The organism is Kitasatospora sp. NPDC058184, from assembly GCF_042883725.1.
Lineage (GTDB): Bacteria > Actinomycetota > Actinomycetes > Streptomycetales > Streptomycetaceae > Kitasatospora.
Genome location: NZ_JBHVVE010000001.1, coordinates 171,023 through 282,301 on the forward strand (window position 1 = coordinate 171,023; position 111,279 = coordinate 282,301).

At 73.6% G+C, this 111,279-nt stretch carries 108 protein-coding genes and 6 pseudogenes (1 of these 114 running past the window's edge); 66 read left to right on the forward strand and 48 right to left on the reverse strand.

The genetic code is table 11. The annotated features are described in order from the left end of the window. Positions 1-418 precede the first annotated feature (418 nt). Positions 419-1,192: an NDP-sugar synthase gene (locus ACFVXH_RS00710; protein ID WP_387819367.1), complete on the forward strand. Its 774-nt coding sequence runs from the start codon at positions 419-421 to the stop codon at positions 1,190-1,192. Positions 1,193-1,270: 78 nt separating this feature from the next. Here the strand turns inward: ACFVXH_RS00710 and ACFVXH_RS00715 are convergent, their stop codons facing one another. From ACFVXH_RS00715 to ACFVXH_RS00735, 5 genes are all read right to left on the reverse strand, one after another. Further along, a complete protein-coding gene (locus tag ACFVXH_RS00715) occupies positions 1,271-1,585 on the reverse strand; it encodes a hypothetical protein (RefSeq protein WP_147409070.1) in 315 nt (104 codons plus the stop codon). A gap of 43 nt (positions 1,586-1,628) precedes the next feature. Then, on the reverse strand, positions 1,629-2,294 hold the full coding sequence (locus ACFVXH_RS00720) for an SMI1/KNR4 family protein (RefSeq protein ID WP_387819369.1): 666 nt from the start codon (positions 2,292-2,294) through the stop codon (positions 1,629-1,631). 42 nt (positions 2,295-2,336) lie between these two features. Continuing rightward, on the reverse strand, positions 2,337-3,110 hold the full coding sequence (locus ACFVXH_RS00725; RefSeq protein WP_049651393.1) for a maleylpyruvate isomerase family mycothiol-dependent enzyme: 774 nt from the start codon (positions 3,108-3,110) through the stop codon (positions 2,337-2,339). A gap of 161 nt (positions 3,111-3,271) precedes the next feature. After that, positions 3,272-3,475, reverse strand: a complete 204-nt coding sequence (locus ACFVXH_RS00730) for a hypothetical protein (RefSeq protein WP_049651392.1) — start codon at positions 3,473-3,475, stop codon at positions 3,272-3,274. Positions 3,476-3,706: 231 nt separating this feature from the next. Beyond that, entirely contained in the window at positions 3,707-4,183 is a 477-nt protein-coding gene (locus ACFVXH_RS00735) for an ATP-binding protein (RefSeq protein ID WP_387819372.1), read from the reverse strand. A gap of 122 nt (positions 4,184-4,305) precedes the next feature. On the opposite strand from ACFVXH_RS00735, the gene ACFVXH_RS00740 reads away from it, so the two are divergent. Together ACFVXH_RS00740 and ACFVXH_RS00745 are read left to right on the forward strand one after the other, a co-directional pair. After that, positions 4,306-5,175 carry a Scr1 family TA system antitoxin-like transcriptional regulator gene (locus ACFVXH_RS00740; protein ID WP_380779043.1) on the forward strand — a complete coding sequence of 290 codons (870 nt, stop codon included), beginning with the start codon at positions 4,306-4,308 and terminating at the stop codon, positions 5,173-5,175. Beyond that, complete coding sequence (locus tag ACFVXH_RS00745; RefSeq protein ID WP_380779041.1) at positions 5,172-5,363, forward strand: DUF397 domain-containing protein; 192 nt, start codon at positions 5,172-5,174, stop codon at positions 5,361-5,363. Before ACFVXH_RS00740 ends, ACFVXH_RS00745 begins: the two co-directional genes overlap by 4 nt. Before the next feature lie 168 nt (positions 5,364-5,531). Here ACFVXH_RS00745 and ACFVXH_RS00750 read toward each other — a convergent pair whose 3' ends face one another. Both ACFVXH_RS00750 and def read right to left on the reverse strand, forming a co-directional pair. Further along, positions 5,532-6,188: a class I SAM-dependent methyltransferase gene (locus ACFVXH_RS00750; protein WP_387819375.1), complete on the reverse strand. Its 657-nt coding sequence runs from the start codon at positions 6,186-6,188 to the stop codon at positions 5,532-5,534. Continuing rightward, positions 6,185-6,769, reverse strand: a complete 585-nt coding sequence (def, locus tag ACFVXH_RS00755) for a peptide deformylase (RefSeq protein ID WP_074002221.1) — start codon at positions 6,767-6,769, stop codon at positions 6,185-6,187. The genes ACFVXH_RS00750 and def overlap by 4 nt, the downstream gene beginning before the upstream one ends. 65 nt (positions 6,770-6,834) lie before the next feature. Here def and ACFVXH_RS00760 point away from each other — a divergent pair, with 65 nt between their 5' ends. Continuing rightward, positions 6,835-7,359: a helix-turn-helix domain-containing protein gene (locus ACFVXH_RS00760; protein WP_387819377.1), complete on the forward strand. Its 525-nt coding sequence runs from the start codon at positions 6,835-6,837 to the stop codon at positions 7,357-7,359. Between the two features lie 20 nt (positions 7,360-7,379). Here the strand turns inward: ACFVXH_RS00760 and ACFVXH_RS00765 are convergent, their stop codons facing one another. Beyond that, a complete protein-coding gene (locus tag ACFVXH_RS00765) occupies positions 7,380-7,910 on the reverse strand; it encodes a hypothetical protein (RefSeq protein ID WP_387819379.1) in 531 nt (176 codons plus the stop codon). A 219-nt stretch (positions 7,911-8,129) separates the two neighbouring features. Here ACFVXH_RS00765 and ACFVXH_RS00770 point away from each other — a divergent pair, with 219 nt between their 5' ends. Then, positions 8,130-8,732 carry a GrpB family protein gene (locus ACFVXH_RS00770; RefSeq protein WP_380743817.1) on the forward strand — a complete coding sequence of 201 codons (603 nt, stop codon included), beginning with the start codon at positions 8,130-8,132 and terminating at the stop codon, positions 8,730-8,732. Between the two features lie 4 nt (positions 8,733-8,736). Here ACFVXH_RS00770 and hemC (ACFVXH_RS00775) read toward each other — a convergent pair whose 3' ends face one another. The 3 genes from hemC (ACFVXH_RS00775) to ACFVXH_RS00785 form a co-directional block, all read right to left on the reverse strand. Further along, positions 8,737-9,672, reverse strand: a complete 936-nt coding sequence (gene hemC, locus ACFVXH_RS00775) for a hydroxymethylbilane synthase (protein ID WP_049651384.1) — start codon at positions 9,670-9,672, stop codon at positions 8,737-8,739. 128 nt (positions 9,673-9,800) lie between these two features. Beyond that, positions 9,801-12,110 (reverse strand): FtsX-like permease family protein, encoded by a 2,310-nt coding sequence (locus ACFVXH_RS00780; RefSeq protein ID WP_387819382.1) that lies wholly within the window; start codon positions 12,108-12,110, stop codon positions 9,801-9,803. Continuing rightward, positions 12,107-12,832: an ABC transporter ATP-binding protein gene (locus ACFVXH_RS00785; RefSeq protein ID WP_049651382.1), complete on the reverse strand. Its 726-nt coding sequence runs from the start codon at positions 12,830-12,832 to the stop codon at positions 12,107-12,109. Before ACFVXH_RS00785 ends, ACFVXH_RS00780 begins: the two co-directional genes overlap by 4 nt. A gap of 117 nt (positions 12,833-12,949) precedes the next feature. On the opposite strand from ACFVXH_RS00785, the gene ACFVXH_RS00790 reads away from it, so the two are divergent. The 6 genes from ACFVXH_RS00790 to ACFVXH_RS00815 all read left to right on the forward strand — a co-directional run bounded on the left by ACFVXH_RS00790 (position 12,950) and on the right by ACFVXH_RS00815 (position 18,335). After that, a complete protein-coding gene (locus ACFVXH_RS00790) occupies positions 12,950-13,822 on the forward strand; it encodes a sensor histidine kinase (RefSeq protein ID WP_387819384.1) in 873 nt (290 codons plus the stop codon). 11 nt (positions 13,823-13,833) lie between these two features. After that, positions 13,834-14,532, forward strand: a complete 699-nt coding sequence (locus ACFVXH_RS00795; protein ID WP_255357472.1) for a response regulator transcription factor — start codon at positions 13,834-13,836, stop codon at positions 14,530-14,532. A gap of 189 nt (positions 14,533-14,721) precedes the next feature. Then, a complete protein-coding gene (locus ACFVXH_RS00800; RefSeq protein WP_387819387.1) occupies positions 14,722-15,930 on the forward strand; it encodes a cytochrome P450 in 1,209 nt (402 codons plus the stop codon). Between the two features lie 133 nt (positions 15,931-16,063). Beyond that, positions 16,064-17,221, forward strand: a complete 1,158-nt coding sequence (locus tag ACFVXH_RS00805) for a type III polyketide synthase (protein ID WP_375875269.1) — start codon at positions 16,064-16,066, stop codon at positions 17,219-17,221. Then, the gene (locus ACFVXH_RS00810) at positions 17,221-17,805 is read left to right on the forward strand and encodes an NUDIX hydrolase (protein ID WP_380743826.1); all 585 of its coding nucleotides are present in this window, start codon (positions 17,221-17,223) and stop codon (positions 17,803-17,805) included. Before ACFVXH_RS00805 ends, ACFVXH_RS00810 begins: the two co-directional genes overlap by 1 nt. 98 nt (positions 17,806-17,903) lie before the next feature. After that, positions 17,904-18,335 (forward strand): SHOCT domain-containing protein, encoded by a 432-nt coding sequence (locus tag ACFVXH_RS00815; RefSeq protein ID WP_387819389.1) that lies wholly within the window; start codon positions 17,904-17,906, stop codon positions 18,333-18,335. A 104-nt stretch (positions 18,336-18,439) separates the two neighbouring features. Here the strand turns inward: ACFVXH_RS00815 and ACFVXH_RS00820 are convergent, their stop codons facing one another. Continuing rightward, complete coding sequence (locus ACFVXH_RS00820; RefSeq protein ID WP_387819391.1) at positions 18,440-20,929, reverse strand: Tex family protein; 2,490 nt, start codon at positions 20,927-20,929, stop codon at positions 18,440-18,442. Positions 20,930-21,108: 179 nt separating this feature from the next. Here ACFVXH_RS00820 and ACFVXH_RS00825 point away from each other — a divergent pair, with 179 nt between their 5' ends. Together ACFVXH_RS00825 and ACFVXH_RS00830 are read left to right on the forward strand one after the other, a co-directional pair. Continuing rightward, the gene (locus tag ACFVXH_RS00825; protein ID WP_074002216.1) at positions 21,109-21,501 is read left to right on the forward strand and encodes a PPOX class F420-dependent oxidoreductase; all 393 of its coding nucleotides are present in this window, start codon (positions 21,109-21,111) and stop codon (positions 21,499-21,501) included. Positions 21,502-21,637: 136 nt separating this feature from the next. After that, complete coding sequence (locus ACFVXH_RS00830; protein ID WP_380744929.1) at positions 21,638-22,537, forward strand: aminoglycoside phosphotransferase family protein; 900 nt, start codon at positions 21,638-21,640, stop codon at positions 22,535-22,537. Between the two features lie 16 nt (positions 22,538-22,553). On the opposite strand, the gene ACFVXH_RS00835 is transcribed toward ACFVXH_RS00830, so the two are convergent. After that, entirely contained in the window at positions 22,554-22,895 is a 342-nt protein-coding gene (locus ACFVXH_RS00835) for a DUF5713 family protein (protein ID WP_375873875.1), read from the reverse strand. Between the two features lie 134 nt (positions 22,896-23,029). On the opposite strand from ACFVXH_RS00835, the gene ACFVXH_RS00840 reads away from it, so the two are divergent. The 3 genes from ACFVXH_RS00840 (at position 23,030) to ACFVXH_RS00850 (ending at position 24,922) form a co-directional block, all read left to right on the forward strand. Further along, entirely contained in the window at positions 23,030-23,764 is a 735-nt protein-coding gene (locus ACFVXH_RS00840) for a tyrosine-protein phosphatase (RefSeq protein ID WP_380781733.1), read from the forward strand. 102 nt (positions 23,765-23,866) lie between these two features. Continuing rightward, positions 23,867-24,319 carry a hypothetical protein gene (locus tag ACFVXH_RS00845; protein ID WP_387819395.1) on the forward strand — a complete coding sequence of 151 codons (453 nt, stop codon included), beginning with the start codon at positions 23,867-23,869 and terminating at the stop codon, positions 24,317-24,319. A gap of 42 nt (positions 24,320-24,361) precedes the next feature. Next, on the forward strand, positions 24,362-24,922 hold the full coding sequence (locus tag ACFVXH_RS00850) for a DinB family protein (RefSeq protein ID WP_079272064.1): 561 nt from the start codon (positions 24,362-24,364) through the stop codon (positions 24,920-24,922). 4 nt (positions 24,923-24,926) lie between these two features. Here ACFVXH_RS00850 and ACFVXH_RS00855 read toward each other — a convergent pair whose 3' ends face one another. Continuing rightward, positions 24,927-25,877, reverse strand: coding sequence for a pentapeptide repeat-containing protein (locus ACFVXH_RS00855; RefSeq protein ID WP_387819397.1), 951 nt, complete (start codon positions 25,875-25,877; stop codon positions 24,927-24,929). 208 nt (positions 25,878-26,085) lie between these two features. Here ACFVXH_RS00855 and ACFVXH_RS00860 point away from each other — a divergent pair, with 208 nt between their 5' ends. After that, positions 26,086-26,670, forward strand: coding sequence for a GNAT family N-acetyltransferase (locus ACFVXH_RS00860; protein ID WP_387819399.1), 585 nt, complete (start codon positions 26,086-26,088; stop codon positions 26,668-26,670). A gap of 31 nt (positions 26,671-26,701) precedes the next feature. Here the strand turns inward: ACFVXH_RS00860 and ACFVXH_RS00865 are convergent, their stop codons facing one another. Together ACFVXH_RS00865 and ACFVXH_RS00870 are read right to left on the reverse strand one after the other, a co-directional pair. After that, positions 26,702-27,556: an SGNH/GDSL hydrolase family protein gene (locus ACFVXH_RS00865; RefSeq protein WP_387819401.1), complete on the reverse strand. Its 855-nt coding sequence runs from the start codon at positions 27,554-27,556 to the stop codon at positions 26,702-26,704. A gap of 348 nt (positions 27,557-27,904) precedes the next feature. Next, positions 27,905-28,258, reverse strand: a pseudogene (locus ACFVXH_RS00870) (winged helix-turn-helix transcriptional regulator); the annotation flags it as partial. A gap of 97 nt (positions 28,259-28,355) precedes the next feature. On the opposite strand from ACFVXH_RS00870, the gene ACFVXH_RS00875 reads away from it, so the two are divergent. After that, the gene (locus tag ACFVXH_RS00875; protein ID WP_049652769.1) at positions 28,356-29,570 is read left to right on the forward strand and encodes a pyridoxal phosphate-dependent aminotransferase; all 1,215 of its coding nucleotides are present in this window, start codon (positions 28,356-28,358) and stop codon (positions 29,568-29,570) included. A gap of 18 nt (positions 29,571-29,588) precedes the next feature. Beyond that, on the forward strand, positions 29,589-29,921 hold the full coding sequence (locus ACFVXH_RS00880; protein ID WP_380663970.1) for a YnfA family protein: 333 nt from the start codon (positions 29,589-29,591) through the stop codon (positions 29,919-29,921). Positions 29,922-30,024: 103 nt separating this feature from the next. On the opposite strand, the gene ACFVXH_RS00885 is transcribed toward ACFVXH_RS00880, so the two are convergent. The 3 genes from ACFVXH_RS00885 to ACFVXH_RS00895 form a co-directional block, all read right to left on the reverse strand. After that, positions 30,025-31,692 carry a metallophosphoesterase family protein gene (locus tag ACFVXH_RS00885; RefSeq protein WP_079272061.1) on the reverse strand — a complete coding sequence of 556 codons (1,668 nt, stop codon included), beginning with the start codon at positions 31,690-31,692 and terminating at the stop codon, positions 30,025-30,027. A 202-nt stretch (positions 31,693-31,894) separates the two neighbouring features. After that, complete coding sequence (locus ACFVXH_RS00890) at positions 31,895-32,149, reverse strand: hypothetical protein (RefSeq protein ID WP_049652766.1); 255 nt, start codon at positions 32,147-32,149, stop codon at positions 31,895-31,897. Positions 32,150-32,336: 187 nt separating this feature from the next. Continuing rightward, positions 32,337-32,753 carry a hypothetical protein gene (locus ACFVXH_RS00895; protein ID WP_049652764.1) on the reverse strand — a complete coding sequence of 139 codons (417 nt, stop codon included), beginning with the start codon at positions 32,751-32,753 and terminating at the stop codon, positions 32,337-32,339. Between the two features lie 186 nt (positions 32,754-32,939). On the opposite strand from ACFVXH_RS00895, the gene lepB reads away from it, so the two are divergent. Further along, positions 32,940-33,572, forward strand: a complete 633-nt coding sequence (gene lepB / locus ACFVXH_RS00900; protein WP_387819405.1) for a signal peptidase I — start codon at positions 32,940-32,942, stop codon at positions 33,570-33,572. A gap of 104 nt (positions 33,573-33,676) precedes the next feature. Here lepB and ACFVXH_RS00905 read toward each other — a convergent pair whose 3' ends face one another. From ACFVXH_RS00905 to ACFVXH_RS00915, 3 genes are all read right to left on the reverse strand, one after another. After that, positions 33,677-33,967, reverse strand: coding sequence for a hypothetical protein (locus ACFVXH_RS00905; protein WP_387819407.1), 291 nt, complete (start codon positions 33,965-33,967; stop codon positions 33,677-33,679). Next, positions 33,964-34,245, reverse strand: a complete 282-nt coding sequence (locus ACFVXH_RS00910) for a hypothetical protein (RefSeq protein WP_375873880.1) — start codon at positions 34,243-34,245, stop codon at positions 33,964-33,966. Before ACFVXH_RS00910 ends, ACFVXH_RS00905 begins: the two co-directional genes overlap by 4 nt. A gap of 148 nt (positions 34,246-34,393) precedes the next feature. Continuing rightward, positions 34,394-36,049 (reverse strand): FAD-binding dehydrogenase, encoded by a 1,656-nt coding sequence (locus ACFVXH_RS00915; RefSeq protein ID WP_387819409.1) that lies wholly within the window; start codon positions 36,047-36,049, stop codon positions 34,394-34,396. Positions 36,050-36,417: 368 nt separating this feature from the next. Between ACFVXH_RS00915 and ACFVXH_RS00920 the strand changes: the two genes are divergently transcribed. After that, positions 36,418-37,356, forward strand: coding sequence for an SGNH/GDSL hydrolase family protein (locus ACFVXH_RS00920; protein ID WP_380743580.1), 939 nt, complete (start codon positions 36,418-36,420; stop codon positions 37,354-37,356). 126 nt (positions 37,357-37,482) lie between these two features. Here the strand turns inward: ACFVXH_RS00920 and ACFVXH_RS00925 are convergent, their stop codons facing one another. Beyond that, positions 37,483-38,619, reverse strand: coding sequence for a HoxN/HupN/NixA family nickel/cobalt transporter (locus tag ACFVXH_RS00925; protein ID WP_117487312.1), 1,137 nt, complete (start codon positions 38,617-38,619; stop codon positions 37,483-37,485). 302 nt (positions 38,620-38,921) lie between these two features. On the opposite strand from ACFVXH_RS00925, the pseudogene ACFVXH_RS00930 reads away from it, so the two are divergent. The 4 genes and pseudogenes from ACFVXH_RS00930 to ACFVXH_RS00945 form a co-directional block, all read left to right on the forward strand. Next, a pseudogene (locus ACFVXH_RS00930) lies at positions 38,922-39,878 on the forward strand (hydrolase); the annotation flags it as partial. Between the two features lie 204 nt (positions 39,879-40,082). Beyond that, positions 40,083-41,933 carry a CocE/NonD family hydrolase gene (locus ACFVXH_RS00935; protein ID WP_387819412.1) on the forward strand — a complete coding sequence of 617 codons (1,851 nt, stop codon included), beginning with the start codon at positions 40,083-40,085 and terminating at the stop codon, positions 41,931-41,933. A 57-nt stretch (positions 41,934-41,990) separates the two neighbouring features. Beyond that, positions 41,991-42,686 (forward strand): aspartate/glutamate racemase family protein, encoded by a 696-nt coding sequence (locus tag ACFVXH_RS00940; protein ID WP_387819414.1) that lies wholly within the window; start codon positions 41,991-41,993, stop codon positions 42,684-42,686. 135 nt (positions 42,687-42,821) lie between these two features. Then, on the forward strand, positions 42,822-43,313 hold the full coding sequence (locus ACFVXH_RS00945) for a VOC family protein (protein ID WP_049660208.1): 492 nt from the start codon (positions 42,822-42,824) through the stop codon (positions 43,311-43,313). Here ACFVXH_RS00945 and ACFVXH_RS00950 read toward each other — a convergent pair. From ACFVXH_RS00950 to ACFVXH_RS00965, 4 genes and pseudogenes are all read right to left on the reverse strand, one after another. Further along, a complete protein-coding gene (locus ACFVXH_RS00950; RefSeq protein WP_387819416.1) occupies positions 43,310-43,729 on the reverse strand; it encodes a hypothetical protein in 420 nt (139 codons plus the stop codon). The two genes, ACFVXH_RS00945 and ACFVXH_RS00950, sit on opposite strands and share 4 nt — an antisense overlap. Positions 43,730-44,347: 618 nt before the next feature. Beyond that, positions 44,348-44,707 carry a hypothetical protein gene (locus ACFVXH_RS00955; protein WP_387819418.1) on the reverse strand — a complete coding sequence of 120 codons (360 nt, stop codon included), beginning with the start codon at positions 44,705-44,707 and terminating at the stop codon, positions 44,348-44,350. A 67-nt stretch (positions 44,708-44,774) separates the two neighbouring features. Continuing rightward, positions 44,775-45,350 carry an HD family hydrolase gene (locus ACFVXH_RS00960; RefSeq protein ID WP_387819420.1) on the reverse strand — a complete coding sequence of 192 codons (576 nt, stop codon included), beginning with the start codon at positions 45,348-45,350 and terminating at the stop codon, positions 44,775-44,777. 148 nt (positions 45,351-45,498) lie between these two features. After that, positions 45,499-45,996, reverse strand: a pseudogene (locus tag ACFVXH_RS00965) (XRE family transcriptional regulator); the annotation flags it as partial. Positions 45,997-46,243: 247 nt separating this feature from the next. Between ACFVXH_RS00965 and ACFVXH_RS00970 the strand changes: the two are divergent. The 9 genes and pseudogenes from ACFVXH_RS00970 to ACFVXH_RS01010 form a co-directional block, all read left to right on the forward strand. Further along, a pseudogene (locus ACFVXH_RS00970) lies at positions 46,244-46,468 on the forward strand (helix-turn-helix domain-containing protein); the annotation flags it as partial. Between the two features lie 162 nt (positions 46,469-46,630). Continuing rightward, positions 46,631-47,479, forward strand: coding sequence for a transcriptional regulator (locus ACFVXH_RS00975; RefSeq protein WP_387819900.1), 849 nt, complete (start codon positions 46,631-46,633; stop codon positions 47,477-47,479). A 438-nt stretch (positions 47,480-47,917) separates the two neighbouring features. Further along, positions 47,918-48,334 (forward strand): ATP-binding protein, encoded by a 417-nt coding sequence (locus ACFVXH_RS00980; RefSeq protein WP_387819422.1) that lies wholly within the window; start codon positions 47,918-47,920, stop codon positions 48,332-48,334. A 14-nt stretch (positions 48,335-48,348) separates the two neighbouring features. Continuing rightward, positions 48,349-48,543, forward strand: coding sequence for a hypothetical protein (locus tag ACFVXH_RS00985; protein ID WP_387819424.1), 195 nt, complete (start codon positions 48,349-48,351; stop codon positions 48,541-48,543). Positions 48,544-48,680: 137 nt separating this feature from the next. Further along, the gene (locus ACFVXH_RS00990) at positions 48,681-49,031 is read left to right on the forward strand and encodes a hypothetical protein (protein ID WP_387819426.1); all 351 of its coding nucleotides are present in this window, start codon (positions 48,681-48,683) and stop codon (positions 49,029-49,031) included. Further along, on the forward strand, positions 48,995-49,837 hold the full coding sequence (locus ACFVXH_RS00995; protein WP_387819428.1) for a hypothetical protein: 843 nt from the start codon (positions 48,995-48,997) through the stop codon (positions 49,835-49,837). Before ACFVXH_RS00990 ends, ACFVXH_RS00995 begins: the two co-directional genes overlap by 37 nt. A 323-nt stretch (positions 49,838-50,160) precedes the next feature. Continuing rightward, positions 50,161-50,577, forward strand: a complete 417-nt coding sequence (locus tag ACFVXH_RS01000; protein WP_387819430.1) for an ATP-binding protein — start codon at positions 50,161-50,163, stop codon at positions 50,575-50,577. 14 nt (positions 50,578-50,591) lie between these two features. Then, positions 50,592-51,143 carry a hypothetical protein gene (locus ACFVXH_RS01005; protein ID WP_387819432.1) on the forward strand — a complete coding sequence of 184 codons (552 nt, stop codon included), beginning with the start codon at positions 50,592-50,594 and terminating at the stop codon, positions 51,141-51,143. Between the two features lie 351 nt (positions 51,144-51,494). Beyond that, positions 51,495-52,298, forward strand: coding sequence for a hypothetical protein (locus ACFVXH_RS01010; protein ID WP_387819867.1), 804 nt, complete (start codon positions 51,495-51,497; stop codon positions 52,296-52,298). Here the strand turns inward: ACFVXH_RS01010 and hemC (ACFVXH_RS01015) are convergent. Beyond that, positions 52,295-53,224 (reverse strand): hydroxymethylbilane synthase, encoded by a 930-nt coding sequence (gene hemC / locus ACFVXH_RS01015; protein WP_387819434.1) that lies wholly within the window; start codon positions 53,222-53,224, stop codon positions 52,295-52,297. The two genes, ACFVXH_RS01010 and hemC (ACFVXH_RS01015), sit on opposite strands and share 4 nt — an antisense overlap. Before the next feature lie 370 nt (positions 53,225-53,594). Here hemC (ACFVXH_RS01015) and ACFVXH_RS01020 point away from each other — a divergent pair, with 370 nt between their 5' ends. Then, positions 53,595-54,023 (forward strand): GNAT family N-acetyltransferase, encoded by a 429-nt coding sequence (locus ACFVXH_RS01020; RefSeq protein WP_387819436.1) that lies wholly within the window; start codon positions 53,595-53,597, stop codon positions 54,021-54,023. 494 nt (positions 54,024-54,517) lie between these two features. Here the strand turns inward: ACFVXH_RS01020 and ACFVXH_RS01025 are convergent, their stop codons facing one another. The 6 genes and pseudogenes from ACFVXH_RS01025 to ACFVXH_RS01050 all read right to left on the reverse strand — a co-directional run bounded on the left by ACFVXH_RS01025 (position 54,518) and on the right by ACFVXH_RS01050 (position 59,292). Beyond that, complete coding sequence (locus tag ACFVXH_RS01025) at positions 54,518-55,414, reverse strand: aminoglycoside phosphotransferase family protein (protein WP_387819438.1); 897 nt, start codon at positions 55,412-55,414, stop codon at positions 54,518-54,520. A gap of 77 nt (positions 55,415-55,491) precedes the next feature. Continuing rightward, positions 55,492-55,695: a hypothetical protein gene (locus ACFVXH_RS01030; RefSeq protein WP_387819440.1), complete on the reverse strand. Its 204-nt coding sequence runs from the start codon at positions 55,693-55,695 to the stop codon at positions 55,492-55,494. Between the two features lie 102 nt (positions 55,696-55,797). Next, on the reverse strand, positions 55,798-56,463 hold the full coding sequence (locus ACFVXH_RS01035) for an HAD family hydrolase (RefSeq protein ID WP_387819441.1): 666 nt from the start codon (positions 56,461-56,463) through the stop codon (positions 55,798-55,800). 76 nt (positions 56,464-56,539) lie between these two features. Next, positions 56,540-57,265: pseudogene (locus ACFVXH_RS01040) on the reverse strand (putative Ig domain-containing protein); the annotation flags it as partial. A 204-nt stretch (positions 57,266-57,469) separates the two neighbouring features. Continuing rightward, positions 57,470-58,156 (reverse strand): annotated as a pseudogene (locus tag ACFVXH_RS01045) (serine protease); the annotation flags it as partial. Between the two features lie 167 nt (positions 58,157-58,323). Continuing rightward, positions 58,324-59,292, reverse strand: a complete 969-nt coding sequence (locus ACFVXH_RS01050) for a hypothetical protein (RefSeq protein WP_387819442.1) — start codon at positions 59,290-59,292, stop codon at positions 58,324-58,326. Between the two features lie 154 nt (positions 59,293-59,446). On the opposite strand from ACFVXH_RS01050, the gene ACFVXH_RS01055 reads away from it, so the two are divergent. Continuing rightward, positions 59,447-60,568 carry an esterase family protein gene (locus tag ACFVXH_RS01055; protein ID WP_074001025.1) on the forward strand — a complete coding sequence of 374 codons (1,122 nt, stop codon included), beginning with the start codon at positions 59,447-59,449 and terminating at the stop codon, positions 60,566-60,568. Between the two features lie 71 nt (positions 60,569-60,639). Then, entirely contained in the window at positions 60,640-63,060 is a 2,421-nt protein-coding gene (locus ACFVXH_RS01060; RefSeq protein ID WP_387819444.1) for a glycosyltransferase family 39 protein, read from the forward strand. 104 nt (positions 63,061-63,164) lie between these two features. Here the strand turns inward: ACFVXH_RS01060 and ACFVXH_RS01065 are convergent, their stop codons facing one another. From ACFVXH_RS01065 to moaA, 3 genes are all read right to left on the reverse strand, one after another. Further along, on the reverse strand, positions 63,165-64,730 hold the full coding sequence (locus ACFVXH_RS01065; RefSeq protein ID WP_387819446.1) for an alpha/beta fold hydrolase: 1,566 nt from the start codon (positions 64,728-64,730) through the stop codon (positions 63,165-63,167). Positions 64,731-64,824: 94 nt separating this feature from the next. Then, on the reverse strand, positions 64,825-65,598 hold the full coding sequence (locus ACFVXH_RS01070) for an HNH endonuclease family protein (RefSeq protein WP_117487336.1): 774 nt from the start codon (positions 65,596-65,598) through the stop codon (positions 64,825-64,827). A 151-nt stretch (positions 65,599-65,749) separates the two neighbouring features. Next, positions 65,750-66,835, reverse strand: a complete 1,086-nt coding sequence (gene moaA / locus ACFVXH_RS01075; protein WP_387819448.1) for a GTP 3',8-cyclase MoaA — start codon at positions 66,833-66,835, stop codon at positions 65,750-65,752. A 130-nt stretch (positions 66,836-66,965) separates the two neighbouring features. Here moaA and ACFVXH_RS01080 point away from each other — a divergent pair, with 130 nt between their 5' ends. The 5 genes from ACFVXH_RS01080 to ACFVXH_RS01100 all read left to right on the forward strand — a co-directional run bounded on the left by ACFVXH_RS01080 (position 66,966) and on the right by ACFVXH_RS01100 (position 72,155). Then, positions 66,966-67,583, forward strand: a complete 618-nt coding sequence (locus ACFVXH_RS01080) for an NTP transferase domain-containing protein (RefSeq protein ID WP_387819450.1) — start codon at positions 66,966-66,968, stop codon at positions 67,581-67,583. 174 nt (positions 67,584-67,757) lie between these two features. Further along, entirely contained in the window at positions 67,758-68,606 is an 849-nt protein-coding gene (locus ACFVXH_RS01085) for a hypothetical protein (RefSeq protein WP_241852729.1), read from the forward strand. A 211-nt stretch (positions 68,607-68,817) separates the two neighbouring features. Next, positions 68,818-69,690, forward strand: a complete 873-nt coding sequence (locus tag ACFVXH_RS01090; protein ID WP_049660965.1) for a hypothetical protein — start codon at positions 68,818-68,820, stop codon at positions 69,688-69,690. Positions 69,691-69,853: 163 nt separating this feature from the next. Next, positions 69,854-70,801, forward strand: a complete 948-nt coding sequence (locus tag ACFVXH_RS01095; RefSeq protein ID WP_387819453.1) for a (2Fe-2S)-binding protein — start codon at positions 69,854-69,856, stop codon at positions 70,799-70,801. A 214-nt stretch (positions 70,802-71,015) separates the two neighbouring features. Further along, on the forward strand, positions 71,016-72,155 hold the full coding sequence (locus ACFVXH_RS01100) for a DUF2637 domain-containing protein (RefSeq protein ID WP_387819455.1): 1,140 nt from the start codon (positions 71,016-71,018) through the stop codon (positions 72,153-72,155). Positions 72,156-72,211: 56 nt separating this feature from the next. On the opposite strand, the gene ACFVXH_RS01105 is transcribed toward ACFVXH_RS01100, so the two are convergent. Continuing rightward, positions 72,212-74,620 carry a SpoIIE family protein phosphatase gene (locus tag ACFVXH_RS01105; protein WP_079271782.1) on the reverse strand — a complete coding sequence of 803 codons (2,409 nt, stop codon included), beginning with the start codon at positions 74,618-74,620 and terminating at the stop codon, positions 72,212-72,214. A gap of 338 nt (positions 74,621-74,958) precedes the next feature. Then, a complete protein-coding gene (locus ACFVXH_RS01110) occupies positions 74,959-75,345 on the reverse strand; it encodes an ATP-binding protein (protein ID WP_049658213.1) in 387 nt (128 codons plus the stop codon). A gap of 664 nt (positions 75,346-76,009) precedes the next feature. Between ACFVXH_RS01110 and ACFVXH_RS01115 the strand changes: the two genes are divergently transcribed. From ACFVXH_RS01115 to ACFVXH_RS01135, 5 genes are all read left to right on the forward strand, one after another. Beyond that, positions 76,010-76,720, forward strand: a complete 711-nt coding sequence (locus ACFVXH_RS01115; protein WP_049658208.1) for an urease subunit gamma — start codon at positions 76,010-76,012, stop codon at positions 76,718-76,720. Then, positions 76,717-78,438 (forward strand): urease subunit alpha, encoded by a 1,722-nt coding sequence (locus tag ACFVXH_RS01120; RefSeq protein ID WP_380718008.1) that lies wholly within the window; start codon positions 76,717-76,719, stop codon positions 78,436-78,438. The genes ACFVXH_RS01115 and ACFVXH_RS01120 overlap by 4 nt, the downstream gene beginning before the upstream one ends. A 17-nt stretch (positions 78,439-78,455) precedes the next feature. Next, a complete protein-coding gene (locus ACFVXH_RS01125; protein ID WP_117487341.1) occupies positions 78,456-79,502 on the forward strand; it encodes an agmatine/peptidylarginine deiminase in 1,047 nt (348 codons plus the stop codon). Between the two features lie 116 nt (positions 79,503-79,618). Continuing rightward, positions 79,619-80,218: a TetR/AcrR family transcriptional regulator gene (locus ACFVXH_RS01130; RefSeq protein WP_387819459.1), complete on the forward strand. Its 600-nt coding sequence runs from the start codon at positions 79,619-79,621 to the stop codon at positions 80,216-80,218. A 184-nt stretch (positions 80,219-80,402) separates the two neighbouring features. Further along, a complete protein-coding gene (locus ACFVXH_RS01135; protein ID WP_380743121.1) occupies positions 80,403-81,893 on the forward strand; it encodes an alpha/beta hydrolase in 1,491 nt (496 codons plus the stop codon). 52 nt (positions 81,894-81,945) lie between these two features. Here the strand turns inward: ACFVXH_RS01135 and ACFVXH_RS01140 are convergent, their stop codons facing one another. Further along, positions 81,946-83,580, reverse strand: coding sequence for a hypothetical protein (locus ACFVXH_RS01140; protein WP_387819461.1), 1,635 nt, complete (start codon positions 83,578-83,580; stop codon positions 81,946-81,948). A gap of 389 nt (positions 83,581-83,969) precedes the next feature. Here ACFVXH_RS01140 and ACFVXH_RS01145 point away from each other — a divergent pair, with 389 nt between their 5' ends. The 4 genes from ACFVXH_RS01145 (at position 83,970) to pth (ending at position 86,674) form a co-directional block, all read left to right on the forward strand. Beyond that, positions 83,970-84,437: a hypothetical protein gene (locus tag ACFVXH_RS01145; RefSeq protein WP_074001015.1), complete on the forward strand. Its 468-nt coding sequence runs from the start codon at positions 83,970-83,972 to the stop codon at positions 84,435-84,437. 101 nt (positions 84,438-84,538) lie between these two features. Beyond that, positions 84,539-85,204 carry a DUF3105 domain-containing protein gene (locus tag ACFVXH_RS01150; RefSeq protein ID WP_387819464.1) on the forward strand — a complete coding sequence of 222 codons (666 nt, stop codon included), beginning with the start codon at positions 84,539-84,541 and terminating at the stop codon, positions 85,202-85,204. Positions 85,205-85,230: 26 nt separating this feature from the next. Continuing rightward, complete coding sequence (locus ACFVXH_RS01155; RefSeq protein WP_049656114.1) at positions 85,231-85,905, forward strand: DUF305 domain-containing protein; 675 nt, start codon at positions 85,231-85,233, stop codon at positions 85,903-85,905. Between the two features lie 178 nt (positions 85,906-86,083). Further along, complete coding sequence (gene pth, locus ACFVXH_RS01160) at positions 86,084-86,674, forward strand: aminoacyl-tRNA hydrolase (protein WP_375873911.1); 591 nt, start codon at positions 86,084-86,086, stop codon at positions 86,672-86,674. On the opposite strand, the gene ACFVXH_RS01165 is transcribed toward pth, so the two are convergent. After that, on the reverse strand, positions 86,671-88,185 hold the full coding sequence (locus ACFVXH_RS01165) for an MFS transporter (RefSeq protein WP_387819466.1): 1,515 nt from the start codon (positions 88,183-88,185) through the stop codon (positions 86,671-86,673). The two genes, pth and ACFVXH_RS01165, sit on opposite strands and share 4 nt — an antisense overlap. Positions 88,186-88,376: 191 nt before the next feature. On the opposite strand from ACFVXH_RS01165, the gene ACFVXH_RS01170 reads away from it, so the two are divergent. Together ACFVXH_RS01170 and ACFVXH_RS01175 are read left to right on the forward strand one after the other, a co-directional pair. Further along, positions 88,377-88,895, forward strand: coding sequence for a MarR family winged helix-turn-helix transcriptional regulator (locus tag ACFVXH_RS01170; protein ID WP_049656105.1), 519 nt, complete (start codon positions 88,377-88,379; stop codon positions 88,893-88,895). Positions 88,896-88,999: 104 nt separating this feature from the next. Continuing rightward, positions 89,000-89,509, forward strand: coding sequence for a GNAT family N-acetyltransferase (locus ACFVXH_RS01175; RefSeq protein ID WP_117487347.1), 510 nt, complete (start codon positions 89,000-89,002; stop codon positions 89,507-89,509). Positions 89,510-89,551: 42 nt separating this feature from the next. Here ACFVXH_RS01175 and ACFVXH_RS01180 read toward each other — a convergent pair whose 3' ends face one another. Together ACFVXH_RS01180 and ACFVXH_RS01185 are read right to left on the reverse strand one after the other, a co-directional pair. Then, positions 89,552-90,061, reverse strand: a complete 510-nt coding sequence (locus ACFVXH_RS01180; protein ID WP_049656108.1) for a methylated-DNA--[protein]-cysteine S-methyltransferase — start codon at positions 90,059-90,061, stop codon at positions 89,552-89,554. Continuing rightward, positions 90,058-91,710, reverse strand: a complete 1,653-nt coding sequence (locus ACFVXH_RS01185; protein ID WP_387819469.1) for a DNA-3-methyladenine glycosylase 2 family protein — start codon at positions 91,708-91,710, stop codon at positions 90,058-90,060. Before ACFVXH_RS01185 ends, ACFVXH_RS01180 begins: the two co-directional genes overlap by 4 nt. 404 nt (positions 91,711-92,114) lie before the next feature. On the opposite strand from ACFVXH_RS01185, the gene ACFVXH_RS01190 reads away from it, so the two are divergent. Beyond that, positions 92,115-92,573, forward strand: a complete 459-nt coding sequence (locus tag ACFVXH_RS01190) for an ASCH domain-containing protein (RefSeq protein WP_117487350.1) — start codon at positions 92,115-92,117, stop codon at positions 92,571-92,573. A 59-nt stretch (positions 92,574-92,632) separates the two neighbouring features. Here the strand turns inward: ACFVXH_RS01190 and rsgA are convergent, their stop codons facing one another. Together rsgA and ACFVXH_RS01200 are read right to left on the reverse strand one after the other, a co-directional pair. Beyond that, complete coding sequence (rsgA, locus tag ACFVXH_RS01195; protein ID WP_387819471.1) at positions 92,633-93,766, reverse strand: ribosome small subunit-dependent GTPase A; 1,134 nt, start codon at positions 93,764-93,766, stop codon at positions 92,633-92,635. A 395-nt stretch (positions 93,767-94,161) separates the two neighbouring features. Continuing rightward, a complete protein-coding gene (locus ACFVXH_RS01200) occupies positions 94,162-95,292 on the reverse strand; it encodes a cytochrome c oxidase assembly protein (protein WP_387819473.1) in 1,131 nt (376 codons plus the stop codon). Positions 95,293-95,605: 313 nt separating this feature from the next. Between ACFVXH_RS01200 and ACFVXH_RS01205 the strand changes: the two genes are divergently transcribed. Further along, positions 95,606-97,234 carry an FtsW/RodA/SpoVE family cell cycle protein gene (locus ACFVXH_RS01205; protein WP_387819475.1) on the forward strand — a complete coding sequence of 543 codons (1,629 nt, stop codon included), beginning with the start codon at positions 95,606-95,608 and terminating at the stop codon, positions 97,232-97,234. Positions 97,235-97,343: 109 nt separating this feature from the next. On the opposite strand, the gene ACFVXH_RS01210 is transcribed toward ACFVXH_RS01205, so the two are convergent. After that, a complete protein-coding gene (locus ACFVXH_RS01210) occupies positions 97,344-98,753 on the reverse strand; it encodes a YihY/virulence factor BrkB family protein (protein ID WP_387819477.1) in 1,410 nt (469 codons plus the stop codon). A 213-nt stretch (positions 98,754-98,966) separates the two neighbouring features. Here ACFVXH_RS01210 and ACFVXH_RS01215 point away from each other — a divergent pair, with 213 nt between their 5' ends. The 11 genes from ACFVXH_RS01215 (at position 98,967) to ACFVXH_RS01265 (ending at position 108,865) form a co-directional block, all read left to right on the forward strand. After that, positions 98,967-99,050, forward strand: a complete 84-nt coding sequence (locus tag ACFVXH_RS01215; protein WP_310593185.1) for a putative leader peptide — start codon at positions 98,967-98,969, stop codon at positions 99,048-99,050. Between the two features lie 198 nt (positions 99,051-99,248). Next, positions 99,249-100,973: a nitrite/sulfite reductase gene (locus ACFVXH_RS01220; RefSeq protein WP_049655045.1), complete on the forward strand. Its 1,725-nt coding sequence runs from the start codon at positions 99,249-99,251 to the stop codon at positions 100,971-100,973. Between the two features lie 100 nt (positions 100,974-101,073). After that, entirely contained in the window at positions 101,074-101,256 is a 183-nt protein-coding gene (locus tag ACFVXH_RS01225) for a hypothetical protein (RefSeq protein ID WP_030060859.1), read from the forward strand. Then, positions 101,237-101,938, forward strand: a complete 702-nt coding sequence (locus ACFVXH_RS01230) for a phosphoadenylyl-sulfate reductase (protein ID WP_117487354.1) — start codon at positions 101,237-101,239, stop codon at positions 101,936-101,938. The genes ACFVXH_RS01225 and ACFVXH_RS01230 overlap by 20 nt, the downstream gene beginning before the upstream one ends. Before the next feature lie 62 nt (positions 101,939-102,000). After that, positions 102,001-102,582: an adenylyl-sulfate kinase gene (gene cysC / locus ACFVXH_RS01235; protein WP_074001209.1), complete on the forward strand. Its 582-nt coding sequence runs from the start codon at positions 102,001-102,003 to the stop codon at positions 102,580-102,582. Next, positions 102,579-103,538, forward strand: a complete 960-nt coding sequence (gene cysD / locus ACFVXH_RS01240) for a sulfate adenylyltransferase subunit CysD (RefSeq protein WP_259316546.1) — start codon at positions 102,579-102,581, stop codon at positions 103,536-103,538. The genes cysC and cysD overlap by 4 nt, the downstream gene beginning before the upstream one ends. Next, a complete protein-coding gene (locus ACFVXH_RS01245; RefSeq protein WP_074001004.1) occupies positions 103,538-104,851 on the forward strand; it encodes a sulfate adenylyltransferase subunit 1 in 1,314 nt (437 codons plus the stop codon). Before cysD ends, ACFVXH_RS01245 begins: the two co-directional genes overlap by 1 nt. A 246-nt stretch (positions 104,852-105,097) precedes the next feature. Continuing rightward, positions 105,098-106,261: an aliphatic sulfonate ABC transporter substrate-binding protein gene (locus ACFVXH_RS01250; protein WP_049655034.1), complete on the forward strand. Its 1,164-nt coding sequence runs from the start codon at positions 105,098-105,100 to the stop codon at positions 106,259-106,261. A gap of 142 nt (positions 106,262-106,403) precedes the next feature. Further along, the gene (locus ACFVXH_RS01255) at positions 106,404-107,207 is read left to right on the forward strand and encodes an ABC transporter ATP-binding protein (protein WP_049655033.1); all 804 of its coding nucleotides are present in this window, start codon (positions 106,404-106,406) and stop codon (positions 107,205-107,207) included. Then, entirely contained in the window at positions 107,194-108,126 is a 933-nt protein-coding gene (locus tag ACFVXH_RS01260; RefSeq protein ID WP_387819481.1) for an ABC transporter permease, read from the forward strand. Before ACFVXH_RS01255 ends, ACFVXH_RS01260 begins: the two co-directional genes overlap by 14 nt. Before the next feature lie 10 nt (positions 108,127-108,136). After that, positions 108,137-108,865, forward strand: coding sequence for a sirohydrochlorin chelatase (locus ACFVXH_RS01265; RefSeq protein WP_074001001.1), 729 nt, complete (start codon positions 108,137-108,139; stop codon positions 108,863-108,865). Between the two features lie 135 nt (positions 108,866-109,000). Here the strand turns inward: ACFVXH_RS01265 and ACFVXH_RS01270 are convergent, their stop codons facing one another. Together ACFVXH_RS01270 and ACFVXH_RS01275 are read right to left on the reverse strand one after the other, a co-directional pair. Further along, positions 109,001-109,714: a ricin-type beta-trefoil lectin domain protein gene (locus tag ACFVXH_RS01270; protein ID WP_053112563.1), complete on the reverse strand. Its 714-nt coding sequence runs from the start codon at positions 109,712-109,714 to the stop codon at positions 109,001-109,003. 291 nt (positions 109,715-110,005) lie between these two features. After that, positions 110,006-111,279, reverse strand: the 3' portion of a protein-coding gene (locus ACFVXH_RS01275) for a DEAD/DEAH box helicase (RefSeq protein WP_387819484.1). The gene runs 394 nt beyond the window's last position; only the last 1,274 of its 1,668 coding nucleotides appear in the window; its start codon lies beyond the right edge, outside the window; its stop codon occupies positions 110,006-110,008.

Here is a 111,279-nt window from a genome sequence, read left to right on the forward strand (position 1 = left end):
CCCGCCCGCCCACTGGGTGGGGTTGGGGGGGCGGTTACCGGGGGGGCCCGCCTCCCTATTGTCCGCGCCGGGGCCGGGGGGCCCCGGCCCGGCACGACGAGTCTTCCGATCCCGCTCGCCCGGGGCATCAGGGGCGGGGAGCCGCCGTCCCCTGATCTTCCGTCAGGGTTCACCCGGAGGCGCGACACAGGAGGCTGTGGGCGGAGCCCGACTCGGACATCTGCGGACCCGACTGATCACTCCGCAGGACGGGAGCACCGATCACACCGATCACCCGCTCATCGGCGTGACTTCACGGCGATCGGATCGGTTGCCTCTCCAGCGGCGCGTCGGGGCCACCCTCGTCGCATTCGTACGCTCCGTCCGCACCGCGCGGCCGGGGCTCCGAAGCCGTGCCGTCGCTCCCGGGAGGTCGGGAATGCCATCGCCGGACACGTGCTTCCCGATCCGCCAGGCCGTGATCCTGGCGGGCGGACGCGGCCGACGGCTCGCCCCGCACACGGACCTGCGCCCCAAGGCGATGGTCGAGGTCGACGGCACACCGCTGCTGCGCCACCAGCTCGACCGGTTCGCCGACGCGGGCGTGGAGACGGTGGTCGTCTCGGCGGGCTACCGCTCCCAGGCGATCACCGACTACGTCCGCACGGCGCCCCTGCCCGTCCGCACCACCGTGGTCGTGGAGTCCACCCCGCTGGGCCGGGGCGGCGGGCTGAAACTCGCCGCCAGCGCGCTACCGGCGCCGTGGGAACCGTGGTTCGCCGTCTACGGCGACATCTGGGCCGACTTCCCGCTCACCCCGCTGGCCGCCCACCACCTGCGCTGCGGGGCGCTGGCCACGGTCGCCCTGGTCCCGCCCCGGCTGCCACGGGGCACGGTCCGCTGCGACGCCCTGGGCCGGGTCGCCGAGCTCGCCGCACCGCCCCCGCCCGCCTGCACGGTCAACGGCGGCGTGTACGCCTTCGCGCCCGGGGTCGTCCCCCTGCTGCCGGACCAGGGGGACCACGCGACCACGACCCTGCCGCACCTGGTGCGGCTGCGGCAGCTGGCGGGGTACCGCGCCGAGGGCTACTGGTGCGCGGTCAACACCCCGGCGGACCTGCGAGAGCTACGGGAGCGCGTGGCACCGACCGCGCCACCCGGGAACGGACCCGGCCTCAGCGGTGCGACCGGGGACCGACACCCGCCGGCCTGAGACCTCCCCGGTCCACGATCGTCCTCAGCACGAGCGACGCAGCGCTCCACGGCCGGGGAGCGGTGCCGGGGTGGTGGCTCAGGAGAGCCGTCTCCCGGGGTACGGAGGCAGGGCGGGGCCCGGCAGCCGGACCTGGCGCGAGTACACCGGCGGGGTGCCCTCCGTGGGGGCGGGCTCCGTGAAGCACTCCAGGAGCAGGTCACCGCGCAGGTCGTCGAGCTCGTCGGGCGCCTCCTCCAGCAGGGCGTCCGCCCATACCTCCAGGGGCACGTTCCTCAGCGCGTCGTTCGGAACCCGGTTGACCGGCTCGGGCCCCAGCACCGCGAACTCCGGCTCGCCGTCCGCACGGAACCGCAGCCGCCACCAGTACGGCTGCCAGTAAGGGCGCTTCACCGGGAACCGCCTCCCGTCCGCGGTGCGCGTGCGTGCGGCGCCCTCACGTCCTGACCCAGGGCATCTCCGTCGACCCGGGCGCCGTGAGGAATCCGTCGATCCCCCACTCGGCGCCCCAGTTCCTGCCCGCCCAGTCCCCCTTCGGCGACCAGAGGGGCCGGGCCGGCTGCGGCCCCCACACGGCAGGGTCCGCGCGCACCAGCAACTCGTCCTCCGCCGCGTAGCCGCCGGTCAGCACGGTGACCAGGAACTCCGCGAAACCACCGTCGAAGTGGTCGAGCCGGTCCTCGTAGAACACCGCCACCGGCCACTGCTCGGGGTCCGGACCGGTGGTCAGCCAGCAGCACTGGTTGTGGTTGCTGTTCCAGCCCCAGGGCAGCAGGCCGCCCGGGTCCGGGAACACCGGGGTGGAGCCCGGCAGCTCCCACCACACCTCTTCGCCTTCGAGCTGATCGCGGAGATCGGTGTCGGTCCTGAAGCGCCATCCCGCCAGACCGGTCGGCTCGCCGGCGTGGACCGGCGTCTCCGTCGGCGTGTACACACCCCACTCGCCGTTCAGGTTCACCCCGCCGTACAGGTCGATGAACGCCCGGTAGTCCGAGGGTAGTTGGACCCCCAGCTCGGCAGGCGCCGACTCCCACGGAACCCGCGCCGGGGCGTACACCGGTTCCCCCATGATCGCCCGCAGTCGGTCCCACGCCTCGGTCATCGCCCGCCCTCTCGCCGATTGCCGGCCCACCGGATGCCGCCTCTACGCGGTCGGGTCCCACTCCGCGAGCTGCTCCATCGGCTCGGTGGTGCCGGAGTTGTCCAGGCTGTCGAGCGGGATGCGGTCGTAGAAGTAGAGGACCAGGTCGCTCGCCGCCCCGCGCATCACCATGTCGCCCGGCTCCGCGTCGGCGGCGAGGCCGTCGCAGCGGACGCCGTCGGCGTCGAGGGTCAGGCGCCAGGAGCGGCCCTCGGCCGCGTGCAGGTCGATGGTCGCCGGCTTGAACGGCCAGGGGACGGTCGTCGCCGAGACGGTCGTCAGGAACTCGTCGACGCCCTCGACCGCGACGTCCGCCGGCAGCGGCTGTGCGGCGCCCAGGATGAGCTGGACGTCGTAGGTGTGGACGGCGATCTCCTGGATCTGGTGCCGGGCCAGGGCTCCGCTGGTCTCCGGGGCCTGCGAGCGGCCCCACCAGGTCCAGCAGCCACGGTCCGGGCCGGCCTCGCGCAGAGCGTCGAGCATGAGCCCGGTCGACTCGGCGAGCCAGGCGTCCAGGGCTTCGCGGTCACGGGGCGCGGTCGGGGCGCCCTTCGGGGACGTCTTCGCCGGGGGCTCGGCGCCCGGGCCAGCCGCGACGATGGCGGCCTGGCGGCGGCGGCCGTCGCCGAGGTGCTGCGCCAGTTCACGCAGCGTCCAGTCCGGGCAGGTCGGGACCTGGACGTCGAGGTCGGGGGCGGCCGCGATCGCGGCGCGGAAAGCGGCCGACCGGTCCTCGATCAGCCTCAGGACCTCGGGAAACTCCACTATGTTCTGCACGCCGGATTGTGTATCACGGCGCTCCGGCCACCGGACAGCGAATTTGTCGGCACGGTCCCCGCGGTGGACCGGAGCACGGGGGCGCCGGCGTCACCGATACACCGGACGACAGCGGCCGGTGGGTCGCGGCCCCCGGCCGCGCCGGGGGCCGCGGGAGGCGGTCAGCCCGCCATACAGGCGGCCCACTGGCCGCGAGCGAAGGACGCGCCGCCGGACCAGTAGTTGACGTTCCACGCCGCGGTGCACTGCTCCCTCTTCGACAGCTGCCGCGGGTAGGCGTTCGCCTGGGTCCCGGTGGCCAGGACGAGCACCGGGGCCAGCACGGCGGCAACGGCCGAGGCGGCGACAAGTCGGCGGATCTTCATGGGTGTGGATCCCTCTTTCGAGACGGCCGGACGCTCCGACGGAGCCCGGCCGGAGTGGTCGGCTCCGTGCGCCACATCCTGGCAATGCCCCTCGACCTGGGGGTATCCCACAAACCTGGGATGTCCCCGGACCGGCGGTGGGCGTCGGCGAGGAAGCGAGAGGAGTGGGAAGTCGGAGGGGTCGACTTCCCACTCCTGTTGGTTCAGTGGGGTGTTGGGCTATCGCGGGGTTCAGGGGGCATCGGGGACATCGGGCGCGGCGGGCGCCACGAGGTCGAGTTCGGCCCAGACGGTCTTGGAGTTGGGGTGGCGGGGGATGGTGCCCCAGCGGTGGCTGAGGGCGTCGATGAGGGTGAGGCCGCGTCCGGTCTGGGCACTGGGGGTGTGGACGGTGGGGAGGACGGGGAGCCTGTCACCCCGGGGGTCGCTGATCTCGATGCGAAGGGTGGTGCCCCGGCGCACGGAGGTGGTGAGGGAGAGGTGAAGCTCGAACCCGCGCCCCGGAACGCGTCCGTGCGTGATCGCGTTGGCGGCCAGCTCCGTGACGATCAGCAGCGCGCAGTGGAACGGCTCGGTGTGCGTGGAGTCCAGCCCCCAGTGGGTGAGTTGACGCCTCGCCAGGCGCCGGCAGATGGCGGCGCCCTTGGGGGTGGCGGCGAAGAGGGCGGTACGGGACCGGGGGTTTTCGAGGGGGGTTTCGGTCGTCATGGGAGTTAAGCGTGGTCGGGCGGACGTACGCTGGCCAGCAGCCCGGCGGACACAGAGAGTATCTGTACGGGTGCACATAGTTGGCCTGCCGGTCGACCCAAGATCGAAAGAGATGGACTGCGATGAGCCTTGAGGGAACCGTCTTCGAGGACGGCGAGACGGCGGAGGGCTTCGACGGCGTCGCGGAGTTCTACAGCGCGGTCGGGAAGATGATCAAACTCCTCCGCGAGCGGGCGGGAATCACGCAGAAGCAGCTGGCCAAGACCACCGGCTACAGCGAAGACCACGTCGGGGCCGTGGAGCGGGGCGTGCGGACCCCGAGGATCGAGTACCTGACGGTGGTGGACGACGCCCTTGACGCAGGCGGGCTGCTCAAGGTCGTCGCGGACGACGTGATGAAGGCGAAGGTGCGCGTGTCCGAGAGGCACCCCGCCTACAACAAGGCCTTCACCCAGGAGGAAGGCAGGGCCCTGGAGATCCACAGTTACAGCACCCTGCTCATTCCTGGACTGCTTCAGACCGAAGCTCACATGCGGGCGCTCTACGAGATGCGCAGGCCGTGGCTCTCGGTGGGGCAGATCGACACGTGGGTTGCGGCACGGCTCGCTCGCCAGGAAATCCTCACCCGGTGGCCCTTGCCAACCATGAGCTGGGTAATCGACGAAAGCGTCCTCCGGCGCCCGATCGGAGGTTGGGATGTGCATCGAGAGCAGCTCGAACGACTTCTCAAAGTAGCGGAAATCCGCGGCCTTGAGCTGCAGATCATGCCGCTCGACGCACCCGAGAACGCGGGCATGGGCGGGCCCTTCACGCTCCTCACCCCTCCCGGACGGCCGCCGATCGCGTATGTGGAAGTCCAGCACGTCAACAGGCTGATCACGGAGCCGGAAGAAGTCCGTAAGATGGCTGCACGGTACGGCACCCTCAGGGGGCAGGCGCTCAACATGAGGGCGTCATTGGCCTTGATCGAAATGATCCTGGGAGAGCGATGAACATGGCCGAGCTGGCTTGGTTCAAGAGCAGCTACAGCAGCAACGAGGGCGCAGAGTGCATCGAGGTCGCCGAGACCCCCAGCACCGTCCACGTGCGTGACTCCAAGGACAAGACCGGCCCCCAGCTGGCCTTCGAGCCGACCGCCTGGGCGGCCTTCGTGAAGTTCGCCGCCACCACCGAGGTCTGACCGACCAGAGCTCCCCTCAAACGGCCCACCGCCTTCCCGGCGGCGGGCCGTTGGCGTACCTGCGGCCTCCTGCCCCCACCCGACAGATCCACTCTGTACGGGTCCAGGCCGGCGTGTGTCAGCCCCCGACGCTCTCCCTGGTCCGGCGGGCCGCGCCGATGTCCGGGCTCAGCGCCGGCCGGGCGCCTGGGCCAGCAGGCAGGCGTGGGACCGGTTTTCCCGCTGCGGGTGCGGCTGTTCCGTCCGCGCCGTGACGGTGAAGCCGGCCTGTTCGAGGAGTTCGGCGAGGTGCCCGGCCGGGACGAGGTGCGAGGCGTACGACACCGGGTGGCCGTACGCCTGGGTCGGGCGCAGCAGTTGGGCCTCGCCGACGTGGCCGCCGAGGAGGAGGTGGCCGCCGGGTGCGAGGACGCGGGCGAACTCGGCGAAGAGGCCGGGCAGTTGCGAGGCCGGGGTGTGGTGGACGGAGTACCAGGCGAGGATGCCGCCGAGGGCGCCGTCGGGGAGGTCGAGGGCGCCCATCGAGCCGTGCAGGAAGCGCAGTCGGGGGTAGGCCCGGCGGGCGAGCGCGACCATCTCGCCCGACACGTCCACCCCGAAGGCCCGCAGCCCCAGGCCGGACAGGTACGCCGTCACCCGCCCGGGGCCGCAGCCGAGGTCCGCGACCTCGCCGCCGCCCGACTCCCGTACCAGCTCCGCGAAGGCGGCGAGCATGGCGCGGGACACCGGGTCCATGCCCTCCGGCGGGACGACGAGGCGGAGGTAGTCGGCGGCGACGGCGTCGTACGAGGCGCGGACGGCGGCGAGGTGCGCGGGTTCGGTCACCGCGCCATCTTGGCAGCCCTGGCGGCGCGTTCGGCGAAGACCTTCTCCCGGCGGTCGGCGGTCTGCTTCAGCATGCGCTTGCGGTCGCGGGCGGAGAGGCGGTCGATGTAGAGGCCGCCGTTCAGGTGGTCGGTCTCGTGCTGGAGGCAGCGGGCGAAGTAGCCGGTGCCCTCGATCACGACGGGGTCGCCGTGCTGGTCGACGCCGCGCACCACGGTGCGGGCGGGGCGGGCGAGTTTGGTGTTCGCGCCGGGGACGGAGAGGCAGCCCTCGGTCTCCTCGATCAGTGCGCGGCCGGGCTCCTGCTCGTCGACCACCGGGTTGAGCACGTGGCCGGTGTGCCGGACGCCGTCGTCGTCGGGGCAGTCGTAGACGAACAGGCGCAGGTCGACGTCCACCTGGTTGGCGGCGAGGCCGCAGCCGTCGGCGACGTGCATGGTGGCGAACATGTCGTCGATGAGCCGGGCCAGGCGCTCGCTGCCGAAGTCCTCCTCGGTGGCGGTCCGGCAGGTGCGGCTCAGGATCTCCTCCCCCACCTCGGTGATCCGCAGGACGGTCGGCCGTTCGCGCAGCTCGGACACGGGAGGGCACTCCTTCGAGAGACGGTACTTGCGGTCTGACTTTGCAAAGTAGCAGACTTTGCAAAGTGACCGAAGACCTCGTCAGAACCGGCCCCCTCCCCGAGCACGCCGTCCGCACCGCGCTGCTGGACCTGCTCGCCGAGCGCGAGCACGGCACCGTCACCTCCACCGAGGCCGCCGCCCGACTCGGCCTCAGCTCCGGCCTCTGCTCGTTCCACCTGCGGCAGTTGGCCCGGTACGGGCTGATCGAGGAGGCCCCGGCCACCGACGGGCGGGCCCGGCCCTGGCGGCTGCCGACAAGCCGACCGGACGTCGTGGAAGGCGGGTTCGGAGAGCTGGCGCGCGGCCTGGAGGACGAGAGCTACCAGCGCTGGCTCGCCCGGCGCGCCGAGGCCCCGGCCGAGTGGCGGCAGGACGAGGCCTTCAGCGCCGTCGTCTACCTGACGCCCGAGGAACTGGCCGCCGTCGGCGAGGAGGTCCGCCGGACGCTGGCGCGCTACCGGGGCCGCGAGGCCGACCCGGCCGCCCGCCCCGCCGGGGCCCGCCCGGTCGCCGCCGTCACCCGGCTCTTCCCGCTCCTCGACCAGTAGACAGCCGGATGGACAGGCCGTCAGACGGCCCGCGAACGCGTCCGCAGCGCCCGTACCAGCGGCCCGGCCGCCAACCCCGCCGCCGCTCCGAAGGCGACCCCCTGCACCCCATCCCAGACGTCCTGCACGTCGCAGGCCCGCCCGATCGCCGGCAGCGCGTAGTGCACCGCCGACACCGCGAACGGCAGCACCGCCGCACCCAGCAGCGCCGCCGCCCGCCGCCGGGGGCCCGCCAGCGCCGCCGCGAAACCGACCGGGGCGTAGGTCGCCAGCTTGAGCTCGATGTGCCGGACGTGCAGCAGCTCGTACGGCGACCGCGGCCGGCCGCCCGCCACGGCGCAGTGCCGGACGGCGCCCTCCGAGAGCCGGAACGCCTCCGGCAGCAGGGTCGCCACGACCACCCCGCCGAGCCCGAGCAGCAGGACGAAGCCCACCACCCAGTGGGCCCGCAGCAACCGCCCCACCGGCCGGTTCAACAGGGCCGCGGGCACCAGCGAGAGCAGCAACCCGGGCCAGAACATCGGCATCCCGCCGAGCACCGCACTGATCACGCCTCAAACGGACGCCCCGCGCACCCGGCCGGTTCTCACCCGGAAGAGAAAAACCTCCGGAGCGTCACCATCCGCTCACCGCACGGACCGTCAGGCGACCGCGCGGAAGCCGACGCGGCCCCGACCCGACGGCCGCGCGAAGGCCGACGCGTCCTGGTCTACTGGGTCGGTCCCCGACGAGGACCCCCTTGACCAGCACCCGAGGAACAGGAGCCGGCCGTGCCCGAGCAGGAGATCCCGCGCGTCCCCATGACCACCGAGGAGATCGAGGCGGCCAACCTGGGTGCGCCCACCAGGCCCGACGGCCGGATCGTCCTGCGCGACCACGACCCGCGGTGGCCCGCGGCCTACCAGCGGGAGGCCGCGGGCATGGCGGAGCGCCTGGCCCACCTCGACCACCGGATCGAGCACGTCGGCTCCACCTCCGTGCCCGACCTCCCCGCCAAACCGGTCGTCGACATGCTGCTGATCGTGCCCGACTCCGCCGACGAGGCGGCCTACGTGCCCGCCCTCGAAGCCCTGGGCTACCGGCTCGCCGTCCGCGAACCCGACTGGTACGAGCACCGCGTCCTGCGCCGGTACGCCATCGACCCCAGCGCCGACTACGCCAACCTGCACGTGCTGTCCGCCGGATGCCCCGAGATCGGGCGGATGCTGCGCTTCCGCGACCGGCTGCGCCGCCACCGCGGCGACCGCGAGCTGTACGCCGACGCCAAGCGGGCCCTGGCCGAGCAGTCCTGGGAGTACCTGCAGAACTACGCCGACGCCAAGACCGAGGTGATCGCCGGCATCATCGAACGGGCCGCGGCCGAAGCGGAATAGCCGCTCAGTGCGGGATCGAGGAGATCAGCTCCTGCGCGCCCTGCCGCTTGAGCGCCAGCGCCACCGACGTCCCGAGGTCCTCCGGGCTGAGCGCGCCCGCCCACTCGTGGGCGTCCAGCACCTGCTTGCCGTCCGGGGTGAAGACCCGGCCGCGCAGCGAGAGGCGGCCGTCCCGCTCGGCCCTGGCGTACCCGGCGATCGGGCTGTTGCAGTGGCCCTGGAGCGCGTGCAGGAACATCCGCTCGGCCGCCGCCTCGCGCCAGGTGTCGTGGTGGCCGAGGCCGGTGACCGCCTCGATGGTCGCGGTGTCGCCCTCGCGGCACTGCAGGACGAGGATGCCGGCGCCGATCGGCGGGCACATCGCCTCGATGCCGAGCACCTCGGTGATCCGCGCCTGCTCGCCGATCCGCTCCAGGCCGGAGAGCGCGAGCAGCAGCGCGTCGACGTCCCCGGCGTCCAGCTTGGCGAGCCGGCTGTTGGCGTTTCCGCGGATCGGGAGGCACTCCAGATGCGGGTGGGAGGCGGCGAGTTGGGCGACCCGGCGGACGGAGGAGGTGCCGATCCGGGTGCCGGGCGGGAGGGCGGCCAGCGGCAGGCCGCCGGGGTGGACGAGGGCGTCGCGGATGTCGTCGCGGCGCAGGTAGGCGGCGAAGACGGTGCCCGCCGGCAGCGGTCGGTCGGCGGGCACGTCCTTGAGGCAGTGGACGGCGACGTCGGCCTCCCCGGCGAGCAGCGCGGCGTCGACCTCCTTGGTGAAGGCGCCCTTGCCGCCGAGGGCGGCGAGATCACCCGTCCAGCGGTCGCCCGAGGTGGTGACGGGCACCACCTCGGTGCGCAGCCCCGGGTGCAGGGCGGCGAGTTCGGTGCGGACCCGCTCGACCTGGGCCAGTGCCATGGGCGAGGAGCGGGAGACGATGCGGATCAGCTCAGCGGTGGCCATGGCGCAGATGATAGGCGTCCTCACGACACGGACTGAGCATGCGTCAGTTTCGTGACGGGAACGCGGCGGACCCGCGCACGGCGGAGGGCCGGTCGGATGATCCGACCGGCCCTCCCCCCACGGCGGACTTACTCGTTGTGCAGCACCTCGGCGATCGGCAGCCGGGCGGCCGAACGGGCCGGGACGAGCGCGCCGAGGACGGCGATGGCGACGCCCGCGACGCCGACGCCGGTGAGCAGCGGGGCGCTCCAGACGTCCATCGTCCACTCCGGGAAGAGGATGCTCCCGACGTTCTCGATGAGCAGCCGGTGCGCCAGGATGCCGGCCGGGACGCCGATGAGCGCGCTGACCACGCCCTGCCAGGCCACCGAGGTGATCGTCATCGTCACCACCTGGCGGGGTGTCATGCCGATCGACTTGAGCATGCCGAGGTCCCGGCGGCGCTCGCGGATGGTGAGCAGCAGGGTGTTGAAGACGCCCAGTGCGGCGACCACCGACAGCAGGACGGTGAAGATCGTGGCGAAGCTGATCACCGCGACGATCGGGCCGGACGGGTCGGGCGCGAACACCTGGGCCGAGAGGCTCGGGTCGGCGGCCGTCACGGCCCGCTGGTACGCCTGGGCGTCGGCGCCCTCGGCGAGGCTGATGTCGTACTCGACCGCGTGCGGGTCGTCGGTGAGCGCGGCCCGGGTGAGGTCGTTGGACGTGAAGGCCCGGGCGTTGCCCTGGACCACCTCGCCGACGACGGTGACGGTCAGCCGCCGGCCGTCGAGGTCGAGGGTGAGCCGGTCGCCGAGCCTGAGTCCGTGCTCCCGGAGGAAGGAGGGCCCGGCCTCGATCTCGTTCGGCCCGGTCGCCGCGCGGCCCCTGACCACCTCGCGCTGCAGCTGCTCAGCGATCCCGTCGCCGCTGAGGAAGTCGGCGAAGACCGGCTGGGTGAAGCCGACCAGCCCGACCTTGACCAGCCCGCGGACGTGGACCTGGTCGGCGCCGGGTGTGGTCCGCAGCATCGTCTCGGTCTGGGCGGGAGTGAGCCGGGGCTCGGTCTTGTTGCCCGCGAAGTGGGCGGTCTGCACCCTGACGTGGGTGTGGCCGTCGTTGTGGCCCACCAGCCTGGTCAGGGTGGTGCCCAGTCCCGACGTCACGGTCACGGTGAGCACGCCGAGCACGATCGCCGACATGGTGAGCGCGGTGCGGCCGGGACGGGCGAAGGGCTGGCCGAGGCCGAGGCTGACGGCGCGCGGCAGGCGGGTGCCGCTCAGCAGGCGCTGGACCTTCAGTCCGCGCCCGGCGCGCGGTGCGCTGCCGGCCGAGATGGCCTGGGCGGCGGACAGCCGGTGGGCGCGCGAGGCGGGGAGGAGGGCGGCGAAGACCACCAGCAGCGGGACGCTGACCAGGGTGGCGGCGGGCAGCCAGCCGGCCGGTTCGATCACGGCGGTGCCGGTGGTGATCCCGGAGAAGGCGGACTGGAGGATCGGGTGGGCCGCCACCCAGCCGGCCGCGGTGCCGAGGACGGTGCCGGCGACGGCGGGTACCGAGACCATGGTCAGGTAGACGGTGACCACCTGGCGCGGGGTGAAGCCGATCGCCTTCAGCACGCCGATGTGCCGGTAGCCGGAGACGACCGCGCCGCTCACCACGTTGCCGACGATCAGCGCGGCGACGACCAGGCCGAGCACGCCGAAGACCGTCATCAGCGGCAGGTAGGCGTCGGCGCCCGCGGAGAAGGCGTCCTTGAGCACCAGGTAGGACTGGACGTTGGTGAGCGCGTCCTTCGGCAGGCCCTCGGTGGCGGTGGCCAGGGCGGAGGTGAGCCGCTGTTCGTCGGAGGCGTCGGAGAACCGGTAGAGCATCTGCCGGGCGCTGGGGTGCAGGTCGGCGGCCTGTTCGGGGGTGACCCAGCCGCCCGCGCTCTGGCTCATGCTGGTGGCGTAGCCGACGATGGTGAGCGTCCGGCCGCCGCTGAGGGGCAGCGGGTAGTCCAGGTTGGCGGGCGAGTAGCCGCCGAACGGCTCGTTGATGACGACCTCGCCGGGCTTGCTCGCCCAGCGGCCGCCCAGCAGTTGCACCCGGTCCACCGGGCCGGCCGGGTCGGAGCGGCCGACCAGGGTGAGCGCTCCGGGCGGGCTGCCGACCCAGTCGGTGGGGATCTCCACCACGGCCTGGTCGAACGGCCCGGCGGCGGCCTCGACGCCGGGCCGGTGGGCGGTGGCGGCCAGTTGTTCCGGCGTGGCCCCGGCCGGGTCGAAGGTCGCGACGACGTGGGCGCCGCGCTGCTGGGAGAAGGCGTCGTCGAAGGGGGCCCGGGCGGCGCTGATCACCGCGAGGGCGAGCAGCACGGTCGTGGTGGAGCAGAAGACGACCAGGCCGATCACGATGGTCTGCACCCGGCGGCGCTTCACGGCCGCCCGGGAGGCACGCCAGACGGCGCCGGTCATGCGGACGCCTCCAGCATCCGGTCGCCGGCCACCCGGCCGTCCGCGACCTCGACCAGCCGGCTGGCGCAGCGGGTGGCCAGGGCGGGGTCGTGGGTGACGATCAGCAGGGTCTGGCCGATCTGGTTGAGGTCGATCAGGAGGTCCATCACCTGCTCGCCGGAGCGGCTGTCCAGGGCGCCGGTGGGCTCGTCGGCGAGCAGCAGGGCCGGGCGGTTCATCAGGGCGCGGGCCACCGCGACGCGCTGGCGCTCGCCGCCGCTGAGCGTGGCCGGGTAGACGTCCTTGCGGTGCGCGACGCCGAGTTCGTCCAGCAGCTCCAGCGCCCGGCGGCGGGCCTGGCGGGCGCCGGTGCCGGTCAGCTGGGCGGCCAGGGCGACGTTGTCGAGGGCCGGGAGGTCGTCGATCAGGTTGAAGAACTGGAAGATCATGCCGACGTGCCGGCGGCGGAACAGGGCCAGCCCGTTCTCGTTCAGCCGTCCGAGGTCCTGGCCCTGCACCCGGACGGTGCCGGCGGTGGGCCGGTCCAGTCCGGCCACCATGTTCAGCAGGGTGGACTTGCCGCACCCCGAGGGGCCCATCACGGCGACCGCCTCGCCGGCGCGGATCCGCAGGTCGACGCCGTCGAGCGCCTTGGCGTCGCCGAACTCCTTGTGCACCCCGGACAGCTCGACGACGACCTGCGCGTCGTCCGGCCGGGAGGTCCCGTCGTGGTCGTTGCTCATGGTGGACGACCGTAGGCGCGGGGCCGCCGCCGGCACGTCCCACCCCGGGTGTAACCGCGGCGGCCGTAGTACCCGGGATGTACGGGGGCGGCACCCCCGGATGATGTGGATCATGCGGTGACCTGGGAGGCTGTCGCCGTGTGGGGAACGGGGTGGGAGTGGGCGGCCGTCGCGACGGCCGCTGCGGCGGGCACGGCGGCCGGCTGGCTGGCGGTGGCGCTCGTCCGCGCGCGGCGGCTGCACCGGGCGGCCATCGGCGAGCGCGGCTGGCTGCTGGAACGGGAGCGGGAGAGCGCCGCCCGGACCGCCGTGGAGGCCGAACGGTCCCGGATCGCCGCCGAGTTGCACGACATCGTGAGCCACAACGTGAGCCTGATGGTGGTGCAGGCCGGGGCCGCGCGCGAGGTGCTGGCCACCATGCCCGCGGAGGCGGCGGCCGCGATGGCCGCGGTCGAGGCGGCCGGGCGGGACACGATGACCGAGCTGCGGCACCTGCTCGGCCTGCTGGCCCCCGCCGCGGACGGCAGCGAGGAGCCCGCGCCGGACGGCTTCGCGCCGCAGCCCAGCCTGAGCCGGCTGAGCCCGCTGATCGACCGGTTCGCCTTCGCCGGGCTGCCGGTCGAGGTGCGGGTCTCGGGCGAGCCGAGGCCGCTGCCGGGCGGGATCGACGTGACGGCGTACCGGATCATCCAGGAGGCGCTGACCAATGCGCTCAAGCACGGGGACGGGGTGACGGTGGAGGTGACGGTGCGCTACGCGGACCACTACCTGCGGGTGGAGGTGCTCAACAGCGGTCCGAGCGTGCTCTCCGGGGCGGCCGCCGCGTCAGGGGGACGGTCCGCACCGGACGGGCCGAGGCCGGACGGCGCCGGGCGCGGGCTGATCGGCCTGCGCGAGCGCGTCGCGGTGTACGGCGGGGACCTGGACGCCCGGCGCCGGCTCGGCGGCGGCTTCCGGGTCCGCGCCCGCATCCCGTTGGACCGGCCGTGACGGAGGAGAACGTGCCCCAGGACCAGGAGCGCCGTCCCCGGGTGGTGATCGCCGACGACCAGGAGCTGGTCCGCACCGGCTTCCGGATGATCCTCACCGCGCGCGGCATCGACGTGGTCGCCGAGGCCTCGGACGGCGCCGAGGCGGTGGCCGCCGCCGTCCTGCACCGCCCGGACGTGGCGCTGCTGGACATCCGGATGCCCGGCACGGACGGCCTGGAGGCCGCCCGGCGCATCCTGGCCCAGGTGCCCGGCTGCCGGGTGATCATGCTGACCACCTTCGACCTGGACCACTACGTCTACGCCGCGCTGTCCGCCGGGGCCAGCGGCTTCCTGCTCAAGGACGTCACCTCCGCCCACCTCGCCGCCGCCGTACGGCTGGTGGACACCGGGGACGCGCTGCTCGCCCCCTCGATCACCCGGCGCCTGGTCGAGCGGTTCGCGGCCGGCGCCCCGCGCCCGGCCCCGGGCGCCGACGGCCCGGCGCTGCACCGCGACCTCGCGCCGCTCACCCCGCGCGAGGCGGAGGTGCTGGCGCTGCTCGGGCGCGGGCTGTCCAACACCGAGCTGGCGCGCGAGCTGACGCTCAGCGAGTCGACGGTGAAGACCCACGTGGCCCGGATCTTCGCCAAGCTGAACCTGCGGGACCGGGCGCAGGCGGTGGTGCTCGCCTACGAGACCGGGCTGGTCGCGCCGGGCGGCGCCGACTGACCGTCAACTTCCCTTGACCTCATGCTGATTGGCATGAATATCAGCCCAATCTCACTCCTTGGAGTTAACTCTCTTCACCACGTTCTCCTTTTTGCCAGTTCATGGGGCACCATCTGCATGTCCACGCCCGAACGTGACCACCACCTCGGGCGCCACCCCCCGGCATGACGAGAACACTTGGACCGGCCCGTGACCACCACCGCCCCCGTGTGGGACTGCCCCTTCCACCACACCGACGGCCTGGAGTTCGACCCCCTCCTGAAGCGACTGCTCACCGAGGCCCCGGTCGCCAGGATCCGGCTGCCGCACGGCGAGGGCGAGGCCTGGCTGGCCACCCGCTACGAGGACGTCAAGGTGGTCACCAGCGACCGCCGGTTCAGCCGCGCCGCCGGCATCGGCCGCGACCTGCCCCGGATGACGCCCGCCCCGATCGCCCAGGCCGAGGCGATCAACCTGATGGACCCGCCCGCCCACAACCGGCTGCGCCGACTCGTCGCCCAGGGCTTCACCAACCGCCAGGTCGAACGGATGCGCCCGGCCACCCAGCGGACCGTCGACGGCTACTTCGACGAGATGACCGAGCACGGCGCCCCCGCCGACCTGATGCACTTCCTGGCCGACCGCCTCCCGCTCACCACCATCTGCGAACTGCTCGGCATCCCCGCCGCCGACCGCGCCGAACTGCGCGGCCACGCCGTGGCGATGATGCGGATGGGCCCCGGCAGCCGGGACGGCCAGGAGGCCGCCAAGAGCGCGCTGCGCGACTACTTCACCGGGCTGACGGCCGAACGCCGCGCCCACCCCGGCGAGGACCTGATCAGCGCCCTGGCCACCGCCCGCGACGGCGACGAACTGCTGGACCCGGACGAGCTGACCGTCATGGCGATGGTCCTGCTGGTCACCGGCCACGACACCAGCACCTACCAGCTCGGCAACCTCACCTACACCCTGCTCACCCACCCCGAGCAGCTCGCCAAGCTGCGCGCCCGGCCCGAGACGCTGCCCCGCGCCCTGGAGGAGCTGCTGCGCTTCATCCCGTTCCGCCAGGGCGTCGGCATCGCCCGGGTCGCCACCGAGGACGTCGAACTGGGCGGCGTGCTGATCCGGGCCGGCGAGGCCGTGCACGTCTCCTACCTGACCGCCAACCGGGACCCGGCGGCCTACGAGCGCCCCGACGAACTCGACCTCGACCGCGACACCGGCCCCGTCAACATGACCTTCGGGTACGGCCAGCACCACTGCCTCGGCTCGCACCTGGCCCTGATGGAGCTGCAGGTCGCCATCGGCACCCTGCTGCGCCGCTTCCCCGGCCTGCGGCTGGCCGTCGAGCCGTCCGAACTCGACTGGAACTCCGGCTCGATCTGGCGCTTCCCGCGCACCCTGCCGGTGGCCTGGTAGCCGACTCCCCGCCTGCCGCCGCCACCCGTCACCACCACCCGCCGCCGCCCGCCGCCCCCGGCCACCGCGGCGTCCGCACCGCTCCACGCATCCACCATGCCTGCCACCAGGCCCCCAGGGGAGACCCGTACCCATGGCAACACTCTGCCGCCCCGCCATCGCCGTACCCGAGCACGTCATCACCCTCGACGAGACCCTCGCCCTGGCCCGCACCCTGCACGCCGACCACCCCCAACTCGGCCTGGCGCTGCGGCTGATCGAGAACACCGGGGTGCGCACCCGGCACCTGGTCCAGCCGATCGAGCGGACCCTCGCCCACCCGGGCTTCACCGTCCGCAACGAGGTGTACGAGCGCGAGGCCAAGCGGCGCGTCCCCGAGGTGGTCGAACGCGCCCTCGCCCACGGCGAGTTGACCGCCCGGGACATCGACCTGATCGTCTACGTGTCCTGCACCGGCTTCATGATGCCGTCGATGACCGCCTGGCTGATCAACACCATGGGCTTCCGCTCCGACACCCGCCAGGTGCCGATCGCCCAGCTCGGCTGCGCGGCCGGCGGCGCCGCCGTCAACCGGGCACACGACTTCTGCCGCGCCTACCCGGGCGCCAACGTGCTGATCGTCGCCTGCGAGTTCTGCTCGCTCTGCTACCAGCCGACCGACCTCGACGTCGGCTCGCTGCTCTCCAACGGGCTGTTCGGCGACGCGGTCGCCGCCGTGGTGATGCGCGGGAACGGCGGGCACGGCGTGCAGGTCGAGCGCAACGGCTCGCACCTCGTCCCGCACACCGAGGACTGGATCTCGTACGGGGTGAAGGACACCGGCTTCCACTTCCAGCTGGACCGGCGGGTGCCCGGCACCATGGAGCTGCTCGCGCCCGCGCTGCGCGGCCTGGCCGGGGAGCACGGCTGGGACGTCTCCGGGCTCGGCTTCTACATCGTGCACGCGGGCGGCCCGCGCATCCTGGACGACCTGTGCCGCTTCCTCAACCTGGAGCCCGCCACCTTCCGCTACAGCCGGGCGACGCTCACCGAGCGCGGCAACATCGCCAGCGCCGTCGTCTTCGACGCCCTGGCCCGGCTGTTCGCCGACGGCGGCGTGCCCGAGGGCACCACCGGGCTGATCGCGGGCTTCGGACCGGGCATCACCGCCGAGATCTCGCTGGGCAGTTGGGTCGGCGCACCGGCCGAAGGGGCGCGTCCGCGCCGGCCGCGCGCCATCTCCACCTCCGACATCGCGCTCGTCCATCCGACCGTCCCCCGCCGTTTCCCGACCGGCACTACGATCTCCTGATGACCGATACCACGGAGCGCACCGACACCTCTGCCAGATCAGCCGAACTCGCCGCCCTGTTCCCGGCGTTGCACGCGCCGCAGTACTGGAGCTGGGGCCGCTTCGACGCGCAGTTCTCCACCGAGCCGCCGCCGGACGCCCTGGTCACCAACATCCACCTGGTCGGCTTCGCGGACGGTCAGGTCGTGCTCTGCCGGGACGACCGGGACCACTGGTTCCTGCCCGGCGGCACCCGGGAGCAGGACGAGGGCATCGTCGCCTGCCTGGCCCGGGAGCTGCGCGAGGAGGCCGGCGCCCGGCTGCTCGGCGAGCCGCACTGGCTGGGCGCGCACCGCTGCCGCACCGAGGACCCGGTGCCGTACCGGCCGTGGCAGCCGCACCCGGAGAAGGCCTGGCTGTGGGGCTGGGGCGAGGTCGCGCTGGACTCCGCGCCGACCAACCCGGCGGACGGCGAGCAGGTGGTCGAGGTCCGTCCGGTGCCGCCCGCGGAGGCCCAGCGGCTGCTGCTGGCCGGGCACGACGCCTGGTGGGGCGAGCTGGTCGCGCTGGCGGTGGAGCTGCGCCGACGGGCCGGGCTGGGCTGAAACCGCTCCCCGCCGGGATATTCCCACTGGGACGGAAGACCACCGGAACAGCCGAACAGCAGCAGGCCATGTCCGTTTTGCGGTGATATGACTCGGCCATGGACACCAAACTGCTGGCCGTGGACTACCCGGCACTCCACATCTTCTGGACGATGCTGGAGCTGTTCCTCTGGATCCTCTGGTTCTTCCTGCTGTTCAAGATCATCACGGACATCTTCCGCAGCCACGACCTCGGCGGCTGGGCCAAGGCCGGCTGGCTGGTCCTGGTGATCATCCTGCCGCTGATCGGCGTCCTCGCCTACCTGATCGCCCGCGGGCAGTCGATGGGCAAGCGGGACGTCGAACAGGCGGAGCGGTCCGAGGCCGCGTTCAAGTCCTACATCCGGGACGCCGCCGGAACGGCACCGGCGGGCGGCGGAGGCGGTGGCGGCAGCCACGTCGACGACCTGGCGAAACTGGCGGCCCTGAAGGAGAAGGGCGCCATCTCCGAGGAGGAGTACCAGAAGGCCAAGGACAAGCTCCTGGCCTGACCCGCACGGACGGCCGGGGCCGGTGGACGCACCGTGACGTCCACCGGCCCCGGCCGCTGCCGCTGTCGGGTTCCGGGTGCCGGTTCGGCTCCGCTCAGCGCCGCTCAGCGCCGCCCGGAGCGCCGGTCGCCGCGGCCACCGTCGCCGCCGGTCAGGCCCGCGCGGCGCAGCGCGTCCGCCATGGCGCTGTTGGCCGGCGCACCGCCGCCGGAGCCGCCGCGGTCACCGCCGCCGCCCTGACCGCCGCCGCGCCGGTCCTGGCCGCCGCGACCGCCCTGGCCCTGGCCACTCTGGCCACCGCCCCGGCGCTCCTGGCGCGGCGGGCGGGCCTGGCGGTCACCGCGGTCGCCGCGGTCGCCGCGGTCCCCGCCGCGCTCGCGCCCGACCTCGTCGTCCAGCCGCAGGGTCAGCCCGATCCGCTTGCGCGGCACGTCCACCGTGAGCACCCGGACCTTGACGATGTCGCCGGGCTTGACCACCTCGCGCGGGTCCTTGACGAAGTTCCTCGACAGCGCCGAGACGTGCACCAGCCCGTCCTGGTGGACGCCCACGTCCACGAAGGCGCCGAAGGCGGCGACATTGGTGACCACGCCCTCCAGCACCATGCCGACCTCCAGGTCGCCGATCTTGTCGACGCCCTCCTTGAAGGTCGCGGTGCGGAAGGCCGGACGCGGGTCGCGGCCCGGCTTGTCCAGCTCGCCGAGGATGTCGGTGACGGTCGGCACGCCGAAGGTGTCGTCGGCGAAGTCCGCCGGGCGCAGCGCCCGCAGCCGCTCGCCGTTGCCGATCAGCTCGCGCAGCTCCCCGCCGGTCGCGGCCAGGATGCGGCGCACCACCGGGTAGGCCTCCGGGTGCACGCTGGAGGCGTCCAGCGGGTCCTCCCCGCCGGGGATGCGCAGGAAGCCCGCGCACTGCTCGAAGGCCTTGGGGCCCAGCCGGGAGACGTCCTTGAGCTGCCGGCGGGTGCGGAACGGGCCGTTGGCGTCGCGGTGCGCGACGATGTTGTCGGCCAGCGTGCCGGTGACCCCGGAGACCCGGGTGAGCAGCGGCGCCGAGGCGGTGTTGACGTCCACGCCGACGGCGTTGACGCAGTCCTCGACCACGGCGTCCAGCGAGCGGGAGAGCTTCACCTCGCTCAGGTCGTGCTGGTACTGGCCGACGCCGATCGACTTGGGGTCGATCTTGACCAGCTCGGCCAGCGGGTCCTGGAGCCGACGGGCGATCGAGACCGCGCCGCGGATCGACACGTCCAGGTCCGGCAGCTCCTGCGAGGCGAACGCGGAGGCCGAGTAGACCGAGGCGCCGGCCTCGCTGACCATCGCCTTGGTGAGCTTCAGCTCGGGGTGGCGCCCCAGCAGGTCCTCGGCGAGCTTGTCGGTCTCCCGGGAGGCGGTGCCGTTGCCGATCGCGACCAGGTCGACGTCGTGCTTCTTCGCCAGGGCCGCCAGCGTCGCCAGGGCCGCGTCCCACTTGTTGGCGGGCTGGTGCGGGTAGATCGTGTCGTACGCGACGACCTTGCCGGTGGCGTCCACCACGGCGACCTTCACGCCGGTGCGGAAGCCCGGGTCCAGGCCCATGGTGGCGCGGGTGCCGGCCGGGGCGGCGAGCAGCAGGTCGCGCAGGTTCGCGGCGAAGACCCGCACCGCCTCCTCCTCGGCCTCGGCGCGCAGCCGGGCGCGCAGGTCGATGCCGAGCCGGACCAGCACGCGGGTGCGCCAGGCCCAGCGGACGGTGTCGCCCAGCCACTTGTCGGCCGGGCGGCCGCGGTCGGCGATGCCGAAGCGGGCGGCGATCCGCTGCTCGTAGTCGTTCTCGCCCGGAAGGTCGCCCTCGGACTCGCCGTCGTACGGGGAGAGGTCGAGGTCGAGCACCTCCTCCTTCTCGCCGCGCAGCATCGCCAGGATGCGGTGCGAGGGGAGCCGGGTGTACGGCTCGGCGAAGTCGAAGTAGTCGGCGAACTTGGCGCCGTCGCCCTCCTTGCCGTCGCGGACCTTCGCGACCAGCCGGCCGCGGGTCCACATCCGCTCGCGCAGCGAGCCGACCAGGTCGGCGTCCTCGCCGAAGCGCTCGACCAGGATCGCCCGGGCGCCCTCCAGGGCCGCGGCGCCGTCCGCCACCGACTCGTTGAGGTACTGGGCGGCCAGCGCGGCCGGGTCCTGCCCCGGGTCGGCCAGCAGGGTGTCCGCCAGCGGCTCCAGGCCGGCCTCGCGGGCGATCTGCGCCTTGGTGCGCCGCTTCGGCTTGAACGGCAGGTAGATGTCCTCCAGGCGGGCCTTGGAGTCCGCGGCGAGCACCCGGGCGCGCAGCGCGTCGTCCAGCTTGCCCTGGGCCTCGATCGACTCCAGCACGGCCGCCCGGCGGTCCTCCAGCTCGCGCAGGTAGCGCAGCCGTTCCTCCAGGGCACGCAGCTGGGCGTCGTCGAGGGAGCCGGTGACCTCCTTGCGGTAGCGGGCCACGAAGGGCACGGTCGAGCCGCCGTCGAGCAGATCGACGGCCGCCTTCACCTGCCCCTCGCGGACACCCAGCTCCTCGGCGATCTTCCGCTCGATCGCCTGCTGGGCCTGCCGGGCCACCTGTTCGACTGGCGTGGTCACGAAGCCGGTCACCTTCTCCATCAGTGCTTGCGCCGTACGCCCTGCATTCTGGCAGGTGCCGACGACACCGACCGGCCGCCCCCGGGACGGCCGGGCGTGGCGCGCGCCTCCGGCTGACGGCCCCGGGGCTCCACCGAGGCTTGAGCGGGGCCCAGTTGCGGCTTCCTAGGCTGGCGGGCATGGACACTCTGGATGCCGCCGCCGAGTTGGAGCGGCTCGCCGCCGCCAAGTACCTGCTGTTCACCACCTACCGGAGGAACGGCACTCCGGTCGCCACCCCGGTGTGGGTCGCGCGCGACGGGGACGCGCTGGTCTTCACCACCGTCACCAAGACCGGCAAGGTCAAGCGCCTGCGCAACCGTTCGGACGTGCTGGTCGGGCCCAGCGACATCCGCGGGAACCTGCTCGGCGCCCAGGTGCCGGCCACCGCGGTGCTGGACCCCGACCGGGCGCCCGCCTACCGGAAGCTGCTGCGGCGCAAGTACGGCCTGCTGTGCGCGGTGGCGCTGACCGCCAACGTGCTGCGCTTCGGCAAGGGCGGCACCATCGGGGTGCGGGTCACCTTCGGGTGACCGTCGGGGCCGTCGGGGCCGTCAGGGCCGTCGCCGGGTGGCCGAAATCGCGCGTTCCGGTTCGAACGACCGTCGGAATGTGAGCAGTTCGGCAATCCGGCTGAACGGCGACGACCGGAGCTGTACGCTGCCGGGCATGTGCGCTGCCACCCGGATCCACCCCGACGGGCCGGTGGTCGACGCGGCCCTGGTGCGGCGGCTGATCGCCGCCCAGTTCCCGCAGTGGGAGCGCCTCCCGGTCACCCCCGCCGCCACCTCCGGGGCGGACAACGCGATGTTCCGCCTCGGGCCCGAACTCGCCGTCCGGCTGCCCCGGGTGGAGTGGGCCGCCGGGGGCCTGCGGCGGGAGCAGCAGTGGCTCTCCCGGCTGGCCCCGCGGCTGCCGCTGCCCGTCCCGGCACCGCTCGCGGTCGGCCGGCCCGCCGCCGGCTACCCGTGGGAGTGGTCCGTCCTGCACTGGCTGGACGGCGCCAACCCGGTCGTCCACGCCCTGGCCGCACCCCAGGCGCTGGCCCGCGACCTGGCCGGCTTCGTCAACGCCCTGCGCGCCGTCGACCCGGCCGACGCCCCCGTCTCCCAGCGCAGCGTCCCGCTCGCCTCCCGCGACGGCGCCACCCGCGCGGCCATCGCCCAGCTCTCCGGCTCGATCGACACCGACGCCGCGACCGCCCTGTGGGACAAGGCACTTCGACTGCCCGACTACGCCGGCCCGCCGGTCTGGCTGCACGGCGACCTCACCCCCGGCAACCTGCTGCTCACCGGCGCCGGCCGGCTCGCCGCCGTCATCGACTTCGCCCTGATGGGCGTCGGCGACCCGACCGCCGACCTGATCGCCGCCTGGAACCTGCTGCCCGCCACCGCCCGCCCCGCCTTCCGCGCCGCCCTCCACGCGGACGAGGCCATGTGGGCCCGCGGCCGCGCCTGGGCGTTCTCCCTCGCCCTGGTGACGATCCCGTACTACCGCCACACCGACCAGGCCCTGACCGCCAACGCCCGCCACGTCGTCCGCGAGGTCCTCGCCGACCGCGGCGTGTAGGGCAGGGCGGTGCCCGTCACCACTCCCGGGGCTCGACCATCTCCTCCACGTCCGCGTCCTCGAAGCCGTAGGCCGAGGCGATGATCCAGAAGGCCTCGGCGATGTCCTCCCGCGCCGCCGTCTCGATCTCGCTCCCCGCCGCCTTCAACTCCGTGTCCAGACGGTTGAACTCCTCCGCGGCGGCGTGGGAGAGCACGTACAGCGTCGGCAGGTCCGCCGGCCGCTCGGCCTCGATCCGCTCGCACAGCCGCACCAGGATGGCCCTGCCCTTGGCCACGAGGTGGTCGGGGAAGTACGGGTCCTCGGACATCTCCCGCAGGAACTCCTGCTCCGTCACCTGCTCGTTCGTGATCGCCATGACGCCCTTTCCGTCCCTCCGAAGAACCGACGTGCCGATCCTGCCCGACACCACTGACAGACGGCGGCGCCCGGGCCGGCCGCCGCCGCTCCCCCGGCCCGGCGGCGCTTGACGCGCTGGTTAGAGTGCCGCGCATGACCACACGTCACATCGAGTTCGAGGCCCTGCACAACTTCCGCGACCTGGGCGGCTACCCGGGCGCCGGCGGGCGGTCCGTCCGGTGGGGGCTGGTGTACCGCTCCGACTCGCTCGGCAAGCTCGGCTCCCCCGCCGATCTGGACCGGCTCCGGGCGCTCGGCGTGCGGACCGTGATCGACCTCCGCTACCCCTGGGAGATCGCCGCCAAGGGCCGGGTGCCCGGGTTCGAGGGCCTGGAGTACCACAACCTCTCGATCGAGCACCGCCCGTACGACCAGGCCGAGATCGACCCGGAGGTCGACCCCTGGCGCCACCTCGCCGACCGCTTCGCCGAGGTCGCCGAGGACGGGGTGAAGGAGATCCGCCAGGCGCTGGACGTGATCACGGCCGCCGAGGCCCCGGTGGTCTTCCACTGCGCCTCCGGCAAGGACCGCACCGGGCTGATCGCCGCCCTGCTGCTCACCCTGCTCGGCGTCGGCGAGGACGACATCGCCGCCGACTTCGCCCTCACCGAGCTCGCCACCGCGCACTTCGTCGCCGAGTGGCACGCCGCCCACCCCGGCCGCACCCTGCGCTGGCCCGGCTACGGGCGCGCCCCGGAGGCCGTCATCCGGCTCACCCTCGCCGACCTCGCCGACCGCCACGGCTCGGTCGGGGCCTACCTCACCGGCGCCCTCGGCATCGACCGCGCGCAGATCGACACCCTGCGCGCCCGCCTGCTGACCGACTGAGCCCCGCCACCCCGCACGGGAGGTCGGCCGGCCCGACGTCCCGTGCGCGGACGCCCCCGAAACGCCCTCGCCCGGCGGAGCGGCGCCTGGCAGCATGCCGCCATGCCCACGCCGAGCCCCGACCCGGACTACAGCGTCACCACCGGGTACGACCTGTCCGACGACGCCTACTTCCTCGAACTGCGGCTCAGGGCGGACCCGCGGGCCCTGGTCGCCGCGGTCGTCCCCGACGAGGACCCGGCGCGGGAGCCGACGATCAGCCTCGACCCGCGGGGGCGGGCCGTCGACATCCCGTACGAGGTGATGCGCTGGTTCCTGCGGCTGGTCGAGGAGGAGGCCGACGCCGTCCGCGCCTGGATGCGGCTGCGCCCCGAACTCGTCGCGCTCGTCCACCGGTTGCGCCGGGAGCACCAGGGCGTGATCGACGACGAGGGGTTCCCGGGCGTCCTGGCGGAGGTCCGCGCCGCCGTGCCGGAGGCCGACGTCGCCACCGTGCTCCGGGCCGTCTTCGGGGCGGAGGGCGAGCGGCTGCTCCGGGGGTCGGGGGTGCGATAACCCGGTGGCGGCCGGGGGTGGTTGCGAAGGAGGATGCCGGGCATGACCGAGCAACCCGTGCGATGGACCGAGGCGACCGTCTACCCCGACATGTGGGCCGACCCGGACGACGACCCCCGCAACAGCGAGGGTCCGAGCCCGGACGGCGAACTCGCCACCCTCCAGGACTACCTGACGAACTACCGGCTGACCCTGCGGATGAAGTGCGACGGCCTGGCCCCGGAGCAGCTGGCCCGCCGCTCGGTGCCGCCGTCCACGATGTCGCTGCTCGGCCTGGTCCGGCACCTGGCCCGGGTGGAACGGGACTGGCGGAACTGGATCACCGACGGCGAGCCGCTGCCCAAGCTGTACGGCGGGCGGGACGCGGACTTCGACGGGGCCGTCGGCGAGCAGGCCGTGGTGGACGCCGCGTTCCACGACCTGGAGCGCGAACAGGCCGCGCTGGACGCCGCGTTGGCCGGGTACCAGGACCTGGGCGAGCGGGTCGGGAAGGACCGGCTCTCGATCCGGGAGCTGCAGGTGCACCGGATCGAGGAGTACGCCCGCCACTGCGGCCACGCCGACCTGCTGCGCGAGTGCGTGGACGGCCGGGTGGGCCAGTAGCGCCTCAGCGCCGGCGGCCGCTCCGACCGGGGCGGCCGCCGCCCTTGCCCGCACGGGGCCCGGCCCCGGCGCCCGCGGCCGCCGCCGGGGCGGTCTCGGGCCAGTGGGCGGGCCGGGTGAGGCCGGCCGGAAGGCGGGTGGTGGCGTCGCCGCGGGCGGCGTCGAGCTGGGCCTGGGTGAGGAAGAGGGCCGTGCTGAGGTCGGCGCCGGCCAGGGCGGCGTCCCGAAGGTCGGCGCCGACCAGGTCGGCGAGGCGCAGGTCCGCGCCGGAGAGGTCGGCCGCGACGAGCAGGGCGCCGCGCAGGTTGGCGCCCCGCAGGTCGGCGCCGCGCAGGCGGGCGCCGAAGAGGTCGGCGCCGCGCAGCTCGCGGCGGCGCGGGACGGCCGCGCGGACCAGTTCGCCGGCCCGCAGCAGCAGCTCGCTGACCCGCTGCCGGTGGGCCGGGACGTCGACGGCGAGGATCTCCTCGGGGGTACCGCCGGCCAGCCGGTCGGTCTCCGCCAGCGCCTGCCGCAGTTCGTCGTGGACGGGCTGGGCGGGGGCGAAGGTGAGCGCCTCGGTGAGGTACCGGAGCAGCTCGTGCAGCTGCCGCACGACCGGGAAGACGTCGAACATCGCCTTGGCGCTGTCCGGCTCCTCGCGCCAGCTGCGGCCGCCGAAGGTCACCTGGGAGACCCGCTGCCCGGCGCCGAAGCAGTCGTAGACGGTGCAGCCCTGGAAGCCCTTGTCGCGCAGCCGCACGTGGATGCCGCAGCTGAAGTCGGTCTGGAGGTTGTGGCAGGGGCTGCCGGCCTGCTTGTTCATGGCGAAGTCGGACCCGGCGGCGAACGGCAGGGCGACGCAGCAGAGCCCGAAGCAGCTGCCGCAGTCGGCCCGGAGCGCGGTCGGCTGCGGGGTCGGTGGCGGGGTCGGCGCGGCCGCCGTCTGGTCCTGCGGCGACTCGGTCTCGCGCACGTTCCGGGGTCCTTCCAGCAGCGGGGCGCCGGTCGGCGCGGTGAACCCCGGAATCCTACTGGGCAGACGACCCTCGGCGCCGGTAAGCTGCCCAGAGCAGTTGAGACCATTACACACGGGGGTGGGCGCCATGCGGGAACCGGACATCAGGGAACTGGTCCGGATGTGGATCTCGGGCTAGGCCGTCTCGCGCGGCTCCGCCGAGCCGGTGGACCAGCCCTGGGGCTGGAGCATCGACGTCGGCGCGCCGGTCGGCGAGGTCGGCCGGCACGTGCTGCCGGAGCCGACCGAGGCCGAGGTCCGCAAGCTCGGCGAGACCGTCACCGCGCCGACCACCTGGCTGAAGCTGTTCGCCGAGGACGCCACCGTGCGCCCCTGGCTGGACGAACGGTGGCGGCTGGACGCGCCGGGCTTCCTGATGAGCGTCCCGCTCGTCCCCGAGCGGCCCGAGGCCCCGGCCGGGTACACCGTGACCACCTGGGAGCGGGGCGGGATCCTCCGGGCGCTGGTGCGCACCGGGGACGGGCACCTCGCCGCCCGCGGCCAGGCGGGCCTGGCCGGCCCCGTGGCCGTACCGGACCAGATCACCACCGCGCCGGAGCACCGCCGCCGGGGCCTGGGCGCCCTGGTGATGCGGACGCTCCAGTCCGCCGCGCACGAGCGGGGCGCGCGCACCGGCGTGCTGGTCGGCACCCCGGAGGGGCAGGCGCTCTACACGGCGCTCGGCTGGGCCACCCACGCCCCGATGGCAAGCCTGGTCCTCGACGCGCCGGGCGTCCACGACACCGAGTAGGCCGAGGCCCGTGGCACCCGGGCGGCGGGCCTCAGCGGTACGGCAGCAGCTCCGGCCGCTTCGCCGGGCGGCCGTCGCCCGAGGAGCGGCCGGTGAGGCGGCGGCCGATCCACGGGCCGACGTGGGTACCCAGCCAGCGGGCGTCCTCGCGCAGCCGCTCGGCGCGGCCGGCCGGGGCGGCGGCGGGCAGCGGGGCGCGCCAGTCGAAGGCGGCGGGGCGGCCGAGCGCCTCCAGTACGCCCTCGGCGACCCGGCGGTGCCCCTCGGGCGACAGGTGCAGGCGGTCCTCGGCCCACAGCCGGCGGTCGTCGAAGCAGGGCGCGGAGAACAGGTCGACCACGACGAAGCCGTCCTGCCGGCCCAGCTCCTGGACGAAGGCCTTCATCCGCAGGATGGCGGGCAGCAGCCGGGCGCCGCCCGCCATCCGGCGGGTCGGGTCGGTGCTGGTGAACAGCACGACGGTCGCGCCGGTGGCGCGCAGCCCGTCGGCGCAGCGGCCGAGCAGCCGCTCGACGGCGTCGATGTCGCAGCCGGGGCGCAGCACGTCGTTGAGGCCGCCGGCCAGGGTGACCAGCTCGGCGCCCATCGCGGCGGCGGGGGCGAGCTGCTCGTCGTGGATCTGGCCGATGAGCTTGCCGCGGACGGCGAGGTTGGCGTACCGGAAGCCGGTGCCCGCGGACTCCGGCTCGGCGTGCTCAGCGTGCTCAGAGCCTTCGCTGTGCTCAGAGCGTTCGGCGCGCCCAGAGCGTTCGGCGTGCTCGGCGGCCAGTGCCGAGGCGACCCGGTCGGCCCAGCCCCGGTAGTGGCCGTCCGGCAGCAGGTCGTCGCACATGCCCTCGGTGAAGGAGTCGCCGACGGCGACGTAGCTGCGGTAGGGGGTGGGCACGGGCTGGCCTCCGCTCTCCCGGGATGACTCCGGCGGTTCGACGATCCGACGATCGTACGTGCGTGCCCGTCCGGAACCACAGCGGGCCCCGGCGGCTCCGACGGACCCCCGGCGAACCCCGGCGACCACCGGCGAACCTCGGCGCTCATCGCACGCCGATCGTTCGTTTATCGGCCCGGGCCATCCTGAGCCCACGGGGCGGCGGTCGGCGACGGGGGCCTTGCCGCCGCCCCAACCAGGCCACCATGCCCGCCGCAGGCACCGCGCCCACCGCGACGGTCAGCCCGTCACGGCCACCGCCTCCTCGCCGGCCTCCTCACCGGCCTCCTCGCCCGCCTTCCGGGGCGTGAACCAGTGCTCGCGCACGGCGTCGGTGGGCCGCTGCTCGCCGAGGGCGGCCAGGCCCCACTCCCCCAGCGCCTCGACGACCGGCCGCAGTTCGCGGCCGCGCCCGGTCAGCTCGTAGACGGTCGCGTTGGCGGGCCGCTCCAGTCGGCGGCGGGCGATCAGTCCGTCGCCCTCCAGCTGCTTGAGCCGGGCGGCCAGGATGTCGGTGGAGACGCCGGGCAGGTCGGCGTGCAGGTCGGTGTAGCGGCGCGGGCCGCCGAGGAGCTCACGGACGATCAGGAGGCTCCAGCGCTCCCCCACCGCGTCCAGGGCGCGGGCGACGGCGCAGTACTGGTCGTAGCTTCGGCGTGACATGCGGATCAGCATAGCCAAGAGGTTGGACTTTCCAAGTACTCACTTGGTAGAACAAAGCTGAAGCAACGGAGCGGTGGTGACGGTCGGGAGGCCGCAGATGGAGTTTCGACAGTCCAGCAAGCTCAATGACGTGTGCTACGAGATCCGGGGCCCGGTGGTCGACCAGGCCAACGCCCTGGAGGAGGCCGGGCACAGCGTGCTGCGGCTGAACACCGGCAACCCCGCCCCCTTCGGCTTCGAGGCGCCCGAGGAGATCCTCCAGGACATCATCCGCAACCTGCCCAAGGCGCACGGCTACAGCGACTCGCGCGGCATCCTGCCGGCCCGTCGCGCGGTGGTGCAGTACTACCAGCAGCGCGGGGTCGAGGGCGTCACCGTCAACGACGTCTACCTCGGCAACGGCGTCTCCGAGCTGATCCAGATGGCCGTCACCGCGCTCGTGGACGACGGCGACGAGGTGCTCGTGCCGATGCCCGACTACCCGCTCTGGACGGCCGTGGTCCGGCTGGCCGGCGGCAAGGCCGTGCACTACCTGTGCGACGAGCAGGCCGAGTGGTACCCGGACCTGGACGACATCGCCGCCAAGATCACCGCCCGCACCAAGGCGATCGTCGTCATCAACCCCAACAACCCCACCGGCGCGGTCTACCCGAAGGAACTGCTGGAGGGCATCCTCGACCTGGCCCGCCGCCACCACCTGATGGTGCTGGCCGACGAGATCTACGACAAGATCCTCTACGACGACACCGAGCACCACTGCCTGGCCGCCCTGGCCGACGACGTCCTCACCCTCACCTTCAACGGCCTCTCCAAGGCCTACCGGGTGGCCGGCTTCCGCAGCGGCTGGCTGGTCGTCTCCGGGCCCCGGCAGCACGCCACCGACTACCTGGAGGGCCTGACCATGCTCTCCGGCATGCGGCTGTGCCCCAACGTGCCCGCCCAGTACGCCGTGCAGGCCGCGCTCGGCGGCCACCAGTCCATCAACGACCTGGTGCTGCCCGGCGGCCGGCTCACCGAGCAGCGCGACATCGCGGTCAAGGCGCTCAACGAGATCCCCGGCGTCAGCTGCGTCAAGCCCAAGGGCGCGCTGTACGCCTTCGCCAGGCTGGACCCGGCGGTGCACCGGATCGTCGACGACGAGCGGTTCGTGCTGGACCTGCTGCTGCGCGAGAAGATCCACGTCGTCCAGGGCACCGGCTTCAACTGGCCCCGCCCGGACCACTTCCGCTTCGTCACCCTGCCCCGGGCCGACGACCTGGAGACGGCCATCAACCGGATCGGGCGCTTCCTCGCGACGTACCGGCAGAGCTGACCGCCTAGGCTCTGGGTCGTGACCGTCCTGCGCTCCATCGCCCTGTTCGTCCTCGCCGCCCTCGCCGAGATCGGCGGCTGCTGGCTGGTCTGGCAGAGCGTGCGCGAGCAACGGCCGTGGTGGCTGGCCGGGGTGGGCGTGGTGGTGCTCGGCGCGTACGGCTTCGTCGCGGCCCTGCAGCCGGACAGCCACTTCGGCCGGGTGCTGGCCGCGTACGGCGGGGTGTTCGTGGCCGGCTCGCTGTTGTGGGGCATGGCCGTGGACGGCTTCCGGCCGACCCGCTACGACGTGCTGGGCGCGCTGATCTGCCTGGCCGGGGTCGCCGTCATCATGTACGGCCCCCGGCGCTGAACGCACCGGTGCCCCGGTGTCGGACCCATCTCCGACACCGGGGCACCGTCACGACCGCCGGGCCCCGTCACCCTCGCCGGGGCCCCGTCGCGACCGGCGGGGACTACCAGCCCCAGCCGCCGCCCTGGCCGTCGTCGTCCCGGTCCGAGTCCCAGCCCTCGCCGACCGTGCGCAGGATCGTGTAGTTGTCGATCTGCGTGCCGTCCTCGGCCAGCGCGGTGACCTTCATGACCGACTTCTGGCCCAGGTGCTTCGGGGTGACGTCGACCTTGATGAAGGAGTAGCCGGTGTAGCGCACCCGCGACCACTGGATGGTCTCGGGGGTCTTCACCTTGCCCTTGCTCCAGTAGTAGGTCTTGACCTCGTCCTGGTGGTTCTCGTGCCCCTCGTAGGTGTCCGGCACGTCGAACTTGTACAGGCTGCGGCCGGCCGCGCCCGCGGTGACGTAGACCACGCCGTCCTTGGCCGGCTCGATGGTGGCGCCGCTCGGCACCTGCTTCGAGACCTTGTTGCCGAGGATCGCGTCGGTGCGCTCGTAGATGTGGTTGTGGCCGTTGATGACCAGGTCCACCCGGTACTTCTCGAACAGCGGCACCCAGGCCTCGCGGACACCGCCCTCGGAGGCGTGCGCGACGGTGGTGGAGAAGGCGCAGTGGTGGAAGAAGACCACGACGAAGTCGATGGTCTCGTCGTTGCGCAGGTCCTTGAGGGTGCGCTCCAGCCACTTGGTCTGCTTGTTCGCCGAGATGCCCAGGTTGGCCGGGATCTCGTAGGAGACGTCGTTGGCGTCCAGCGAGATGACGCCGACGTTCTTGTAGCGGAAGGTGTAGACGCCGGGGACCTGGCGCGGGTCCGGGCCGTTGTTCGGCAGGAAGAAGCGGGCGTTCTCGCCGCCGTAGCCGTTCGGCGAGTACCAGGCCTCGATGTCGTGGTTGCCGTACGCGACCATCCACGGGATCTCGGCGGCGACCGTCTCGGTCTGCACCAGGAAGTCGTCCCAGGTCTTCGCGTTGAAGACGGACTTGTCCGGGTCGGTGCCGGAACCGGCCGGGTCGGCGTAGCAGATGTCGCCGGCGTGCAGGTGGAAGGCCGGGTTCTGGGCCTTGATGATGTGGTCGTTGCCCGCCGCGTGCGCGCTGACGCCCTGGTCGCCGAAGGCGGTGAAGGTGAACGGCTCGTACACCTTGCCCCAGCGGTGGTCGCGGGACGGCGCGGTGCGGAAGGTGTGCAGGGTGGAGATCTGCTGCTGCGCGGCCGGGTCGAAGCCCTCGTGGCCGACACCGTAGTAGTAGGTGGTGTCGGGGCGCAGGTCCTCCAGCGCCACGTGCAGGTAGTACTGGTCCACCGGCTGGCTGTTCGGGGTCAGCGCCGGGGTGTGCAGGGCGCGGACCTCGGCCTGGACCTTGTGGCTCAGCTCCCACGGGGTCTTGCCGAAGCGCAGGAACGGCTTCTTGACCGGGGCCGGGACCTGCCAGGAGATACGGAACTGGGTGTCCGGCTCCGGGCCGAACTGGAGGTGACGGCCGATCGGCGCGACCAGCGAGCCGTCGATGCCGCTGGTCGTGCCACCGGTCAGCAGCTGCGGGCCGGCCGGGGCAGCGAAGGCCGTGCCGCTGCCCAGCGCGCCACCGACGGCGACGGCGCCCACGGTCACGGCACCGGCGCGCAGCATCCGGCGGCGGGAGAAGCGGGCCCGCAGGTACTCGTGCTGCTCGGCCATGCTCATGCGGTCGGCAAGCTTGGCCGGCACGCCCATGTTGGGGATATCCATGCGCGGGACTCTTCCAGCGGCGCGTTGATCGCGCACGGACGCCGGGTGAACGGGTCGCAGCGTACCGCCCATTCGAACGCCAATGTTCGACCATGGTTTGGCAAAGGCCGTGTCCGCACCGTTCCGACGCCGCATCATGGCCCCCATCCGCCCCGTGGCCTGAGCGGGCGTCGGAGGAAGCGCGGACAGCGTTCGGGCCTGGTCAGCCGGAGCGCTCGTCCCACTGGGTGGCGGTCCGGTTGCCGGTGCCGTCGCAGGTGCGGCAGATCTCGTCCCGGTAGGCGTGCTTGGCGCCGGTCGCGTCCACCCGGTAGCGCACGTACACCCCGGTGCCGTCGCAGAGGAAGCAGTTGCCGCCCCCGCCGCCCACCTCGGTGGTGCCGGTGCCCTGGCAGGTCCGGCAGCTGAGGCCAGCGGTCCGGCCGGTGCCCGCGCAGATGCGGCAGACCGTCGTCATCGGCTTCCTCCCTCGCGCGGAAACGGCTCGGCGCCGTCCGGAAGGGCCCGACACCACCGGTCATGGTAGTGGTGAAGGCACCCGGACCGACCCGGGTTCGGCCCGGGTAGACATGATCCGACGATCATCCTGTAGGACCAACGGCCGACCTCGGCCGGGGCCCGACCTCACTCCGGCAGACCTGTCCTCACTCCGGCAGGCCCTCGCGGACCCGCCGGGACACCGAGATCAGCTGGAGGTCCAGCAGCCCCGGCGGATCGGCCAGGCCCGGGCCGCCCGCGCGCACCCAGGCGCCGATCTCGTCGATCATGTCGTCCATCAGCACGAAGCCCAACCAGACCGGTCGGCCGCCCGCCGCCCGGCCCTCCGCCGAGGGGCCGACCACCACCACGTTCGACTGGGTGCACACGTCCAGGCACTTGACCGCCCGGACCCGGCCCGCCGAGCCCACCGCCGTCCGCAGCCGCTCGTACTGGCCCGCGTGGTCCACCCCCGGGTGCTTGGCCTCGGTGCCGCAGCAGCAGCCCCGGCAGACCGTCACGGTCACGGGGGCACCGGCGCCCCGCTTGCGGTCCCGGGCACCGTCGCGCTCTCGGCGGCTCATCGGCTCTGCTCCCCCTCGTGGTCGGCGGCGCGCTCCGCACCGGCCCCCGCACTGTACCCGCAGGCCAGCGGGCATCCCAGACCCTTAGGATGCGCACGGCCCACGGGCCACCACACGACACACGCGCGACAAGGGGAGGACGGCCTGATGCCGAAGCGAAGGGGCCGCCGCGGTACATGGATATCGGTGGCCGTGGGAGTGGTCGGGATCCTGTGCGCCGTGCTCGGGTTCGCCGTGGTCGGCTCCGGCTACGGCTATCACCGCATGACGGGCGACACGATGTCGCCGGAGCTGCGGTCGGGCACCGGGCTCTGGACCGAACGGGTCCAGCCCGCGGACGTGCGCCACGGCGAGGTCTACGCCGTCGACTCCCCCTGGACGCTGCAGGGCATCGTCATCCAGCGGGCCATGGCCCTGGGCGGCGACCGCATCGCCTGCGCGAACGGGCAGTTCAGCCTCAACGGGAAGCCGGTCGACGAGCCGCCGGCCCGGCAGGTCCACACCTGCTACCTCGACTTCGACGTCACCGTCCCGCCGGGCCGGGCCTTCCTCATGGGGGACGTCCGCGGCGACGCCTTCGACTCCCGGATCAACCTGGCCGACCAGCAGGGCACCGTCGACCTCGCCAAGGTCGGCGAGCGGGTGGTGTGGCACAGCGGCGCCGACTCCGAGGCCCTGCCCGGCAAGCTCGCCGGCGCGCTCGTCGTGGCCGCGCTCGGGCTGCTGCTGGCCCTCGTAGGCCTGATCGCGGCGATCGTCTTCGCCGTCCGCGGCCGGGCCGCCCGGCCCCTGGGGCTGGAGCCGCCGGCCACCTTCTGACGCCGTCGCCACCCGTCGGCGCCCGGTCGACCAGCACTACGCAGCCAGGCCCTGACCGCCGGTTCCCGACCGGCCGGCCCTCGGTCTCACCGACGGCGGGCCGGTCAGTCCACTCGCAGGACACGGGAGACGTAGACCCGGGGCGGGTCCGCGTCCTCGTTCACCGCGTACTCCACCAGCCCGAGGTCCCGGCGCAGCGGGGCCGAGTGCATCCCGGGCCGGCCGGGCACCGGCATGCTCAGGCGGGGGAACGGATCCTCCCGCAGGTCGACCAGGAAGGCCACGACCGCCGAGAACACGTCGGCCGGCGTGCCAGGGTCGCCGAGGAACTCCTCCACGGCCGGGGAGACGGTGATCGGGTCGTCGTCGTCCGGGAACTCGTCGTAGCCGCTCACAGGGCCCCGAGCCGGCGCAGGACCGCGGAAGCGGAGGCGCCGGGAGCGGTGCCGGCCTGGACGGCGGCGTGGATCCGGTCGCCCTCCGGGTCGCGGTACAGCTCCGCCCGCAGCCACCACCGCTTCAGTACGCCGCCGATCGTCTCGATGTCGGCTTCGCCCATCTCCCGGTAGAACTCCATGCGCTGCGCGGGCGGCAGGGCCGCGGCCACGCCGTCCTGGGTGCGGGGGACGGGCTGGCGGCTGTCGTGGTGACCGTGCAGGGGTGCTGCGCTCACCGTTCCTCCGAACGTCTCGTGCGGGCGGGACCGCTACCAGTGTCCTCCCCCAGGGGCCGGTCCGGTACCGCCTTCCGACCGCCGGGGCCCTCCCCTGTCCGGCCGAGGGACATGCCGCAGGCCTGGTAGGAGGGGCCGGGGGGCGCCGCTACCCGACCGCCCGCGCCGCCGCCCGGCCCGCCGTGCGGCCCGAGAACAGGCAGCCGCCCAGGAAGGTGCCCTCCAGCGAGCGGTACCCGTGCACGCCCCCGCCGCCGAACCCGGCGGCCTCGCCGGCCGCGTACACCCCGGGCAGCACCTCGCCGTCGGGGCGCAGCACCCGGGAGGAGAGGTCGGTCTCCAGGCCGCCCAGCGACTTGCGGGTCAGGATGTTCAGCCGGACGGCGATCAGCGGGGCGGCGCCCGGGTCGAGGATGCGGTGCGGGGCGGCGGTGCGGATGAGCCGGTCGCCGAGGTGGCGGCGGGCGCCGTGGATCGCGGTGACCTGGAGGTCCTTGGCGAAGGGGTTGGCCAGCTGCCGGTCGCGGTCCTCGACGGTGCGGCGCAGTTCGTCCGGGTCGATCAGCGGCTCGGCGGTCCTGGCGTTCATGCCCCGGGCGAGGTCGGCGAGGTTCCCGGCGACCACGAAGTCCCGTCCGTGCCGCAGGTGTCCCTGGACCGGGCCGGGGGCGCCGGGCAGCGCGCGTCCGAGCACGCCGCGCACCGACTTCCCGGTCAGGTCGGGGTTCTGCTCGGAGCCGGAGAGGGTGAACTCCTTCTCGACGATGCGCTGGTTGAGCACGAACCAGGTGTACTCGTACCCGGTGGTCATGATGTGTTCGAGCGTTCCGAGGGTGTCGAAGCCGGGGAACAGCGGGACGGGCAGCCGCCGGCCGCGGGCGTCCAGCCAGAGCGAGGACGGGCCGGGCAGGATGCGGATGCCGTGCCGGGCCCAGATCGGGTCCCAGTTCTCGATGCCCTCGGTGTAGTGCCACATCCGGTCGCCGTTGATCAGGCTGCCGCCGGCCCGGCCGACGACGTCCAGCATCAGTCCGTCCACGTGCGCGGGCACCCCGGAGAGCAGCCTGGCGGGCGGGGTGCCGAGCCGGGCCGGCCAGGCCTTGCGGACCAGGTCGTGGTTGCCGCCGATGCCGCCGGAGGTGACGATCACGGCCTGGGCGCGCAGTTCGAAGCCGCCGGCCGCCTCGCGCGAGCTGGCCTCGCCCCGGCCCGCCGGGCTGGGCACCAGCACCTCGCCGGTGACGGTGTCGACGGCGCCCGCGGTGGCGGACAGCCCTGTGACCCGGTGCCGGAAGCGCAGCTCCACCAGGCCGCGGGCGGCGGCCGCGCGGACCCGCCGGACGAAGGGTGCCAGCAGTCCCGGTCCGGTGCCCCAGGTGATGTGGAAGCGCGGCACCGAGTTGCCCGGCCCGTCGGCGAGTTGACCGCCGCGCTCGGCCCAGCCGACCACCGGGAAGAACCGCACGCCCATGCCGTGCAGCCAGGAGCGCTTCTCGCCCGCCGCGAAGTCCACGTACGCCTCGGCCCAGCGGCGCGGCCAGGCGTCCTCGGGGCGGTCGAAGCCGGCCGTGCCGAACCAGTCCTGCCGGGCGAGGGCGTGCGAGTCGTGGATCCGCATCCGGCGCTGCTCGGGCGAGTCGACCAGGAAGAGCCCGCCGAAGGACCAGTGCGCCTGGCCGCCGAGGGAGGCCGCGGGCTCCTGGTCGAGCAGGATCACCTTCCGTCCGGCGTCGGCGAGTTCGGCGGTGGCGGCGAGGCCCGCGAGGCCCGCCCCGATGACGATGACGTCGGCGTCCAGGGCCATGCGCAGTCCTCCGTGGCGGCTCGCGGTGGCGGCGCGCCCGGGACGCGCCGTCGCTGTGCGCCCGATACTGCGGCCTGCGGTGACGTCCGGTCAACCGGCGGGTAACAACCGCCGGCGTGAATTCCGCTCCACGCCGTTTCGGAATTGCCGTCGACGGCCGGGCGATACCCGCGTGATTGCCGAGCGATACCCGGTGGAGCGAAATGCGAAATGCCGTTCGACACCGTTCGACCACATCTGACGGAATGTCGGCGATTTCCGCGCGAACCATGGACGTCCGGGAAACACGGCAGTAACTTACCTGCGAGTAGCCGTAGTCCGGCTCCGCACGAACCCCCACCCGTCGTTTCTCTCCCCCAGGAGGAACCGTGCTCCGTCCTGCCCGGAAATCCCGGCACCTCCGGAATTCCACCGCCCTCGCCGCCGTCGCCCTCGGCGCCGCGCTCGCGCTCACCTCCACCACCGCCCAGGCCGCCACCCAGGCGCCCCGGCACTACGTGGCGCTCGGCGACTCCTACGCCGCCGGCGCCGGAGTGCCGGGCCAGTCGGCCGGCCTGTGCCTGCGCTCCGACCGCAACTACGGCCACCTGGTCGCCGGCGCCCTCAAGGCCGGCCGGTACACCGACGTCACCTGCGCCGCGGCCAAGATCAAGGCGATGACGCAGCCCCAGTACGACGCCTTCATCCGGGTCAACGACCCGCAGCTGGACGCGGTCACCGCCGACACCGACCTGGTCACCCTCGGGATCGGCGGCAACGACCTCGCCGCCAGCGACCTCGGCCTCGGCGAACTGGTCGCCACCTGCATCGCCGGCGCCGTCGTCAACCCGTTCGGCACGCCCTGCAAGGACGTCTACCACCACGGCCACTGGGACTGGAGCACCATGTCCTGGCAGTACGGCACCGACGACCTCGCCGAGCGGATCCGCACCACCATCACCCCGCAGCTGACCGACACCCTCAAGCGCATCCACACCAAGGCGCCCGGGGCCCGGGTGCTGCTGGTCGGCTACCCGTCCGTGCTGCCCGCCGACGGCTCGACCTGCGTGCTGCGCCAGCCCGTCACCCCGGGCGACGTCGAGTACATGCACGGGGTGCTCGACAAGCTGAACGCCGCCCTGAAGTCCACCGCGGCCGCGAACGGCGCGACCTACGTGGACACCGCGACGCCGACCCTCGGGCACGACGTCTGCTCGGACGACCGCTGGATCGAGGGCGCGCTGCCCGGCTCGCCCGCCGTGCCGTTCCACCCGAACGCGACCGGCGAGCAGGTGATGGCGCAGGCGGTGCTGGCCGCGCTGAAGTAGCGGCGGGGCGGTGCCGTCGCGGCGCCGGAGCGGTACCGGGGCGGCGCGGAAGCGGTGCCGCCGGAAAAGCCCCGAGGGGCCGGTGACCAGACCCCGGTCACCGGCCCCTCGGTTCTCGTGCGCGCGCTACTCGGACTTCGCGGAGGCGGAGCCGGAGGCCGAGCCGGAGCCGGTGGCCGAGGCGGCGGCCAGCCCGGCCGACCACTTCTCCTCGACGTTGCCGAGCTTCCAGTAGGCGATCGCCGCGGCCCAGGTGAGCACGAACAGTCCGACGATCGCGTAACCGACGAAGTTGAGGTCCAGCCCGCCGATCCAGGCGATCGGGCCGCTGGTGATGTCCAGCTTCTCGCCGAGCAGGCCGATCAGCTCGATCGAGCCGATCACCAGCGCGACGAGCACCGACAGCCCGGTGACGGTCAGGTTGTAGTAGATCTTGCGGACCGGCTTGGAGAAGGCCCACTCGTACGCGAAGTTCATGAACGAGCCGTCGATGGTGTCCAGCAGGCTCATCCCGGCCGCGAACAGGATCGGCAGGGTGAGCAGCGCGTACCAGGGCAGCGAGAAGGCCGCCGCGCCGCCCGCCAGCACCAGCAGGGACACCTCGGTGGCGGTGTCGAAGCCCAGGCCGAACAGCAGGCCCACCGGGTACATGTGCCAGGGCTTGGTGACGGCCCTGGTGACCTTGCCGAGGATGCGGTTCATCAGCCCGCGCCGCTCCAGCTGGCGCTCCAGCTCCGCCTCGTCGTAGTCGCCCAGGCGCATCCGGCGGAAGACCTTGAGGATGCCGTTGAAGGCGCCCAGGTTGATCAGGCCGAGCAGCAGCAGGAAGGTGCCGGAGACGGTGACGCCGATCAGGCCGGTCATCTCGTGCAGCGTCGAGTCGTCGGACTCCACCTGGCCGGCCAGCGAGCGGATGCCGAAGGCCAGCAGGGCGCAGAGGCCGAAGACGATCGAGGAGTGCCCGAGCGAGAACCAGAAGCCGACCGACAGCGGCCGCTTGCCCTGGCCCATCAGCTTGCGGGTGGTGTTGTCGATGGCGGCGATGTGGTCGGCGTCGAAGGCGTGCCGCATGCCGAGGGTGTAGGCGGTCAGGCCCATGCCCGCGCCGAACACCTGGCCGCCGACGGTGTAGTGCTCGGGCTCGACCAGCGCGAGCAGGGTGAACCAGCCGACGACGTGCAGCGCGAGGATGAATCCGCCCATTCCGGCCAGGCGGATCCACTCCTCACGGGTGAGCCGGTCGCGCCAGCGGGGGGCGGTCATCGTCGTGTCCTTTCGGTCGGGCGGTCGAAGCTGGGCCATCTTTCCGCCTTGACGCGCGCAGTTGCAAGTCATGCGCAATTACGGATTCGTCTCCCCCCGCTTCCGCACCGTTTCCGCCCCGCTTTCACACCGCTTCCCCCCGGCTTCCCCCGACTTCCGACCGACCCCCGGAGATCGTCACCACCCGTACAAGGCTTCGTAACCTCCCGGGGCTTTCACCGTGCGCTCTACGCGCGGATACTCCCGTTCTACGCGCGAAAACCTGCGCGCCGACCCCTCAACTCCCCACGGAGGAACGGCTCATGACGATCCGTATTCGAACCGCCGCGGCCCTGGCCGGTGCGGCGCTGCTCGCGGCCGGTCTCACCACCCCCGTCGCCACCGCCGCGCCGGGCCCCACCGCCCCCACCACCCGGGCCGCCACGGCCGGCGCCACCCCGCACCGGGTGCTGTTCGACAACAGCAAGGCCGAGACCGCGGGCAACGCCGACTGGATCATCAGCACCAGCCAGCCCGACCCGCTGGCCCAGAACGCCAACCCCACCACCGAGAAGAGCTGGACCGGCGCCCTCTCCGCCTGGGGCGTCGCCCTCCAGAAGACCGGCCAGTACAGCCTGAAGACCCTCCCGGCCGGCTCCACCATCAGCTACGGCACCGGCGCCGCGCTCGACCTCGCCAACTTCGACACCTTCGTGATCCCGGAACCCAACACGCGCCTCTCCCTGGGCGAGAAGACCGCGATCATGAACTTCGTGAAGAACGGCGGCGGGCTCTTCCTGGTCTCCGACCACGTCAACAGCGACCGCAACAACGACGGCTGGGACTCCCCGAAGATCATCAACGACCTGCTGACCAACAACGGGGTGAACAACAACGACCCCTTCGGCTTCTCGGTCGACCTGCTCAACATCACCACCGACAACCCGCGCGCGGTCAACGACGCGACCGACCCGGTGCTGCACGGCCCCTTCGGCGCCGTCACCGGCTCGATCCTGCGCAACGGCACCACCTTCACCCTCAAGCCCGCCGACAACCCGAACGTCAAGGGCCTGGTCTACCGGACCGGCTACAGCGGCAACACCGGCGCCTTCTTCGTCACCAGCACCTTCGGCTCCGGCCGGGTCGCGGTCTGGGGCGACAGCTCCCCGATCGACGACGGCACCGGCCAGTCCGGCAACACCCTGTACAACGGCTGGGACGACCCGGCGGGCACCGACGCCGCCCTCGCCCTCAACGCCACCGCCTGGCTCAGCAAGGCCTGACCGGCCGCGCCCCGCGCCCGGGCGGCTCGCCCCGGGCGCCCTCGCCAGGAAACCCGGGCGCCCTCACCAGGAAAAGGGCCGCTCCCTCCCCTACTGTCGGAGTACCGACGCCCGCGGCGCGCTCGTACGGAGCGGCACCCCGTCCGTACGCGCCGCGGGCCCGCCGGTGCTCCACCGGCCCGGGACCGACAGGAGCGGCCGATGCCGTCCTACCCCTTCCACACCACCCGCGAGGACCTGCGCGTCCCGCTGCCCGACGGCACGCGGCTGGCCGCCCGGCTGTGGCGGCCGGTCGGCGACGAGCCCGGCCCCGCCCTGCTGGAGTACTCCGGCGGGCGCCTCACCGACCGGACCGCCGCCGAGGACGCCCGCCGCCACCCCTGGTACGCGGGACACGGCTACACCGCCGTCCGGGTCGACACCCGCGGGCACGGCAACTCCGAGGGCGTCCCCGGCGAACCCGGCGGCGAACAGGAGCTGGCCGACGGCGCCGCCGTGGTCCACTGGCTCGCCCGCCGCCCCTGGTGCAACGGCCGGCTCGGCCTGCTCGGCGTCGGCGCGGCCGGCACCACCGCGCTGCGGCTCGCCGCCCGGACCCCCGAGACCGTCGGCGCCGTGGTCACCGCCTGCCCCGAGGGCGGGCACCGGACCGGCGGGGCCGTGCTCGCCGCCGACCTGCAGACCCGGCTCACCGCCCTGGTCGCCGACGCCGCCCTGCCGCCCGACCCGCGGTACGTCGGCGACGCCTGGCGGGCCGCCTGGCTGGCCCGGCTGGAATCCCTGAACCCGCCCGTCGACGACTGGCTCGCGGCCGGCGAGAGCACCGTCCCGGTGTCCGTGCCCACCCTCGCGGTGGCCGGCTGGGGCGACCCGTCCTGCTCCTTCGTGCTGCGGCTGCTCGCCGAGTCCCCCACCGCGCGCGCCCTGATCGGCCCCTGGCCGCACGGCCTGCCCGAGGCCGCCCTGCCCGACACCCTGCGCTGGTGGGACCACTGGCTGCGCGGCGTCGACACCGACGCCCTCCAGGAACCCGCCCTGCGCAGCTGGCTCACCACCCGCTGGACCGGCGACGAGGCCTGGCCCTCCCCCGACGTCCGCGCGATCCACTACGGCCTGGACGGGCCGCTGCGCACCGCCGGCACCGCCTCCGACGAGCGGTACGTCCGGGTCCGTTCCCCGCAGCACACCGGCCTCAACGCCGGCGCCTACGTCCCGCACGGCCGCCCCGCCGACCAGCCGCCCGACCAGCGGGAGGAGGACGGCCGCTCGGTCTGCTTCGACTCCCAGCCGCTGCCCGAACCGGTCGAACTGCTCGGCACCCCGACCGTACGGCTGCGGCTGCGCGAGGACGACGCGCCCGTCCAGGTGGCCGTCCGGCTGTGCGCGGTCGGCCCGGACGGCACCTCGGACCTGGTCACCCGGGGCGTCCTCGCCGCCGGGGGCCCGGACGCCGAGGTCGAACTCGCGGCCTGCGCCTCGACCATCCCGGCCGGGCACCGGCTGCGGCTCGCCCTCTCCTCCGTCTACTGGCCCTGGGTGTGGCCCCCGGCCGAGGACACCGGGTACGGCGTCGACCCGTCCCGCTCCACCCTCAGCCTGCCGGTGCGCCACCTCGCCGCCGACGTCGGCACCCGACCCGTCACCTTCGAACCCCCGATACTGCCCGAACCGCTCGCCGTCCACCTCACCGAACCGCTCACCGCCCGGCCCGAGCACCTCACCGTGCACGACATCGGCCGCCACGAGTGGCGCGCCGAGTTCTCCCCCGCCACCGACGGCACCCGCACCCACCCCGACGGCCTGGTCCGCGACGAACACACCGTCACCGCCTACCGCGTGCTCACCGGCGCCCCGCTCAGCGCCCAGGCCCGCACCGACCACACCGTCCGCCTGGAGCGCCCCGACATCGGCTGGGACGTCACCGTCCAGACCCGCACCCAACTGCGCTGCGACGCCGGGCACTTCCTCAGCATCGTCCAACTGCGGGCACTGGAGGGCGGATCGGAGGTGTTCGCCCGGGAGTGGCAGCACCGGGTGCCCCGGGAGAGCTGATCAAAGATTTACTTATGCACTTGCCTCGCATTTCGATTCCGGCTTATAAATGGCCCCATGAAGACCATCGGCCTGATCGGCGGCATGAGCTGGGAATCCACCGCCGAGTACTACCGCCTGCTGAACCGACTCACCCGCGAGCGCCTCGGCGGACTGCACTCCGCCCGACTCGTGCTCTACTCCGTCGACTTCGCGCAGATCGAGCGACTGCAGACGGCCGGCCGGTGGGAGGAGGCCGGCGAAGTCCTCGCCGACGCGGCCCGGTCGCTGGAGGCGGCCGGCGCCGACCTGCTGCTGATCTGCACCAACACCATGCACAAGGTCGCCGACCAGGTCACGGCGGCGGTCTCCGTCCCCCTGCTGCACCTGGCCGACACCACGGCGGCCGCCGTCCGGGCGGCGGGCCTGCGGCGGGTCGGACTGCTCGGGACGGCCTTCACGATGGAACAGGACTTCTACCGCGGCCGGTTGGCGGCGGGCGGCCTGGACGTCCAGGTGCCGCAAGCCGACTCGCGCGCCCTGGTCCACCAGGTGATCTACGAGGAACTGTGCGTCGGACTGGTCCGCGAGGAATCCCGGGCGGCCTACCGGCGGGTGATCGGCGAACTGGTAGCCGGGGGCGCGGAAGGGATCATCCTCGGCTGTACCGAGATCGAACTGCTCGTCCGGCCGGAGGACAGCCCGGTGCCCGTCTTCCCCACCACCCGGCTGCACGCCGAGGCGGCGGTCGCCGCCGCCCTGGCCGGCCCCTGAACCCCGACCGCCGCCCTGAGGTGCGCGGTCGGCGGGCACCGGGACAATGGTGAGCGGACCGGTTTCTCCAGCACTCCGCCCCGCGCCGCCCACCCCGAAACCGGGGGCCACGGGGCGCGAACGAGAGGGACGACCATGGCCGTTTCCAGCACCCCGATCAACCTCACCCTCGCCGCCCACGTCGGCATCTCGGTCTCCGACCTGGACGCGTCGATCGCCTTCTACACGGCCCTCACCGGGCGGGAGCCCGTCGCGCAAGGCACCATGCACAGCGTGCCGTTCGGGAAGTCGCAGGGCCTGCCCGTGGCGAAGCTGCGCTACGCCACGATCAACCTGGACAACAGCCTCGGCATCGACCTCATCCAGTTCCAGGAGCCGGTCGGCGAGCGGACCGGCGGCGTGGCCAACCGGCCCGGCTCGATGCACCTGTGCCTGCGGGTCGACGACTTCGACGCCGTGTACCGGCGGATGAAGGACGCCGGCTACGACTTCCTCGGCGACGACTACACCTTCATCGAGGGCGAGGTCACCCCGGACGCCGCCCTCGGCACCCGGGTCGCCTACTTCAACGACCCGGACGGCACCAACCTGGAGATCATCCGCCCCGAAGGCGGCTTCGCCAGCTAGGAGTTCGCGGCGGCCGGCTGCCGGGGCCACCCGCGCAGAGCGGCGCGGGCGCGGGCGACGCCTCCGGGAGTGGCCCCGGCCCCGGTGCCGACGGCGACGGTTCTCGTGCCGAGGCCCGCGCAGGCGCGGCAGATGCCGGGGCGGGGCACCGGGTCGTGGCAGCGGCCGCACTCGGCGTACGGCGTCGGTGGGGGCGCGGCTCGTTCCGGTGGCAGTTTCCGTTGCAGGCGGTCCCGGAGGATCGCCACCGGGGAGTGCATCGGCTGCGGCAGTCCGGGGAGCAGGGCGTGGGCCAACTCGGCTTCGTCGCAGCCCCGTTCCAGCCACTGTGTGACGAGCGGTGCCAGCGCGCGGGCCTCGGCTTCGCCGAGGCGCAGGCGGGGTTCGGGCCGGATCACCCGGAACAGGGTGGCCACGGCGGCCCGCGTCCGTTCATCCGGGAGGGTGGGTTCTTGTCCCGGGTCCTTTACGGGAGGGGTGACAGCGCGGCCGGTCCCTCGCCCACCGGAAGCCGGGCGGGGGACAGCCGGTGCCGACTGCGGGGTGTCGAAGACATGGGCCTCGGACCGGATGGTCCCGTCGGCCATCCGGACCGTATCGACCCGGTAGTACCCGGCGCTGGTCAGCTCCTTGAGGGCCCGTCGGATGGCACCCCGCCCCTGCGGGCTGCTGTCCGCCATCTGCCGCCCGTCCTCCCGCCACCCGTCGGGGCGGGAGAGCAGGTCGGCGAGGAGGCCACGGGCGGTGTAACTCAACCGCCGGTCCTGCAACAGGCCGTTCGGAAGGACGGTGAACGCGCGCGTGCGCGCGCTACGATGAATCTGCATTGGGAGTCTGTTGCTCCTGGTGCCTGACCCCGGGGTGTTACGAGCACCGCCGGGGTCTCCTATGTTCTGTTGATGATGCGGAAAGTAGCACAGCGACTACGAAGAGTGCGAACCGTTCGAGCGTGAAGCTCCGCCCCCGCACCACATGCGCCCCCGCCTCTGGCGTGGGAAGTCGGCGGGGCCGACTTCCCACGCCGAGCAAGGTGTTCAGGAATGGGCGCGTTCGATCGCTTCGAAGATGTCCGCATCGGTCTCCTGCTGCCACGACGGCAGATCGACCCAGTCGGCGACGTAGCCCGGCTTCGGATTCTCGATGTGCTTGTGGATCTGAGCGATCCAGCACGTCGCGACGAAGCGGCCCTTCTGCTCCCGGGTGAGCTTGGAGGTGTTGCCGCCGCTCACACCGATGAAGTCACGGACCTGCCCGAACACGGCGGCGGCGCACTCCCGCTCCCACTCGGGGGTCTCCTCCCACGGGGCGACATAGCCGGCCTTCGGCTCGCCCGGGTAGTGCTTCGACACGCCCGCGATCCAAGCCTCGCGGAAAATCCGCCCATCAGTCGACATACGTAACTCCTTTGTCAGACGGCACTGTCAAGCGCCGAAAAGCGGTCGAAGACGAGCGTCGGTGGCGTCACGTGAGGTAGACCTTCTGCCATTCCAGGGACGTCATGGTCAGCGCGGCTTCGGCGAGGGCGTGGGCCGACTCGGTCTTGAGGCTGCCGAGGCTGCTGTCGATCCACGGCTGCACGTTCCGGTAGCCCTGCTCGCGGTACTCCACGGCCTGGATCAGGCACTCCAGCTTGTCCGCGTCGTGGGCGACGGTGACCTCCAGACTCTCGGCGTTCTCGTACTCCTCCACGAGGGCCTGGAGTCCGGCAACGACGGCCGGGTGGGCGGCGCTGACCTGGTCGGCGGTCACCCGCTCGTTCGACGCCGCGGTGAGGTAGCGCCGACTGATGTGCGGGATATCGCTGACCCGGGTCTCCTGGGTGTCGTGGAAGAGGCACAGCAGGGCGACCTTGGCCGGGTCGGCACCCTCCATCATCGCGAGCACCGCGCCGATGACACCCGTCCGGAACGAGTGCTCGGCGATCGACTCGGGATCCTTGACGCCGGCGATCCACCAGCCCTGGCGCTTCGCCCGCTTGAGCATGCCCGCCTCGAACAGGTAGCTCGCGGTGCCCCTCGCCTGCTTGTCGTCCGTCATGGCTGTCCTTCACTGCCAGAGCGATTGTCGCTGTAACCGCCTACCCACAGACCGTAGTGCACAGACTCCGACTCCCGACGGGCCACCGTGAAAGGCCGTCACCATCAAATCGACACGGGGGATCGCCGCGCCAGCGCGGTGAGGCGCGCTACGCCTCCGGCGGCACGCTGTAGCGGCTCAACACGTCGTCAGCCGTGGACTTCTCCAGTAGGCGCAGCTCCCAGGGCCCGGTGTTGACGTCGAACTCCTTGCCGAAGCCGACCCACTTGCCGGCCATGCGACGCCCGGTCGGGTCGACCAGCAGCTGAATGGCGCCGTGGTACCTGGCCCCCTGGTAGTAGCCGTCCTGTGCGGTCTGCTCCACCCACGAGCCCGTCACGACGTTCCGGTCGACGGTGAGGTCGAACGACAGCGGCGAGTCGGGATTGGACGACCCGCCGGGGAGCGACCGGCCGGTGATCCGGTTCCCGCTCTGGGACAGGACGACGTGGTGCAGGCCGGTGAACGTGTTCTCCCGGCTGCTGCTGAAGAACTCGTAGTGGCTGACCCAGACCCCCGAATAGTCCTCACCCGTGGGAGCGGGTGCGGCCTGCACGGGCACGCCCGGTTCGTCACTGGTCATGTCATGGCCTCCCGTACCGTTCGCGGTACCTGCGGGCGGACACCGGTGAGGACGTCCGCAACTGGTCGTCCAGGGCCCTGATCCGTTCGGTCATCGCCGCGACGGACTGGGCCGCCGAGGCTCCCCACGTCGATCAGTCCTGACACCGTATCCGTCGACTGGCCGGCGGAAGTAGCTATCTCATGGAACCCGGCCGCGCACCAGCCGACCAACGTCAACGTTGTTTGACCGAATGATCTGTGACCAGGCGAGTTCGAGGGTACGGTCCCCTATGCAGGGTTCAAGGAATTCACGAGATGGGGCCAGCGTGGCACCTCCGGACGGAATCAGCACCGGCCAGCGCATCGCCGCCTACGAAGATGTGAGAGGCCTGAGCCATCGGCAACTCGCTGATCGTGCTCACGTCTCGTACAGCCTGCTCACGAAGGTGGTGGCCGGGCACAAGCCGGCGACGCCGGAGTTCGTGGCAGCGGTGGCCAGGGCTTTGGGAGTTGAGCCCGGCGACCTCCAACCGCCCCCGTACAGCGACGGGACGGCAGATGACCCGTTGGTCCCGCTGATGGGCCCGATCCGTACGGTGCTCGATCTGTACGACCTGCCGCCGCAGGAGGCCGTTCGGCCTCGCGCCCTGCCCGTGCTTCGGGCAGCGGTACGACAGGTGAACACGCTGGCCCAGGCCGCGAAGTACAAGCCGATGGTGGCGATGCTGCCGGGCTTGCTGGTCGAACTGCACACGGCCGCGCACGAGTTCACCGGTGAGCAACAGCGGCAGGCGTGGGGCCTGCTGGCGGAGGCCTACCGGTGCGGGCACTCGGTCGGGATCGCCATCGGGCTGAGCGACCTGTCCGCGACCGCACTGGCCCGGATGGACTGGGCCGCGGAGCGGGCCGGCGACCAGGCACCCGCGCTACGGGCCGCCCGCGAGTACCTGCGGGTCACCGCCTACCTGCGCGTCGGCGACCTCGCGGCCTGCCGGCGCCTCCAGGAGTCCGGCCGCGGCCACCTGGAGGGGACCGACGCCAAGACTCCGAGCGCACTGGTCACCACCGGGCAACTGCACCTCGGCTCGGCCGTGGTCGCCGCCCGCGCCGGACAGAAGGACCTGATGCAGCACCATCTGGACGAGGCCGAACACGTAGCCGCCCGGACCGGCGAGCAGCCGGACCTGTCGCTGCACTTCGGGCCCACCAACGTGCGGGTGCACCGGGTGATGACCCTGGTGGAGGCCGGCGAGCACGACCGGGCGGTGGCCGCCGCGAAGGGGCTGCGCTTCCCCACCGGATGGGCCCCGACCAGGATCGGGCACCACCACATCGACCTGGCCCGTGCCTACCGATGGATGGCCCGACCGGAGGCCGCACTCGACCAGCTCGACGCCGCGTACGCGGTCGCACCCGACCAGGTATCCCGGCACCCGCTCGCCCGCGAGACCGTGACCGCACTGTCACGCTCCGCTAGCCGCCGGAGTCTGCGGCTGTCAACCTGGATCACCCGAACGGGTATCTGACGATCTTTCACTTCTGGTGAAATTCAAGGCCTTCCAGCAGCGGCATCGTGGTGCTCAGCACCCCGAGAAGCGACGCCTCGGGGTGCGAGCCCGGTCGGGTCCGGGCTCGCACACACCACTGCCGCATCCCTTGGAGCCCGCGATGGCCGCCGCCCCCCGCCCTTCGTGTCCTGCCCAGACGCCGACACCCGGGCCACGCAGATCCGCCGAGGACCGCCTCCGACGGAACGCCCTGGCCACCGCAGCAGCCGGCTGGGCAGAGTTCGCCCCGACCGCCGACCCCCGGGCCCGCCGGGCCTCGTGAGTTCGGAGACGGCTCTCTCCCCGGTTGCAGCACGCCCCGCCCCGGTCGGGTGTCCAAACCCCCGATCGGCGGCAGGCCTGGCGTACGTCGCACTTCCTTCGCATGCTCCCGCCCCGCCCCTCCGAGGTACCCCCATGTTCACGTCCCGTCGTCCTCGCATGTTCGTCGCCCGGCTCTCCTCCCGGGCCGAATCCACTCCCCTGGCCCGGTACTTGCTCCAGGCCTACCTCTCCGGGCTGCCCTCCGGGGACCGCTACCGCGACACCGCCGAACTGCTCCTCGGCGAGCTGTTCGCCAACGCCGTCCAGCACTCCGACGGGCCCGACGACTGCCACATCGAAGTCCGCTTCGCCCTCACCGGCTCCCGGCTGCGACTGGAGGTACACGACGCCGGTAGCGGCCGCCCGTCGGTCCGCACCGCCGCGCCTGACGACGAGCACGGGCGCGGCCTCTACCTCGTCAACGAGCTGGCCGAGCGCTGGGGCTGCGCCTCCCGCCCGTACGGCATCGGCAAGTTCGTCTGGGCCCACATCGCCCCCACCACCGTCTGAAAGCCCGACTCCCCATGCACCTCACGACCCTCGCCCGGCACACCCTCTCCCGTGGCACCACCCCCGCCGCCACCTACGCCCATGGCAGCCTCCGCTCCGGCCACCACCACGGCCCCACCCGCTGGTTCACCACCGGAACCCTCACCATCACCACCCACCGCATCACCTGCACCATCACCCACTACCGCACCCGCGCAACCCACCGGTAAGCGCGGGAAGTCGGCCTGGCCGACTTCCCGCGCAGCAGACATCGAGAGGCCAAGATGACCACGATCCAGCGCGCCACTGCACACGCCACCACCGGCTGGCTCCAGGGCCGCTCGGTCTCCTCGCGTGCGAGAACGTCGTGCTGCGCGGGCACTGCGAAGGCGCCGACCATCGCGAGCTGATGGCCTGGCCGCACTGGGCGTTGAAGCACCTGTACGCCCCGGTCGGGGTCATGTTCGGCAAGTTCCCCCAGGGCGCTGCCGAGACCGGCCGGCGCGGGCAGCGGATCCCGCCGCCGCCCTTCTCGTTCCTCCCGGTACGGGCGAGCGTGCGGCCACTGGACCCGCGGTTTCTGGAGACCACCCCCGACCTCGCGGCGGCGCTGGCAGTGTCGGTTGACGACGGCCGAGACGTGTTCAAGCACATCTCTTGTGAATGGAAGGCAGTTCGAGAATGGGCGAGTTCCTTGCCGAGGCCCGCGAAGCGCTGAGGACGGCGGAGGCCTTCTGTGGGCCGGTCGAGCTGACGGAGGTCAGCAACCGCCGGGGCTCGGCGGTGTGGAAGGCCAGCGGTCCGCGCGGTGTGGTGAGCATCAAGCTCGGCACCGGCGGGGCCGCCGAGGTCACCGCCCGCGAAGCCTCCGTCCTCGACCAACTCCCCGGCTACACCGTGACCGCCGGCCGCTTCGCCGACGGCATCTGGTACGTCACCCCGTGGCTGGCTGGCCCCTCCACCTGGCAGGTCTTCCGCACCGTGCGCAAGGGCGACGGCGGGAAGGACGAAGCCCTCGCCGCCGCCGTCGGACTGTGCCGCGCCGTGGCGGACTTCCACGCCGACGGGTGGGTGCACGGCGACCTCCAACCCGCACACGGCATCCACGGCGAGGACAAGGTGCGCCTCATTGACTTCGCCTGGTCCCGCAGGATCGACAGCATCCCGTGGCCGACGTTCGAGGGCACGATGATCCACCTCACCGCTCCCGAACTGGCCGCCCGGATCATCAACGGCCCCCAGCCCGTCACCACGACCCAGACCGCCGACGTCTACGCCCTCGCCGGCACCCTGTGGACCTGCACCACCGGGAAGTGGCCGCTGGACTACGACACCGCAGGCCTCCCCAAGGGCACGCCCGTGGAGGAGATCCGCAAGGCCATCGCCCACCGAGCCGTCCCCATGTCCACCACGATGCCCTGGCCCGCCCTTCAGGCCCGGCTGCGCTGCGTCCTGCTGGCCGCCCCCGACGAGCGGCCCACCGCCGCCGAACTGGCCAAGCTCATCGAAGCGGTGGGCGGATGATCGAGCTGCGGGAGCTGCGCCCCGGCGACGAGGAAGCCCTGCTCCGGATCTACAGCGCGGAGTCGACGAAGTACCTGGGCCGGGCACCCATACAATCCCGCCTCCGGTCACGTCCTCCGCAAGACGGGGGTTCATCCCGACCGGCGAGCGCGCCGGCTTCAAGACCTACGCCCTCGGATCCACCGAACCGGGACACGAGCAGATCAGACAACCGCCCGGTGGCGAACCTACTACTGCCATGGGCAACTGACTGTCCATCGCTGGCAGATCGCCAACGATGACGTGGATGACCCCCTCTCCTTTTGCTTCCAAGGTGCTCCCTCATGCCCACTTCCCGTCGCCCCCGGGCTTTCGTCGCCCGTCTCTCCTCCCGGGCCGAATCCGCGCCCCTGGCCCGGTACTTGATCCGGGCCTACCTCTCCGGGCTGCCCTCCGGGGACCGCTACCGCGACACCGCCGAACTGCTCCTCGGCGAGCTGTTCGCCAACGCCGTCCAGCATTCCGACGGACCCGACGACTGCCACATCGAAGTCCGCTTCGCCCTCACCGGCTCCCGGCTGCGGCTGGAGGTACACGACGCCGGTAGCGGCCGCCCGTCGGTCCGTACCGCCGCGCCTGACGACGAGCACGGGCGCGGCCTCTACCTCGTCAACGAGCTGGCCGAGCGCTGGGGCTGCGCCTCCCGCCCGTACGGCATCGGCAAGTTCGTCTGGGCCCACATCGCCCCCACCACCGCCTGAAAGCCCGACTCCCCATGCACCTCACAACCCTCGCCCGGCACACCCTCTCCCGTGGCACCACACCCGCCGCCACCTATGCCCTCATCGCCCGCCTCGGCCACCCGCCCCTGCCCGTCGCACGCGCCGTCTGCCTCGCCCTCGACATCCCCCTCGCCGAGACCACCCGCCGCCTGGCCGAGTGCTACGACGCCCTCCTCGCCGACCACCACCCCGCCAGCGAGACCGACACCGGCGAACTCCTCGAAGCCCTCGGCGTCTTCGACGTCCCCAAGTCCCTCACCGACACCGAACTCGCCGTCGTCTACCACCTCCTCACCGCCGTCGACGCCCACGGCAGCCTCCGCCCCGGTCACCGGCACGGCCTCCAACGCTGGTTCACCACCGGCAACCTCGCCACCGCCTACCTCTCCCTCACCGCCGCCCACCCCCTCCCCCGCACCGGCGACCCCGCCCTCTACTGGACCACCCTCGTCACCGCCGGCGAACTCCTCGCCACCTCCCTCCCCTCCGACCGCCGCATCACCTACGCCCTCACCCACTGCCGCGCCCGCGCAACCCACCCGTAAGCACAGGAAGTCGGCCCCGCCGACTTCCCGCGCAGGAGTGGCCCGGCGCCGCTTCGGCAAGGCCGAAACGGCGACGGATGATGGGGTGAAGCGAGTGCTGCTCGGCGGTGGTTCCGGCGGCCCCGGCCATGCGTGGCCGGGGCCGCCATTACTCTTGCGGGTTCCTGAAAGGGAGCGGGGTGCTTCCCTCGCCTTCTCTTGTCGTCGGGCGGGTCCGCCCGACGACATTGATCGGTCACCGGACCCGCCCGGCGGGTCGCCTCGCCGCGCACAGGAAGTCGACCCGGCCGACTTCCTACGCAGCGGTAGCGGCGCTGCGTGGTGGGGTGAAGCGCTATTCGGCTGTCGGCCATCACCGTCCCCGAGATCCCGCAGGCCGTGCGGGACTTGGCCGCCGTCGGCATCCGTTCGGTGGAGGTGTTCGCCAACAGTCCGCGCCGCGACGAGCGGGCCGCCGGTGCCGTCGCGTCGGACAGCCTGATGGTGCGGGCCATCCGCGCCGTCGAGGACACCGAGCCCGGCATGGCCGTGATGACGGAGAACTGCCTGTGCGGCCACACCGACACCGGCGAGTGCCACCTGACCGTCGGCGCCCGGATCGATCTGGAAACGACGGCCGCGCTGACCGCCGCCCAGGCCGTCATCCAGGCCGGGGCCGGCGCCGACATCGTCGGCCCTGCCGCGATGACCCGGGGTACCACCCGGGCCGTGCGGCAGGCGCTGGACGAGGCCGGTCACCGGGACGTGGCGACCATGCCGCACCTGATCTTCGACTCCGCCCTCTATGAGGGCTACCGCACCACTATGCGGGCCAGCCCCGCCCCCGCCGCCCGCCGCCCGTTCCAGATCAGCCCTTGCAGTCCGGAGACCGCCGTCGACACCGGACTCGCCTTCCTCGGCGAGGGGGCGGACATGCTGCTGCTGGAGCCGGGGATGCTGTCGGTGGACGTGCTCGCCAGCCTCAGGGTCAGGACGGCAGCCCCGCTGATGCCGTTCTCCGTCTCCGGCGAGTACACCCGCCTCGCCCCGCCCGACCCGGCCACCGGACAGCGGGACTTCCGCCCGCTCGCGGAGCTGTTCACCATGCTCAAACGGGCCGGAGCGGACCGGATCATCACCTACGCGGCCCTGGACCTGGCCCGCCTACACGCCTAAGCGGCTGCAGTGGGCCGGACCTCCGCCAGGATGCCCTCCGCGCCCTGGTCCAGCAGGAGGCCGGCTACGAGCACGCCCAGCTTATCCGGCTCGCTCACCGGGCCGGAGAGCCGGGCCTCCACCTGCCGCCCGCCGTCCACGGAGGTGACCTGCCCGTGCAGGGTCAGCACGCCGCCGTCGGCCTTGCCGAACGCACCGACCGGCACCGAGCATCCGCCGTGGAGCTCCCCCAGCATCGCCCGCTCGGCCCGGACCTCCGCGTCGGTCACCGGGTCACCGGAACCGGCCAGGACCTCGCGGGCCCACTCGTTGTCCTCCCGGATCTGGATGCCCAGCGCGCCCTGCCCGGGAGACGGCGGAAACAGCCCGACCGGCAGGATCTCGCTGATCTCCTCGCCGCGGCCGAGCCGCTTGATCCCGGCGGCCGCCAGGACGACAGCGTCCAGCTGCTGCGTCCTGAGCTTGCCGAGCCTGGTCGGGACGTTCCCCCGGATCTCCACCGGCACCAGGTCCGGACGGACGTGCAGCAGCTGGGCGATCCGGCGCGACGCCGACGTCCCGATCCTGCCCCCGTACGGAAGGTCCGCCAGCGTCGAGCCGCACAGGGCGTCGTGCACGTCCGCACGGGTGGGTGGGGGCAGGAGGATCAGGCCGGGCGGGTTCGCGGTCGGCAGGTCCTTGAGCGAGTGCACGATCACGTCGACCCCACCGGACACCAGCGCGTTCACCTGGTTCACGGAGAACGCCGAGCCGCCGCGCTCCGAGACGTCCCTCAGGGCCGACCTGCGGTCCTGGTCACCGGCCTCCGTGATCACTCGCCGGCGGAACACCACGCCGGGGAAGCGCTCCCGCAGTGGTGCCAGGAACTCCCTGACCTGAGCCCGCGCCAGGTGACTGGCCCGCGACCCCACCACCAGTGTGCTCATAAGCCAACTTCCAGCATCAGACGAGGCGTTGACCGCATGCTATCCGCGTCAAACACGCCTGGTTTCCGACGTTATGTCGGAAACCGGGAAAGAGTCACGGGGGACGTACACCACCCGAACCGTCGTCGGCCCAGTGCCGCATCAAGCAACGTTCGCCCTGTGTGACGCGCCGTCCGGATGGTGATCCGGGCGGCGCGTTGTGCTTCATGCCGACTCTCGCGATCAGGGCCAACGCAGCCTGGCTGTCGACGATTTCTCGAAGACCGGCTCTCCACGCCCCGGTACGGAGCATCGCTGAAATCGCGGTCGCGGACAGCCGGGGCTGACGGTCTCCTCCAGAGCGTGTGCTTCGCTCTGGCAGGATGCGCCGGTGATCAACTACAGCACCGATCTCTCCGGTCTTGCGGAGCAGGACCTTTCCGGGTTCTTCGTAGGCTGGCCCGCACCACCCACGGCCGCGCAGCACCTTGCCGTACTCAAGGGCAGTTACCGGGTCGTGGTTGCCCTGGATGCCGGGACGGGGCGCGTCGTGGGCTTCGTCAACATGATCAGCGACGGGGTCCTCGCGGGCTTCATCCCGTGGCTGGAGGTCCTGCCCGAATACCAGGGGAAAGGCATCGGCGGGCAGTTGGTCCGGCGGGTCCTCGCCGAGGCGGAACATCTGTACTCCGTGGACCTGACCTGCGACGAGCCGCTGCGCGCGTATTACGAGAAGCTCGGAATGCTGCCGCTGAGAGGCATGGCCGTCCGACGGTGGCAGGTACTGGCCCCGGAGCGCCAAGTTCCGGCGGAGTCCTGAAAGCCACGGTTGACTTCGGCCCCGCCGACTTCCTACGCAGGTGTGGTGGTGCCGTTGCCGCTTCGGAAAGGCCGAAGCGGCAACGGGCTCAGCTGTGCGTTCGGCGGCCCCGGCCAGGGCTGGCCGGGGCCGCCCAGGGCTTTTGCGGAAAGGGTGGGCGGGCAGGCAGCGGATCTGTTTGGGCGGGCCCGTGTGCTTGCACGCGGGCCGGCCCTGAAAGATTTCTCAACTCTGGCTCTACCCAAGGTTCCGTGCACGGGCGAGGTGCCGCAGTTCTGCGGTCCGCCGGTTGAACTCAGCCGAGGGCGTTCACCAGTTGTTCCGCCCTGGCGGCCGCCTCGTCAGCACCGGTGGTCTCGAGCGCGAGACGGGGCACATCCAGGACTGTTGGTGCTGACCAACACGTACTCGGGCTGGCTGTCGATCGGCTGACCTGCCGACGGCCCGGCCCGCTCCCCGCCCGTCGTCTCGCGGGCGGGGAGCGGCCCGCCCGCCTACGCGTGGTCGGCCAGCACCTCGGCGATGACGTGGCGGGCGATGGCGGTCATCCTCGGGTCGCTGTCCCGGTAGTAGGAGACTTCCATCAGCGCGACGGACAGGGCCCAGCCGCGGGCGCGGTCCCAGGTGGCGTCGTCGGGGGCCGCGGCCTCGCGGAACGTCGCACGGGCGGCGGCGGGCAGGACGTACCAGGCGGGGATCAGGTCGACGGCCGGTTCGCCGAGGCCCGCGCAGCCGAAGTCGATGACGGCGCTCAGCCGGCCGTCCGGGGACACCAGCAGGTTGCCGGGCTGGAGGTCCCCGTGGAGCCAGACCGGCGGGCCGTCGGGAGCCGGGGCGGCCAGGGCCCGCTCCCAGGCGGCGGTCGCGGCGGGGGCGTCGACGAGGTCCGCCACGGCCGCGATCGAGGTCCTGGTCCTGGCGTCCCGCGAGGCCAGCGACTCGCTGCGGTAGGCGGCGGGGGCGCCGGCCGGGTCGATCCCGCGCATCGCGGTCACGAAGTCCGCCAAGTCCCGCGCCAGCGCCCCGGGTTCGGCGATCCGGCCGGGCACCGGTGTGGTGCCGTCGAGCCAGCGCAGCACCGACCAGGGCCAGGGGCAGCCGTCGACCGGTCCGCCCACGGCCAGCGGGACCGGTACCGGGACCGGCAGCCGCGGGGCCAGCCGCCGCAGCCAGACGTCCTCCTTGGCGATCTCCTCGACCACCCCGGGGATCCGCGGGACGCGCACCACCAGCTCCGCCCCGAGCCGGTACATCGCGTTGCTGGTCCCGGCCGGTTCCACCGGCTCGACCGGCAGACCGGCCCACTGCGGGAAGCACTCGGCGACCATCCGGCGCACCAGCGCCTCGTCGATGTCCAGTTCGTCGGCGTGCAACTTGTGGGAGGTGGCCATAGCGACCGACCCTGCCAGCCACGGGCCACGCCCGGCAACCGATTTGCCGACGGACCGACGGCCGCCGGGGCCCGGGGTCAGGCTCGGCGCGGGGCTCCCCCGGGCTGCCGCTCGTTGGCGTAGATCCACCGCCGGTTGAGGGCGCAGGTCATGAACGGGACGATGAAGGCGAGCAGCCACCACAGGAGGCCCAGGGCCCTCTGGTGGTCCATGTCCCCCCAGCGGCCCGGGAGCAGTGGAAGCGGGAGCGCCACCACCAGGAGCACCGCCCAGGTCGCCATGCACGTGATCACCCTGCGCGCCCCAGCGCCCATGCGTCCCCCAACCCCGAGCCATGTTTGAACGTGTTCAATATAGCGCTCGGGGTGCCGCCCGGCGAGCCGCTAGCCCTGGTGGACCGCGCCCGCCGCGATCAGGGCGGGCAGCTCGCGCATGTCGTCGAAGACCACGGTGCCCGGCCCGGCCAGCCGTTCCGCGGCGGTGACGCCGCCCGCGTAGCCGAGTGCGCGCATCCCGGCGGCGCGGGCGGCCTCGACGCCGGGGCGGCTGTCCTCGACCACCACGCAGGCGGCCGGGTCGACGCCCATCGAGCGGGCGGCGTGCAGGAAGAGGTCGGGCGCGGGCTTGCCGCGCTCGACTTCGGTGGCGCTGAAGATCCGCCCGGCGAAGTGGTCGTGGAGGCCGGTCCGGCCCAGGGTGTGGCGCATCTTCTCGTGGGTGCCGCTGGAGGCCACACAGGTGCGCAGGGTGATCGCGGCCAGTGCCTCCGGCAGGCCGTCCACGGGGGTCAGTCCGGCGTCCACCGCCTCGGCGTGCAGTTCGACGAAGCGCTTGCTCCACACCGTCGCCGTCTCGCCGCCGAGCCGTTCGGTGACCGTGGCCCGGTTGGCCGCCTCAGACCGTCCGACGAAGAGCTCGATCGCCTCCGCCTCGGTCAGCGGCCAGCCGTACTCCTCGCCGAGCCGCACCAGCACCCGGACGGCGATCACCTCGCTGTCCACCAGGACGCCGTCGCAGTCGAAAATCACCAGCTCAATCGGCTTGATCATCCCACCAGCATAGGCCGGTGCCCGTGCCCGGGGGCCGGTGGCCGTCGAACTGGCCACCGGCACCCGGGCGTTGGCGTCAGCCGGTCTGGATGGAGGTGTCGTCGATCACGAAGCTGGTCTGGAGCGAGGCGTCCTCGGTCCCGGCGAACTTCACGGTGACCGTCTGGCCCGCGTAGGCCGACAGGTCGAAGGTGCGCTGCTGGTAGCCGGCCGCGGCGTCCACGTTGGAGTAGGTCTTCAGCGCGGTGCCGTTCACCGAGACGGTCAGCTTGTCGTACGCGGTGGTGCCCGACTCGGCGGTGTCGATGTGCAGCCAGAAGCTCAGCGTCGCCTTGCAGCCGGCCGGGATGCTCACCGTCTGCGACAGCGAGTCCGAGTGGGTGGAGCCGTAGCCGTTCAGCCACGCCTTCCAGGAGCCGCTGTGGGCCGCCTGCGAGGCGCTGCTGTCCACCACACCGCTCGACGCGGTCCACGGCGTGGCCGTGCCCGACTCGAAGCCCTCGTTGCCCAGCAGCTGGGCCGGGGTGCAGCCGCCGCCACCGGTGGAGACGGCCCAGGTGAAGCTGGTGGAGGCCGACTTGCCGGCGGCGTCCGTCACGGTGACGGTGACGGTGGAGCTGCCCGCCGTGGAGACGGTGCCCGTGATCGCGCCGGTGGAGGAGTTGATCGACAGCCCGGCGGGCAGGCCGCTCGCGGCGTAGGACAGCGGGGCGGTGCCACCGGAGGCGTTGATCTGGAGGTTGACCGCGCCGCCGACGGCGGTGGACTGGTTGCCCGGGTTGGTCACCGAGACGGCGCTGCCGGCCGGCTTGGTGAGCAGGCAGCCGGCCACGTTGAGGTCGATGGCCCGGGTCGAGGAGTTCAGGCAGGTGGTGAACCAGTACGTCTCCTCACCGTAACTCTGGCCCTTGTAGGCCTTGGTGGTGCCGTCGGCGGCCACCTCGCACGGGTTGTTGAGGGTGCACATGCCGCCGTCGTCGTTGCCGGTGTTGTTGATGCCGACGATCCGCCCGCTGGCGGAGTCGACGATCGGCGAGCCGGAGGTGCCGTGCGTGGTGTTGCAGCCGGAGCTGTAGCGCAGCGAGTCGTGCCAGGTCCAGGCGTCCTCGCGCAGGGTCGGCACGAAGCCGTTGACGGAGCAGTTCCAGACCTGCTTCCAGTACGACGAGGGTATGTACATCGACGCGCCGTCGGTCGGGTGGGCGTCGCTGATCGTCAGCGCGGTGGCGCCGTACTTGGAGCTGATCGACCCGTAGGTGTCGGTGAGTTGGTAGAGGGCGACGTCGGTTCCGGTCATGGTCGCGTAGAGCAGCTTGTCGGCCTGGACGGTGCCCAGGCTGTTGCCCGCGCCGTCCAGCAGGGTGCCGCTGCGGCTGGCGGTGGTGTTCTGGATGACCTGGCCGGCCGAGGGCATGGTCGGCAGGCAGTGTCCGTTGGTGAGCATCAGCGCCCGGTCGCCGGCCGCCGAGGTGGGGTAACGGACCAGCGAGGCCGAGCAGTTGCTCAGGGCGATGGTGGACGTCAGGTCGGCCGCCTGGACGGCGTGCGCGGGGGCGGCGGCGAAGGCCAGCCCGCCCGCGACGACGGCACTCGTACCGGCCACCGCGACAAGTCTCTTGAACATGGCTCTCCTTGTGGGGGATCGCGGGGTGTACGACTGGTCGCCGACGCCCGCGCCGCATGAAAGTGCCATGGCCACTTCAAGAGGTCAAGGAGTGTGACCGAACTCGCCACTGCCCGGCACGGGCCGTGCCATCCGGCGGCAACGACCCGTCCCGGTATGCCCGTTACGGGCCGGGGCAGTGGATACGGCTGCGGTTGCGGCTGCGGCTGCGGCTGCGGCTGCGGCTACGGCTACGGCTACGGCTGCGGGAAGGCGTTCGGGTCCACGTCGTTGGTCTTGGCGTTGCCGTCGGCCACCGGCTGGAGGGTGATCTCCCAGGAGGTCGCGGTCCGGCCGGTCTCGAACGGGAAGGTGTCCTCGAACTTGGTGAACTGGCAGTTCTGGGTGAAGCCCTTGGCATCGGAGTCCCAGTCCGCGCCGCCGGAGACGTAGACCTCGTACGTCCCGTCCTCCACGCCGTCGACACTGGCGTGCTGCCCCTTGCCGACGAACACCGAGTGCACGGCCTTGCCGTTCAGCGCGAGCGACACCACGGCGTCCACCTTGCCGCCGTTCTCGACCTTGAACACGCCCTCGCCGCGCAGCTTCCCCTTCCGGACCATGGTGCCGTTGTCCAGTGCGCGGGACTGCTGCTGGGGCAGCGGCGGGACGGCGAAGGTGGTCTGGTAGCCGGCCGCGGTCATCGTGACGAGGGCCGCCGACACCGCCGCCAGCCCCTGGGAGGCGCCCAGTTCGGCCTCGGCCGAGCTCAGCGCGCAGACGTCGTGGAACTTGATGTCGCTGCGGACCTTGCCGGCGTCGGTGGCGAGCGAGGTCAGCGCCGCCACCAGTTCCTTCCGCGCCGCCGTCACCCCGGGCGGCTCGTCCGCCACGCTCAGGGACTTGGCGGCGCCCTGCGCGCTGGTGACGATGCCGCCGAGCACGGTGTCGAGGTCGCCCAGGTCCTTGGCGCCGGCCACTTGGGCGAGCGCGACGGTGACCGGGTCGACGCTCGCGCTGAGCACCGGGCCGTACGGCGCCCGGGTCGGGGTCGGCGTCGGCGTCGCGGTCGGCTTCGCCGAGACCCCCGTCCCCGCCGCCCCGGGCGCGGACGAGCCACCCGCCGAACCACCGCCCCCGCCACCGGAACAGGCCGCCAGCACCAGCGCCGTGCCGACGGCCAGACCGGCCTTCCCCACGAACCTCTCGGACCCCGTGAACCTCATGCCCCACCCCCGGGTAGCCGGACCGCGCGCACACCGCGCAGCCGTGCGGTCACACATGGTCCCGAGCACGAACGACCCCGTCAACCCATTACCCGGCGGTCACCTCCGAGGGGCCCTCCGAGGCCGTCTCCGGAGGTCAACTACGATCGGGCCCGTGCTCAGTCTCACCGGACTCCCCCTCCAGATCATCGCCTCGCTCCTCGCGATCGCCGTCTTCGCCGCCACCATGTGGCTCTGGCCGCGGTTCGGCGGGAAGGGCTGGAAGGCGTGGCTGGGCCGGCTCGGGGCGTTCCTGGCCACCCAGGTGTCGGTGCTGGCCGCGATGGGCCTGATCGCCAACAGCTACTTCGGCTTCTACAGCTCCTGGACGGACCTGCTCGGCACCAGCGGCGGGCTCGGCACGGTGGTCGACCACCAGCCCAACGCCTCCGGGGTGGCCGTCACCGGCGAGCAGAAGTTCTACTCCGCGCAGGGCTCGGACCCGGAGCGCTCCGGCCTGATCCAGAAGGTCGACGTCAAAGGAGCCGGCAGCGGCCTGACCACCGAGGCGTACGTCTACCTGCCGCCGCAGTACTTCCAGCCGGACTACGCCAAGCAGCGCTTCCCGATGGCCCTGGTGCTCACCGGCTACCCGGGCACCCCGGAGAAGCTGATCTCGCTGATGCAGTACCCGGCGTCCACGCTGAACGCGATCGAGCAGAAGAAGCTGCCGCCGACCGTCCTGGTGATGACCCGGCCCACCCTGGTCGGCGACCGGGACACCGAGTGCGTGGACGTGCCGAACGGCCCCCAGGTGGAGACCTTCTTCACCAGCGACCTGCCCAAGGCCCTCGCCACCACCTACCGGATCGGCACCGACCCGGCCAGCCGGGCGGTGATCGGCAACTCCACCGGCGGCTACTGCGCGCTCAAGTTCGCGCTGCGCAAGCCCGACGCCTACCGCTCGGCGGTCGCGCTCTCCGGCTACTACGACGCGGCCCACGACGCGACCACCGGCGACCTGTTCGGCGGCAACGACCGGCTGAAGCAGGAGAACGACCTGCTGTGGCGGCTGAAGAACCAGCCGCCCGCCCCGGTCAACCTGCTGCTGACCACCGCGTACGACGAGAACAACTACGACGAGACCAAGGCCATGATCGCGGCCTTCAAGGCCCCCACCACGATGTCCTCCATCACCCTGGACACCGCCGGCCACAACTTCCACACCTGGACCAGGGAGATCCCCCCGGCCCTGGAGTGGCTGGGCAAGCACCTCGCCGTACCGCCATCCGCCTGACGTTCCAGATCACACGCGCCTCACACTCCCGTCTCACGGTTCTCTCAGGCACGCCACCGACGGTATGGCGCATGACCACGAGCAGCTACTCCCCTCCGGCCGGCGAACCGTGGCCCGAGGCCGCGCACTACCCGCCGCCGGAGGTGCCGCGGCCGGACCCGGTCCGGCCGGACCCGGCGCCGCTCTTCCCCGAACAGCCCCTGCCGCCCGCCGGCCCCAAGGGGTTCGCCACCTGGCCCGACCGGCTGCGCACCCTCCCCGCCCGCGCCTGGCGCGGGCGCGCTGACGACCCGCGCTGGGTGCGCCCGGCCCTGCTGGCGCTGCTGGCCGCGACCGCCGTCCTCTACCTGTGGGGCCTGAGCGCCTCCGGCTGGGCCAACTCCTTCTACTCGGCCGCCGTGCAGGCCGGCTCGCAGAGCTGGAAGGCCTTCTTCTTCGGCTCCTCGGACGCGGCGAACTTCATCACCGTCGACAAGCCCCCGGCCTCGCTGTGGCCGATGGCGCTCTCGGCGCGGATCTTCGGCCTCTCCTCCTGGTCGGTGCTGGCCCCGCAGGCGCTGATGGGCGCGGCCACCGTCGGCGTGCTGTACGCGACGGTGCGCCGGCGCTTCTCCCCGCTCGGCGGCCTGCTGGCGGGCGCCGCGCTGGCGCTCACCCCGGTCGCGGCGCTGATGTTCCGCTTCAACAACCCGGACGCGCTGCTGGTGCTGCTGCTGACGCTGGCCGCGTACGGGATGGTCCGGGCCGTCGAGGCGGCGGGCACCCGGTGGCTGGTGTTCACCGGGGTGATGTTCGGCCTCGCCTTCCTCACCAAGACCCTGGCGGCCTTCCTGGTGCTGCCCGCCTTCGCGGTGATCTACCTGGTGGTGGCGCCCACCGGCCTCTGGCGGCGAGTGCGGCAGACCCTGCTCGCGGGCGTGGCACTGCTGGTCTCGGGCGGCTGGTGGGTGGCGGTCGTCGAGCTGATGCCCGCCTCGGCCCGCCCGTACATCGGCGGCTCGCAGGACAACAGCTTCCTCTCGCTCACCTTCGGCTACAACGGCCTCGGCCGGGTCGACGGCAACGAGCGCGGCAGCGTGGGCGGCGGCGCCCGGATGCCGGCCGGGGTCGACCTGCCGGGCGGCGCGGCTCCCGGCGGCGGCCGCGGCTGGGGGCAGACCGGCCTGACCCGGATGTTCGGCACCGACATCGGCGGGCAGATCGCCTGGCTGCTGCCGGCCGCGCTGATCCTGCTGCTGGCCGGCCTCTGGGCGACCCGCCGCTACGGCCGCGCCGACACCGCCCGCGCGGCCTTCCTGGTCTGGGGCGGCTGGCTGCTCTCCACCGCGCTGGTCTTCAGCTTCATGTCCGGGATCTTCCACCAGTACTACACGGTGGCGCTGGCCCCGGCCGTCGCGGCGCTGGTCGGCATGGGCGTGGACGGGCTGTGGCGGGCCCGGCACCGGGTGCCCTGGGCGCTGGTACTGGCCGGGACGCTCGCGGTGACGGCGGTCTGGGCGTTCGTGCTGCTCGGCCGCAGCTCCGGCTTCCTGCCGTGGCTGCGCTGGGCGGTGCTGGTGGGCGGACTGCTCGCGGCGGCCGCGCTGGCGGCCGGGCCGTTCGTCGGACGGGTCTCCGGCCGGACCGGCGCGCGGATCGCCTCGGTGGCGGGCCTGCTGGGCCTGGCGGCGGCGCTCGGCGGTCCGGCCGCGTACGCGGTGGACACCGTGGACTCCCCGCACACCGGCTCGATCGTGACCGCCGGGCCGGGCGTGAAGGGCGGGTCCGGGCCGGGCGGCATGGGGCACCGGGGCGGCAAGGGCTTCCCGGGCGGCACCGGCAACGGGCACTGGTTCGGCCAGGGCGGCCCGGGTGCTCCGGGTGGCCAGGGGGGCTTCGCGGGCGGTCAGGGCGGTCAGGGCGGTCAGCAGGGCTTCGCGCCCGGGCAGGGTTTCCCGGGCGGCGGCACCGGCAACGGCGGCGACCGCGCCAACGGCCGCCACGAGCGCGGCACCGGCGGCGGCACCGGCCTCCCCGGCGCCCAGGACCCCGAGGGCACCGGCACGGGCGGCACGAACAGCACCGGCGGCACGGCCGGCGGCCCGCCCCCCGGCGGCATGGGCGGCCTGCTCGACGGCCCCAAGGTGACCGACGAGGTCGCCGCCATGCTCAAGGAGAACGCCGACCACTACACCTGGGCGGCCGCCGCGATCGGCTCGCAGACCGCGGCCGGCTACCAACTCGCCACCGGCGAACCGGTGATGGCCCTCGGCGGCTTCAACGGCACCGACCCCTCGCTGACCCTGGCCGGCTTCCAGAAGTACGTCCAGGAGGGCAAGGTGCACTGGTTCATCGGCGCGGGCGGCTCCCGCCGCGGCTTCGGCGGCGGCGCGGGCGGCGAGGGCGGGCAGCAGAGCGAGTCCGCCCAGATCGAGTCCTGGGTGACCGCCCACTTCACCGCGAAGACCATCGGCTCGACCACCTTCTACGACCTGACGGCCCCCACCTCCTGACCGGGGGCCGCGACCCCGGAGGGGGCGTGCCGCGCGAAAGCGGCACGCCCCCTCCGCGCTGTCCCCGGCCGGCCCCCTCCGCGCTCAGCCGGACCCCGCCGCCCTCAGTCCGACCCGCAGCGGGTGCCCGCCGCCGGCAGCCGCCCGTCCACCAGGAACGCCGTCACGGCCGCCCGGACGCAGCCGCTCTTGTCGTACGCGGTGTGCCCGTCGCCCTCCCTGGTGAGCAGCACGCCGTGCTCCAATCCGGCGGAGAGCCGCTCGGCCCAGGCGTACGGGGTGACCGGGTCGGCGGTGGAGCCGATCACCAGGAGCGGGGCGCTGCCCGGCGCCCGGACCGGTCGCGGCGGCTCGGCCGGACGGTACGGCCAGGGGCGGCAGTCCGCTTCGAGCAGGGTGCCGACCGGGTCGTGCCCGCTGGTCAGCGGGGCGCGGGCGGCGAGTTCGGCGAGGGCCGGTCGCAGTTCCGCCTCGGTGGGCGGCGGCGGGCCGTCCGCGCAGGAGATGGCGGCGAAGGCGTCGGCCGGGGTCCGGTAGCGGCCGTCCTCGCCGCGGCCGTCGGCGCCGTCGGCGAGGGCGAGCAGGCCGTCGGCGTCGCCCCGGGTGACGGCCGGTTCGAGGGCCTCGCGCAGCCGGGGCCAGGAGCGGCGGCCGTCGGAGAGGACGTCCAGGGTGGCGACCCAGCCGAGCGCGGCGGTGAGGGTCCGGCCGTCGGCGGCGCGCAGCGGGTGGTCGCGCAGGCCGTCGAGGAAGCGGGCGAGGCGCTGCGGGGCGGCGGCCGGGTCGGCGCCGAGCGGGCAGGCCGCCCCGTCCTCGGTGGCGCAGGCGGCGGCGAAGGCCCGGAGCCCGGTCTCGGCGGCGACGGCGGCTTCGATGCCGAGCCGCGCCGCGGGGGCGCTGTGGTCGACGGCGCCGTCGAGGACGAGCCGGCCGGTGCGCTCGGGGAACTCCTCGGCGTAGCGGGCGCCGAGGTGGGTGCCGTAGGAGAAGCCGAGGAAGTCCAGCCGGCGCTCGCCGAGGGCGCCGCGCAGCACGTCGAGGTCGCGGGCGGTGTCGCGGGTGCCGAGGTGCGGGAGCAGGTCGGCGTGCCGGGCGCGGCAGGCCTCGGCGAGGATCCGGGCGTGGTCGTAGGCCGGGTCGTCGGTGGCGTTCCACTGGTCGCGGGTGCGGTCGTCGAGGCAGTGGACGGGGGTGGTGTCGCCGGCGCCGCGCGGGTCGAAGCCGACCAGGTCGTACCGGTCGTGCAGCGGCCCCTGATAGCTCTGCCAGCCCCAACGGACCATGTCGACACCGGAGTTGCCGGGGCCGCCGGGGTTGAGCAGCAGGGCGCCGAGCCGCCGCTTCGGGTCGGCGGCGGGCACCTTGGCGAGGGCGACGTCGACGGTGCGGCCGCCCGGGTCGGCGTAGTCCAGCGGGACCTTGAGGGTGGCGCACCGCACGGCGGCCGTGACCTGGTCGCCGTCGTCCTCGCCGGGGCAGCTCCGCCAGTCGATCCGCTGGTCGTAGAGCGCGCGCAGGGCGGGGGCCGCGGTGGCGGCGACCCGTTCGTCCAGCGGCGGGCGGACGGCCGGGCGGGCGGCGCCCGTGCAGCCGCTCGACAGGGCGAGGGCGAGGGCGGCGGCGAGGGCGGGCACGGCGCGCCCGGCCGACCGGGGGAGCGGGGAGATCATCGGGGCCACCGCCCACGAATACCACCCGGCCCGCGCCCGGCCGTCACCGGGGGCACACCGCGCCCGCCCTTCGACGGCGTGGATTGACGTTTCGTCAGCCGCCGCACAGCTGGAGCATGGTCTTCTTGTCGGCCTCGGTGACGGGCAGCTGGTACTTCAGCGAGACCTGGGCGAAGCGCACCGCGTAGGAGCATCGGATCTCGGTGTTGGCGGGCAGCCAGGAGGCCGGGCCGGAGTCGCCCTTGGAGGCGTTCTGCGAGCCGTCGGCGGGGATCAGGTTCAGCGGGTCGTTGGCGATCTGGACGCGCTTGGCCTTGTCCCACTTGCTGGCGCCCATCTGCCAGTCGTAGGAGAGCGGCATCACGTGGTCGATCTGGATCTTGGAAGCCTGCTGCTTGGTCCACTGGACGCTCTTGCCGGTGTACGGGTCCCAGATGGTCATCGCGGTGACCGTGCAGTCCGAGCCGTCCTTGTGCTCGACGGCGGTGCCGTCGCGGGCCAGCAGGTCGTTGCGGGTGTCGCACTTGTTGCCGCCGAACGGGACGCCCTCGACGTTGTCCGTCCAGGCGGGGCCGAACTCGTTGCGGTCGTAGCCGTCCTTGGTGCCGACGGCGGCGGTGGTGACCTTGGCGATGACGTCCCGGCCGGCCTTCTGCTCCTCGGGGGTGGTCAGCGGCGCCAGGCCGGGCTTGGTGCCGTCCGGGTTCTGCAGCGGGCTGGTGCCGGTGGCCCCGGCGGCGGCGGTGCCGCCGTTGGCCTTGGGGCCGGTCGACTTGTGGTCGCGGCCGCCGATCAGCCAGCCGACCAGCGCGAGCGCGCATATCAGGAACACGGTGGCGGCGGACAGGGTGGAGCGGCGGGCGGGCACGGGGAACTCCGGAGGTCAGGGGCGGGTTGACGGCAAGCCAGCAGACCAGCCGCCCGGGGGGAGGTCAAGCCGACGCCACGCGATCCCGCCGAGCATGTCGAAGCTCACACCCGCTCACCCCCTGGTCCGGGCCCCAGCCCCGGCCGCGCCGTCAGCCGCCGATGGCGGACATCGGGCGGTCGGGCCGGACGAACTCCGCGCTGCCGACGGCGTGTCCGGGCCCCTTGCCCGCCACCGCGGCCCGCCAGGCCGCCTCGATCGCCGCGTCGTCGGCCCCGCCGCGCAGCAGCGCCCGCAGGTCCGACTCCTCCGTCGCGAACAGACAGGCGCGCAGCTGCCCGTCCGCCGTCAGCCGCACCCGGTCGCAGCCGCCGCAGAACGGCCGGGTGACGGAGGCGATCACGCCGACGACCGCGTCCGTACCGGCGATCCGCCACTCCTCCGCCGGGGCGTTGCCGGACCGGCCGACGGGGACGAGGTCGAACCGCTCCCCCAGCGCCGCCAGGACCTCCGCCGCCGTCACCATCGCCGAACGGTCCCACGCCCCTTGCGCGTCCAGCGGCATGGACTCGATGAACCGCATCCGGTACCCGTGCCCGACGGCGAACTCCACCAGCTCCACGATCTCGTCGTCGTTGACCCCGCGCACCGGCACCGCGTTCACCTTCACCGGCCCCAGCCCCGCCGCCCTCGCCGCCGCCAGCCCCGCGAGCACGTCACCGATGCGGTCCCGGCGGGTGATCGCGGCGAAGCGCTCCGGACGCAGCGTGTCCAGGCTGACGTTCACCCGCCCCAGCCCCGCCGCCGCCAGCCCGTCCGCCGCGCGCGCCAGCCCGATCCCGTTCGTGGTCAACGACAACTCGGCCCCCAGCGGGGCGATCCGCCCGACCAGCCCCGCCAACCCCCGCCGCAGCAACGGCTCCCCGCCCGTCAGCCGGACCGACCGCACCCCCAGCCGCTCCACCGCGATCCGCACCAGCCGGACCACCTCGTCGTCCCCCAGCAGCCCGGCGCGCCCCAGCCAGGGCAGCCCCTCCGCCGGCATGCAGTAGGTGCAGCGCAGGTTGCAGCGGTCGGTCAGTGAGACCCGCAGATCGGTGTGGACCCGGCCGAAGCGGTCCACCAGCGGGGGCGGGGCGGGGTCGCGGGCCTCGGTGTCGTGCGGTCGCGTGTCGTACGGAGGCGCGGTGCGCGGGGCGGGGCTGTGCGGGGCGGGGTTGTACGGGGCGGTGTTCATCGGCCCAGTACAGGCGGGCCGGGCCCGCCCCGGCCAGCGGCCGAACCGCCGGTGCGCGGCCGCCGCGCACCGCCTCCGCTTGTGGCTTCCCACAATGCGCGCCCCGGCCCCGACCGGGCAGGCTGGCCCCATGCAGACAGCGCCGACACCCGCCGGACCGGGCCCGGTCGCCGCCCTGGTCCTCGCCGCCGGGGGCGGGCGGCGCCTCGGCGGGCGGCCCAAGGCGCTGCTCCGGTACCGGGGCCGGCCGCTGGTGGAGCACGCGGTGGCGGTGGTCCGGGCCGGCGGCTGCACGGAGGTCACGGTGGTGCTGGGCGCGGCGGGCGAACGGGTCCGGGCCACCGCGCACCTGCCGGGCTGCCGACTGGTCGGCAACCCGGACTGGGCCCAGGGCATGGGCTCCTCGCTGCGGGCCGGCCTGGCCGCGCTGCCGCCGCACGCCTCGGCGGCACTGGTGATGCTGGTGGACACCCCCGGCGTCACCCCGGCCGCGGTGGCCCGGCTGCTGGCCGCCCACCGGGCGGGCGCCGAACTGGCCGCGGCGGCCTACGAGGGGCGGCGCGGACACCCGGTGCTGATCGGCGCCCGGCACTTCGCCGAGGCGGCGGCGGGCGCCCTCGGCGACGCCGGGGCCCGCGCCCTGCTGGCGGCGCACGCGGCGGAGCTCGTCCTGGTCGAGTGCGCCGACGTCGCCGCCCCGGACGACCTCGACACCCCCGCCGACCTGGCCCGCTGGTCCGCCGACTGAACGTCCCGGTCCGCCCCGCCGGGCATCCCCCTCCGGAAGGATTCCTTCCCTACCCGAGCAGGCAGGATCCCCTGATCCGTCCCTGAGGATTGCCCCATTCCGCGTCCTGCGCCGGACATTTCGGGGAGCATGGGAGACGTCCCACCCACCCGACACCGACGGACGGAGCCCGCGATGGCCGGACTGCCCGACGACTTCACCGGACACGACCCCGCGCGGACGGGGCCCGGCGGTGGCGCCCGGGCGATCCGCTGCCCCGCCTGCCGCCGCGAGCACCTCTACGAACCGCCCTCCCTCCCCTGTCCGTGCGGGGCCTCGCTCAAGGTGCCGCTGCTGCGCGGCGGAGTGCCGGTGCAGGTGCGCTTCCGGTCCTGGGAGGACTCCTGGCTGAGCATGCGCTGCCCGCACTGCGGCCGCTCCGACCAGTGGCCGCAGCCCGAGTTCACCTGCAACTGCGGCGCCACCGTCCGACTGCCGGTGGACCGCGCCACCCGCCTGGGCACCGGCACCGCCGCCCCGCTCGCCGCCCCCGGCCCGCAGGCCGCCCGCCCGCTCCCGGCCCACCCGGCGAACGCCCCCGCCCCGGCCCCGCCCGCACCGTCCCCGACCGGCCGCTCCCGCCCGTTCCGCCACCGCGCGCCGTTCCGTCCGCACCCGGTGCGCACCTCGCAGGACGCGGTGTTCACCGCCGCCCGCTACCTGGAGTGGCTCGGCTTCGACGACCTGGAGCTCACCGAGTCCCAGGAGCGCGACGGGGTCACCCTGCTGGGCGGCCGGATGGTCGCCCAGGTGGACACCTGGACCGAGCCCGCCGACGTGAAGTCGGTCGAGTGCCTCTGGCTCCAGACCCTGCACGCCGAGGAGATGGCCGCCGCGATGTTCACCCTCGCGGGCTATTCGCACCAGGCCACCGTGCGCGGCGAACAGCTGCTGGTGGCCCTGTTCAGCCTGGACCTGGCGGGCGTGCCGCAGCCCGCGAACGGCGCCGCCGAGGCCCTGATGGAGACCGGCTGGACCTCCTGACCCACCGGGCGGCCCCGCCGGGCCGCCCCACCGGCCCCTTTCCCTCGCGCACCCCTAGATCATTTCTCTTCCAAAAGCAACAACCTTCGCTCGTGATCTGGTGCACAAGCTCACCCCCGTGTTGAATTGCCGCCACAGCGCGGGCCTTTCGCCCTGTCGTCGCCATGCGTGCGGGTCGTGGCGACAGGGCCTCAGGGGCAGGTCCGTGCCCATGCCGGATGGCGCACACAAGGAGGTGGCGTTGTCGGAGCACGGATGGGACCCGAGCAACCCGGAGGGGCGGGGGCGGGCGGCAGCGGAGGAGCCGGGTGACACCGTGTGGCGGCTGAGGTCCCGGGGGTGCTGGCAGGAGGCCGCCGAACTACTGCGACCGACCGCCGAGCACGACCCGGACGCGGCCCTGGGGCGGGCCGAACTCCTCATCGAGCAATGCCTGTTCACCGCCGCGAACTGGACCCAGGCGGAACAGGCGCTGCGCCTGGCGGAGGCCCTGGCCTCCGGCACCGAGCAGCGCGCGGCCGCCGCCTGCGCCCGCGGCTTCCTCGCGTACGTGGCGAGCGTCCTCGGCCCGCGCGACCGGCTGGACGAGGCACAGGCGGCGCTCGGCCGCACCTCGGCCCTGCTGCCGCCGGACGCCCCGGGCCGCCCGCTGCTGGACTTCCGGCGCGGACTGGTCGCCGAGAACCTGCTGCGCGACCGCAGCGCCGCCTGGATCGCCTACCGGCGGGCGCACGAGGGCGCCGGCGAACGCGGGGACGAACTGCTGCGCTCGTACACCTGGCGGCACCTGGCCGCGCTGGCGCTCTCGCGCGGGGAGCGCGGGAACGCCCGGGAGGGCTTCGACGCCTCCCTGCGGCTGCGCGAGCAACTCGGCTTCACGGTGGGGGTGGCGCCGGCGCTCGCGGCGCTCGCCGAGGTGTCCGAGCCGCCCGAGGCCGCGCGGCTGCGGGCCGAGGCGACCCGGCTGGTGGACGCCCTGGGCGGCGTGCCGGTCTGGCTCGCGCGCCAGCTGAACGCCCTCCGCACAACCGGTGCTCCCCCGGACGGGCGCATCACCAGCGAGACCGGGGGGACGATCAGCTAAGGTGAGGCTAACCTGGCCGGGGGGAGCAGTACCCCGGCCAGGTCGCCTTGCCGTTCCCCGGGCACCGCCATGCCCCGGTCCGGCCGCGTCCGGCGCCGCCACCACCCGGCCGGGCACCGCCGGGCGGACCATGGGCGCCCCGGTCGACCCGATGGGGCCGTCCATGACCGCTAGCAGCACCCGGCCCGGCCCCAGGCCGCGCGTCCCCCGCGCCACCGGGGCGCGCACCCCCGCCCCCACCGCCCCGGGCGCCCCCTCGTACCACCGGCTGTCCGGACTCACCCCCGTCCTGACGGTGCGCTGCGCCCCGCCCCGGCGCGGCGGCGGCTGGCTGCCCGTCGCCGACCTCGCCGCCCGCCCCGAGGCGGTGCGCGAGCTGATCGCCCACGACGCCCGGCAGGGCCTCGCCCGCTACGGGCAGCCGCTGCGCCCGGACGTCGCGGCCGGCTTCGGGCTGCACCGCTTCGTCTGGCCGGTCTCGCTGCTGTTCACGCTGCCGTGGTTCCTGGAGCGGCGCGTCCCGCTGCTCGGCCTCGGGGACGTCGCGCTGCGCCGGCGCCCCGACGCGGTCGAACTGACCGTCCGCCCGGCGGAGTTCGCCTGCCTTCCGGACGACCCGGCGGCCGGGTCGGGGGCGGGTTCGAAGCCCGGGACGGCCGTCGGCCCGGAGTGGGCCCGGACGGTGCCGGACGAGGCGGCGCTGGCCGCCACCCTGCGGTCCGCGCTGGGCGCCTTCCTGGCCCCGGTGCTCACCGCCTTCGGCCCGGAGGCGCGGCGCGGGCCCCGGGTGCTGTGGGCGATGGCCACCGACGCGGTGGTGGAGGGGCTCTGCTACGCGGGCGGGCTGCTCGGGGAGCAGGAGCGGGCGCGCGCCGAACTGTCCGCGCTGCTGGCGCCCGGCGGGCCCCCCGACCCCGCGCGCACGCCCAGCGCGGGCGACCGCCCCGCTCCGGCCCCGGCCCCCTTCATCCCGGGCGCCGGATTCGCGCCCCCGGCGCCCGGGGGCGGCGGCGCTCCGGCCCTGGAGCGCTCCCGGGCCAGCTGCTGCCTCGTCTACACCGCCGATCCGAAGGACATGTGCGGCGGCTGTCCGCGCGTCACGCGGCGTTGACGAAAACCTGTCCGATATCAGGTCCGAAAAGCCCGCGATTCCGGGAAAAGCCCGCTTCATATTCGCATGACAATGCGATGGTAACCGGGTCAGAAATCCCTCTCCTCAGCGCATTGACGGCGAATCGGCCATTTCCTCGCCGCGCGTCCGCCATGATGGTCCCCGCCGTCACGACGCAGAAAAGCGACGCAGGAAAGCGAGGCTGGTTTCGGCGATGAAATTGTCCGACATACCGCTCGGATGGGCGATCACCGTGGTCGTGGGGCTGCTGGTCAGCGCACTCCTGGTGGCCCTGCTCCGCAGCCGGGGGTCCGCCTCCTCCACCGCCGGCACGGATTCCTGGGAACGCTCCGAGGAACGGCGCCGCCGCAAGGAATCCCTGTACGGCGGCGCCTCCTACACCCTGTTGTTCTGCTGCGCGGGCGTCGCGGCCGCCCTCTCCTTCCACGGCCTGGTCGGCTTCGGCGTGCAGAACCTCGGCCTGTCCGGCGGCTGGGAGTACCTCGTCCCGTTCGGCCTGGACGGCGCCGCGATGTTCTGCTCGGTGCTCGCCGTCCGCGAGGCCAGCCACGGCGACGCGGCGCTCGGCTCCCGGCTGCTGGTCTGGCTCTTCGCCGGCGCCTCGGCCTGGTTCAACTGGGTGCACGCCCCGCGCGGCCTGACCCACGCCGGCGCCCCGCAGTTCTTCTCCGGCATGTCCCTCTCCGCGGCGATCCTGTTCGACCGGGCGCTCAAGCAGACCCGCCGGGCCGCGCTGCGCGAGCAGGGCCTGGTGCCGCGCCCGCTGCCGCAGATCCGCATCGTCCGCTGGCTGCGCGCCCCGCGCGAGACCTACGCGGCCTGGTCGCTGATGCTGCTGGAGAACGTCCGCAGCCTGGACGAGGCGGTCGAGGAGGTGCGCGACGACAAGCGGGAGCGCGCCGACGAGAAGCAGCGCCGCAAGCTGGCCGGGCGCCGGGAACGGGCCGAGATCCGGGCGATCAACCGCTCCCACAGCACCTGGCGGCGCGGTGGCGGCACCGCGCGGCGGCTGGGGTCCGGCGCGGAGCCCGCGACGGCCGCCACGGCGGACCGCCCCGGGGTGGAACGCGTCTCGACGAAGCGGGTGTCGGCTGAACGGGTGTCGACGGAACGGGTGCCGGCGGAGCGCGTCGGGGCCGAGCGTCCCGAGGTGGAGCGCCCCGCCGGTCCGCGCGAGGTGGAACCGGCCGAGGGCACGGTCGTCCAGCCGGGCCTGCCGGCCCGTCCGGAGCGGCGCACCATCGACCTCACCCTGGAGGAGGACACCGTCACGCTGCCCCGGCTGGACGAGATGGAACGCAAACTGAAGGACCTGGAGCAGCAGTTCGGCTGACCGCTCCCCCGTCGGCGCCCCGACGCCCCCGGGGGGCCGGAGACCGGGCCTGGGGCTCAGGCCGCCGACGTCCCGCTGAGCTCGAACCACATCCGCTTGCCGGAGCCGCGCGGCTCCACGCCCCAGGAGTCCGCGAGTGCCTCGACCAGCATCAGACCCCGCCCGGAGGAGGCCTGCTCCCCCGGCGTCCGGCGGGTCGGCCAGAGGTCCGACTCGTCCTCCACCTCGACCCGCAGCCGGGCCCGGCCACCGTCCGCCTCCGGCTCCCGGTAGAGCCGGGCGGTGAACATGGCGTCCCGGTCGGTGTGCCGGATGGCGTTGGTGACCAGCTCGGAGGAGAGCAGCTCGGCGGTGTCGATGAACTCGGCCACGCCCCAGCGGCGCAGCGCGTCGCGCAGCTCGGCCCGGACCTCGGCGACCCGCGCCAGGTCGGCCTGGCCGATCCGGCGGCGCAGCTGCTGGGCGGCCAGCCCGCCGGCCGGGCCGTCCCAGCGCAGGAGCAGCAGCGCTATGTCGTCCTCGCGCTCGCTGGAGTCGGCGGCCTGGGAGGCGATCCGCTCGGCCAGCTCCTCCAGCGGGTCGCGGGCGGCCTGCCCGGCGTCCGGCAGCGGGCGGGCGAGCGCCCGGGCGAGCCGGGCGATGCCCTCGTCCAGGTCCATGCCGCGCGCCTCGACCAGGCCGTCGGTGCAGAGCAGCACCGTCTCGCCCGGGTCCAGGCTGAACCGGGTGACCCGGTACTCCTGGTCCGGGTCGATGCCCAGCGGCAGCCCGCCGGCCACCGGCACCACGGCGGCGGTGCCGTCCGCGCGGCGCACCAGCGGGTCGAGGTGACCGGCCCGGACGGCGTAGACCACGCCGTAGTCCACGTTGACCTCGGCGTAGGTGCAGGTCGCGAAGTGGTCGGTGTCCAGGTCCGCGAGGAAGCGGGAGGCGCGGGCCATCACGGCGGCGGGCGGGTGGCCCTCGGCCGCGTAGGCGCGCAGCGCGATCCGCAGCTGGCCCATGATCCCGGCGGCGTGCACGTCGTGGCCCTGGACGTCGCCGATCACCAGGCCGACGTGTCCGCCGGGCAGCGGCACCACGTCGTACCAGTCGCCGCCGATCTGCAGGCCGGAGCCGGCCGCGATGTAGCGCACGGCGGTGGTCACGCCCGGGACGGACGGGACGGTGCGCGGCAGCATCACCCGCTGGAGGCCGGCCGCGAGCTCGTGCTCGGCGTCGTGCAGCCGGGCCCGGGCCAGCGACTGGGCGACCAGCCCGCCCAGCGTGGTCAGCAGGGTGCGCTCGTCGGCGTCCAGCTCGCGCTCGTCGTCGAAGCTGACCACGCAGACGCCGATCGCCCGGCCGCTGGCCACCAGCGGCAGGTACGCCCAGGAGCCCCGGCCGGTGCGGCTGGTCTGCTCCCACACCTCGGGGTAGCCGTCGCGGAAGTCCTCGCGGGTCGAGACGAAGACCGGCGCGCGGTGGCGCAGCGCCTCGGCGGCCGGGTGGCCGGGCGGCAGCACGGTGCGGTCCCAGACCGCCAGCGAGTCGGAGCGGTAGCCGGAGGCGCCGAGGATCTGCGCCCGTCCGGCCTCGAAGGAGGCCAGCACCAGGCCGTCCGGGGGCAGTCCGGGCAGTGGCAGCTCGGTGAACACCCGGGCCACGTCACGCACGGTGACGGCTTCGGAGAGGGCGCGCGCCGCCTCCTTGATGAACCGGGAGCGCTCCTCGCGCAGCAGGGCCATCCGGTCGGCGTGGTCCCGCTTGTGCAGCTCGACGGTGGCGTCCCAGACGAAGCCGACCATCCGGGAGGCCCGGCCGAAGGCGTCGGCGAGCACCCGGCCGCGGAAGCGCACCGCGCGCATGCCGCCGTTCGCCCCGACCGTCCGGTAGTAGGCGCCGCACTGGCCCAGTTCGGACACCGCGCGCTCGACCCGGCGGCGCACCACGGGCGCGTCCTCGGGGTGCAGCATGGCCAGGAAGGAGGCGGCCGTACGGTCGAAGCGGCTCTGCCCCAGGGCGTCCAGTCCGACGATCGCACAGGCCCGCTGGTCGCCCTCCAGGACGTCGCGGCGGATGTCCCAGTCGAAGGAGCCGATGCCGTTGGCCGCCATCGCGGGCTCCAGCCAGTCCGGCATGGTGTCCGCGGAGGACGGCGGCAGGCCGCCCGACAGCACGGGCGCCAGCCGGGCGGCGGCGAGGCTCGGGGACGGGCGCACCGCGGAGCCGCGGCGCGAGGACTGGGCGGGCGGCCGGGCCCGGCCCGTCCCGGTGGTGGTGGGGCCGGCGGCGGGCTGCCCGGAGGTGCGCGGCTCCGGGGCGCCCGGCTGCTCGGCGACACGCGGCTCGACGGCTCTCGGCCGGGCGGTGCGCGGCTCCACGGTCCTCGGCTCTACGGCTCGCGGCGCCACCGTCCGCGGCTCGACGACGGGCGCCGCGCCGGGAGGAAGCGCCGGCCCCGGCGACTCGGGCTCAGTGGGCATGCTGCTCCTGCCGCTGCCGTGGCGGACCGCGCCGACCGTCCGGACGGGCCGCGTGGCGTTGTGATGGGTCGTGCTGGATAGGACGGTGCGACGGACGGTCGCCAGTCGAGGTTCGGTCTCCCCGCTGCTTCCCGCACGTGGACACACATTCCCACCATCCTGGCCAATGTTCGGCCGAGCGGCAATGCCAACGGGCCGGAAATCTTCCGTTCCGCCTTCTGTTCTGGGCTTCCTTCGACAGCGAATCAATCGACGGCGAACAATCGTACGTCCTGCCGCCGACCCGGAACACACGGCCCGGAACGCACGGCCCGGAGCACGCCGCCCGGAGGCGGGGCTCAGGGCATGGCGAGCTCGAACCAGGTGACCTTGCCGTCGCCGCGCAGCTGCACACCCCAGGAGTCCGCGAGCGCCTCCACCAGCAGCAGGCCGCGCCCCGAGGTCGCGTACTCGCCCTCCGGATCGCGCCGCCGCCCGGGCAGTCTGCTGGTGCCGTCCTGCACCTCGATGCGCAGCCGGTGGTCCGAGCCGAGCTCCGCGTCGAACACCGCACCCTTGCCCGTGTGCAGCAGCGCGTTGGTGACCAGCTCGGAGGAGAGCAGCTCGGCGGTGTCGGACAGCTCCGGCACCCCCCAGTGGCTCAGCGCCGAGCGCAACCGCCGCCGCACCGCGCCCACCCCGACGAGATCCGCCGGATCGAGCGTGAGGTGCAGTCTCCGGTGCACGGCACACCCCGGTGCCGGCGCACCCGGCAGGGTCGTCCCGGTGCCGGCGACCGGCGCCTGGACCGGCCCGGACCGGTAGGCGTCGCCGGAACTCGTCCGCTGCCGCGGGAATCGCGACTGACCGTCCATCAACACATGCCCCCGCCCTGAAATCCGGGCCCCCGCCTCCGGATCCCCCGCCGGCCGGGTGGCCCCCTCGTTCTGACCACTCATCCTCATGCCCAGTTGACGGCGTTTGCAACAGTGTGCGTCCGATCACGTGGGGTGAAAGGGGCACGGGGTGGTTCGCGTGATCCAACTGCCCGCGCCGGACAGGTTTGCGAAGCGCAGAGGCTGTTTTCGAAGAAGCCCCCACCCGATCCCGCGCACACCCGGCGCCCGTACCGACCGTGCGCCCGACCACGCGCCCCCTGCCCCGCTCCCGCCGCGCGCCGGGGTCCGGGCACCGGTCCACCCGGACCTCTTCGCCCCGCCCCCCGCTCCCGCCCGCTCACCCCCGTCCCCCGCCCGGCGGGCCGAACGCCCGCGGAGCGGCAACGCTGGACAGGGCGGCCCGCTGCGGGTTCAATGACCCCGAGGCGTTTGAACGTCGTTCTAACATCGACCCCGACAGCCCCGAGGCCCCGAGCAGACCCCCGTCCCCGGCGACCGCGAGCGAGGAACCGTGCGACTGACCCCCACCGAGCGGGACCGGCTGCTGATCTTCACGGCAGCCGAACTGGCCCGCGCCCGCCGCGCCCGGGGCGTGCGCCTCAACATCCCCGAGGCCACCGCCCTGATCGCGGACACCGTCTGCGAGGCCGCCCGCGACGGCCGCCGCCTCGCCGAGGCCATCGAGGCCGGCCGCTCCGTGCTCACCGCCGACGAGGTGCTGCCCGGCGTACCGGACGTGGTCACCGTCGTCCAGGTCGAGGCCGTCTTCGAGGACGGCACCCGCCTCGCCGTCGTCACCGACCCGTTCAAGGGCGCCGGCTCGCTCGGCGACGACGCCCCCGGCGGCGCGCTGATCGGCGACGGCGCCGGCTACGACCCGGTCGAGGAGACGCTGCTGCTCCCCGTGCACAACACCTCCGGGGTGCCGATCTCGGTCACCTCGCACTTCCACTTCTTCGAGGCCAACCCCCGGCTGGCCTTCGACCGGGCCGCCGCCTACGGCACCCACCTGGCCGTGCCGGCCGGCTCCTCGGTGCGCTTCGACCCGGGCGCCACCGTCGAGGTCGGCCTGGTGCCGATCGGCGGAGAGCGGGTCGCGATCGGCTTCGCGGGGCTCGTGGACGGGCCGCTGGACGCGCCCGGCGCGAAGGAGGCCGCCCTGGCGAAGGCCCGCGCGACCGGCTACCTGACCGGCTTCGACGACGCGGAGGTGCCCTCGTGAGCGCGATCACCCCGCACGACTACATCGCCGTGCACGGCCCGCGCGCCGGGGACCGGGTCCGGCTCGGCGACAGCGGACTGATCGTCCGGGTCGAGTCCGACTCCCAGGCGCCCGGCGACGAGTTCCTGGCCGGCTTCGGCAAGACCGCCCGGGACGGCCTGCACCTCAAGCCCGCCGCCGTCCGCGACACCTGCGACGTGGTGATCAGCAACGTGCTGGTGATCGACGCGGTCCAGGGCGTCCGCAAGACCTCGATCGGCCTGATCGGCGGCCGGATCGCCTCGATCGGGCGGGCCGGCAACCCCGACACCCTCGACGGCGTCGACGTGGTCGTCGGCACCGGCACCACGATCGTCTCCGGCGAGGGCCTGATCGCCACCGCCGGCGCCGTCGACACCCACGTCCACCTGCTCTCGCCGCGGATCATGGAGGCCTCGCTGGCCTCCGGCGTCACCACCATCATCGGCCAGGAGTTCGGCCCGGTCTGGGGCGTCGGCGTCAACTCCCCCTGGGCGCTGCGGCACGCCTTCAACTCCTTCGACGCCTGGCCCGTCAACATCGGCTTCCTGGGCCGCGGTTCGTCCTCCGACGAGGCCCCGCTGATCGAGGCGCTGGCCGAGGGCGGCGCGTCCGGCTTCAAGGTGCACGAGGACATGGGCGCGCACACCCGCGCCCTGGACACCGCGCTGCGGGTCGCCGAGGAGTACGACGTCCAGGTCGCCCTGCACACCGACGGGCTGAACGAGTGCCTCTCCGTCGAGGACACCCTCAAGGTCCTCGACGGCCGGACCATCCACGCCTTCCACATCGAGGGCTGCGGCGGCGGACACGTCCCCAACGTGCTGAAGATGGCGGGCGTGCCGAACGTCATCGGCTCCTCCACCAACCCGACGCTGCCGTTCGGGCGGGACGCGCTCGGCGAGCACTACGACATGATCGTCTCCGCCCACGACCTCAAGCCCGACCTGCCCGGCGACGCCGCGATGGCCCGCGACCGCATCCGGGCCGGCACCATGGGCGCCGAGGACGTGCTGCACGACCTCGGAGTCATCGGCATCACCTCCTCCGACGCCCAGGGCATGGGCCGGGCCGGCGAGACCGTGCGCCGCACCTTCGCCATGGCCGGGAAGATGAAGGCCGAACGCGGCCCGCTCGACGGCGCCGGCTCGTACGGGACGACGGAGAGCGGCGACGACAACGAGCGCGTGCTGCGCTACATCGCCAAGCTCACCATCAACCCGGCCATCGCCCACGGCCTCTCCCACGAGGTCGGCTCCATCGAGATCGGCAAGCTCGCCGACATCGTGCTGTGGCGCCCCGACCACTTCGGCGCCAAGCCCCAGCTGGTCCTCAAGGCCGGCTTCCCCGCCTACGGCGTGGTCGGCGACCCCAACGCCTCCACCGACCGCTGCGAACCGCTCGTCCTGGGGCCGCAGTTCGGCGCCCACGGCGCGACCGCCGCCGACATCTCGGTGGCCTTCGTCGCCCAGGCCGCCGCCGACGGCGCCTACCTCGACCAGGCCGCCGACGGGCTGCCCACCCGCCGCCGCCGGGTCGGCGTGCGGAACACCCGCGGCATCGGACCGCGCGACATGGTGCGCAACGCCCGCATCGGCCACGTCGAGGTCACCGAGACCGGCCTGGTCTCCCTGGACGGCTCGCCGCTGCGCTCCGAACCCGCCGACAGCGTCTCCCTCAGCCGCCTCTACTTCCTCTGACCGCTTAGGACTTCACGATGACCACCGCCACGCCCGCCTCCCTCGGCTACCGGATGCCCGCCGAGTGGCACCCGCACGACCGCACCTGGATGGCCTTCCCCACCACCAACCCCACCTTCGACGGCCCCGAGCAGCTGCACGCCGCCCGCCAGGCCTGGGCCGCCGTCGCCGACACCATCGTCCGGTACGAGCCGGTGACGCTGATCGTCAACACCGGCGAAACCGAGCAGGCGCGCACGTACGTCTCCGAGAAGGTCGAGATCGTCGAGCGCCCGCTGAACGACGCGTGGATGCGCGACATCGGCCCCTCCTTCCTGATCGACGGCAAGGGCTCGCTGGCCGCCACCGACTGGATCTTCAACGGCTGGGGCGCCCAGTCCTGGGCCCGCTGGGACAAGGACCAGCACATCGCCGAGCACATCAGCGAACTGACGGACGTCCGGCGCTTCGCCTCCCGGCTGATCAACGAGGGCGGCGGCATCCACGTCGACGGCGAGGGCACGGTCCTCGTCACCGAGACCGTCCAACTCGGCGAGGGCCGCAACGCGACCTGGACCAAGGAGGAGGTCGAGGCCGAGCTGCACGCCTTCCTCGGCACCACCAAGGCGATCTGGCTGCCGCGCGGACTCACCCGCGACTACGACGAGTTCGGCACCCGCGGGCACATCGACATCGTCGCCTCCTTCGTGCGCCCCGGCGTCGTGGTCGCCCACGTCCAGCCCGACCCCTCGCACCCGGACCACGAGGTCTGCCGCGAACTGGTCGCCGTGCTGCGCGCCTCCACCGACGCCCAGGGCCGGCCGCTGGAGGTCCTCGAACTGCCCGCCCCCACCGTCCTGCTGGACGAGGACGGCGAGCCGGTCGACTACTCCTACATCAACCACTACGTGGCCAACGGCGCCGTCGTCCTGTGCGCCTTCGACGACCCGCGCGACCAGGAGGCCGCCGCGATCCTCGCCGAGGCCTACCCGGGCCGCACCGTCGAACTCGTCGACGCCCGCGAGATCTTCGCCAACGGCGGCGGCATCCACTGCATCACCCAGCAGCAGCCGAAGGCGCTCTGACGCCCCGCCCGGGCGGGGGCCGTACGCCCCCGCCCGGGCCGCCTTCCCGCGTTCCGCGCCGCTTCCCGAGCCCCGCGCCGCCTTCCCGCGTTCCGGCCCACCGAGGAGAACCCCACATGGCCGACCCCCGCCCGCGCCGGCCGGCCCGCCCCCGCGAGGAGGTCTTCGCCACCGCCCGGGCCGCGATCGCCGAACACGGGCTCGCCAAGCTCACCATGGCCGGGCTCGGCAAACAGCTCCAGATGAGCGCCGGACACCTGCTCTACTACTTCGGCAGCAAGGACCAGCTGCTGCTGGAGACCCTCCGCTGGAGCGAGGACCAGCTCGGCGCCCGCCGCCGCGAGGCCCTCGCCGACCACACCCTCGACCCCTGGCAGCGCCTCGACGCCTACCTGCGCCTCTACCTGCCGGAGGGCGCGGGCGACCCGCGCTGGATCCTCTGGGTCGAGGTGTGGGGCCGCTCCCCCGCGAGCGCCGAGATCCGCCAGGGCCAGCAGGACATCGAGGCCCCCTGGCAGGCCGACCTGGTCGCCCTCATCGAGGAGGGCACCGCCACCGGCCGCTTCACCCCCGGCCCCGCCGCCGACCGCGCGGCCCAGATCCGCGCCCTGCTCGACGGCCTCGCCGTCCCCGTCGCCATCGGCCTCCCGGACGCCCACCGCGACACCGCCCTCACCCAGGCCACCGCCGTCACCGGCATCCTCCTGCGCACCTGAGCGGCCCCGCGGCCTGACCGGCTCCGGTTCCGGACCCGGATCCGGACCCGGATCCGGGTCCGGCTTCGGCTTCGGCTTCGGCTTCGGCTCAACCACCGGGTGGAGAACGGCGGGTGGAGAACCGGCCGCCGACCTCCACCCCCGCTCCGAAGCCGGGGCCGCCGAGCCGACCTACCGTCAGAGCATGACCGCGATCCTGCGCCGCACGGCCGCGACCGGTGGCCTGCTGCTCTCCCTCCTGCTCCTGCCCGCGGCCGTCGCCCCGCCGACGGCCGACGCCGACGCCGCGCCCACCGCCCTCCGTTGGGGGCCCTGCCCGGCCCCGACCCCCAACGCCAACGGCACGCCCTTCCCCCGCGACCCGCGCCAGCGGTGCACGACGCTGCGCGTCCCCCGCGACTACCGCCACCCCGGCGCCGGGACCCTCACGCTCACCGTCTCCCGGATCCGCACCGCCGACCCGGCCCACCGCCGCGGCGACCTCGTGGTGGTCCCCGGCGGACCGGGCGGCTCCGGCCTCGACTACCCCGGGGAGGCCACCGCCTTCCTGCCGCCCGACGTCCTGCGCTCCTACGACCTGATCGGCTTCGACGAGCGCGGCGTCGGCAACAGCACCCCCGTGCACTGCGACCTGCCCGCCGAGGAGCGCGCCGCCGAACTCAACTACCCCTTCCCCGCCCCCGACGGCTCGATCACCGCCAACCTCGACCTGGCCCGGCGGATCGCCGACGCCTGCGCCGCCGCGAGCGGCCCGTACCTCGCCGACATCACCACCGCCGACTCCGCCCGGGACCTCGACCGGATCCGGGCCGCCCTCGGCGTCCACCGGATCTCCTACCTGGGCTCCTCCTACGCCACCTACCTCGGCCAGGTCTACGCGAGCCTCTTCCCCACCCGCGCCGAGCACGTGGTGCTGGACAGCACGGTCGCCCCCGGCGGGGAGCAGCAGGCGATCGGCCTGTTCAGCGAGGGCACCGAGGAGGCCTTCCCGGCCCTCGCCCGGTACCTCGCCGCCCGCGACGACACCCTCCACCTGGGCGCCACCCCCGAAGCCGTACGGGCCGCCTACCTGCGGCTCGCCGAGGAGCTCGACCGCGCGCCGTTCGGCCTGCCCGACGGCCGGACCCTCACCGGCAACACCCTTCGGGCCGTCGTCTACGCCTCGCTCACCAAACCTCGCTACTACCCGCTGGCCGCCACGGTGCTGCGGATGGCCGCCACCCGCACCGCCCCGCCGCCGGGAGGCTCCCCCGGCAGCGGCCTCCCGTCGGTCATCCCGGACAACTTCGTCGCCGCCCAGTCCGCGGTGATCTGCGGCGACTCCGCCTGGCCCCGCGACCCCGCCGTCTACGCCGCCCGCACCGCGGCCGACCGGCAGCGCTACCCGCTCACCGCCGGCATGTCCGGCAACGTCTGGCCCTGCGCGTTCTGGCACTACCGCCCCGAGGAACCGCCGGTGCGCCCGAACCCGGACGGGCCGCGGAACATCCTGATGCTCCAGAACCGCTACGACGCCTCGACGCCGTACTCCGGGGCCCGTCAGGTCCGGTCGGCCTTCGGCCACCGGGCGGCGATGGTCACGGTGGACGCCACCGGGCACGGCGTCGACTTCACCGACCCCCGGATCCGCGACCCGCTCACCGCCTTCCTCCTCGACGGCCGGCTGCCGGCCTGACCGGCCCGGGACCGCACCCCGCCGCTCCGCATCCCGCCGCCGCCCTCCCCGGTCACTCGGTCCAGATGGCGGCGGCCGTGCGGTCGTCGGCGTAGCCCTTGGCGCGGACCTGGACCTGGCGGAGGAAGTCGACGGTGCCCGGGGGGTGCGGGTGGGTCCAGTGGGTGGAGAGGAAGTGGGCGACGGCCGGCTCGTCGGCGATGGGGCGGGCGAGACCGGGGGTGCAGAGCAGGAGGATGTCGCCCGGCGTCACGGGGACGAGCCGGAAGCGGAACGGGCGCGGACCGGGCACCGGGGCCTCGGGGACCGGCGGCTGGCCGTCCGGGTGGTGCAGCAGGCGGGCCGCGTAGGCGTCGATCCAGTGGCCGGAGCGCAGCAGGTAGAGCCCGCCCGGGCCGACGCCGAAGGCCGCCCGGTAGCCGGCCTCCGGGTCCAGCGACACCAGCAGGCAGTGCAGCAGCGCCGGGGACGGCGCGTCCTCCTCCTCCCGGGGCACCAGGGCGCGCAGCGGGGCGGCGGCACCGGTGGCCAGGCGCTGGAGGCCGTAGCGGAGCCGGTCGCGGGCGCCGGCGCGCAGGTCGGCGGCCAGCCCGGCCCGGCTGCGCCCGATCGCGGCCGCGAGCTGGTGGCACGCCTCCCCGGTGGCGGCCGCGACCGCCTCGGCGGTGAGCGCCTCCTCCTCGGGGCCGCCCGTCCGGTCGAAGCCGCCGAGGACGGCGAGCAGCAGGCCGTCGGGGCCCTCGCCGAACCGGGTGACCAGCAGGGCGTCGCGGCGCGGCTCGCCCCGGTAGCGCGCGGAGTCACCCCGGACGGAGGCGGCGCGCAGCACGGACGGCCCGTACTGGGCGCCGTCCAGCACGGTGTCCGGTACGAGCGCGCGCAGTGCGCCCGGGTCCGCCTCGGGTACGGCCGTCGGCTCGGGTCCGTAGGTCGGCGGGCGTTCGCCGACGTGCGGGACAGCGGCGCCGCCGTCGGCGAGCGGTGCGCGGATGGCCAGGCGGGGGTCGGGGACGGGCGCGGGGGCTTCCGGCTCCTCCGCCGTCTCCGGCTCGGCCGGCGCCTCGGCGACGACGGGCTCCGGCTCGGGCTCGGGCTCCGGTTCGGGGGCGGGCTCCGGTTCGGGGGCGGGCTCCGGTTCGGGGGCAGGCGGCGGGGTGGGCTTCTCCAGCGAGACCGGGTCCGGGACCGGTACGGTCTCCGGCTCAGGTACCGGCTCGGGCTCGGGTACCGGCTCCGGCTCCGGCTCCGGCGCGGGGTTCGGTGCGGGCTCCGGCGCGTCCTCGGCGAAGGCGGGGGCCGGGACGTGGTGGGTCTCGGAGGAGGTCCGCTGTCGCCCGATCCCCTCCGCCCCGCCGATCACGCCGACCGCGGTGTCGAACCAGTCGTCGATGCTGTCCCGGTTGTCCGTGCTCTCCGACCCGTCAGGCTCCGCGGGAGCCCCGGCGTCGACCTCCGGCACAGCCGCCGCAGCCGCCACCTCCGGCTCCGGCTCCGGCCGCGCCTCCGGCTCCGCCGACCGCTGCTGCCCGATGAGCCCGACCGCCGTGTCGAACCAGTCGTCCACGCTGCCGTCCCCCGGGTCGGCGTGCGGGGTGTCCGGGAGGGTGCCCGCCGGACCGTCGTAGACGGCGTCCCACCAGCCGTCGTCCGGCCGGTGCGGCTGTGCCGGTGCACCCTGCTTGCTCATCTGGCGGCTCCTGGTCGTTCCGTGGTCGCGCCGCCCCCGGGCGGGCCGGGCTGACGACATTGTTCTCCACCCGCGAGGACCCTGTCCGGGTTTCGGCGACAACCGGTCACCCACCGGAAAGTCCCGGCCACCGCGCTCACCTGCCGGTTCGCGAGCCCGGTCCCGGGCGCGTCATCCGTTCGTCCGCTTCCGTTCCGTCCGTGCTTGCCGGATGTGTCCGGAGCAGGGTGTTTCCTGGTCATCCGGGCGTACGGGCCGCCGAAAATGGGGGCCGGTGGGGGGCATCGCATCACTCGTTCGGCTGATTAAATGTGCGCATGACCGCGTCGGCCCCCAGTTCGCCCCGACCGGGGAGGGCCGCATCCGCGGGCCGCCCGGCAGGTGGGCTGTTGGTCCTGCTGCTCGTCGCGCTGCTGACGCTGCTGCCGTGCGCGGGCCAGGCGAAGGCGGTGGACGGCTCCGGCCATCCGACGGCGGCCGCGGCCCCGGCCGGCTCCGTCACGGTGGTCAGCGTGGTCAGCGTCCAGGTCGCCACCGGGCACGCCTCCTACACCGGCCGTGCCGCGAAGGTCGCCAAGTCCGCGAACCCCTCGGACCACCACCGGACGGCCGAGGAGCAGGGGCACTGGATCCTCTGCACCGCCGACGGCCAGCCGCCGCGCAACAACGGCTGCTCCAGCCACCCGTACTGCCCGCAGGACGCCCAGCTGCCGAACCCGCCGCCGCAGCCGCAGCCCGCCGTGTCACCGCTGACCCCGACCGCGCCCGACGCGCAGCCCCGGGTGGTGCCCGCCGGCCTGCTGGACGGCGCGCACCCGGTTCCCGACCTGCACGAACTCCAGGTCCACCGGTCCTGAGCGGAACCCACCGCCGGCGCAGCCGCCGACGGATCCGTCCCTCCTCTCACTCCACCTGACCGCCGCCACCGACCGGTGCGGCGGGGACAAGGACGACCACCATGGGTTCCTCCTCCAAGCAGTCCAACAAGCCCGGCGGCAAGCAGGACGGCCTCGACCGCCGTGCCCGGATCGCCGAGCTGCGCGCCGCCGAGCAGCGCCGCGACCGCCGCAACAAGATCGTCGCCTCGGTGGTGGCCGGTGTGCTGGTGGTCGGTGCGATCGCCACCGGCACCTGGATCGTCATGGACCAGAACCAGAAGAAGAAGGACAAGCAGGCCGCCGCCAACGCGGACATCCCGGGCGTGAAGACCTTCGGCGAGCTGAGCCGCACCCACGTCAAGGACAAGGTCACCTACCCGATGACCCCGCCGGTCGGCGGCGACCACAACGCCATCTGGGCGGACTGCATGGCCCACGTCTACGACCAGCCGCTCGAGAACGAGCGCGCCGTCCACTCGCTGGAGCACGGCGCGGTCTGGGTGACGTACAACGGCAAGGCCACCCCGGACGACATCAAGACCCTCTCCGACAAGGTCAAGAAGACCCCGTACTCGATGATGAGCCCGTACCCGGACGAGCAGGGCACCATCACCCTGAACGCCTGGAGCACCCAGCTGACCGTGGACAGCGCCAGCGACCCGCGGGTGGAGGAGTTCTTCACCAAGTACGTCCAGGGCAAGCAGACCCAGGAGCCGGGCGCCTCCTGCACCATGGGGCAGATGTGACCGCCGACGCGGACCGCCCGGACGACCTGGACGGTACGGAGGAGGGCGCGGCCCCGCGCCGCCGCCGCCTGTGGTGGCCGGCCGCGCTGGCCGCCGCCGTGGCGCTGGCGCTCGGGGTGCCGGCCCTGGTGGCGAGCGGGACCTCGGCGTCCGGCTCCTCCACGCTGTCCGTCCCGGCCGACGACTCCCCCGAGGCCGGGTTCGCCCGCGACATGGCGACCCACCACCAGCAGGCCGTGGACCTGTCGTTCGTCGTCCGGGACCGCACCGCCGACGAGCCGACCCGCACCCTGGCCTTCGACATCATCAACACCCAGGCCAACCAGCGCGGGATGATGATGGGCTGGCTGGACCAGTGGGGGCTGTCCCAGCACTCGACCGCCACGCCGATGGCGTGGATGAAGATGGGCCACGACTACCAGGCCCACGACGGTTCGCTGATGCCCGGCATGGCCACCAACACCCAGATCGCGAAGCTGCGCACGCTCAACGGGCGGGACGCCGAGGTGTTCTACCTCCAGCTGATGATCGAGCACCACAAGGGCGGAGTCGAGATGGCCCAGGGCTACGTCGACAAGGCCCGGAACGACACCGAGAAGCGGCTGGCGCAGTCGATGGTGGTCGCCCAGACCTCCGAGCTCCAGCTGATGACCGACATGCTCAAGGAGCGCGGCGCCGAACCCGGCGTGCCCGCCTCCTGAGCGGTCGCCCCGTTCGGCCTGTCCGGTCTCTTCCAGCTGTTCCACCTGTTCCGCGTTTCCGCGCGTTCCCCGGACGGCCGGGGCGCCGGCGGGGACGGTCCCGTACCGTCCCGGCCGCGCCCCGGCCGTCCGCCGTTCTTCCCCGCCCCCTTCAGAACCCCCTTCGGAGCACCCCCGCATGACCCCCGACGCCCCCTGGCTGATCGCCGGACTCGGCAACCCCGGCCCCTGGTTCCGGCTCACCCGCCACAACGCGGGCTTCCTCGCCGTGGACCGGCTCGCCGAACGGCACGGCGCCCGCTTCCGCCGGAGCGGGCTCGCCGGCCTGACCGCCGAGATCGGCATCGACGGCCACCGGGTGCTGCTGGCCAAGCCGCTGTGGTGGTCCATCAACCTGTCCGGACGCCCGGTGGCCGCGCTGCTGCGCCGCCACGGCGTCCCGGTCGAACGGCTGGTGGTCGTGCAGGACGACCTGGACTTCCCCTTCGGCTCCGCCCGGCTCAAGCGCGGCGGCGGCCCCGGCGGCCACAACGGCGTGCGCTCGGTGGGCGAGGTGCTCGGCACCCGGGACTTCGTCCGGCTGCGCTTCGGCATCGGCCGCCCCCCGAAGGGCCGGAGCGTCGGGGACTTCGTGCTGAAGAAGTTCTCAGAGGAGGAACTGGCCGCCATGCCCGGCGAGTTGGACCGCTGCGCGGACGCCCTGGAGACCCTGGTCCGGCGCGGCCTCAACCGCGCCCAGGACACCCTGAACGCCCGTACGGACGCCTAGGGTCCGGTCCTTCGGGTGCGGACGGGCCGGGTGAGCAGCGCGGCGGCGGCCGCGACGGCAGCGAGGGCGAGCAGCACCGTCCGCCCACCGGACGCGGCGCCCGCCAGGTGGACACCGAGGACGGACAGCGCCATGCCGAGCGCCGTACCGAGGCTGCGGGCCATGTTGACCATGCCGCCGCCGACCGCCGAGCACTGGGCCGGGATCGCCCGCATCACCAGGGCGTTGTTGGCGGGCAGCAGCAGGCCCAGCCCGTAACCGGCGACCAGCAGCGGGAACGCCACCGCGTCCGAGGCCGGCAGCACGGCGAACAGCAGCAGTCCGACGGCCGTGAGCAGCGCGCCGAAGCGGCACCTGGTCACGTCCGACCAGCCCCGGGGCAGCCACCCGCCGCCGACCGTCGCGGCGAAGGCGAACGCGGCGGGCAGCAGGGTGACCACCAGGCCCGCGTGGGCCGTCGACACGCCCGCGCCGGTGAGCAGCACCGGGCCCAGCACCAGCGGGCAGAACAGCAGCAGGTAGCCGATCAGCGCCACCACCAGGCCGGAGCGCACGCCCGGGGTGTTGACCAGCCCGGGCGCCAGGATCGGCCGGGCGGCCCGCCGCTCCTGGCGCACCAGCGCCAGGGCCAGGACGGCGGAGGCGAGCAGCAGGGCGGCCACCGCCCAGCCGGGCAGGGGCAGTCCGGAGGCGGTGGACAGGGCGAGCAGCAGCGTGGTGGTCGCCCCGGTGAGCAGCAGCAGGCCGGGGAGGTCGAAGCGGGCGACCTCGCGGGGGGCGGTCCGGTGGGTGCCCGTCCCGTGGGTGCCTGTCCGATGAGCGGCTGTCCGGTGGGTGCCGGTCCGGCCCTCGCGGGGGCCCGGTACGGCGGCCGGGGCGCCGGTCGTCCGGGTGCGGGGCAGCAGGTACCAGCCGGCCAGGATGCCGAACACCGCGATCGGCACGTTGACCCAGAAAACCCAGCGCCACGAGGCGTGTTCGACCAGCATCCCGCCGAGGATGGGCCCGAGCGCCAGGCCGAGGCCCTGGGCGGAGGCCTGGATGCCGAGCGCGCGCCGCATCGCGTGCCCGGGGACGCCGCGCGCGACCAGGGCAACGCTGTTGGCCTGCATCATCGCGGCGCCGACCGCCTGGACGGCGCGGAGGCCGACCAGGACCCAGAGGCCGCCGGCGAATCCGGCGCCCAGCGAGGAGAGGCCGAAGACCGCGAAGCCGCCGATGTACATCGTCTTGCGGCCGACCAGGTCGGACAGCCAGCCGATCGGGGCCAGCAGGGCGACCAGGACCAGCAGGTAGGCCAGGGCGACCCACTCGACGGCGGCGAAGCCCGCGCCGAAGTGGCGGCCGAGGGCGGGGAAGACCAGGGCGATGACGCTGGCGTCGAGCTGGCCGAGGAAGGCTCCGAGACAGACCGTGCCGACGGCGAGCCAGTGGGCGTGGCGCCAGCCGGCTATGCCACGCGGCCGGGGCCGCTCGGTGAGCAGCCTCGTGGCAAGGGCAGTGGCATTCATGACACGAATATATCGGATACAGATATGTTCTTTCTACGAGCAGCTCGCTCTGCGACAGGAGACGTCCCACGGTACGGACGGTGCCGGAGGAGCCCCCGCCACGAGGCCCGCAACAGAGCCGCAACACAGTGCGGCCCCGAGGCCCGAACCGGCCGCCGAACCGCCCCGTACCAGGCGATACGCTGTCCGCCATGCCGTCGTCACCACACGTTCCCGACCCCGCCACCGGAAGTCCCGACCCGGCGGTCGAGCACGCCCGGCGGCTGACCGACACCGTCACCCGGCTGCGCCGCGCGCTGCGCAGCAGCATCCGCACCGACTACCCGTGGGAGTCCCTGCCGATGGCGCAGGTCGAACTCCTCCAGACGCTGGCCGCCGCACCGCTGCGGGTCGGCGAACTGGCCGCGCGGCAGCGGCTCGCGCCCAACACCGTCAGCGGACTGGTCGGCAAGCTGCTCGACGCCGGCTTCGTCGACCGCCAGGCCGACCCCGGCGACCGCCGCACCGCCCGGATCGCCCTCACCCCGGCCGGGCGCCGACAGCTGGACGACTGGCAGCACGCCCATGAACGCCGGATCGCCGCCGCGCTCGGCACCCTCGACCCGGCCGACCGCACGGCGGTCGTCGACGCGCTGCCCGCGCTGGAACAGCTCGCCCGCGCCCTCGCCCAGCCGGGCACCGGGCCCGAGCAGGGGCCCGCCGCCGGCTAGGAAGCCACCGACGGGAAACCGGCCTGCGGGAAACCGCCCTGCGGGAAGCCGGCCGGCCGGAAATCACTGGTCGCCGGGGCCCGTCCGGCGCTACCGTCCCCGGCATGACCACCGCGGACGTGCGCATCGAGCCCTGGACGGACGACGACCTCGCACTGCTGCGCCGGGTCAACACACCGGAGATGAAGAAGCACGTCGGCGGGCCGGAGAGCGAGGAGCGGCTGCTCGTACGGCACCGGCGCTACCTGGACTTCGTCCCGTCCGGACTCGGGTGCATGTACCGGATCGTGCTGCTGCCCGAGGGCGAGGCCGTCGGGACGGTCGGCTACGGCACCCGGACGTGGGAGGGCCGGACCGTCCACGAGATGGGGTGGAACGTGCTGCCCGGCTTCCAGGGCCGGGGCATCGCGGTTGCCGCCACCCGCGCGGCGGTCGCGGCCGCCCGCCGCGAGGCCGCGCACCCCCACCTCCACGCCTTCCCCTCGGTGGACAACCCCGCCTCCAACGCGGTCTGCGCGAAGGCGGGGTTCACACTGCTCGGCGAGACGGACTTCGAGTTCCCGCCCGGGCGGTTCATGCGGAGCAACAACTGGCGGGTGGACCTTCGGAGTTGATCGCTCGCGGTCGGCGTTCGAGGTTGCCGTGGGCGTCGGCGGTCAGAACAGGGTGCCGCCCTCCAGGTCCAGCAGCCAGCGCTTGCGGTCCACGCCGGCGGCGAAGCCGGTGAGCGCGCCACCGGCGCCGAGCACCCGGTGGCAGGGCCGGACGATCAGCAGCGGGTTGGCGCCCACCGCGCCGCCGACCGCGCGGACCATGCGCGGCTCCTGCCCGGCCAGCTCGGCGAGTTCGCCGTAGGTGACGGTGGTGCCGTACGGGATCTCGTCCAGCGCGGCCCAGATCCTGCGGCGGAACTCGGTGCCCTCCGGCGCGAGCGGGAGGTCGAAGCCGGTGCGCTTGCCGGCGAAGTAGTCGGTCAGCTGGGCGACCGGCTCGGCGAGCGCCTCGGGGTCGCGCACCCAGTCGTCGGCGGGCTCGGCCAGCGCGTACTTCTGGCCGGGCACGGTGACGGTGGCCAGCGCGGCCGGTCCGCCGTCCTCCGGCAGCACCCCGCTGAGCAGCAGCCGGCCGAAGGGGCTCTCCATGGTGGTGTAGACGGTGGTGCTCATGCTCGTCCGATCTCCGTTCCGGTGCTGGTGCTACTGGTGTCGCTGGTACTGATGCTGGTGCTCATGTCGGTGTCGGTCCCGGTGCCTGCGGGGCCGGTGTCTGCGGGGCCGGTGGTCGCGGGGCCGGCCCACAGTCGGTGGACGGCGTAGGAGCGCCACGGGGCCCAGGACTCGGCGGCGCGGGCGGCGGACTTCGGGTCCCCGGCGGCGCCGAGGCGGAGCAGGCCGTGCTTGACGCCCACGTCGCTCGGGAGGAAGACGTCGGGGTCGGCCAGGGCCCGCATCCGCAGGTAGCCGACCGTCCACGGGCCGATGCCGGGCAGATTCAGCAGGCCGGCCGCGGCCTCCTCGCGGTCGACCCCGCTGTCGAGCCGGACCGTGCCCTCGGCCAGCGCGCCGCACAGGCCGATGAGCGCGCGACGGCGGGCGGCGGGCATCGCGAAGTCCTCCGGGTCGGCGGCGGCCAGGGCCGCCGCGGGCGGGAAGAGCAGGCGCAGGCCGCCGCTGGGCTCGGGCAGCGCGGTGCCGTACTTCTCGGCGAGCCGTCCCGCGAGGGTACGGGCGGCGACGACGGTGATCTGCTGGCCGAGGACGGCGCGGACGGCGAGCTCGTGCGGGTCCACGTGACCGGGCGAGCGCAGCCCGGGGCGCTCGCGGACCAGCGGGCCGAGCAACGGGTCGGCGCCGAGCTGCTCGTCGACCGCGAGCGGGTCGGCGTCCAGGTCGAAGAGGATGCGCAGGCGCTGGACGGCGGTCGGCAGGTCGCGCAGGTCGGCGAGGAGCAGGCGGCAGTCCAGCCAGCCCCGGGTGGGCGGCTCGCCCGGCGCCAGGCCCTCGACCTCGGCGATGCCGTGGCCGTACGGGAGCGCGAGGGTGCGGCGGTACACGCGCACGCCGGGGCGCGCGCCGGGGACGACCTCCTCCACGCCGGGGACGGCGCGCAGGGCGAGGAAGTCGATCAGGTGCTCGCTGTCCAGCGCACCGCGGTAGGCCAGGCGCAGGGTGAGACCGCCGGCCGGAGTCGCGATGCGGCGACCGGCGGCGACCTCGGCGCGCAGGCCGCTGGGAGTGCGGTCGTAGACCTCGCGCACGGTGTCGTTGAACTGGCGGACGGAGGCGAAGCCGGCCGCGAACGCGATGTCCGTGACGGGCAGTTCGGTGGTCTGGAGGAGCAGGCGGGCAGTCTGCGCGCGACGGGCGCGGGCCAGCGCGATCGGGCCGGCGCCCAGCTCGGCGGTCAGCTGGCGCTGCAGCTGGCGGGAGCTGTAGCCGAGGCGGTCGGCCAGGCCGGCCACGCCCTCGCGGTCCACCACGCCGTCGCCGATCAGGCGCATCGCCCGGCCGACCAGGTCGGCGCGCTGGTTCCACTCGGGCGAGCCCGGCACGGAGTCCGGGCGGCAGCGGCGGCAGGCGCGGAAGCCCGCCCCCTGGGCGGCCGCGGCGCTGGGGTAGAAGACGCAGTTGACCCGCTTGGGGGTCACGGCGGGGCAGCTCGGACGGCAGTAGATGCCGGTGGAGGTGACCGCCGTGAAGAAGACCCCGTCGAAGCGGGAGTCGCGGCTGTCCACGGCTCGGTACCGGATGTCGTCGTCGATCACGTTGTCCAGTTTGCGGCACTGGGCGGGGGGTGACTGGCGGGAATCGGACATCACCGTTGATCGTCGCCGTTCCCTGCTTCGGGGGGCCCTCCCCCTCCCCCCGCCCCCACCCTCCCCACCACCCACCCACCACCTCACCCCATGGCCCATCGGCCCATGGCGCCTTGGCCCGGAGGCCTGCCGGCCCGCCCATTCGCCGGCCCGTGCCCGAGACCACCCGCACGGCACGGCACCCCTGCAAGCCCCGGGCCTGGGCACCTGGCACCTGACACCTGGGCTCCGGGCGCCAGGCACCGGGCACCTGTCACCTGGGCTCCGGGCGCCAGCGGCCGGGCACCGGGAGCCTGGGCTCCTAGGCTCCTGGCCCCGGGCTCCAGCGGCCGGGCTCCGGGCGCCGAGAGCCCCGGGCCCGAAATTCGCGGGCCCGCCAGCCGTCCCGCCGTTACCCTCGCGGCATGAGCGAGCAGCACTCCTACACCGGTCCGGACGACCCGCGCGTCGTCGCCCTGCCTCCGGCCGAGTTCGCGTTCCCCGGCCCGCTGCGGGACCAGCTGGTCGCGGCGATCCTCGACGGCGCCAAGACCAGCACCACCGGCCTGGTCGCCGACTACGACCACGAGGGCGAGCCCCTGCCGCTGCCCGGTGAGCTCTCCGCGGTCCTCGACTCGGACGGCCGCAGGGTCGCCGTGATCGAGACCACGGACGTCCGGGTGGTCCCGCTCGCGGAGGTCGACCTCCAGCACGCCCTGGACGAGGGCGAGGGGTGCACCAGCGTGGCCGAGTGGCGTGCGGTGCACGAGCGGTTCTGGCGCAGTCCGGAGATGCTCGACGCCCTCGACGACCCGGGTTTCACCGTGGACGACAGCACTCCGGTGGTCCTGCAGAGCTTCCGCCTGGCGGCCGACCTCCGCTGAACCGGGTGGGCCCGGCGGAGGCCGGCGGCCGTGGCGCGGCGGCCGGCCGGTGCCGGGGTTCAGCGCTTCACCGGACCTCCCGCGGCTCGCATCGACTTGTTGATCGTCTTCCACTTCTTCAGCCGCGCCTTGGCCACCCGGGCGTCCGACCGCGAGGCGATCCACTCGTTCTCGCGCTGGAGCTTGAGGTAGCTGTCCATCCGGCGCTGCGGCAGGGTGCCGTCGGCCAGCGCCGCCCGCACCGCGCAGCCGGGCTCGGTGTGGTGGCCGCAGTCGTGGAAGCGGCAGTCCTCGGCCAGCTCGGCTATGTCGGCGAAGGCCAGGTCCACGCCCTCGCCACCGTAGAGGCCGACTTCGCGCAGCCCGGGGGTGTCGATCAGCACGCCCCCGCCGGGCAGCGGGATCAGCTCGCGGGTGGTCGTGGTGTGGCGGCCCTTCTGGTCGACCTCGCGGGCCTCCTGGACGGTCATCACCGAGGAGCCGGCCAGGGCGTTGGTGAGCGTGGACTTGCCGACACCGGACTGGCCGATCACCGCGGTGGTGCCGGGGGTGCAGGCGCGGAGCACGTCCATGCCCTCGCCGGTCTCGGCGCTCACCACGACCACCGTGACCCCGGGGGCGACCGCCTCGACGTCGGCCCGGATGAAGTCGGCGTCGTCGACGAGGTCGGCCTTGGTGAGGACGACCAGCGGATCGGCGCCGGACTCCCAGGCCAGGGCGAGGAAGCGCTCGATCCGGCCGAGGTCGGGATCGGTCGCGAGGGAGGAGGCGATCAGCACGGTGTCGACGTTGGCGGCCAGCACCTGGCCGTCGGAGCGCTTGCCGGCCACCTTGCGGATGATCGCGGTGGAGCGCGGCAGCAGCGCGGCGACGGAGGCCATCGGCTGGGCGTACAGGTCGACCGCCGCCCAGTCGCCCGTGCAGGGGCAGTTGATCATGTCGGCGTCGCCCACCGGCCGGGTGTCGAACCGGACGGTGCGCGGCTCGCCCGTCTCCGGGTCGGCGATGACGGCGTCGCACTGGCCGCGGTCGACCCGGACGATCCGCGCCGGGAGCAGCCCGGCCTCGCCGAACGGGGTGAACAGCTCCGCGAGCTCGGCCGTCCAGCCGTAGCCGGTCAGCCCGGAGGCGTCAGCGGAGGTCGAGGAAGAAGAGGAGGAAGAGAACGACGGAATGGAGGCAGCGTTGAACAACGCAGTGGCCCTTCGGGAGGAGATGTCCCGGCGGGCTACGGCTGGCGCGAAGGGCTCAGCCGGCGGCCGGGAAAAGGAGGTGAACGCGAGTGCTGCCCTGGGCAGCTATCGGGGCGACAACGACCACGGGGTTCACCTCCTGCTCTCTACTCCTCGGGCGGCCCAATGGCCCCCGAACCGGATGTGTCACACGCTAGCGGAGCGGGGGATCCCGGCCAACCTATTTTTGACCTGCGGAAATGCGGGAAAGAGGCCGTCGGGAAGGCCTCGAAGGGCCACAATTGGCCCGCCGCAAACAGCCGCTCGGCCACCCCTGCCAGACCCGGCCACCCGGCTGCCCGGCCACCCCGCCAGGCCCGGCCACCCCGCCACCAGACACCCGCCCCCGACGCGCCCTACCCCCCGTACCGGTGCTTGAGGTTCGGGTCGTCCAGCCACCACGGCCGCATCCCGGTCTCCTCTTCCTCCGGCTGCCCCGTCTCCCGCGCCCGCTCGGCCGCCGCCGCGAAGCGGGCGTCCAGCTCGGCGTCCACCGCCTCGGTCTCCTCCCGCCCCTGCACCACCATCCGCCGCACCAGGGCGGCCAGGAACGGCAGCCCGACCAGGTCCCCCAGCACCCAGAACGCGTTGCCGCCCCAGGTCTGGTCCTGCGCCGGGCTCGGCCCCCACGGCCGCCCGAGCGCCAGGTAGTAGTGCTCGGCGACCAGGTGCCCGCCGTAGATCAGCACGATCCCGAGCCCCGCGTCGAAGATCACCTCGGCGAAGGTGATGAACAGCCCGACCAGGTGCGGGTACTCGTGCCCGACCGGGTCGAGCTGCAGGCGCGGCCAGAAGTACGCGAGGCCGAGCATCACCAGCGCCAGGTGCAGCACCACGTTCCCGAGCCCGCTGGACACCGACCACTCGTACCAGGGCGTGAAGTAGAGCAGCCACGGCGGCGCCATCAGTAGCGCGGTGGAGACCGCCGGGAACATCAGCACCTTGGACGGCCGGCTGCGCAGCGCCCGCAGGACGCGCTCCCGCCGGGCCGCCGGCGCCGCCTCGACCAGCAGCGAGACCGGCGCGCCGAGCGCCAGCAGCAGCGGGACGACCATCAGCAGCAGCACGACCTGCACGGCCCGGTCGGTGAAAAGGATCCGGTCGTACACGCCGAGGCCCGAGCAGGTGCACCAGATCCACAGCAGCAGCCCGCCGAGGAACGCGACGGTACGGGTGGGCTGCCAGCGCCCGCCGGCGGACCCGGCCCCGACCCCGGCACCAGCCCCACTTCCGCTCCCGACCCCGGCGGCCCGGTTGACGCGGCGCACCGCCGCCAGGTACCAGGCGCCGAGCAGCACCGACAGCGCGAGCACCAGCGGCTCGGCCGTCCAGGAGGTCGCCAGGTCGGACCACTGCCACGGCGGCGGGCCGCTGTAGGCGAGTACCGAGGCGGGACCGCCCACCGGACCGCCCGCCGGGCCGCCCATCAGGCCACCCGCCGGAGCACCCATCGCGCCGTCCAGCACCGCGCCCATCCGCCCGCTCACCTCGCTCGTCCCGGTGGTCCCCGCCTGTCGCGAATCCCATCGGTCGGGAACCCATCGGCCGGGAACCCGCCGATCGGGAACCCCGACACCGGAGCACCCCGGCGCCCGGCCATGATGTCCCTCGGCCGCGCCCCCGCCGCACCCGGGGCCCGCCTCTATACCCGGGCCTGAACAAAGCTTTACCAAGCCCCAACAAAGCTTTGCCCAGGCAAAGTTCTGCCCTCCTTCCCCTCTTTTCCGCAACCGCGGGCGAAGACACAAACGTCTGGCAGGATGCCCCGTCGGCGAGACCCGCCACGTGGCCGACAAGGGGATGACAAGGGTGCGAACCACTGCACGCGGCGACGGCCGCCGGCTGGCGGCGCGCCACCGCAACATCGAACTGGGCCTCCTGGCCCTCGCGGTGGCCGTCTGTCTGGCGGGACACATCGACGCCGACCTGGCGCTCACCGGCAGGATGCCGCCCGGGCTGCTGGTGCACGGCCTGTCGCTGGGCGCGCTGGCCGGGGCGGCCCACCTGGCGGTGCGGCGGTTCGCGCCGTACGCCGATCCGCTGATCCTGCCGCTGGGCGTCTTCCTGACCGGCTTCGGGCTGGTGCTGCTGGACCGGCTGGACTTCAGCTACAAGGCCGCGCACGCCGCCAAGGGCGACTACCAGAAGCTCCCGGCGGCACCCTCCCAGCTGATGTGGGTGTTCATCTCGGTGGCGGCGGCGCTCGCGCTGATCGTCTTCGTCAAGCACCACCGCTTCTTCCAGCGCTACGTCTACCTGCTGATGGCGGGTGCGCTGATCCTGCTGGCCGCGCCGGTGCTCTCCCCCGGCGACAGCTTCGGCGCCAAGCGCTGGATCCGGCTGTTCGGGCTCTCCTTCGAGCCGGACGAGTTCGTGAAGGTCGCGATCACGATCTTCTTCGCGGGGTACCTGATGGCCTCCCGGGACGCGCTGGCGCTGGCCGGGCGGAAGGTCTGGGGGCTGACCCTGCCGCGCGGCCGGCACGCCGGCCCGGTGCTGGCGATCTGGGTGGTCAGCCTGCTGGTGCTGATCTTCGAGCGCGACCTGGGCACCTCGCTGATCTTCTTCGGCGTCTTCATCGTCATGCTGTACGTGGCGACCGAGCGCACCAGCTGGGTGGTGCTCGGCCTGCTGATGGCGGTCGGCGGCGCGGCGGTGGTCGGGACGGTGGAGCCCCATGTGCACGGCCGCGTCGAGGCCTGGCTGCACCCGCTCGACTACTACAAGCCGGTGCACGACATGGCGATCTCCGAGCAGCCCGCCGAGGCGCTGTTCAGCCTGGGCACCGGGGGCATGACCGGGACCGGCCTGGGCTCGGGACGGCCCTGGCTGATCGGCTTCGCCGGGCGCAGCGACTTCATCTTCACCACCATCGGCGAGGAGCTGGGCCTGGCCGGGGTGACGGCGATCCTGCTGGTCTACGTGCTGCTGGTCCAGCGCGGCCTGCGCACCGCGATCGGCCTGACCGACCCGTTCGGCAAGCTGCTGGCCACCGGTCTGTCGGCGGCGCTGGCGCTCCAGGTGTTCGTGGTGGTCGGCGGGGTGAGCGGGCTGGTCCCGCTGACCGGCAAGGCGCTGCCGTTCCTGGCCGCCGGCGGTTCGTCGCTGCTGGCGAACTGGCTGATGGTGGCGCTGCTGATCAAGCTGAGCGACTCCTCCGGGCGCACCGCCCTGGACCCGGCCCAGCCCTCCCCCGAGCCGCTCCCGGCCCAGGCCCGCCCGGCCGAACCGTCCGTACGGGCCGAACCGTCCGCGCTCGGCCCGTACGGCACCACCGACCCCGTCGCCCCGCACGACCCGTCAGCCCAGCGCCCGACGGACCCGACCCCGGCGGGACCGCTCTCCTCCACCCCCGGCGCCGCCGACCCCTCCGCCCCGACCGAGCTGCGCCCCGCGTACGGCCACCCGCCGAACCCGTCCGCCCCCTGACCCACCGCCCGACCCACGACGCACCCGCGACGCACCCCACGCCCCAACGCACCAGGGCCTCCCCCGCACCCGCGGGAGAGGCCCTGCCGTCACCGTCCGTCCGCCCCGCCTACCGCTGTTCCCACGGCGGCCGGGGCGGCCTCGGCGGGTACCCCGGCACCTGCTGCCCGGGCGGCACCGGCCCCAGCCCCGGCCCGGACGGCGCCCCCGGCCCCGAACCCGGCCCAGGCCCAGGCCCAGCGCCCGGCCCCGGCTGCCCTGCCCCCGCCCCCGTCCCGCCCGCCTGCGGCGGCCCGGCCGGCCGGTCGCTGTCCGGCGGCGGCGGCCCGGGCCGGTGGTGCGGCCCGCCGCGGGCGGTGAGCCGGCCGCGCACGTTGTCGGCGGCCAGCACGTCGGCCCACCGCTCCGGGTACTCGGAGGGCACGTCCTCGCCCTCGTCCTCGCCCCACTCCTCCTCGACGCCCTCGGCGAGCCCGAGTTCGCGGGCGCGCCGGGCCCGTTCGGCGGCCCGCCGGGCGGCGACCTCGCGGACCACGGCGGCGGCGGCCTCCTCGTGGGCGCGCTCGTTCTCGGCGCGCGCGTCGGCGGTCTCCAGGGTGGGCCAGCGGCGGTCTATCGCGGCGTTCATCGCGGCGCCGATGAGCACCGCGAGCGCCACCACGAAGATCCACAGCAGGACGGCCACCGGCGCCGCCAGCGAGCCGTACACCGAGGGGCCCTCGACCGAGCTGACCAGGTAGACCCGCAGGCCGACGCTGCAGAAGACCAGCACCACCAGGGCGACCAGGGCGCCGGGGATGTCCTCGCGCCACGGGGTCGAGACCGGGACGGCCAGGTGGTAGAGGGTGGTCAGCGAGACGGTCAGCAGCACGATGGCGACCGGCCAGTAGAGCGCGCCGACCAGCCCCGACACCCCCGGCACGGCGTTCTCCAGCAGTCCCGGACCGACCATCAGCAGCGGCAGCACCAGCGAGCCGATCACCAGGGCGCCGAAGTAGAGGCTGAGCGACATCAGCCGGGTCTTGACGATGCCCCGCTTGCCGTCGAGCCCGTACATGACGGTGATGGTGTCGATGAAGATGTAGAGGGCCCTGGAGCCGGACCACAGGGACAGCAGGAAGCCGATCGAGACGAGGTCGGGCCGGGTGCGGTCGAACACCCCGTCCAGCAGCGGGACCACGACCTCGTTGACGGAGGAGTCCGACAGCACCGTCCCGGAGGCCGAGAGGATGCTCTTCTTGAGCCCGGCGATGGTGCCCGCGCCGACGAACTCGTCGAGGTAGCCGAGGGTGCCGGCCAGCCCGAGCAGCAGCGGCGGGATCGACAGCAGGGTGAAGAAGGCCGCCTCCGCGGCGAGCCCGGTGACCCGGTACTCGACGCAGGTGTTGGTGGTGTCCCTGATCAGTTCCCACGCCGTGCGGCGCCAGGTGGCCTGTTTGGCCGCGCGCCGGGAGCCCTTGCCCCGCCGCCGGGAGGGCCGCTCGGCGTTCGCTCTGCTCGTATCGCCTGCTGCTTGCACAGGGCCAACCGTATCGGGCCGGGGCCCGGCGGTTGATCTCCCCGGGGGTACGGGCGCGTGGCCGGGCGGGGTGGGGGCGCGTCGCCGGACGCGTCGCCGGACGTCCGGGCGGGGAGCGGCGGGAACATCCGGATGTCCCACATGACGAAACCTCAGAGTCCAGTATCTGGATGTTAGTGGACCGCGAGTCCCGCGCCGTGCGAATCTCTTGCCATGCCTAGCGCCGGAACCACCCTAGTAGGTCGACTCCACGTCGATCTCCTTCGCGTGTCCAGCGCCATCTGTCCGGTGACCTGAGCCCCCCGTCTCCGCCGCACCACCGCACCCGGCGCCGACCTTCCCGCCATCCCCGCCGCAGCGGATGCGCAGGCGCCCGCCCGGTCCCGGCCACCGCCCTCAAGACCTTGAAATCCGCAGGTCAGAGCGGTACCGCACGGCCGGACACGCCCCGCGACCCATTCGGCAGCAGCGCCATCCGCCCAGAAGGACTTCACCATGGCCACCTCCCCCGAGACCGTCGAGCCCACGGCCGACCGCGCCGCCGAGCGGCGCCCCGCAGCGGCCCGCAAGGTGACCCGCCACCGCGGCGAGGGCCAGTGGGGCATGGGCCACTACACCCCGCTGAACGCCAACGAGCAGTTCAAGAAGGACGACGACGGTCTCAATGTGCGGACACGTATTGAGACGATCTACGCGCACCGGGGCTTCGACTCCATCGACCCCGCCGACCTGCGCGGCCGGATGCGCTGGTGGGGGCTCTACACCCAGCGCAAGGAGGGCATCGACGGCGGCAAGACCGCGATCCTGGACCCGCACGAGCTGGACGCCGAGTTCTTCATGCTCCGGGTCCGCATCGACGGCGGCCGGCTGACCGTCCCCCAGCTGCGGGCGGTCGCCGAGGTCTCCGAGCAGTACGCGCGCGGCACCGCCGACCTGACCGACCGCCAGAACATCCAGTACCACTGGATCCGGATCGAGGACGTCCCGGCGATCTGGCAGAAGCTGGAGGCCGTCGGCCTGTCCACCACCGAGGCCTGCGGCGACACCCCCCGCGTCATCCTCGGCTCCCCGGTGGCCGGCATCGCCGAGGACGAGATCATCGACGGCACGCCCGCCATCGAGGAGATCCAGCGCCGCTTCATCGGCAACCCGGACTTCTCCAACCTGCCGCGCAAGTTCAAGAGCGCGGTCTCCGGCTCCCCGCTGCTGGACGTCGCGCACGAGATCAACGACGTCTCCTTCGTCGGCGTGGTCCACCCCGAGCACGGGCCCGGCTTCGACCTGTGGGTCGGCGGCGGCCTGTCCACCAACCCCAAGCTGGGCGTGCGGCTGGGCGCGTGGGTCCCGCTGGACGAGGTCGCGGACGTCTACGGCGGCGTCATCGGCATCTTCCGCGACTACGGCTACCGGCGCCTGCGCAACCGCGCCCGGCTGAAGTTCCTGGTCGCCGACTGGGGCGTGGAGAAGTTCCGCCGGGTCCTGGAGGAGGAGTACCTCGAGCGCCCGCTGCTCGACGGCCCTGCCCCGGCCGAGCCTGCCGCCCGCTGGCGCGACCACGTCGGCGTCCACCGGCAGAAGGACGGCCGCTACTACATCGGCTTCGCCCCGCGCGTCGGCCGGGTCGACGGCAAGCTGCTCGGCCGGATCGCCGACCTCGCCGCCGCCCACGGCAGCGACCGGGTGCGCACCACCGCCGAGCAGAAGATGATCGTCCTCGACATCGCCGAGGAGCACGTCGACTCCGTGGTGGCCGGCCTGGAGGCGCTCGACCTGCGGGTCACCCCCTCGCCGTTCCGCCGCGGCACCATGGCCTGCACCGGCATCGAGTACTGCAAGCTCGCCATCGTCGAGACCAAGGAGCGCGGCCGCACGCTCATCGACGAGCTGGAGCAGCGCCTGCCGGAGTTCGCCGAGCCGCTGACCATCAACATCAACGGCTGCCCGAACGCCTGCGCCCGCATCCAGGTCGCCGACATCGGCCTCAAGGGCCAGCTGGTCACCGACGAGCACGGCGAGCAGGTCGAGGGCTACCAGGTCCACCTCGGCGGCGCGCTCGGCCTGGAGGCCGGCTTCGGCCGCAAGGTCCGCGGCCTCAAGGTCACCAGCGCGGGCCTGCCCGACTACGTCGAGCGCGTGCTGACCCGCTACCAGGCCGACCGCACCGAGGGCGAGCGCTTCGCCCAGTGGGCGGCCCGGGCGACCGAGGAGCAGCTGTCGTGAGTGAGCGATGGGGGCACCCCCGGCCGGAGGCTGGGGGAGAGCGAACCAAAAAGGCAGGGCGTTGTTCGCGAAGCGAACGCCGAGCGCGGCGAGGTGGGCAATGAGTGAGCGCGCTGCCCCTTTCTTCTGCCCCTATTGCGGGGACGAGGACCTGCGCCCCTCCGAGGCCGGGCACGGCGCCTGGGAGTGCCACGGGTGCCGCCGCGCCTTCCAGCTGAAGTTCCTCGGCCTGCTGTCACCGACCAACCACGGGGGTACGTCACATGAGCAGCACCGCGACTGACCACGAGGCGATAGCCGTCCGGGCCGGCCGCGAGCTGGAGGAGGCCACCGCGCAGGAGGTCCTGCGGTGGGCCGCGGACACCTTCGGCGCGCGGTTCTGCGTCACCTCCTCGATGGAGGACGCGGTGGTGGCCCACCTGGCGTCCTCGGTGTTCCCGGGGGTGGACGTGGTGTTCCTGGACACCGGCTACCACTTCCCGGAGACCCTCGGGACGCGCGACGCGGTGGCCGCGACCATGCCGGTCAACGTCATCACGCTCACCCCGCTGCGGACGGTGGCCGAGCAGGACGCCGAGCACGGGCCGGCCCTGCACGACCGCGACCCGGACCTGTGCTGCTCGCTGCGCAAGGTCGAGCCGCTCAACCGGGGCCTGGCCGGCTACGACGCCTGGGCGACCGGGCTGCGCCGCGACGAGTCGCCGACCCGGGCGAACACCCCCGTGGTGTCCTGGGACCCGAAGCGCCGCAAGGTCAAGATCGCCCCGATCGCCCGCTGGACCCAGGAGGACGTGGACGCCTACGTCGCCGCCCACGGCGTGCTGCTCAACCCGCTGCTGTGGGAGGGCTACACCTCGATCGGCTGCTCCCCGTTGTCCTGCACCCGCAAGCCGGGCGAGGGTGAGGACGCCCGGGCCGGCCGCTGGTCCGGCTCCGGCAAGACCGAGTGCGGCATCCACCTCTGATTCGATCCGTTCTGATCGTCCGTCCATCCTCGTGTAAGGAAAGAACCGTGACAGCTGACACCCTGGCCGCCGACGGAGCCGCAGAGGCGGCCCGCACGGCCGCCCCGTGCGAGCGCGGCGCCACCGTGTGGCTGACCGGGCTGCCGAGCGCGGGCAAGACCACCCTGGCCTTCGCCCTCGCCGAGCGGCTGCGCGCCGAGGGCCACAAGGTCGAGGTCCTGGACGGCGACGAGATCCGCGAGTTCCTCTCCAAGGGCCTCGGCTTCTCCCGCGAGGACCGGCACACCAACGTCACCCGGATCGGCTTCGTCGCCGAGAAGCTGGCGGCCAACGGCGTCAAGGTGCTCGCCCCGGTGATCGCCCCGTTCGCGGACTCCCGCGCCGCGGTGCGCGAGCGGCACGCGGCGGCCGGCACCGAGTTCCTGGAGATCCACGTCGCCACCCCGGTCGAGCTGTGCGCCGAACGGGACGTCAAGGGCCTGTACGCGAAGCAGGCGGCCGGCGAGATCTCCGGCCTGACCGGCGTGGACGACCCGTACGAGGCCCCGGAGCGGCCGGAGCTGCGCCTCCAGACCCAGGGCCGCGCGGTCGCCGAGTCCGCCGCCGAGCTGCACGCCTTCCTGACCGAGAGGGGTCTGGCATGACCACCGAGACCGACAGCCCGGTCCGCACCGCCGGCGACCCCAACCAGAATTCAGGGGGGCCCTTCGCGCTGTCCCACCTGGACGCGCTGGAGGCCGAGTCGGTGCACATCTTCCGCGAGGTCGCGGGGGAGTTCGAACGCCCGGTGATCCTGTTCTCCGGCGGCAAGGACTCCATCGTCATGCTGCACCTGGCGCTCAAGGCCTTCGCGCCCGCCGCCGTCCCCTTCTCGCTGCTGCACGTCGACACCGGGCACAACTTCCCCGAGGTCATCGACTACCGCGACCGCGTCGCCGCGCGGCACGGCCTGCGCCTGCACGTCGCCCACGTCCAGGACTTCATCGACCGCGGCGTCCTGCGCGAGCGCCCCGACGGCACCCGCAACCCGCTGCAGACCGTGCCGCTGCTGGACGCCATCGAGACGAACCGCTTCGACGCGGTGTTCGGCGGCGGGCGCCGCGACGAGGAGAAGGCCCGCGCCAAGGAGCGCGTCTTCTCGCTGCGCGACGAGTTCGGCGCCTGGGACCCGCGCCGCCAGCGCCCCGAGCTGTGGTCGCTCTACAACGGCCGCCACGCGGTGGGCGAGCACGTGCGGGTCTTCCCGCTGTCCAACTGGACCGAGCTCGACGTGTGGCAGTACATCGAGCGCGAGGGCATCGAACTGCCGGAGATCTACTACGCCCACGAGCGGGACGTCTTCGCCCGCAGCGGCATGTGGCTGACCGCCGGCGACTGGGGCGGCCCCAAGGAGCACGAGCCGGTCCAGCGGCGGCTGATCCGCTACCGCACCGTCGGCGACATGTCCTGCACCGGCGCCGTCGACTCCGACGCCACCACCATCGAGGCCGTCATCGCCGAGATCGCCGCCTCGCGCCTCACCGAGCGCGGTGCGACGCGGGCCGACGACAAGCTCTCCGAGGCCGCGATGGAAGACCGCAAGCGCGAGGGATACTTCTAATGAGCACCGCCACCAACGCCACCTCGCTGCTGCGCTTCGCCACCGCCGGCTCCGTCGACGACGGCAAGTCCACCCTCGTCGGCCGGCTGCTGCACGACTCCAAGTCGGTGCTCGCCGACCAGCTGGAGGCCGTCGAGCACGCCTCCCGCAGCCGCGGCCAGGAGGCGCCCGACCTCGCCCTGCTCACCGACGGCCTGCGGGCCGAGCGCGAACAGGGCATCACCATCGACGTGGCCTACCGCTACTTCGCCACGCCCCGCCGGCGGTTCATCCTCGCCGACACCCCCGGGCACGTGCAGTACACCCGCAACATGGTCACCGGCGCCTCCACGGCCGAACTCGCCGTCGTCCTCGTCGACGCCCGCAACGGCGTCGTCGAGCAGACCCGCCGGCACGCCGCCGTCGCCGCCCTGCTGCGCGTGCCGCACGTCGTCCTCGCCGTCAACAAGATGGACCTGGTCGACTACGCCGAGCCCGTGTTCGCCGCCATCGCCGCCGAGTTCACCGCCTACGCCGCCTCGCTCGGCGTCAAGGACGTGCTGGCCGTCCCGATCTCCGCCCTCGCCGGGGACAACGTCGTCGAGCCGTCCGCGCACATGGACTGGTACGGCGGCCCGACCCTGCTGGAGCACCTGGAGACGGTGCCGGTCGGCAGCGACCCGGGCGCCGAGCCGGCCCGCTTCCCGGTCCAGTACGTCATCCGCCCGCAGACCGAGGAGCACCCCGACTACCGCGGCTACGCGGGCCAGTTGGCGTCCGGCGTGCTGCGCGTCGGCGACACCGTCACGGTCCTGCCGTCCGGCCACACCACCACCGTCGCCGGGATCGACGCCCTCGGCCGCCAGGCCGACGCCGCCTGGGCCCCGCAGTCGGTGACCGTCCGCCTCGCCGACGACCTGGACGTCTCCCGCGGCGACCTCATCGCCGCCGGGCCCGTGCCCGTCCCCACCAAGGACATCGAGGCCACCGTCAGCCACCTCAGCGAACGGCCGCTGCGCGCCGGCGACAAGGTCCTCCTCAAGCACACCACCCGCACCGTGCGGGCGCTGGTCAAGGACGTCGCCTACCGGATCGACATCGACACTTTGGAACAGCGCCCCGCCCCCGACGGGCTGAACGTCAACGACATCGGCCGGGTCGTCCTGCGCACCGCCGAGCCGCTGGCCCTGGACGGCTACTCCGACAACCGCCGCACCGGGTCGTTCCTGCTCATCGACCCGGCCGACGGCACCACCCTCACCGCCGGCATGGCGGGCGAGGCCTTCGCCACCGTACCCACCACCGGCACACCCGACGAGGAGGACTGGGTCTGATGCCCAGCGAGGCGTTCTCGGGCATGGACAAGGAAGGCGGCCGCATCGGCAGCGGCGTCCTCGGCAGCGGCCAGGGCGGCCTGACCCGATGTGCGGGCCGACGGGGCTGAGAACGCCCTGTCACCGGGCTGTCTTCCCCCACAGCCGCCCGGCTTGCCCCCGGCACACCGCTGCCGCGCGCACCACCTTCCAATCGTCCGTCCGAGACCGCCTCCTGACGGTCCGTCCGCGAACAGGACTCTCGCCATGGCACCGAACCCGGCCCTCCCGCATACCCGCACCCGCCCCGACGCCGGGCGGATCAGACGCTCCGCGGCCGCCGCCGCGGCCGGCCTGACCGTGGCGGCCCTGCTGTCGTCCTGCAGCTACGGCTCCAAGGCGGACGACAAGTCCTCCGACGCCAAGGCCAACACCGCTGCCACCGCCGGGAGTTCCGGCGCGAAGCTGTCCGCGGACACGGTGAAGATCGGCTACTTCGCCAACCTCACCCACGGCACCCCGCTGGTCGGCCTCCAGGAGGGCTTCTTCCAGAAGGAGCTCGGCGCCACCCAGGTCAAGACCCAGGTCTTCAACGCCGGCCCGGCCGAGATCGAGGCGCTGAACGCCGGCTCCATCGACATCGGCTGGATCGGCCCCTCCCCCGCGATCAACGGCTACACCAAGTCCGACGGCAAGTCCCTGAAGATCATCGGCGGTTCGGCCTCCGGCGGCGTCAAGCTGGTCGCCAACCCGGAGAAGATCGCCACCCTGGACGACCTCAAGGGCAAGAAGATCGCCACCCCGCAGCTCGGCAACACCCAGGACGTCGCCCTGCTCAACTACCTGGCGGGCAAGGGCTACAAGGTCGACGCGGCCACCGGCGCCGGCGACGTCTCGGTCGTGCGCACCGACAACAAGGTCACCCCCGACGCGTACAAGTCCGGCTCCATCGACGCCGCCTGGGTGCCCGAGCCCACCGCCTCCAAGCTGGTCACGCTCGGCGCGAAGGTCCTGCTCAACGAGAAGGACGTCTGGCCCGACAAGAAGTTCGTGATCACCAACATCATCGTCTCGCAGAAGTTCCTCACGGAGCACCCGGACGTGGTGGAGGCCGTGCTGCGCGGCTCGGTGAAGACCAACGCCTTCATCAAGGACAACTCCGACAAGGCCAAGGCCGACGCCAACGAGGCGATCAAGAAGGAGGCCGGCAACTCCCTGGAGCCCGCCATCCTCGACCCGGCCTGGGCCGACATCGACTTCCTGGACGACCCGCTGGCGAACACCCTCCAGGCCGAGGCCGACCACGCCGTCACCGCCGGGCTCCTCAAGAAGCCCAACCTGAACGGCATCTACGACCTCACCCTGCTGAACAAGGTCCTCGCCGCGGAGGGCCGGCCCGCCGTCGCGGACGCCGGACTCGGCGCCAAGTAGCGCCCGCAGCAAGGCCGTTCGCAACGACTCCGCGGTCCGGCCCCCGCCCGCCCGGTCGATCCCCGATCGATGCCCACCGGGACGGGCGGGGCCCGGGCCACGGCCCCGACCTCGCCAGACCACTCATCCAGGAGGTGCCCGGATGACCCCGGCACTGACCACCTCGGCGGACGCCCCCGGCGCCGACGCCCACGGCGGTGCGCCCGCCGTCCGGATCTCGCACGTGCATAAGTCCTTCGGCCGCCCCGGCGCCCAGACCCACGTCCTGGACGACATCACCCTCGACGTCGCCCCCGGCGAGTTCGTCACCCTGCTCGGCGCCTCCGGCTGCGGCAAGTCCACCCTGCTCAACCTCGTCGCCGGCCTCGACCGGCCCACCGCCGGCGGCATCGAGGTGCCCGGCGGCCGCCCCGCGCTGATGTTCCAGGAGCACGCGCTCTTCCCCTGGCTCACCGCCGGCAGGAACATCGAACTCGCCCTCAAGCTGGCCGGCGTCGCCCGCCCCGAGCGCCGCGCCGAAGCCGAGCGGCTGCTCGAACTCGTCCGCCTGGACGGCGCGTACGGCAAGCGCGTCCACGAGCTGTCCGGCGGCATGCGCCAGCGCGTCGCCATGGCCCGCGCCCTCGCCCAGGGCAGCAAGGTCCTGCTCATGGACGAGCCCTTCGCCGCCCTCGACGCCATCACCCGCGACGTCCTCCACGACGAGATCACCCGGATCTGGGCCGAACGGCAGCTGACCGTCCTGTTCGTCACCCACAACGTCCGCGAGGCCGTCCGCCTCGCCCAGCGGGTCGTGCTGCTCTCCTCCCGCCCCGGCCGGGTCGCCCGCGAATGGCACATCGACCTGCCCCAGCCGCGCCGCATCGAGTCCGCCGGCGTCGCCGACCTGTCCATCGAGATCACCGAAGAACTGCGTGGGGAGATCCGTCGCCATGGCCAGCACTGACACCACCCCCGTCCTGGACAAGAACGACAGGAACGACAAGCACGACCGGAACGACGGGACCGCCGACACCGCGGGCGTCGGCGCCGGCCTGGACGCCCTCGACGCCGTCACCGCACAGCGCGGCTCCCTCGGCGAGGCCCTGCGCAGCAAGGCCCTGCCGCCGCTCATCGGCGTGCTCGTCGTGCTCGCGCTCTGGCAGGGCGCGTACAGCCTGGAGCTCACCTCCTCCTACAAGCTGCCCAGCCCCGCCGACGTGTGGCGCTCCGCCCAGGACCTCTGGTACCAGGGCACGCTGTTCTCGATCATCTGGACCAGCGTCTGGCGCGGCCTGTCCGGCTTCCTCCTCGCCGTGGTGATCGGCACCCCGATCGGCCTCGTCGTCGCCCGCATCAGACCGGTGCGCACCGCCATCGGGCCCGTCCTGCAGGGCCTGCAGTCGCTGCCCTCGGTCGCCTGGGTGCCCGCCGCCGTCATCTGGCTCGGCATCAACGACTCGATGATGTACGCCGTCATCCTGCTCGGCGCCGTCCCCTCCATCGCCAACGGCCTGGTCGCCGGCATCGACCAGGTCCCCCCGCTGTTCCTGCGGGCCGGACGCACCCTCGGCGCCACCGGCCTCACCGGCGCCCGGCACGTCCTCATCCCCGCCGCCCTCCCCGGCTACCTCGCCGGCCTCAAGCAGGGCTGGGCCTTCTCCTGGCGCTCCCTGATGGCCGCCGAACTCGTCGCCTCCTCCCCCGACCTGGGCCGCGGCCTCGGCCGCTTCCTGGAGGACCAGCGCGAGTTCTCCGACATGTCCGGCGTCCTGCTCGGCATCATCCTCATCCTCTTCGTCGGCATCGCCATCGAGCTCCTCGTCTTCACCCCCGTCGAACGCCGGGTGCTGCGCAACCGCGGCCTGCTGGCCACCGGCAAGTGAGGCAGCGCTGATGCCCGCCCTCCTCCTGATCGCCCACGGCAGCCGCGACCCGCGCCACGCCGCGACGGTGGCCGCGCTCGTGGAGGAGGTGCGGGCCCAGCGGCCCGGCACCGAGGTCGCCACCGCCTACCTGGACCACTGCGCGCCGCGGATCCCCCAGGTGGTCGGACGGCTCGCGGACGCGGTGGCGGTGCCGCTGCTGCTCAACCGGGCCTTCCACGCCAAGCACGACATCCCGGCCGCCCTGCGCGCCGCCGGCTCCCGGCTGCCGGTCGCCGACGTGCTCGGCCCCTCCCCCCTGCTGCTCGCCGCCCTGGACCGCCGCCTCGCCGAGGCCGGCCTCGCGGTCGGCTCACCCGCCGCCCGGGCCCGTACCGGCGTCGTCCTGGCCGCCGCCGGCTCCTCCGACCCGGCCGCCGACGCCGCGACCCGCGCGGTCGCCGCCGAGTGGCGCCGCACCCGCGGCTGGGCCGCCGTCGAGGTCGCCTACGCCTCCGCTACCGGCCCCCGCGTCCCCGACGCCCTCGCCGCCCTGCGCACCGCCGGCGCCGCACACACCGCCGTCGCCCCCTACCTGCTCGCCCCCGGCCTCCTCCCCGACCGCATCGCGGCCGCCGCCGAGGACGCGGACCTCGTGGCCGACGTCCTCGGCCCGTCCCCCGAGCTGGCGACCCTCCTCCTCCACCGCTACGACCAGGCCCGCCACGCCGCGGACACCACCCCGGCCCTCACCGCCTGACCCTCACGACGCCCGACGGTGCTGGTACTCCGCCACCGCCGCGGTGATCACACCGAGCGGCAGCCGCACCGAAGACGGTCCGCCGCCCCCGGTGTGGTGCGGGGGCGGCGGACCGCGGTGAAGGGGGCTCGGGCGTCAGGCCGGGAGGTTCCACTTCTGGTTGGCGGCGCCGTTGCAGTCCCAGATGCCGAGCTGGTTGCCGTTGTCGGTGGAGAAGCCGAGGTCGTCCAGGCAGCGGCCGGACTGCGGGTTGAGGAGCGAGCCGTCGGGGCGGGCCTGCCACTGCTGGGCGCCGCTGCCGTTGCAGTCGTAGATCTGGACCTTGGTGCCGTTGCCGGTGTTGCCGCCGGAGACGTCCATGCACTTGCCGAGGGCGCGGATCGTGCCGTCGACGCCGATCCGCCACTTCTGCGCGACGGAGCCGTTGCAGTCGTAGATCTGGACGGCGGTGCCGTTGCCGACGTTGGCGCCCTTCACGTCGACGCACTTGCTCGCGTAGCCGGAGATCTGGCCGGTCGGGCCGGCCGGCGGGACGGCGCCGAGGACGACGCGCGGGAACTGGACGCTGTCGCCGATGCCGCAGGACGCGGACATGGTGCCGTCGCCGATCGCGATGCCGCCGATGGCGGGGCGGGAGAACTGCACGGTGTGGTTGGAGTTCCAGTAGAGGCAGTTGGCGGTCACGGTCCAGGTCTGCATCGGGTCGAGGCCGGTACAGCTGCCGACGGCGTTCCAGGCGGAGGCCCACGCGCCGCAGGCCGGCGCGGCCTGGGCGGAGGTGGCCGGGGCGGCCAGGGCGGCGGCCCCGGCGAGCAGGGCGGTGGTCAGCAGGGCGGAGGTTCGGCGCATGGGACGGTCGTCCTTCCGAGTGGGGGGTCACGTGGACTCACCATCCGCGCCTTCGTGGTGACGGGGCGTCGGATGTGTGGGCCGCGTCAGAGACTCGGGGGTGCGCGGTCGGCCGTCAACCGGCAGGGCACCGGCAGCTGCCGGGTGCGCCGGGGCTGAGCTGGGCGGTCGGTCCGGGCGGCAGTTTCGCCGGGGGCACGGCACGGCGCCGGTCCGGGAAAGCCGGAGGCCCCGCACGCCCCCTGCTGCGAGGGGGTGTGCGGGGCCCGTACGGCGTGGCCGGGACGGCCGTCAGTCGGCCTTGCGGCGCTGGCGGCCGGTGCCGTAGTTGGAGCCGGACTTGGTGCCGCTGCCGGGCTTGGCGCGGCCCGAGGAGCGGCCGATGAAGCCGGCCGCCTGCGGGCGCTCGCCCTGGGCGGCGCCGCCGATGCGCTGCTTGGGGCGGGGGCGGCGCGGGTTGCCGTTCATGTCGACGTCGGCGGGCAGCGCGGAGCGCTTGCCGGGCCGGCGGCGGGGGGTGCCGGACTTGGCCCCGGCGGGCTTGTCGGCGCCGCCCTTGGCCCCGGCGGCCTGGTCGGCGGTGACCGGTACGGCCAGCGTCACGGCCACGCCGCTGGGGATGCGGGCGCCGGTGATCCGGGTGAGGTCGGCGTCGCCCGGGCGGATCTTGGTGACGGTCGGGCGGATGCCGGCCGTCGTCATCAGCCGGTTGACCTCGCGGCGCTGCTCGGGCAGCACCAGGGTGACGACCGTCCCGGACTCGCCGGCCCGGGCGGTGCGGCCGCCGCGGTGCAGGTAGTCCTTGTGGTCGACCGGCGGGTCGACGTTGACGACCAGGTCCAGGCCGTCGATGTGGATGCCGCGGGCGGCGACGTTGGTCGCGATGAGCGCGGTGACGTGGCCGTCCCGGAACTGGTCCAGGACCCGGTTGCGCTGCGGCTGGGACTTGCCGCCGTGCAGCGCGGCGGCCTTCACGCCGTTGGCGAGCAGCTGCTTGGCGAGCCGGTCGGCGCCGTGCTTGGTGTGCACGAACATGATCACGCGGCCGTCGCGGGAGGCGATGTGCGCGGTGGCGGAGGCCTTGTCGGCCTGCTCCAGCTGGAGGACGTGGTGGTCCATGGTGGTGACCGCGCCGGCCGAGGGGTCGACCGAGTGGGTCACCGGGTCGGTCAGGAAGCGCTTGACCAGCCGGTCGACGTTGCGGTCCAGGGTGGCGGAGAACAGCATCCGCTGCCCGCCCTCGGCGACCTGCTCCAGCAGCTTGCTGACCTGCGGCAGGAAGCCCATGTCGGCCATCTGGTCGGCCTCGTCGAGGACGGTGATCGCGACGTCGGAGAGGTTGACGTCGCCGCGCCCGATCAGGTCGTCCAGCCGGCCCGGGGTGGCCACCAGGACCTCGGTGCCGCGGCGCACCGCGTTGGCCTGCTTGTTGATCGACATGCCGCCGACGACGGTGGTGATCCGCAGGTTGACGGCGGTCGCGTACGGGGTGAGCGCCTCGGTGACCTGCTGGGCCAGCTCGCGGGTGGGCACCAGGACGAGCGCCAGCGGGTACCGGGCGTCGG

Excerpts from the sequence above, each read along its gene's own strand:
- ACFVXH_RS00710 (WP_387819367.1), top strand. The coding sequence starts at position 419 with ATGCCATCGCCGGACACGTGCTTCCCGATCCGCCAGGCCGTGATCCTG.
- ACFVXH_RS00720 (WP_387819369.1), bottom strand. The coding sequence starts at position 2,294 with ATGACCGAGGCGTGGGACCGACTGCGGGCGATCATGGGGGAACCGGTG.
- ACFVXH_RS00730 (WP_049651392.1), bottom strand. The coding sequence starts at position 3,475 with ATGAAGATCCGCCGACTTGTCGCCGCCTCGGCCGTTGCCGCCGTGCTG.
- ACFVXH_RS00735 (WP_387819372.1), bottom strand. The coding sequence starts at position 4,183 with ATGACGACCGAAACCCCCCTCGAAAACCCCCGGTCCCGTACCGCCCTC.
- ACFVXH_RS00740 (WP_380779043.1), top strand. The coding sequence starts at position 4,306 with ATGAGCCTTGAGGGAACCGTCTTCGAGGACGGCGAGACGGCGGAGGGC.
- ACFVXH_RS00745 (WP_380779041.1), top strand. The coding sequence starts at position 5,172 with ATGAACATGGCCGAGCTGGCTTGGTTCAAGAGCAGCTACAGCAGCAAC.
- hemC (WP_049651384.1), bottom strand. The coding sequence starts at position 9,672 with ATGGCCACCGCTGAGCTGATCCGCATCGTCTCCCGCTCCTCGCCCATG.
- ACFVXH_RS00780 (WP_387819382.1), bottom strand. The coding sequence starts at position 12,110 with ATGACCGGCGCCGTCTGGCGTGCCTCCCGGGCGGCCGTGAAGCGCCGC.
- ACFVXH_RS00785 (WP_049651382.1), bottom strand. The coding sequence starts at position 12,832 with ATGAGCAACGACCACGACGGGACCTCCCGGCCGGACGACGCGCAGGTC.
- ACFVXH_RS00805 (WP_375875269.1), top strand. The coding sequence starts at position 16,064 with ATGGCAACACTCTGCCGCCCCGCCATCGCCGTACCCGAGCACGTCATC.
- ACFVXH_RS00810 (WP_380743826.1), top strand. The coding sequence starts at position 17,221 with ATGACCGATACCACGGAGCGCACCGACACCTCTGCCAGATCAGCCGAA.
- ACFVXH_RS00815 (WP_387819389.1), top strand. The coding sequence starts at position 17,904 with ATGGACACCAAACTGCTGGCCGTGGACTACCCGGCACTCCACATCTTC.
- ACFVXH_RS00825 (WP_074002216.1), top strand. The coding sequence starts at position 21,109 with ATGGACACTCTGGATGCCGCCGCCGAGTTGGAGCGGCTCGCCGCCGCC.
- ACFVXH_RS00830 (WP_380744929.1), top strand. The coding sequence starts at position 21,638 with ATGTGCGCTGCCACCCGGATCCACCCCGACGGGCCGGTGGTCGACGCG.
- ACFVXH_RS00835 (WP_375873875.1), bottom strand. The coding sequence starts at position 22,895 with ATGGCGATCACGAACGAGCAGGTGACGGAGCAGGAGTTCCTGCGGGAG.
- ACFVXH_RS00840 (WP_380781733.1), top strand. The coding sequence starts at position 23,030 with ATGACCACACGTCACATCGAGTTCGAGGCCCTGCACAACTTCCGCGAC.
- ACFVXH_RS00845 (WP_387819395.1), top strand. The coding sequence starts at position 23,867 with ATGCCCACGCCGAGCCCCGACCCGGACTACAGCGTCACCACCGGGTAC.
- ACFVXH_RS00850 (WP_079272064.1), top strand. The coding sequence starts at position 24,362 with ATGACCGAGCAACCCGTGCGATGGACCGAGGCGACCGTCTACCCCGAC.
- ACFVXH_RS00875 (WP_049652769.1), top strand. The coding sequence starts at position 28,356 with ATGGAGTTTCGACAGTCCAGCAAGCTCAATGACGTGTGCTACGAGATC.
- ACFVXH_RS00885 (WP_079272061.1), bottom strand. The coding sequence starts at position 31,692 with ATGGATATCCCCAACATGGGCGTGCCGGCCAAGCTTGCCGACCGCATG.
- ACFVXH_RS00890 (WP_049652766.1), bottom strand. The coding sequence starts at position 32,149 with ATGACGACGGTCTGCCGCATCTGCGCGGGCACCGGCCGGACCGCTGGC.
- ACFVXH_RS00895 (WP_049652764.1), bottom strand. The coding sequence starts at position 32,753 with ATGAGCCGCCGAGAGCGCGACGGTGCCCGGGACCGCAAGCGGGGCGCC.
- ACFVXH_RS00915 (WP_387819409.1), bottom strand. The coding sequence starts at position 36,049 with ATGGCCCTGGACGCCGACGTCATCGTCATCGGGGCGGGCCTCGCGGGC.
- ACFVXH_RS00925 (WP_117487312.1), bottom strand. The coding sequence starts at position 38,619 with ATGACCGCCCCCCGCTGGCGCGACCGGCTCACCCGTGAGGAGTGGATC.
- ACFVXH_RS00935 (WP_387819412.1), top strand. The coding sequence starts at position 40,083 with ATGCCGTCCTACCCCTTCCACACCACCCGCGAGGACCTGCGCGTCCCG.
- ACFVXH_RS00940 (WP_387819414.1), top strand. The coding sequence starts at position 41,991 with ATGAAGACCATCGGCCTGATCGGCGGCATGAGCTGGGAATCCACCGCC.
- ACFVXH_RS00945 (WP_049660208.1), top strand. The coding sequence starts at position 42,822 with ATGGCCGTTTCCAGCACCCCGATCAACCTCACCCTCGCCGCCCACGTC.
- ACFVXH_RS00955 (WP_387819418.1), bottom strand. The coding sequence starts at position 44,707 with ATGTCGACTGATGGGCGGATTTTCCGCGAGGCTTGGATCGCGGGCGTG.
- ACFVXH_RS00960 (WP_387819420.1), bottom strand. The coding sequence starts at position 45,350 with ATGACGGACGACAAGCAGGCGAGGGGCACCGCGAGCTACCTGTTCGAG.
- ACFVXH_RS00980 (WP_387819422.1), top strand. The coding sequence starts at position 47,918 with ATGTTCACGTCCCGTCGTCCTCGCATGTTCGTCGCCCGGCTCTCCTCC.
- ACFVXH_RS00985 (WP_387819424.1), top strand. The coding sequence starts at position 48,349 with ATGCACCTCACGACCCTCGCCCGGCACACCCTCTCCCGTGGCACCACC.
- ACFVXH_RS00995 (WP_387819428.1), top strand. The coding sequence starts at position 48,995 with ATGGGCGAGTTCCTTGCCGAGGCCCGCGAAGCGCTGAGGACGGCGGAG.
- ACFVXH_RS01000 (WP_387819430.1), top strand. The coding sequence starts at position 50,161 with ATGCCCACTTCCCGTCGCCCCCGGGCTTTCGTCGCCCGTCTCTCCTCC.
- ACFVXH_RS01005 (WP_387819432.1), top strand. The coding sequence starts at position 50,592 with ATGCACCTCACAACCCTCGCCCGGCACACCCTCTCCCGTGGCACCACA.
- hemC (WP_387819434.1), bottom strand. The coding sequence starts at position 53,224 with ATGAGCACACTGGTGGTGGGGTCGCGGGCCAGTCACCTGGCGCGGGCT.
- ACFVXH_RS01025 (WP_387819438.1), bottom strand. The coding sequence starts at position 55,414 with ATGGCCACCTCCCACAAGTTGCACGCCGACGAACTGGACATCGACGAG.
- ACFVXH_RS01030 (WP_387819440.1), bottom strand. The coding sequence starts at position 55,695 with ATGGCGACCTGGGCGGTGCTCCTGGTGGTGGCGCTCCCGCTTCCACTG.
- ACFVXH_RS01035 (WP_387819441.1), bottom strand. The coding sequence starts at position 56,463 with ATGATCAAGCCGATTGAGCTGGTGATTTTCGACTGCGACGGCGTCCTG.
- ACFVXH_RS01050 (WP_387819442.1), bottom strand. The coding sequence starts at position 59,292 with ATGAGGTTCACGGGGTCCGAGAGGTTCGTGGGGAAGGCCGGTCTGGCC.
- ACFVXH_RS01060 (WP_387819444.1), top strand. The coding sequence starts at position 60,640 with ATGACCACGAGCAGCTACTCCCCTCCGGCCGGCGAACCGTGGCCCGAG.
- ACFVXH_RS01065 (WP_387819446.1), bottom strand. The coding sequence starts at position 64,730 with ATGATCTCCCCGCTCCCCCGGTCGGCCGGGCGCGCCGTGCCCGCCCTC.
- moaA (WP_387819448.1), bottom strand. The coding sequence starts at position 66,835 with ATGAACACCGCCCCGTACAACCCCGCCCCGCACAGCCCCGCCCCGCGC.
- ACFVXH_RS01080 (WP_387819450.1), top strand. The coding sequence starts at position 66,966 with ATGCAGACAGCGCCGACACCCGCCGGACCGGGCCCGGTCGCCGCCCTG.
- ACFVXH_RS01085 (WP_241852729.1), top strand. The coding sequence starts at position 67,758 with ATGGCCGGACTGCCCGACGACTTCACCGGACACGACCCCGCGCGGACG.
- ACFVXH_RS01090 (WP_049660965.1), top strand. The coding sequence starts at position 68,818 with ATGCCGGATGGCGCACACAAGGAGGTGGCGTTGTCGGAGCACGGATGG.
- ACFVXH_RS01095 (WP_387819453.1), top strand. The coding sequence starts at position 69,854 with ATGACCGCTAGCAGCACCCGGCCCGGCCCCAGGCCGCGCGTCCCCCGC.
- ACFVXH_RS01100 (WP_387819455.1), top strand. The coding sequence starts at position 71,016 with ATGAAATTGTCCGACATACCGCTCGGATGGGCGATCACCGTGGTCGTG.
- ACFVXH_RS01105 (WP_079271782.1), bottom strand. The coding sequence starts at position 74,620 with ATGCCCACTGAGCCCGAGTCGCCGGGGCCGGCGCTTCCTCCCGGCGCG.
- ACFVXH_RS01125 (WP_117487341.1), top strand. The coding sequence starts at position 78,456 with ATGACCACCGCCACGCCCGCCTCCCTCGGCTACCGGATGCCCGCCGAG.
- ACFVXH_RS01130 (WP_387819459.1), top strand. The coding sequence starts at position 79,619 with ATGGCCGACCCCCGCCCGCGCCGGCCGGCCCGCCCCCGCGAGGAGGTC.
- ACFVXH_RS01135 (WP_380743121.1), top strand. The coding sequence starts at position 80,403 with ATGACCGCGATCCTGCGCCGCACGGCCGCGACCGGTGGCCTGCTGCTC.
- ACFVXH_RS01140 (WP_387819461.1), bottom strand. The coding sequence starts at position 83,580 with ATGAGCAAGCAGGGTGCACCGGCACAGCCGCACCGGCCGGACGACGGC.
- ACFVXH_RS01150 (WP_387819464.1), top strand. The coding sequence starts at position 84,539 with ATGGGTTCCTCCTCCAAGCAGTCCAACAAGCCCGGCGGCAAGCAGGAC.
- pth (WP_375873911.1), top strand. The coding sequence starts at position 86,084 with ATGACCCCCGACGCCCCCTGGCTGATCGCCGGACTCGGCAACCCCGGC.
- ACFVXH_RS01165 (WP_387819466.1), bottom strand. The coding sequence starts at position 88,185 with ATGAATGCCACTGCCCTTGCCACGAGGCTGCTCACCGAGCGGCCCCGG.
- ACFVXH_RS01170 (WP_049656105.1), top strand. The coding sequence starts at position 88,377 with ATGCCGTCGTCACCACACGTTCCCGACCCCGCCACCGGAAGTCCCGAC.
- ACFVXH_RS01175 (WP_117487347.1), top strand. The coding sequence starts at position 89,000 with ATGACCACCGCGGACGTGCGCATCGAGCCCTGGACGGACGACGACCTC.
- ACFVXH_RS01180 (WP_049656108.1), bottom strand. The coding sequence starts at position 90,061 with ATGAGCACCACCGTCTACACCACCATGGAGAGCCCCTTCGGCCGGCTG.
- ACFVXH_RS01185 (WP_387819469.1), bottom strand. The coding sequence starts at position 91,710 with ATGTCCGATTCCCGCCAGTCACCCCCCGCCCAGTGCCGCAAACTGGAC.
- ACFVXH_RS01190 (WP_117487350.1), top strand. The coding sequence starts at position 92,115 with ATGAGCGAGCAGCACTCCTACACCGGTCCGGACGACCCGCGCGTCGTC.
- ACFVXH_RS01205 (WP_387819475.1), top strand. The coding sequence starts at position 95,606 with ATGACAAGGGTGCGAACCACTGCACGCGGCGACGGCCGCCGGCTGGCG.
- ACFVXH_RS01215 (WP_310593185.1), top strand. The coding sequence starts at position 98,967 with ATGCCTAGCGCCGGAACCACCCTAGTAGGTCGACTCCACGTCGATCTC.
- ACFVXH_RS01220 (WP_049655045.1), top strand. The coding sequence starts at position 99,249 with ATGGCCACCTCCCCCGAGACCGTCGAGCCCACGGCCGACCGCGCCGCC.
- ACFVXH_RS01225 (WP_030060859.1), top strand. The coding sequence starts at position 101,074 with ATGAGTGAGCGCGCTGCCCCTTTCTTCTGCCCCTATTGCGGGGACGAG.
- ACFVXH_RS01230 (WP_117487354.1), top strand. The coding sequence starts at position 101,237 with ATGAGCAGCACCGCGACTGACCACGAGGCGATAGCCGTCCGGGCCGGC.
- cysD (WP_259316546.1), top strand. The coding sequence starts at position 102,579 with ATGACCACCGAGACCGACAGCCCGGTCCGCACCGCCGGCGACCCCAAC.
- ACFVXH_RS01245 (WP_074001004.1), top strand. The coding sequence starts at position 103,538 with ATGAGCACCGCCACCAACGCCACCTCGCTGCTGCGCTTCGCCACCGCC.
- ACFVXH_RS01250 (WP_049655034.1), top strand. The coding sequence starts at position 105,098 with ATGGCACCGAACCCGGCCCTCCCGCATACCCGCACCCGCCCCGACGCC.
- ACFVXH_RS01255 (WP_049655033.1), top strand. The coding sequence starts at position 106,404 with ATGACCCCGGCACTGACCACCTCGGCGGACGCCCCCGGCGCCGACGCC.
- ACFVXH_RS01260 (WP_387819481.1), top strand. The coding sequence starts at position 107,194 with ATGGCCAGCACTGACACCACCCCCGTCCTGGACAAGAACGACAGGAAC.
- ACFVXH_RS01265 (WP_074001001.1), top strand. The coding sequence starts at position 108,137 with ATGCCCGCCCTCCTCCTGATCGCCCACGGCAGCCGCGACCCGCGCCAC.
- ACFVXH_RS01270 (WP_053112563.1), bottom strand. The coding sequence starts at position 109,714 with ATGCGCCGAACCTCCGCCCTGCTGACCACCGCCCTGCTCGCCGGGGCC.